At 71.8% G+C, this 113,311-nt stretch carries 94 protein-coding genes, 1 other RNA gene and 5 pseudogenes (1 of these 100 cut by a window edge); 43 read left to right on the forward strand and 57 right to left on the reverse strand.

The window, feature by feature from the left end; translation table 11 throughout:
• Positions 1–159: 159 nt before the first annotated feature.
• Positions 160–360: a hypothetical protein gene (locus ACZ5WG_RS29830; protein ID WP_468727212.1), complete on the reverse strand. Its 201-nt coding sequence runs from the start codon at positions 358–360 to the stop codon at positions 160–162.
• A gap of 83 nt (positions 361–443) precedes the next feature.
• Positions 444–845, reverse strand: an RNA gene (rnpB, locus tag ACZ5WG_RS29835) — RNase P RNA component class A.
• A gap of 79 nt (positions 846–924) precedes the next feature.
• Here rnpB and ACZ5WG_RS29840 point away from each other — a divergent pair.
• Positions 925–1,662, forward strand: a complete 738-nt coding sequence (locus tag ACZ5WG_RS29840; RefSeq protein WP_468727214.1) for a MerR family transcriptional regulator — start codon at positions 925–927, stop codon at positions 1,660–1,662.
• Positions 1,659–2,540, forward strand: coding sequence for a hypothetical protein (locus ACZ5WG_RS29845; RefSeq protein ID WP_468727215.1), 882 nt, complete (start codon positions 1,659–1,661; stop codon positions 2,538–2,540). Before ACZ5WG_RS29840 ends, ACZ5WG_RS29845 begins: the two co-directional genes overlap by 4 nt.
• 32 nt (positions 2,541–2,572) lie before the next feature.
• On the opposite strand, the gene ACZ5WG_RS29850 is transcribed toward ACZ5WG_RS29845, so the two are convergent.
• Entirely contained in the window at positions 2,573–2,839 is a 267-nt protein-coding gene (locus tag ACZ5WG_RS29850) for a hypothetical protein (RefSeq protein ID WP_468727216.1), read from the reverse strand.
• A 314-nt stretch (positions 2,840–3,153) separates the two neighbouring features.
• On the opposite strand from ACZ5WG_RS29850, the gene yaaA reads away from it, so the two are divergent.
• On the forward strand, positions 3,154–3,954 hold the full coding sequence (gene yaaA, locus ACZ5WG_RS29855) for a peroxide stress protein YaaA (RefSeq protein WP_468727217.1): 801 nt from the start codon (positions 3,154–3,156) through the stop codon (positions 3,952–3,954).
• A gap of 59 nt (positions 3,955–4,013) precedes the next feature.
• On the opposite strand, the gene ACZ5WG_RS29860 is transcribed toward yaaA, so the two are convergent.
• Complete coding sequence (locus ACZ5WG_RS29860; RefSeq protein WP_468727218.1) at positions 4,014–4,760, reverse strand: bifunctional DNA primase/polymerase; 747 nt, start codon at positions 4,758–4,760, stop codon at positions 4,014–4,016.
• Between the two features lie 205 nt (positions 4,761–4,965).
• The gene (locus ACZ5WG_RS29865) at positions 4,966–5,595 is read right to left on the reverse strand and encodes a TetR/AcrR family transcriptional regulator (RefSeq protein WP_468727219.1); all 630 of its coding nucleotides are present in this window, start codon (positions 5,593–5,595) and stop codon (positions 4,966–4,968) included.
• Between the two features lie 111 nt (positions 5,596–5,706).
• Between ACZ5WG_RS29865 and ddaH the strand changes: the two genes are divergently transcribed.
• Positions 5,707–6,537, forward strand: coding sequence for a dimethylargininase (ddaH, locus tag ACZ5WG_RS29870; RefSeq protein ID WP_353962356.1), 831 nt, complete (start codon positions 5,707–5,709; stop codon positions 6,535–6,537).
• Between the two features lie 28 nt (positions 6,538–6,565).
• Here ddaH and ACZ5WG_RS29875 read toward each other — a convergent pair whose 3' ends face one another.
• Both ACZ5WG_RS29875 and ACZ5WG_RS29880 read right to left on the reverse strand, forming a co-directional pair.
• On the reverse strand, positions 6,566–7,573 hold the full coding sequence (locus tag ACZ5WG_RS29875) for a small ribosomal subunit Rsm22 family protein (RefSeq protein ID WP_468727220.1): 1,008 nt from the start codon (positions 7,571–7,573) through the stop codon (positions 6,566–6,568).
• A gap of 111 nt (positions 7,574–7,684) precedes the next feature.
• Positions 7,685–9,022: a multidrug effflux MFS transporter gene (locus ACZ5WG_RS29880; RefSeq protein ID WP_468727222.1), complete on the reverse strand. Its 1,338-nt coding sequence runs from the start codon at positions 9,020–9,022 to the stop codon at positions 7,685–7,687.
• A 108-nt stretch (positions 9,023–9,130) separates the two neighbouring features.
• Here ACZ5WG_RS29880 and ACZ5WG_RS29885 point away from each other — a divergent pair, with 108 nt between their 5' ends.
• From ACZ5WG_RS29885 to ACZ5WG_RS29895, 3 genes are all read left to right on the forward strand, one after another.
• Complete coding sequence (locus tag ACZ5WG_RS29885; protein ID WP_468727223.1) at positions 9,131–9,892, forward strand: SDR family oxidoreductase; 762 nt, start codon at positions 9,131–9,133, stop codon at positions 9,890–9,892.
• A 41-nt stretch (positions 9,893–9,933) separates the two neighbouring features.
• Positions 9,934–10,794 (forward strand): PhzF family phenazine biosynthesis protein, encoded by an 861-nt coding sequence (locus tag ACZ5WG_RS29890; RefSeq protein WP_468727224.1) that lies wholly within the window; start codon positions 9,934–9,936, stop codon positions 10,792–10,794.
• A gap of 61 nt (positions 10,795–10,855) precedes the next feature.
• Positions 10,856–11,416, forward strand: a complete 561-nt coding sequence (locus tag ACZ5WG_RS29895) for a GNAT family N-acetyltransferase (RefSeq protein WP_468727226.1) — start codon at positions 10,856–10,858, stop codon at positions 11,414–11,416.
• A 60-nt stretch (positions 11,417–11,476) separates the two neighbouring features.
• Here ACZ5WG_RS29895 and efeU read toward each other — a convergent pair whose 3' ends face one another.
• The 6 genes from efeU to ACZ5WG_RS29925 all read right to left on the reverse strand — a co-directional run bounded on the left by efeU (position 11,477) and on the right by ACZ5WG_RS29925 (position 18,090).
• Positions 11,477–12,337 (reverse strand): iron uptake transporter permease EfeU, encoded by an 861-nt coding sequence (gene efeU, locus ACZ5WG_RS29900; RefSeq protein ID WP_468727227.1) that lies wholly within the window; start codon positions 12,335–12,337, stop codon positions 11,477–11,479.
• Positions 12,338–12,362: 25 nt separating this feature from the next.
• Positions 12,363–13,667, reverse strand: a complete 1,305-nt coding sequence (gene efeB, locus ACZ5WG_RS29905; protein ID WP_468727229.1) for an iron uptake transporter deferrochelatase/peroxidase subunit — start codon at positions 13,665–13,667, stop codon at positions 12,363–12,365.
• 21 nt (positions 13,668–13,688) lie between these two features.
• A complete protein-coding gene (gene efeO / locus ACZ5WG_RS29910) occupies positions 13,689–14,837 on the reverse strand; it encodes an iron uptake system protein EfeO (RefSeq protein ID WP_468727230.1) in 1,149 nt (382 codons plus the stop codon).
• Between the two features lie 196 nt (positions 14,838–15,033).
• Positions 15,034–15,915 (reverse strand): heme ABC transporter ATP-binding protein, encoded by an 882-nt coding sequence (locus ACZ5WG_RS29915; RefSeq protein WP_468727536.1) that lies wholly within the window; start codon positions 15,913–15,915, stop codon positions 15,034–15,036.
• A 2-nt stretch (positions 15,916–15,917) separates the two neighbouring features.
• Complete coding sequence (locus tag ACZ5WG_RS29920) at positions 15,918–17,051, reverse strand: FecCD family ABC transporter permease (RefSeq protein ID WP_468727232.1); 1,134 nt, start codon at positions 17,049–17,051, stop codon at positions 15,918–15,920.
• A gap of 1 nt (position 17,052) precedes the next feature.
• On the reverse strand, positions 17,053–18,090 hold the full coding sequence (locus ACZ5WG_RS29925) for a heme/hemin ABC transporter substrate-binding protein (RefSeq protein ID WP_468727234.1): 1,038 nt from the start codon (positions 18,088–18,090) through the stop codon (positions 17,053–17,055).
• Between the two features lie 125 nt (positions 18,091–18,215).
• Here ACZ5WG_RS29925 and ACZ5WG_RS29930 point away from each other — a divergent pair, with 125 nt between their 5' ends.
• The 3 genes from ACZ5WG_RS29930 (at position 18,216) to ACZ5WG_RS29940 (ending at position 21,918) form a co-directional block, all read left to right on the forward strand.
• The gene (locus ACZ5WG_RS29930) at positions 18,216–19,712 is read left to right on the forward strand and encodes an HtaA domain-containing protein (RefSeq protein WP_468727237.1); all 1,497 of its coding nucleotides are present in this window, start codon (positions 18,216–18,218) and stop codon (positions 19,710–19,712) included.
• Between the two features lie 63 nt (positions 19,713–19,775).
• Complete coding sequence (locus ACZ5WG_RS29935; RefSeq protein WP_468727240.1) at positions 19,776–21,227, forward strand: HtaA domain-containing protein; 1,452 nt, start codon at positions 19,776–19,778, stop codon at positions 21,225–21,227.
• Between the two features lie 19 nt (positions 21,228–21,246).
• Positions 21,247–21,918, forward strand: a complete 672-nt coding sequence (locus ACZ5WG_RS29940; protein ID WP_468727244.1) for a PhzF family phenazine biosynthesis protein — start codon at positions 21,247–21,249, stop codon at positions 21,916–21,918.
• Positions 21,919–21,978: 60 nt separating this feature from the next.
• Here ACZ5WG_RS29940 and ACZ5WG_RS29945 read toward each other — a convergent pair whose 3' ends face one another.
• Both ACZ5WG_RS29945 and map read right to left on the reverse strand, forming a co-directional pair.
• Positions 21,979–22,626, reverse strand: coding sequence for a biliverdin-producing heme oxygenase (locus ACZ5WG_RS29945; RefSeq protein WP_468727248.1), 648 nt, complete (start codon positions 22,624–22,626; stop codon positions 21,979–21,981).
• 165 nt (positions 22,627–22,791) lie between these two features.
• Complete coding sequence (map, locus tag ACZ5WG_RS29950; protein WP_468727250.1) at positions 22,792–23,649, reverse strand: type I methionyl aminopeptidase; 858 nt, start codon at positions 23,647–23,649, stop codon at positions 22,792–22,794.
• A gap of 82 nt (positions 23,650–23,731) precedes the next feature.
• Here map and ACZ5WG_RS29955 point away from each other — a divergent pair, with 82 nt between their 5' ends.
• Complete coding sequence (locus tag ACZ5WG_RS29955) at positions 23,732–23,971, forward strand: hypothetical protein (protein ID WP_468727251.1); 240 nt, start codon at positions 23,732–23,734, stop codon at positions 23,969–23,971.
• Between the two features lie 18 nt (positions 23,972–23,989).
• On the opposite strand, the gene ACZ5WG_RS29960 is transcribed toward ACZ5WG_RS29955, so the two are convergent.
• Entirely contained in the window at positions 23,990–24,595 is a 606-nt protein-coding gene (locus tag ACZ5WG_RS29960; RefSeq protein ID WP_468727252.1) for a hypothetical protein, read from the reverse strand.
• Positions 24,596–24,710: 115 nt separating this feature from the next.
• Here ACZ5WG_RS29960 and npdG point away from each other — a divergent pair, with 115 nt between their 5' ends.
• Positions 24,711–25,439 (forward strand): NADPH-dependent F420 reductase, encoded by a 729-nt coding sequence (gene npdG / locus ACZ5WG_RS29965; RefSeq protein WP_468727253.1) that lies wholly within the window; start codon positions 24,711–24,713, stop codon positions 25,437–25,439.
• 97 nt (positions 25,440–25,536) lie between these two features.
• Here the strand turns inward: npdG and ACZ5WG_RS29970 are convergent, their stop codons facing one another.
• A complete protein-coding gene (locus ACZ5WG_RS29970; RefSeq protein WP_468727254.1) occupies positions 25,537–27,600 on the reverse strand; it encodes a TerD family protein in 2,064 nt (687 codons plus the stop codon).
• A gap of 227 nt (positions 27,601–27,827) precedes the next feature.
• Here ACZ5WG_RS29970 and ACZ5WG_RS29975 point away from each other — a divergent pair, with 227 nt between their 5' ends.
• The gene (locus tag ACZ5WG_RS29975; protein ID WP_385576873.1) at positions 27,828–28,013 is read left to right on the forward strand and encodes a hypothetical protein; all 186 of its coding nucleotides are present in this window, start codon (positions 27,828–27,830) and stop codon (positions 28,011–28,013) included.
• Between the two features lie 69 nt (positions 28,014–28,082).
• Positions 28,083–28,814, forward strand: a complete 732-nt coding sequence (locus tag ACZ5WG_RS29980) for a transporter substrate-binding domain-containing protein (RefSeq protein WP_468727256.1) — start codon at positions 28,083–28,085, stop codon at positions 28,812–28,814.
• Positions 28,815–28,847: 33 nt separating this feature from the next.
• Here ACZ5WG_RS29980 and ACZ5WG_RS29985 read toward each other — a convergent pair whose 3' ends face one another.
• Entirely contained in the window at positions 28,848–29,648 is an 801-nt protein-coding gene (locus tag ACZ5WG_RS29985) for a site-2 protease family protein (RefSeq protein ID WP_468727257.1), read from the reverse strand.
• 73 nt (positions 29,649–29,721) lie between these two features.
• Here ACZ5WG_RS29985 and ACZ5WG_RS29990 point away from each other — a divergent pair, with 73 nt between their 5' ends.
• Entirely contained in the window at positions 29,722–33,411 is a 3,690-nt protein-coding gene (locus ACZ5WG_RS29990) for an AfsR/SARP family transcriptional regulator (protein WP_468727258.1), read from the forward strand.
• 60 nt (positions 33,412–33,471) lie between these two features.
• Here ACZ5WG_RS29990 and ACZ5WG_RS29995 read toward each other — a convergent pair whose 3' ends face one another.
• From ACZ5WG_RS29995 to panB, 3 genes are all read right to left on the reverse strand, one after another.
• Positions 33,472–34,314: an ABC transporter permease gene (locus ACZ5WG_RS29995; protein ID WP_468727259.1), complete on the reverse strand. Its 843-nt coding sequence runs from the start codon at positions 34,312–34,314 to the stop codon at positions 33,472–33,474.
• Positions 34,311–35,363: an ATP-binding cassette domain-containing protein gene (locus ACZ5WG_RS30000; protein ID WP_468727261.1), complete on the reverse strand. Its 1,053-nt coding sequence runs from the start codon at positions 35,361–35,363 to the stop codon at positions 34,311–34,313. Before ACZ5WG_RS30000 ends, ACZ5WG_RS29995 begins: the two co-directional genes overlap by 4 nt.
• 112 nt (positions 35,364–35,475) lie before the next feature.
• Positions 35,476–36,336 (reverse strand): 3-methyl-2-oxobutanoate hydroxymethyltransferase, encoded by an 861-nt coding sequence (gene panB / locus ACZ5WG_RS30005; RefSeq protein ID WP_030291569.1) that lies wholly within the window; start codon positions 36,334–36,336, stop codon positions 35,476–35,478.
• 340 nt (positions 36,337–36,676) lie between these two features.
• Between panB and ACZ5WG_RS30010 the strand changes: the two genes are divergently transcribed.
• Entirely contained in the window at positions 36,677–37,705 is a 1,029-nt protein-coding gene (locus tag ACZ5WG_RS30010; protein ID WP_468727263.1) for an endonuclease/exonuclease/phosphatase family protein, read from the forward strand.
• A 62-nt stretch (positions 37,706–37,767) separates the two neighbouring features.
• Here ACZ5WG_RS30010 and ACZ5WG_RS30015 read toward each other — a convergent pair whose 3' ends face one another.
• The 4 genes from ACZ5WG_RS30015 to ACZ5WG_RS30030 form a co-directional block, all read right to left on the reverse strand.
• Entirely contained in the window at positions 37,768–39,522 is a 1,755-nt protein-coding gene (locus tag ACZ5WG_RS30015) for an NAD+ synthase (protein WP_468727265.1), read from the reverse strand.
• A 64-nt stretch (positions 39,523–39,586) separates the two neighbouring features.
• Positions 39,587–40,903: a DUF4190 domain-containing protein gene (locus tag ACZ5WG_RS30020; protein ID WP_468727267.1), complete on the reverse strand. Its 1,317-nt coding sequence runs from the start codon at positions 40,901–40,903 to the stop codon at positions 39,587–39,589.
• Between the two features lie 126 nt (positions 40,904–41,029).
• Positions 41,030–42,667, reverse strand: a complete 1,638-nt coding sequence (locus ACZ5WG_RS30025; protein ID WP_468727269.1) for a multicopper oxidase family protein — start codon at positions 42,665–42,667, stop codon at positions 41,030–41,032.
• Positions 42,668–42,779: 112 nt separating this feature from the next.
• Positions 42,780–43,310, reverse strand: coding sequence for a hypothetical protein (locus ACZ5WG_RS30030; protein WP_468727271.1), 531 nt, complete (start codon positions 43,308–43,310; stop codon positions 42,780–42,782).
• A gap of 71 nt (positions 43,311–43,381) precedes the next feature.
• Between ACZ5WG_RS30030 and ACZ5WG_RS30035 the strand changes: the two genes are divergently transcribed.
• Positions 43,382–44,092: a DUF998 domain-containing protein gene (locus tag ACZ5WG_RS30035; protein ID WP_468727274.1), complete on the forward strand. Its 711-nt coding sequence runs from the start codon at positions 43,382–43,384 to the stop codon at positions 44,090–44,092.
• Positions 44,093–44,100: 8 nt separating this feature from the next.
• Positions 44,101–45,045 (forward strand): alpha/beta fold hydrolase, encoded by a 945-nt coding sequence (locus tag ACZ5WG_RS30040; RefSeq protein ID WP_468727538.1) that lies wholly within the window; start codon positions 44,101–44,103, stop codon positions 45,043–45,045.
• Here the strand turns inward: ACZ5WG_RS30040 and ACZ5WG_RS30045 are convergent.
• The 4 genes and pseudogenes from ACZ5WG_RS30045 to ACZ5WG_RS30060 form a co-directional block, all read right to left on the reverse strand.
• Positions 45,030–45,449, reverse strand: coding sequence for a CBS domain-containing protein (locus ACZ5WG_RS30045; RefSeq protein WP_468727276.1), 420 nt, complete (start codon positions 45,447–45,449; stop codon positions 45,030–45,032). The genes ACZ5WG_RS30040 and ACZ5WG_RS30045 overlap by 16 nt on opposite strands.
• A gap of 128 nt (positions 45,450–45,577) precedes the next feature.
• A pseudogene (locus tag ACZ5WG_RS30050) lies at positions 45,578–46,333 on the reverse strand (DUF305 domain-containing protein); the annotation flags it as partial.
• Positions 46,330–46,983 (reverse strand): DUF3105 domain-containing protein, encoded by a 654-nt coding sequence (locus tag ACZ5WG_RS30055; protein WP_468727278.1) that lies wholly within the window; start codon positions 46,981–46,983, stop codon positions 46,330–46,332. The pseudogene ACZ5WG_RS30050 and the gene ACZ5WG_RS30055, both read right to left, overlap by 4 nt.
• Positions 46,984–47,055: 72 nt before the next feature.
• Entirely contained in the window at positions 47,056–47,439 is a 384-nt protein-coding gene (locus ACZ5WG_RS30060) for a hypothetical protein (protein ID WP_468727279.1), read from the reverse strand.
• Between the two features lie 218 nt (positions 47,440–47,657).
• Between ACZ5WG_RS30060 and ACZ5WG_RS30065 the strand changes: the two genes are divergently transcribed.
• Positions 47,658–49,019 (forward strand): glutamine synthetase family protein, encoded by a 1,362-nt coding sequence (locus tag ACZ5WG_RS30065; protein WP_266667582.1) that lies wholly within the window; start codon positions 47,658–47,660, stop codon positions 49,017–49,019.
• 75 nt (positions 49,020–49,094) lie between these two features.
• Here the strand turns inward: ACZ5WG_RS30065 and ACZ5WG_RS30070 are convergent.
• From ACZ5WG_RS30070 to ACZ5WG_RS30090, 5 genes and pseudogenes are all read right to left on the reverse strand, one after another.
• Positions 49,095–50,341 (reverse strand): annotated as a pseudogene (locus tag ACZ5WG_RS30070) (tyrosine-type recombinase/integrase).
• A 69-nt stretch (positions 50,342–50,410) separates the two neighbouring features.
• Positions 50,411–50,647, reverse strand: coding sequence for a helix-turn-helix transcriptional regulator (locus ACZ5WG_RS30075; protein ID WP_468727284.1), 237 nt, complete (start codon positions 50,645–50,647; stop codon positions 50,411–50,413).
• Between the two features lie 435 nt (positions 50,648–51,082).
• Complete coding sequence (locus tag ACZ5WG_RS30080; protein ID WP_468727286.1) at positions 51,083–52,387, reverse strand: ATP-binding protein; 1,305 nt, start codon at positions 52,385–52,387, stop codon at positions 51,083–51,085.
• Between the two features lie 172 nt (positions 52,388–52,559).
• Entirely contained in the window at positions 52,560–53,408 is an 849-nt protein-coding gene (locus ACZ5WG_RS30085; protein ID WP_468727289.1) for a bifunctional DNA primase/polymerase, read from the reverse strand.
• Positions 53,405–53,866 (reverse strand): annotated as a pseudogene (locus ACZ5WG_RS30090) (DNA methylase); the annotation flags it as partial. The pseudogene ACZ5WG_RS30090 and the gene ACZ5WG_RS30085, both read right to left, overlap by 4 nt.
• 428 nt (positions 53,867–54,294) lie before the next feature.
• Between ACZ5WG_RS30090 and ACZ5WG_RS30095 the strand changes: the two are divergent.
• Genes ACZ5WG_RS30095 through ACZ5WG_RS30105 form a run of 3 tightly spaced genes read left to right on the forward strand, consistent with a single transcriptional unit; the run spans position 54,295 to position 55,511 of the window.
• The gene (locus ACZ5WG_RS30095) at positions 54,295–54,792 is read left to right on the forward strand and encodes a helix-turn-helix domain-containing protein (RefSeq protein ID WP_468727290.1); all 498 of its coding nucleotides are present in this window, start codon (positions 54,295–54,297) and stop codon (positions 54,790–54,792) included.
• Positions 54,793–54,840: 48 nt separating this feature from the next.
• Positions 54,841–55,041, forward strand: a complete 201-nt coding sequence (locus ACZ5WG_RS30100; RefSeq protein WP_468727292.1) for a hypothetical protein — start codon at positions 54,841–54,843, stop codon at positions 55,039–55,041.
• Positions 55,038–55,511 carry an NUDIX domain-containing protein gene (locus tag ACZ5WG_RS30105; protein ID WP_468727293.1) on the forward strand — a complete coding sequence of 158 codons (474 nt, stop codon included), beginning with the start codon at positions 55,038–55,040 and terminating at the stop codon, positions 55,509–55,511. Before ACZ5WG_RS30100 ends, ACZ5WG_RS30105 begins: the two co-directional genes overlap by 4 nt.
• Here the strand turns inward: ACZ5WG_RS30105 and ACZ5WG_RS30110 are convergent.
• From ACZ5WG_RS30110 to ACZ5WG_RS30120, 3 genes are all read right to left on the reverse strand, one after another.
• On the reverse strand, positions 55,504–56,067 hold the full coding sequence (locus ACZ5WG_RS30110) for an HD domain-containing protein (protein WP_468727295.1): 564 nt from the start codon (positions 56,065–56,067) through the stop codon (positions 55,504–55,506). The two genes, ACZ5WG_RS30105 and ACZ5WG_RS30110, sit on opposite strands and share 8 nt — an antisense overlap.
• Positions 56,068–56,115: 48 nt before the next feature.
• Complete coding sequence (locus tag ACZ5WG_RS30115) at positions 56,116–56,520, reverse strand: GntR family transcriptional regulator (protein ID WP_468727297.1); 405 nt, start codon at positions 56,518–56,520, stop codon at positions 56,116–56,118.
• A gap of 78 nt (positions 56,521–56,598) precedes the next feature.
• On the reverse strand, positions 56,599–60,324 hold the full coding sequence (locus tag ACZ5WG_RS30120; protein ID WP_468727299.1) for an NACHT domain-containing protein: 3,726 nt from the start codon (positions 60,322–60,324) through the stop codon (positions 56,599–56,601).
• Positions 60,325–60,810: 486 nt separating this feature from the next.
• Here ACZ5WG_RS30120 and ACZ5WG_RS30125 point away from each other — a divergent pair.
• A pseudogene (locus ACZ5WG_RS30125) lies at positions 60,811–60,897 on the forward strand (glutamine synthetase); the annotation flags it as partial.
• Positions 60,898–60,983: 86 nt separating this feature from the next.
• Positions 60,984–61,652 carry a histone deacetylase gene (locus ACZ5WG_RS30130; RefSeq protein ID WP_468727301.1) on the forward strand — a complete coding sequence of 223 codons (669 nt, stop codon included), beginning with the start codon at positions 60,984–60,986 and terminating at the stop codon, positions 61,650–61,652.
• A 43-nt stretch (positions 61,653–61,695) separates the two neighbouring features.
• Here ACZ5WG_RS30130 and ACZ5WG_RS30135 read toward each other — a convergent pair whose 3' ends face one another.
• Together ACZ5WG_RS30135 and ACZ5WG_RS30140 are read right to left on the reverse strand one after the other, a co-directional pair.
• The gene (locus ACZ5WG_RS30135) at positions 61,696–63,795 is read right to left on the reverse strand and encodes a PIG-L family deacetylase (RefSeq protein WP_468727303.1); all 2,100 of its coding nucleotides are present in this window, start codon (positions 63,793–63,795) and stop codon (positions 61,696–61,698) included.
• A 252-nt stretch (positions 63,796–64,047) separates the two neighbouring features.
• Entirely contained in the window at positions 64,048–66,459 is a 2,412-nt protein-coding gene (locus ACZ5WG_RS30140) for a PIG-L family deacetylase (protein ID WP_468727305.1), read from the reverse strand.
• 652 nt (positions 66,460–67,111) lie between these two features.
• Here ACZ5WG_RS30140 and ACZ5WG_RS30145 point away from each other — a divergent pair.
• Together ACZ5WG_RS30145 and ACZ5WG_RS30150 are read left to right on the forward strand one after the other, a co-directional pair.
• On the forward strand, positions 67,112–70,099 hold the full coding sequence (locus ACZ5WG_RS30145) for a bifunctional [glutamine synthetase] adenylyltransferase/[glutamine synthetase]-adenylyl-L-tyrosine phosphorylase (protein ID WP_468727307.1): 2,988 nt from the start codon (positions 67,112–67,114) through the stop codon (positions 70,097–70,099).
• 187 nt (positions 70,100–70,286) lie between these two features.
• Positions 70,287–71,027, forward strand: coding sequence for a dienelactone hydrolase family protein (locus tag ACZ5WG_RS30150; RefSeq protein WP_468727309.1), 741 nt, complete (start codon positions 70,287–70,289; stop codon positions 71,025–71,027).
• A 13-nt stretch (positions 71,028–71,040) separates the two neighbouring features.
• Here ACZ5WG_RS30150 and ACZ5WG_RS30155 read toward each other — a convergent pair whose 3' ends face one another.
• Positions 71,041–71,877, reverse strand: coding sequence for a helix-turn-helix domain-containing protein (locus ACZ5WG_RS30155; protein WP_468727311.1), 837 nt, complete (start codon positions 71,875–71,877; stop codon positions 71,041–71,043).
• Between the two features lie 344 nt (positions 71,878–72,221).
• Between ACZ5WG_RS30155 and ACZ5WG_RS30160 the strand changes: the two genes are divergently transcribed.
• The 6 genes and pseudogenes from ACZ5WG_RS30160 to ACZ5WG_RS30185 all read left to right on the forward strand — a co-directional run.
• Entirely contained in the window at positions 72,222–73,070 is an 849-nt protein-coding gene (locus tag ACZ5WG_RS30160) for a helix-turn-helix domain-containing protein (protein ID WP_468727313.1), read from the forward strand.
• Positions 73,067–73,324 (forward strand): DUF397 domain-containing protein, encoded by a 258-nt coding sequence (locus ACZ5WG_RS30165; protein ID WP_468727315.1) that lies wholly within the window; start codon positions 73,067–73,069, stop codon positions 73,322–73,324. The genes ACZ5WG_RS30160 and ACZ5WG_RS30165 overlap by 4 nt, the downstream gene beginning before the upstream one ends.
• Positions 73,321–74,490, forward strand: coding sequence for a hypothetical protein (locus tag ACZ5WG_RS30170; RefSeq protein WP_468727318.1), 1,170 nt, complete (start codon positions 73,321–73,323; stop codon positions 74,488–74,490). The genes ACZ5WG_RS30165 and ACZ5WG_RS30170 overlap by 4 nt, the downstream gene beginning before the upstream one ends.
• Positions 74,491–74,591: 101 nt before the next feature.
• Complete coding sequence (locus tag ACZ5WG_RS30175) at positions 74,592–75,479, forward strand: HAD family hydrolase (RefSeq protein ID WP_468727320.1); 888 nt, start codon at positions 74,592–74,594, stop codon at positions 75,477–75,479.
• Between the two features lie 13 nt (positions 75,480–75,492).
• Positions 75,493–76,137 carry a hypothetical protein gene (locus tag ACZ5WG_RS30180; RefSeq protein ID WP_468727322.1) on the forward strand — a complete coding sequence of 215 codons (645 nt, stop codon included), beginning with the start codon at positions 75,493–75,495 and terminating at the stop codon, positions 76,135–76,137.
• Between the two features lie 168 nt (positions 76,138–76,305).
• Positions 76,306–76,995: pseudogene (locus ACZ5WG_RS30185) on the forward strand (amidohydrolase family protein); the annotation flags it as partial.
• A gap of 24 nt (positions 76,996–77,019) precedes the next feature.
• On the opposite strand, the gene ACZ5WG_RS30190 reads toward ACZ5WG_RS30185, so the two are convergent.
• The 4 genes from ACZ5WG_RS30190 to ACZ5WG_RS30205 form a co-directional block, all read right to left on the reverse strand.
• Positions 77,020–77,916: an immunity 49 family protein gene (locus tag ACZ5WG_RS30190; RefSeq protein WP_468727324.1), complete on the reverse strand. Its 897-nt coding sequence runs from the start codon at positions 77,914–77,916 to the stop codon at positions 77,020–77,022.
• 124 nt (positions 77,917–78,040) lie between these two features.
• Positions 78,041–78,928: a phosphatase PAP2 family protein gene (locus ACZ5WG_RS30195; RefSeq protein WP_468727326.1), complete on the reverse strand. Its 888-nt coding sequence runs from the start codon at positions 78,926–78,928 to the stop codon at positions 78,041–78,043.
• A 68-nt stretch (positions 78,929–78,996) separates the two neighbouring features.
• Entirely contained in the window at positions 78,997–80,043 is a 1,047-nt protein-coding gene (locus tag ACZ5WG_RS30200) for a LacI family DNA-binding transcriptional regulator (RefSeq protein ID WP_468727329.1), read from the reverse strand.
• A gap of 26 nt (positions 80,044–80,069) precedes the next feature.
• A complete protein-coding gene (locus tag ACZ5WG_RS30205; protein WP_468727331.1) occupies positions 80,070–81,698 on the reverse strand; it encodes a glycoside hydrolase family 13 protein in 1,629 nt (542 codons plus the stop codon).
• Between the two features lie 222 nt (positions 81,699–81,920).
• On the opposite strand from ACZ5WG_RS30205, the gene ACZ5WG_RS30210 reads away from it, so the two are divergent.
• The 6 genes from ACZ5WG_RS30210 to ACZ5WG_RS30235 all read left to right on the forward strand — a co-directional run bounded on the left by ACZ5WG_RS30210 (position 81,921) and on the right by ACZ5WG_RS30235 (position 88,308).
• Positions 81,921–83,192: an extracellular solute-binding protein gene (locus ACZ5WG_RS30210; RefSeq protein WP_468727333.1), complete on the forward strand. Its 1,272-nt coding sequence runs from the start codon at positions 81,921–81,923 to the stop codon at positions 83,190–83,192.
• 8 nt (positions 83,193–83,200) lie between these two features.
• Positions 83,201–84,229 (forward strand): carbohydrate ABC transporter permease, encoded by a 1,029-nt coding sequence (locus ACZ5WG_RS30215; protein WP_468727334.1) that lies wholly within the window; start codon positions 83,201–83,203, stop codon positions 84,227–84,229.
• The gene (locus ACZ5WG_RS30220; RefSeq protein WP_468727335.1) at positions 84,226–85,083 is read left to right on the forward strand and encodes a sugar ABC transporter permease; all 858 of its coding nucleotides are present in this window, start codon (positions 84,226–84,228) and stop codon (positions 85,081–85,083) included. The genes ACZ5WG_RS30215 and ACZ5WG_RS30220 overlap by 4 nt, the downstream gene beginning before the upstream one ends.
• Before the next feature lie 75 nt (positions 85,084–85,158).
• Positions 85,159–86,760, forward strand: a complete 1,602-nt coding sequence (locus ACZ5WG_RS30225; protein WP_468727337.1) for a glycoside hydrolase family 13 protein — start codon at positions 85,159–85,161, stop codon at positions 86,758–86,760.
• Positions 86,748–87,764: a LacI family DNA-binding transcriptional regulator gene (locus tag ACZ5WG_RS30230; RefSeq protein ID WP_468727339.1), complete on the forward strand. Its 1,017-nt coding sequence runs from the start codon at positions 86,748–86,750 to the stop codon at positions 87,762–87,764. Before ACZ5WG_RS30225 ends, ACZ5WG_RS30230 begins: the two co-directional genes overlap by 13 nt.
• 106 nt (positions 87,765–87,870) lie before the next feature.
• Entirely contained in the window at positions 87,871–88,308 is a 438-nt protein-coding gene (locus tag ACZ5WG_RS30235; RefSeq protein ID WP_468727340.1) for a VOC family protein, read from the forward strand.
• A 112-nt stretch (positions 88,309–88,420) separates the two neighbouring features.
• On the opposite strand, the gene ACZ5WG_RS30240 is transcribed toward ACZ5WG_RS30235, so the two are convergent.
• On the reverse strand, positions 88,421–89,581 hold the full coding sequence (locus tag ACZ5WG_RS30240; protein ID WP_468727342.1) for a Vgb family protein: 1,161 nt from the start codon (positions 89,579–89,581) through the stop codon (positions 88,421–88,423).
• Positions 89,582–89,620: 39 nt separating this feature from the next.
• On the reverse strand, positions 89,621–90,694 hold the full coding sequence (locus tag ACZ5WG_RS30245; RefSeq protein WP_468727344.1) for a gluconolaconase: 1,074 nt from the start codon (positions 90,692–90,694) through the stop codon (positions 89,621–89,623).
• Between the two features lie 477 nt (positions 90,695–91,171).
• Here ACZ5WG_RS30245 and ACZ5WG_RS30250 point away from each other — a divergent pair, with 477 nt between their 5' ends.
• Together ACZ5WG_RS30250 and pulA are read left to right on the forward strand one after the other, a co-directional pair.
• Positions 91,172–92,881 (forward strand): carbohydrate-binding module family 20 domain-containing protein, encoded by a 1,710-nt coding sequence (locus tag ACZ5WG_RS30250; RefSeq protein ID WP_468727345.1) that lies wholly within the window; start codon positions 91,172–91,174, stop codon positions 92,879–92,881.
• 160 nt (positions 92,882–93,041) lie between these two features.
• A complete protein-coding gene (pulA, locus tag ACZ5WG_RS30255; protein WP_468727347.1) occupies positions 93,042–98,384 on the forward strand; it encodes a pullulanase-type alpha-1,6-glucosidase in 5,343 nt (1,780 codons plus the stop codon).
• On the opposite strand, the gene ACZ5WG_RS30260 is transcribed toward pulA, so the two are convergent.
• The 8 genes from ACZ5WG_RS30260 to ACZ5WG_RS30295 form a co-directional block, all read right to left on the reverse strand.
• Positions 98,371–98,907: a GNAT family N-acetyltransferase gene (locus tag ACZ5WG_RS30260; protein WP_266994084.1), complete on the reverse strand. Its 537-nt coding sequence runs from the start codon at positions 98,905–98,907 to the stop codon at positions 98,371–98,373. The genes pulA and ACZ5WG_RS30260 overlap by 14 nt on opposite strands.
• Positions 98,908–98,971: 64 nt before the next feature.
• Positions 98,972–99,709, reverse strand: coding sequence for a TetR/AcrR family transcriptional regulator (locus tag ACZ5WG_RS30265; RefSeq protein ID WP_468727349.1), 738 nt, complete (start codon positions 99,707–99,709; stop codon positions 98,972–98,974).
• Positions 99,710–99,739: 30 nt separating this feature from the next.
• A complete protein-coding gene (locus ACZ5WG_RS30270) occupies positions 99,740–100,789 on the reverse strand; it encodes a PDR/VanB family oxidoreductase (protein WP_468727351.1) in 1,050 nt (349 codons plus the stop codon).
• Positions 100,786–101,682, reverse strand: coding sequence for a metal-dependent hydrolase (locus tag ACZ5WG_RS30275; protein WP_468727355.1), 897 nt, complete (start codon positions 101,680–101,682; stop codon positions 100,786–100,788). Before ACZ5WG_RS30275 ends, ACZ5WG_RS30270 begins: the two co-directional genes overlap by 4 nt.
• A gap of 121 nt (positions 101,683–101,803) precedes the next feature.
• The gene (locus ACZ5WG_RS30280; RefSeq protein WP_468727357.1) at positions 101,804–103,258 is read right to left on the reverse strand and encodes a hypothetical protein; all 1,455 of its coding nucleotides are present in this window, start codon (positions 103,256–103,258) and stop codon (positions 101,804–101,806) included.
• Between the two features lie 157 nt (positions 103,259–103,415).
• Entirely contained in the window at positions 103,416–105,353 is a 1,938-nt protein-coding gene (locus tag ACZ5WG_RS30285; RefSeq protein WP_468727360.1) for a hypothetical protein, read from the reverse strand.
• 76 nt (positions 105,354–105,429) lie between these two features.
• A complete protein-coding gene (locus ACZ5WG_RS30290) occupies positions 105,430–106,227 on the reverse strand; it encodes a tyrosine-protein phosphatase (RefSeq protein ID WP_468727362.1) in 798 nt (265 codons plus the stop codon).
• A 124-nt stretch (positions 106,228–106,351) separates the two neighbouring features.
• Positions 106,352–106,954, reverse strand: coding sequence for a rhomboid-like protein (locus ACZ5WG_RS30295; protein ID WP_468727364.1), 603 nt, complete (start codon positions 106,952–106,954; stop codon positions 106,352–106,354).
• A gap of 65 nt (positions 106,955–107,019) precedes the next feature.
• Here ACZ5WG_RS30295 and ACZ5WG_RS30300 point away from each other — a divergent pair, with 65 nt between their 5' ends.
• Both ACZ5WG_RS30300 and ACZ5WG_RS30305 read left to right on the forward strand, forming a co-directional pair.
• Positions 107,020–107,799: a hypothetical protein gene (locus ACZ5WG_RS30300; protein ID WP_468727365.1), complete on the forward strand. Its 780-nt coding sequence runs from the start codon at positions 107,020–107,022 to the stop codon at positions 107,797–107,799.
• Positions 107,800–107,886: 87 nt separating this feature from the next.
• The gene (locus tag ACZ5WG_RS30305; RefSeq protein WP_468727367.1) at positions 107,887–109,398 is read left to right on the forward strand and encodes a PepSY-associated TM helix domain-containing protein; all 1,512 of its coding nucleotides are present in this window, start codon (positions 107,887–107,889) and stop codon (positions 109,396–109,398) included.
• Positions 109,399–109,507: 109 nt separating this feature from the next.
• On the opposite strand, the gene ACZ5WG_RS30310 is transcribed toward ACZ5WG_RS30305, so the two are convergent.
• Both ACZ5WG_RS30310 and glnII read right to left on the reverse strand, forming a co-directional pair.
• A complete protein-coding gene (locus tag ACZ5WG_RS30310) occupies positions 109,508–110,104 on the reverse strand; it encodes a winged helix-turn-helix domain-containing protein (protein ID WP_468727369.1) in 597 nt (198 codons plus the stop codon).
• 513 nt (positions 110,105–110,617) lie between these two features.
• The gene (glnII, locus tag ACZ5WG_RS30315; protein WP_468727371.1) at positions 110,618–111,637 is read right to left on the reverse strand and encodes a glutamine synthetase; all 1,020 of its coding nucleotides are present in this window, start codon (positions 111,635–111,637) and stop codon (positions 110,618–110,620) included.
• 250 nt (positions 111,638–111,887) lie between these two features.
• Between glnII and ACZ5WG_RS30320 the strand changes: the two genes are divergently transcribed.
• Complete coding sequence (locus ACZ5WG_RS30320) at positions 111,888–112,832, forward strand: Gfo/Idh/MocA family protein (RefSeq protein WP_468727539.1); 945 nt, start codon at positions 111,888–111,890, stop codon at positions 112,830–112,832.
• A gap of 66 nt (positions 112,833–112,898) precedes the next feature.
• Here the strand turns inward: ACZ5WG_RS30320 and ACZ5WG_RS30325 are convergent, their stop codons facing one another.
• Positions 112,899–113,311 carry the 3' portion of a hypothetical protein gene (locus ACZ5WG_RS30325; RefSeq protein WP_468727373.1) on the reverse strand. Its footprint extends 208 nt past the window's final position, so the window shows 413 of its 621 coding nt (coding positions 209–621); its start codon lies beyond the right edge, outside the window; its stop codon occupies positions 112,899–112,901.

Consider the following 113,311-nt stretch of genomic DNA (forward strand, 5'->3'; position numbering starts at 1 on the left):
TCCCCCACAAAAAAGAAAAAAAAATAGAAGAAAAGACCCCACCCCCCCCCCCCCCCCCCCCCCCCCCCCCCGCTTCCCGGGCGGCCCCGTCACGGCCGCCCGGGGCTCGGTCCTGCCGGAACCGGCCCGACCCCGCATGAGCGGCGCGGACAGCCGGCCCTATTCGTCGCCGTCGCTGCTTCCGCTGCTCCTGCTGCCGCCCCGCCGTCCGTTCTTCTGGAGGCCGCGCGCCACCGCCGCGACGCCGAGCGTCACGCTCGCCACGATGCGGACCCAGCGCGGCCCGCCGCGTTCCGCCCACACCACGCTGACGGCCCCGCCGACGGCGGCAGCCACGAGCAGCAGGAGTACGAAGGTCATCTTCCCCGCCTCTTGTACGTGTCGAGGGCGCGCCCGACACAGAACCGCCCCGGACCGATGAAGGCGGTTCGGGGCGGAAGTGGCAGACGAGCCGGCCTGTACGCCGGGTTCTGTCTCCCGGTGACCTCGCGGTCGCCGGGGAGACGGCCATCCATCTAGGACCGGCGTTGCCGCCGGCCTCGTGCGGTCTACCCGCGAACTCGGGCGGGCAGCCCTCAAGCGTTCGCGCAGAGCCGTCCGAAGACGGCTCCTCTTGACCTTGCTCCGGGTGGGGTTTACCTAGCCGCCTGGGTCACCCCAGGCGCTGGTGGTCTCTTACACCACCGTTTCACCCTTACCGAGGGCCGAAGCCCCCGGCGGTCTGTTTTCTGTGGCACTGTCCCGCGGGTCACCCCGGGTGGGCGTTACCCACCACCCTGCCCTGTGGAGCCCGGACGTTCCTCGGCGGGATCCGGGGATCCCGACGCGGCCGCCCGGCCGACTCGTCTGCCGTGGCGACCATGTTACCGGCTGTGCCACCCACGGCTTGACCTTGACGCAGCGGCAGGGTTTCTACTGGACGGCATGCGGATCGGAGAGATCGCCGCGCTGGTCGGGGTCACCACCCGGGCCATCCGGCACTACCACCATGTCGGCCTGCTCCCGGAGCCGGAGCGCAGGTCCAACGGATATCGCGCGTACGGCGTGCGCGACGCCGTCCTGCTGGCGCGGGTGCGCCGGCTCACCGAGCTCGGGCTCACCCTGGACGAGGTGCGCGACGTGCTCGCGGACGACGCCGGGCGCGAGCTGGCCGACGTACTCGAGGAGCTCGACGCCGACCTGGCCCGGCAGGAGGCCGAGCTGGCCGAGCGCCGGCGCCGGCTCGCCGTGCTGCTGGCTGCGCCGCCCGGGGAGAACGAACCGGTCTCGCCCGCGCTCGCCGCGCTGCTCGCCCGGGCGCCGAAGACCGCCTCGCCGAGCGCCGCGATGGACCGCGAGCACCTGACGCTGCTCGACGTGTCCGGGGCCGCCGGCGAGGAGCTCTACTCCGCGCTCGCCCCGCTGGCCGCCGATCCGTCCGTCCTCGCGCTGTACGAGCGGCTGGACGAGCTGGCCGACGCCCCGGTCGACGACCCGCGGATCCCGGCGCTCGCCGCCGAACTGGTGGCGGCGGTCCCCGACGAGGCGTTCGCGGCGATCCCGGCCGACGGGCGGCCGGTCGGCGAGGGGTTCGCGCAGGCGCTGCTCGCCGAGTACGCCCCCGCGCAGGCGGAGGTCGTACGCCGGGTGATGGAGGCGTTCATGGAGAGGGGCCGGGGATGAGCGGCGTACGGGCGGCGCGGTGGGTGGCCGGAGCCGTCATACCGGGGGAGCTGGTCCTGCTGCTGTGCGGGGTCGCCGGGGTGCGGCTGCCCGGCTGGGCCCTCGCCGTCGCGGAGGCGCTCGTGCTCTGCGTGCTGCTGCTCGAAGCGACGGTGCTGGGCAGGCTGTACGCCGACCGGCGCGGCCGCGGCGACGGCCCCGGGACGGCCGGACGGGAGGCCCTGCGTGCCCTCGTACCCGTGCCGGCACGGAAACTGCTGCTGCACGAGCTGCGCGCCTTGGCCTCGCTGGGGCGGTGGGTGCTGCGCCGGCCGCCGCACGGGGTGGGCGCGGGCGAGCTGGCCGCCGGGTACACGGGACCGCAGACGGCCATGATGTACGGGCTGCTGTTCGTGTCGCTCGTCGAGACGGTCGGCCTGGCCGTCCTGATCCCGTGGCCGGCCGTGCACCGGGTGGTGCTGGTCCTCGACGTGTACGGGGTGGTGCTGTTGCTGGCGCTGCACGCCGCCTGCGTGACCCGGCCGCACGTGGTCCGCCGGGACGGCTCCCTGCGGATCCGCTACGGGGCCCTGTTCGACCTCACCGTCCCGCCGGACGCGGTGGCCTCGGTCCGTGTGGACCGGCGCTACCCGGAGGGCCGGCTCGTCTCCCTCTCCGAGGACGGGGTGCTCGACCTGATCGTGGGCAGCCAGACAACGGTGACCCTGGAGCTGACCGGTCCGCTCCCGTTCGTCCGGCCGCTCGGTTCCCGGGCCGAGGCCCGCACCATCCGCTTCCACGCCGACGACCCGCGCACGCTGGTGGCCGCGCTGCGCCGGTCCGGCCCGGACGGGGCCCCACCACGGGCGGGGACGGATGCCGACGCCGAGGCCCGGTGACACCGGGCCCTACGGCACCGCGAGGCGGCCGGTCACCTGGGAGGGCTGGCCGCCATCCGGCAGGCGCCGTTCGCGGCGCCGCCCGCGACGCCGGCCGCGGTCAGGGCGCCCACACAGCCGTCCAGGTCACCGTGCACACCCTGGACGCAGGCCGACGTGACGGCGTCCGAGACGGCGGTGCCCGACTGCGCGACCAGGTTCGTGCAGGCCGGGATGTCCGCGTGGGCGGCGAAGGCCCCGCCGCCGAGTGCCAGGGTCAGGCCGGTGAGGACACCGGCGATACGAGCCGACATGCGCATGGGAGGCACCTGCTCTCCGGGCGGTCGGGGGACTCGCGGAGCCGGTCGAGCCACCTGCCGCGTGGATCCGGTCGGGGCGCCGGACGGCTGCCCCGCTTCTTTCGACGCTAGGGCAGCCCGCCGCCGCGCGCACGCCGGACCTGCGGCGGACACCGCCGGGGCGGGGGCGAACGGGATCTCCGCCCGGCCGGCCAGCGCCGGCTCCGCCGGGAAGCCAGGCCCTGGGGCGGGTGGGCGCCGGTGGTGCGGCGCGAGCCTTACCCTGGCTCGGGGGCCGCACCCCCTGCGCCGTGTCGTACCGAAGGAGAACCACCGTGCTCGTGCTGCTGCCGCCGTCCGAGGGAAAGGCCGCCGGCGGCTCCGGCGCGCCCCTGGAGCCGGAGACGCTGTCACTGCCCGGACTGGCCGGGGCGCGGGCGGCCGTGCTGGCGGAACTGGTCGAGCTGTGTGCGGGGGACGAGCTGAAGGCCCGCGAGGTGCTCGGCCTCAGCGAGGGGCTGCGCGGCGAGGTGGCGAAGAACGCCGGGCTGCGGTCCGCGGTGGCCCGGCCGGCGGGCGAGATCTACACCGGCGTGCTGTACGACGCGCTGGGCCTGGCGGACCTGCCGGCGGATGCGCGGGCGCTGGCGGAGCAGTCCCTGCTGGTGTTCTCGGGCCTGTGGGGCGCGGTCCGGGTGACGGACCGGATCCCCTCCTACCGCTGCTCGATGGGTGTGAAGCTGCCGGCGCTGGGTGCGCTGGGGGCGTATTGGCGGGAGCCGATGGCGGCGGTCATGCCGGCTGCGGCGGGGGACGGGCTGGTGCTGGACCTGCGGTCCTCGGCGTACGGGTCGGCGTGGAAGCCCAAGGGCGAGGTGGCGGGGCGCACGGCGACGGTGCGGGTGCTGCATGCGCAGGTCGTGGACGGGGTGGAGAAGCGGTCCGTGGTGAGCCACTTCAACAAGGCGACGAAGGGCCGGCTGGTGCGGGACCTGCTCATCGCGGGTGCCGTCCCCGAGAACCCGGCGGCCCTGGTCACGGCGCTGCGCGACCTGGGCTACGCGGTGGAGGCGGAGCCCCCGGCCAAGCCGGCCAAGGCCTGGTCCCTGGACGTGGTGGTCACCCAGATCCACTGACCGCCGCCGGTCCGCGCCTCAAACGCCAAGCGGGGCTGGGAGATCCAGCCCCGCCGGGGTCAGCGGCTCAGGGGCCAGGCCGCCGAAGGGGACCGGTCGGACGCGCCGGCGTACGTGGCGCAGGCGTCCGTCAGCGTTTCCAGGAGGGTGAGGGGATCCGGGAGCGGGTGCTCCATACCGCGGACCCAGGTCACCGCCAGGTCACCCGGCAGGGCCGCCGGCGGGACCAGGACGTAGCTCCCACGGCAGTGCCACCGCAGGCCCGGGTGCTCGTCCATCGTCTCCGGGTGGCAGTCCAGCTCGCACGGCCACCACTCGTCCTCGTCCTCGGGGGTGCCGCGCGTCGCCGTGAAGAAGAGCATCCGGGCCTGGTCGCCCGTACCGCCCGATTCCGCGACCGGGCCGACCTCGACGCCCGCCGCCAGCAGGCGCGCCAGTGCGCTCGCCCCGGCTTCGAGCGGGACGTCCAGTACGTCGTGGACCATGCCCGTCGCGGTGATGAAGTTCGCCTGCGGCTGGTTGCGCGCCCAGCGTTCGATCTGCGCGCGGTCGGTCGACGACTGCGTCTGCCAGGCGAAGGAGAGGGGGTGCCGCGCGGGCGTGGGACAGCCGATCCGCTCGCACGAACACCGGTAGCCGGCGGGGTGGGCGGCGGGGGCGAGCGGCAGGCCTGCGGCGGCCACGGCCAGCAGAAGGGCCTCGCGTGCGCGCTCGGGATCTTCGGGGGAGGGTTTGGGCCGCCGGCGCAGCCACTGGGAAATCCTGCTCTGCTCGCCGCGTTTGACGCGGCCGGACTCAGACCCCATCTATCCCCTCACCTCACCGTTTCCCCGGCAGACCCTCACATGGTCCCACCATCCTGCGGTCCGGGTGACCGCTCTCCCCCACCGGGGGGTGGTGGAGAGGTGCATGGAGCGTGCGGAGCGGTAGCCGGAATACCGTCACATTTCGGTGAAATTCGGCCAATTGTCCCCGCCTTCACCCGCCGACCACCGGCCGGCCACCCGCCGGTCAGCCGGCGGTGACCTTCGCCACCCCGCCCAGCACCCGGTCCACCAGCGCGTCCGCATAAGCGTGCGTCAGCGGCGCCGTCCGCAGCAGCCAGCGGTACGTCAGCGGCCCGACCAGCATCTCCACCGTCAGGCGCAGGTCCACGTCCGCCGCGAGCTGCCCGGCCTCCCGGGCCGCCCGCAACCGTGCTTCGTACAGGGCGAGCTGCGGCTCCAGCAGCTGCTCGGTGAAGCGGGCGCTCAGCTCCGGATCGGTCGCCCCGGCGGCGGTCAGGGCGCGGGTGGGGGCCGAGTACTTCTCGTCGTTGAACTGGTCCACCGTCAGCCGCAGCACCAGCTTGAGGTCCGCCGCGAGGTCGCCGGTGTCCGGGAAGCCCGTCCAGCCGGCCTCCGCCTCCGCGTCCCCGAAGAGCGCGAGCGAGGCGTCCAGCAGGACCGCCGCCTTCGACGGCCACCAGCGGTAGATCGTCTGCTTGCCGACGCCCGCGCGGGCGGCGATGGCCTCGATGGTCAGCTTGTTGTAGCCGACCTCCGCGACCAGTGCGAGCGCCGCGTCGAGGATGGCCCGCCGGGAGCGGTCGCTGCGGCGGGCGGGGTCGGGGGCCTTACCGTCGGACGTTCTGCTGCTCATTCGGACAAATTATCAACGCGAGACGTCTCGTCTTTGTGTCATTCCGTAAACCACCCAATCAGTTCACTGCGCGGTCTCCGATGAGGAGAGACGATTCTCTCCACATCTCCCGTGAGTCGTGAGGAGCCTTCTTTGCGCAGAGACGCCACACCCCGGCGCTACTTGATGTGCCCACCCGCACACTTCAAGGTCACGTACTCCATCAACCCGTGGATGGACCCCACGAAACCGGTGGACCTGCCCCTCGCACACGCCCAGTGGGAAGACCTCCGGGACCGCTACCGCTCCCTCGGCCACACCGTCGAGACGCTCGTACCGGACCCCGAGCTGCCCGACATGGTCTTCGCCGCGAACGGCGCCCTCGTCGTCGACGGCCGGGTGCTCGGCGCCCGGTTCGCCTACCCGGAGCGCGCCGCCGAGGCGGAGATCCACCTCGACTGGTTCCGGACCCACGGCTTCCAGGACGTCCACGAGCCGTCCCATGTCAACGAGGGCGAGGGCGATTTCGCGGTCACCGCGAGCTACATCCTGGCCGGGCGGGGCTTCCGCTCCAGCCCGCTCTCGCACGACGAGGCGCAGGAGTTCTTCGGCCGGCCGGTCATCGGCCTCGACCTGGTGGACCCGCGGTACTACCACCTGGACACGGCGCTGTGCGTGCTCGACGGCGACGAGGTCATGTACTACCCGCCCGCCTTCTCGCCCGGCAGCCAGGCGGTGCTCGGGCGGCTGTTCCCGGACGCGCTGATCGCCGGCGCCGAGGACGCGGCGGCCCTCGGCCTCAACGCCGTCTCGGACGGCCGGCACGTCCTGCTCCCGCAGGCGGCGGCCGGGCTGTTCGCACCCCTGCGGGACCGGGGCTTCGAGCCGGTCCCGATGGACCTGGGCGAGCTGCTCAAGGGCGGCGGCAGCGTGAAGTGCTGTACCCAGGAGCTGCGGATGTAGCGGCTGCTGCGCGGCTGCGCCCGCGCAGCTACGGGGTGGCCGGCGGCCACTCCTGGCCCCAGTCGGCGTCCCGCGCCGCCTTGTACAGGTCACCGTGGCGCTTGGTCACGTTGACCCGGGTCAGGCCCTCGCCCTCGGGGCCGCACAGCTCCAGCAGGACGAGCCCCTTCCGGATCTGCGGCCTCCGCGTGATCCGGGAGGGGACCGGCTCCACGGGGAAGCGGGTCGCGGCCACGTAGCTGAACTTCTCGTCCTCGTACGGCAGGGACCCGCCCTTGACCTTGCGGTGCAGGGAGGACCGGCTGACCCGCGCCGAGAAGTGGCACCAGTCCTGCCCGACCTCGATCGGGCAGGTGCCGTCGTGCGGGCACGGGGCGGCGACCTTCAGCCCCGCCCCGATCAGCTGGTCACGGGCCTCGCGGATGCGCAGGTACCCCTCGGGCGTGCCCGGCTCGATCAGCACCACGGCCTGCCCGGCGCGGGCCGCCTCGGCGACCACGGCCCGGCGGGCCTCCGGCGTCAGCTCGCCCAGTACGTACGACACCGTCACGAGGTCCGCCTCGGGGAGGGCCAGACCGGATCCGATGACGGCCCGCCGCCACTCGGCGCTGCGCAGCACCTCCGAGCCGGAGGATGCCGCGAGCTCCTTGCCGAGGGCCAGCGCCGGCTCCGCCCAGTCCAGGACCGTGGTGCCGCGCGGGCCGTCCCAGATGGCGTCCACCGCCCAGGTCGCCGCGCCCGTGCCGCCGCCCACGTCGACGTGGGAGGCCGGGGACCACTGCGGCGCGGCCTCGGCGAGCGCGTCCAGGGCGGACCGTACGGCCTCGAAGGTGGCCGGCATCCGGTACGCCGCGTACGCCGCGACGTCGGAGCGGTCGCGCAGGACGGGTACGTCGGTCGGGGTCCGGCCGCGGTAGTTGGCGATCAGCCGGTCGACGGCGGCGGTGGCCTGCTTCGGCGGGAGCCCGTCGAGCAGCCCGCCGAGCGCGGACCGCAGCGTTTCGGCGGTGGTGGGGACGGAGGCGGAGGCGTTCACCAGCGAAGTTTACGGCGCCGGGGACACCCCGGACGCCGCGCCGAACCTCCCGCCCGGGCCCGGGCCGTCCGGCTCACACTCCACCGTCTTGCCGGGGCCCGGGCGTCCGGCTCAGACCGCGGACTCCCGGTTCTGCCAGGGCCGGCACATGCCGGCGAAGCAGGCGGCCGCCAGCAGCGAGCACACCAGCTGGACCACCGCCATCGGCACCGCCGTGCCCTCGCCCGCGATGCCGACCAGCGGCGAGGCGATCGCCCCGACCAGGAAGGAGGAGGTGCCCAGCAGCGCCGAGGCCGACCCGGCCGCGTGCGGGGTGCGCATCAGCGCCAGCGCGTTGGTGTTCGGCAGGACCACGCCCATCGCCGACATCAGCACGAACAGCGCGGCCGCGATCGGGACCAGCCCGGCCTCCCCGAACACCCCGGCCGCCATCAGCAGCAGCGCCACCGAGGCGGCGGTGATGACGGCGATCCCGCCCGCGAGCACCTTGTCCAGGCGGACCCGGCCGACCAGCAGCTTGCCGTTGACCTGTCCGGCGGCGATCAGGCCGACCGAGTTGAGGCCGAACAGCAGGCTGAAGGCCTGCGGCGAAGCCCCGTAGATCTCCTGCACCACGAAGGGCGAGGCGGAGATGTACGAGAAGAGCGTGGCGAAGGCGAAGCCGCCGGCCAGGGTGTACCCGGCGAAGACCCGGTCGGCGAGCAGCCCGCGCATGGTCCGCAGCGCGGAGCCCACGCCGCCGGTCTGCCGCTGCCCGGGCGGCAGGGTCTCGCCGAGGCTGCGCCAGACGACGAGGGTGAGCAGGGCGCCGACGGCCGTGAGGACGACGAACACCCCGCGCCAGTCGGAGAAGCGCAGCACCTGGCCGCCGATGAGCGGGGCGACGACCGGGGCCACGCCGGATATGAGCATCAGCGTGGAGAAGAACCGGGCCATCTCGACCCCGTCGTACAGGTCGCGCACGACGGCCCGGGCGATGACGACCGCGGCGGCCCCGGCCAGGCCCTGGAGCAGCCGGAAGCCGATCAGCAGCTCGGCGGTCGGGGCGAGGGCGCAGATCGCGGTGGCGAGTACGTAGACCACCATGCCGATCAGCAGGGGCCGGCGGCGGCCCCACTTGTCGCTCATCGGGCCGATGACGAGCTGGCCCAGCGCCATGCCGGCGAGGCAGGCGGTGAGGGTGACCTGGATGGTGGCGGCCGGGCTGTCCAGGGCGTCGGTGACCTCCGGCAGGGCCGGCAGGTACATGTCCATGGACAGCGGGGGGAGGGCGCTGAGCCCGCCGAGTATGAAAGTGACGAGCAGTCCGGTACGGCGGGCGGACGTGAGCGGGGCGGAAGCGGGACCCGGTGCGGAAGGGGTCGTCGGTGCGGAAGCGGTCTGCGGTGCGGAGGGCGTCTCGGGCGACGGCTCGTGCGAGGGGGCCGTCGCGGGGCCTCTCTCCGGCATGCGGAACTCCAGTCTTTTCGTCGTCTTTTCACACCCCCGACCGACCCATGCTCTCAGCTGTCGGAACGTCCGTGGACCGATGCGACATGTGACGTACCCTGCGGCCCCATGAACGCAAGTGGGAAGAAGATCGCCCTGGTCACCGGAGCGGGCTCCGGCATCGGCCGCTCCGTGGCGCTGACCCTGGCCGCCGCCGGCTGGTCGGTGGCCGCGGCAGGCCGCCGGACCGAACCGCTGGCGGAGACGGCGAAGGCGGCCGGGGCCGGCGCGGACGTGCTGTGCGTACGGGCCGACGTCAGCGATCCGGACGACGTGGCCGCGCTGTTCGCCGCGGTCCGCGAGCACTACGGGCGCCTCGACCTCCTCTTCAACAACGCCGGGACCTTCGGCCCGGGCGGCGTCCCGCTGGAGGACCTCACGTACGAGGCCTGGCGCTCGGTGGTCGACGTCAACCTGACCGGGTCCTTCCTGTGTGCGCAGGCGGCCTTCCGGCAGATGAAGGCGCAGGCCCCGCAGGGCGGCCGGATCATCAACAACGGCTCGATCTCCGCGCACGTGCCGCGGCCGAACTCGGTCGCCTACACCGCGACCAAGCACGCGATGACGGGCCTGACGAAGTCGCTCTCGCTGGACGGGCGGCCGTACCGGATCGCCTGCGGGCAGATCGACATCGGCAACGCGGCCACCGAGATGACCGAGCGGATGCAGACCGGGATCCTCCAGGCGAACGGGCAGCTGGCGGTGGAGCCGGTGATGGACGCCGCCGACGTGGCGCGCACGGTGCTGCACATGGCGGAGCTGCCGCTGGAGGCGAACGTCCAGTTCGCGACGGTGATGGCGACGACGATGCCGTACATCGGGCGAGGCTGACCCCCGGGAATGCGGGCGCCTGGCCGGGAGTTGGGGTGATCATGACTGACGTACTGCGTTACACCGCCTTCTCGGACGACCCGGCCGGGGGCAACCCCGCCGGGGTCGTGCTCGATGCGACCGGGCTGGACGAGGCCGACATGCTGCGGATCGCCGCCGAGCTGGACTACAGCGAGACGGCCTTCCTCACCGCCCCGCCCGAGGGCCTGGGCGGTGCGGAAGGACGGGCCTTCAGCGTGCGGTACTTCAGCCCGAAGGCTGAGGTCCCCTTCTGCGGGCACGCCACCGTGGCCACCGCCATCGCGCTGGGCGAGCGGATCGGGCCGGGCGACCTGGTCTTCGCGACCCGCGTCGGCACGGTGCCGGTGTCGGTGACCCTGGACGGGCAGGGCGGCCTGCGGGCCGTCCTGACCAGCGTCGAACCGCACGTCGAGGACGTCGACCCGGCGGACCTCGCCGAGGCGCTGGCCGCGCTGGACTGGCCGCAGGCCGACCTGGACCCGGCCATCCCGCCCAGGATCGCCTACGCGGGAAACCGCCACCTGGTGCTCGGCGCCGCCACCCGGGCCCGGCTCGCGGACCTCGCGTACGACTTCCCCCGGCTGGAGGCGCTGATGCGGCGCCTGGACCTGACCACCGTCCAGCTGGTGCACCGGGCGGGCCCGGCCCTGTTCGACGTACGGGACCCCTTCCCGGTCGGCGGCGTCGTCGAGGACCCCGCGACCGGAGCCGCCGCGGCCGCCTTCGGGGCGTACGCGCGCGAGCTCGGCCTGGCCCCGGCGGACGCGGTGCTCACCCTCCACCAGGGCGAGGACATGGGCCGCCCGGGCGTCCTGACGGTGGAACTCCGCGCCGGCGACCCCCGGGTCCGGGTCGGCGGCAGCGGGGTCCGGATCGGATGAGCCACGGCCTGCCGGCGCCGGCCCGCGGCGGGAACCCGCGCCGCGGACGGGAGGCACACGGGTGACGACGCTGCTGACGTACGCGGAGGCCGAGCTGCCGGCCGGGCTCGCCGAGCAGGTCGCGGCCCTGGAGGCGCAGGCCTGGCCCGGCTCCCGGACCGGCCACGACCCGGCCCTCGCGCCCGTGGCGATGGTGCTGCTCGACGACGACGGCACGGTGGCCGCCTCCCTCGCGCTGCTGTTCAAGGAGATCCGGCACGCGGGCCGCACGTACCGCGCCGCCGGGCTGAGCGCGGTGGTGACCCGGGACACCGCGCGGGGCCGCGGGCACGGCGGCCGGCTGGTGGCGGCGGCCCGCGCGGCGCTGGCCGCCGACCCGGCCGTGGACCTCGTGCTGTTCAGCTGCGACCGGCCGCTCGTCCCCTTCTACGAGGCGGCCGGCTTCACCCGGCTGGCCGGGACCGTACTGGTCGGCGGGACGCCCGAGGAGCCGCTGGCCACGGACGCGCCCGGCTTCGCCAAGGAGGTCCTGGCCGACTTCCCCGGCCCGGACACCTCACCCGCGGCCTTCGCGGGAGCACGGATCGCCTTGTACCCGGGGCTCGTCGACCGCCTCTGGTGACCCGGCCCGGACACGCCGAAGGGGCCCGGATCATTTCGATCCGGGCCCCTTCCGCATGCCCTACGAGCCGCTGGCCCCGGCCTTCGCCGAGACCGCCTGCGCCGGGTCCGCCGCAGCCGTCGTACGGCCGAGCACCCCGAGGAACAGGAGCAGCGTCGGGACCAGGTACGCCGCCCACACCGCGACCTGCAGCCAGGTCGGGTCCGGCTGGAAGTTGAACGTGCCCTTCAGCAGCGTCCCGTACCAGCTGTCCGGCGGGACCGCCGAGCTGACGTCGAAGGCCTTGTTCATGAGGCCGGGCAGGAACTCGGCCTCCTGGAGGTCGTGGACCCCGTACGCGAGCACGCCCGCGGCGACCACGACCAGCATCCCGCCGGTCCAGGTGAAGAACTTGGACAGGTTGATCTTCAGCGCGCCGCGGTAGAACAGCCAGCCCAGCACGATCGACGAGCCGATCCCGAGCAGCACGCCCACCAGCGGACCCGCGCCGTCACCGGCCGCGTGGACCGACCGCCACACGAACAGCGAGGTCTCCAGGCCCTCCCGGCCGACGGCCAGGAACGCCGTCGTGACCAGGGCGCCCGTGCCCATCGCGAGGGCCGCGTCGAGCTTGCCCTGCAGCTCGGTCTTCATGTGCCGCGCGGTGCGCTTCATCCAGAAGACCATCCACGTCACCAGGCCCACCGAGACGATCGACAGGCTGCCGCCGATCGCCTCCTGCGCCTGGAACGTCAGCTCCGAGGTGCCGAATTCCAGCCCCGCGCCGAAGGCCAGGCTGAGCGCGGCCGCGAGGCCGACGCCGAGCCACAGCGGCCCCAGCCTGTCCTTGTTCCCGGTCTTCACCAGGTACGCGATGAGGATGCAGACGACCAGGCTGGCCTCGAGCCCCTCGCGCAGGCCGATCAGATAATTGCTGAACACGTCGGTTCCTTTCCGTGCCGCGGAACTACGCGAACAGCGCCCGGCCCCACCAGTCGTCCTTGTCGCGGACGCCCGGCGGAACGGCGAAGAGGGCCGAGCTCACGTGCTGGATGTACTCGTTGAGCACGTCGCTCTTTGCCAGCTTGCGCTGGATCGGGATGAAGCCCTTGCGGACGTCGCGCTGGTACGCGAGGAAGAACAGGCCCGCGTCGAGCCGGCCCAGTCCGTCCGTGCCGTCGGTGAAGGAGTAGCCGCGGCGCAGGATCGTTGCACCGTCGTTGCTGTCCGGGTGCGCGAGGCGGACGTGCGCCTCCGGCTTCATCGCCTTCAGGAACGGCTCGTCGCGCTCCTTCGACTTGCCGACCGGCGCGCCCTCGGCCTTGTCCCGGCCGAAGATGTCCTCCTGCTCCTGGAGCGGAGTGCGGTCCCAGATCTCGATGTTCATGCGGATCCGGCGGGCGACCAGGTACGAGCCGCCGGCCATCCACGCCGAGGCGCCCTTGGCCTCGTCGGCGACCCACACGTGCTTTTCGAGGGCGGCGGTGTCGGTGCCGGAGATGTTCCGGGTGCCGTCCTTGAAGCCCATCATGTTGCGCGGGGTCTGCTCGTCCGGGGTGGTGGACGAGGTCTTGCCGAAGCCGAGCTGCGACCAGCGCACCGCCGTCTTGCCGAAGCCGATCCGGGCGAGCTGGCGGATCGCGTGCACCGCGACCTGCGGGTCGTCCGCGCAGGCCTGCACACACAGGTCCCCGCCGCTCTTGGCCGGGTCCAGGTTGTCGCCGGGGAACTGCTCCAGGTCGACCAGGGCCTCGGGGCGCCTGCCCTCCAGACCGAAGCGGTCCTTGGCGAAGAGCGAGGCGCCGAAGCCGATGGTCAGCGTCAGCCGGGACGGCTTGAGGCCGAGCGCCTCGCCGGTGTCGTCCGGCGGGGCCTCGGGGAGGCCGCCGACGGCGCCCTCGCCGACGGGAAGTCCGGCGGTCATCCGCTCGGCGGCCCGCGTCCAGTCCTTGAGGAGCTGGACGAGCTCCGCGCGGTCCTTCGTCTTCACGTCGAACGCGGCGAAGTGCAGCCGGTCCTGGACGGCGGAGGCGATACCGGCCTGGTGCGTGCCGTGGAAGGGCACGGCGGAGCCGCTGAGCGCAGCCGGAACGGCGTCCGTGGTGTCGGTGAGCGCGGCGACCGTGCCGCCCGCCGCGGCGGCGCCGAGCGCGAGCCCGGCACCGCCCCAGCCGAGCACGGTCCGGCGGGACGGCCCGCCGGTTGCCTCACCGGGGGCGGTCTCGGCGGCGGCCTCGGTGGCCGGGCCGGTGGTGCTGGTGTCGTCAGACATGTCCGTTACCCCTGATCCGCGTTACTTGGCGACGGCGGCGGCAAGCTTGGACAGCGGCTCCCCGAGGGCGCTGACCGCGTCCGAGAGCTCCTTGCGCTGGTCCGGGCCGACGGTCTCGTACGACGTGAAGTCGTAGGTGTTCTTGTCGGCGCGGTACTTGTCGAGCAGCGTGTTCATCGCGGCGAACTGCTTGTCCAGCTCCGCGGACAGGGCCGGGTCGTTCTTCGCGGCGACCGGCTTGAGCAGCTCGTACGCCTTCTGGGCGCCCTCGACGTTGGCCTTGAAGTCGACCAGGTCGGTGTGGCTGTAGCGCTCTTCCTCACCGGTGACCTTGCCGCTGGCGACCTCGTCCAGCAGCTCCTTGGCACCGTTCGCCATCGAGGTGGGGGTGATCTCCGCCTGGCCGACCTTCTTCTGCCAGTCGGTGAGGTCGGTGATCAGCTGGTCGGCGAGCTTCTTCTCGGCGTCGCCGATCTTGTTGTCGACCCACAGGGCCTTCTCCAGACGGTGCCAGCCGGTCCAGTCCTTCGCCGGGTCCTGGCCGGCCTCCAGGCCGTCCTCGCGGACGTCGACCTTCGGGTCGATGTCGCCGAAGGACTCGGCGACCGGCTCGGTGCGCTCCCAGCCGATGCGGGACGCGGCGTACGCCTTCTTGGCGGCCTCGACGTCGCCGGCCTTGACCGCGTCCGCGAAGGCCTGCGCCTTGGGGAGGGTCTGGTCGGCCTGCTCCTGCACGTACTTGCGGTACTCGGCGACCGCGGCGTCCAGCTCGGGGCTGCGCTTCTCGGCGGCGCCGTTGCCCGTGGCCTTGACCTTCTGGCGGATGCCGTCGCCCTTCATGCCGGGCTTGCAGGCGATCTCGTAGTCGCCGGCCTTGATCTCCGCGGTGATGGAGGCCTTGGTGCCGGGGCCGATGTTCTCGCGCTCGGCGACGATGCGGTCGTCCGGGAAGAGGACGTAGACCTCGGTGACCTTGGAGCCCTTGTTCTCGACCTCGAGGGTGACCTTTCCGGCGGGGAACTCCGTCTTGGAGACCTCGCAGGCGCTGTCGGAGGCGGCGACCTTGACGGACCCGTCGCCGGCGCCGCTCTTCTCGGCGCAGCCGGTGACGGCGGTGAGCGCGGCCACGGCGGCAACCGCGGTGAGGACGGTGAGGCGGGCGGGACGCATGCGTGCTCCTGGCTGTCTGGCGTTCGGCAGACGGCCGCCCCGATCAGGAGGGGCGGCCGGTGAGGCGGACCTAACTTAACCGAGGCTTACCTGACCCATACCCGCACGTCCAGTGATTCAGCACACACCTACGACCGCCGGACACGGGCCCGTCACGGCACCTCCAGCACCAACCCATGGGAGGGTCAAGCGGAGGTCAAGCCGAAGTGACCGTTCCGTACGCCGGAACGGCCGTCGTCATGGCGGAACGGCTGTCGTCCCGTACGGGGACCACGAGCGGAACCCCGGTCCGCGGATGCGGGAGGACCTCGACGGGCTGCCGGTAGACCCGGCTCAGCAGCTCGTCCCCGAACACCTCGGCCGGCGGTCCGTCCACCGCGATCCGCCCATCGTGCAGTACGGCGGCCCGGTCGGCGTACGCGGCGGCCAGGCCCAGGTCGTGCAGGACGACCACCACCGCGTCCCCGGCCGCGGCCCGCTCCCGGCAGATCCGCAGCACCAGCTCCTGGTGGCGCAGGTCCAGGGCGGCGGTCGGCTCGTCGAGCAGCAGCAGCGGGGCCTGCTGGGCCAGCACCCGGGCCAGCGCCACCCGGGCCCGCTCGCCGCCGGAGAGCGCGGAGAAGGGGCGGGCGGCGAAGCCGGCCACCTCCGTCGCGGCCATGGCGGCGGCCACCGCCTCCTCGTCGGAGTCGGCGAGCGGGGTGCCGGCCCAGGGGGCGCGGCCCATCCGTACGACGTCCCCCACGGGGAAGGGGAAGGACATCTGCGCGGACTGGGGGAGTACGGACCGGCGCAGGGCCAGGTCCGGGGCCGCCCAGTCGCCCGCCGGGCGCCCGTCGATCCGTACGAGGCCCTCGGCGGCGGGCAGATCGGCCGCGAGGGCGGCCAGCAGGGTGGACTTGCCGGCGCCGTTCGGGCCGACCAGGGCCAGCACCTCGCCGGCCCGTGCGGTCAGGTCGATCCCGGCCAGCACCGCGCGCTCGCCGAGCCGGACGTGGAGGCCGACGGCCTCGGCGAAGGCGGTGCCGGGGGACGGCCGGGCGGGGACGCTGTGCCCGGTGCGCCGGAAGAAGGGGATGCTCACGCCCAGCCTCCTTGCCTGCGGCGGGTGCGGCGCAGCAGCAAGAAGAAGAACGGGCTGCCGATCAGGGCGGTCAGTACACCGAGCGGCAGTTCGGCGGGCCGGGCGATGGTCCGGGCGGCCAGATCGCCGCCGAGCAGGACCACGGCGCCGGCCAGCGCGCTGCCCGGGACCAGGAAGCGGTGGCCGGGGCCGTTCGCCATGCGCAGCAGGTGCGGGACGAGCAGCCCGACGAACGTGATGACGCCGGCCACGGCGACGGCGGCCGCGGTGAGCAGCGCGACGACGAGGATGAGCGTGAGGCGCAGCCGCTCCACCTCCACGCCGAGATGGCGGGCGGGCCGCTCGCCGAGGGAGAGCAGGTCCAGCTTGCGGGCGTAGAAGGGGGCGGTCAGCAGGCCGGCGAGCGCGCAGGGCAGGACGGCGAGCACCTTGGGCCAGGTGGCCTGGGCGAGGGAGCCGAGCTGCCAGAAGGTGATCTGGTTGACCTGGCCGCTGTCCGCGAAGAAGACGAACAGGCCGATCAGGGCGCCGGCGAAGGCGTTGGCGGCGATGCCCGTGAGGATGAGGGTGACGACCTCGGCCCTGCCGCCGTTGCGGGAGAGGAGGTAGACGGAGCCGACGGTGACGAGCCCGGCGACGAACGCGCAGGCGGTGACGGTCCAGTTGCCGAAGAAGCTGAGCCCGAGCCCGATGGCGGCCACCGCGCCGACGGCGGCCCCCGCGGAGATCCCGATGACGCCGGGCTCGGCGAGCGGATTCCCGAACACCCCCTGCATCAGGGCCCCGGCGCAGCCCAGGCTCCCGCCGACGAGCAGCGCGAGGACCACCCGGGGGAGCCGTACGTTCCACAGCACGCTCTCGCCGACCCGGTCGAGCGCGGATCCGCCGAGCCCCAGCCGGTGCTGCACGGAGCCGAGCACGTCCGCGACGGGAATCCCGTAGGCCCCGACCCCGGCGGACACCAACGCCAGCCCGCCGAGCACGAGGACCAACGCCACGATCAGCCAGGCACCGGTCCGGCGGGGCGCCTTGCCCGCCCGGGGCAGATCCGGCCCCGCCGGCGTTCGAGGTGCGGGGGTCCGGGGGCCGGTCCCCGGCAACTCGGCCGCAGCCGTGGTCCGTCCCGTCACGTCACGCGGTCTTTCCGTACAGCTGGGAGATCAGCGAGCTCAGCACCTGGTCGGTCCGCGGACCGTAGTTCAACAGCACGCCGTCGTCGACGGTGACGACCCGCCGGTCCATCCCCGCCGGGGTCTGCGCGACGCCCGGGATCTTCACCAGGCCCTCCGTACCGCCCACGGACTCCAGCCCCTTGGACATCACCAGGATCGCGTCGGGCGCGGCAGCCGCCAGCGCCTCGCTCGTGATCGGCGTGAAGTCCTTGCCGAGCCCCGACTCCTTGCCCGTGTCCACGGCGCCGGCCGCTTCGAGCAGCGAGGCCGCGCCCGAGTCGGAGCCGCCCATCAGGTACACGGACGCGGTGCCGCGCAGGTACAGGAACGCCACCCGCGGCTTCTTCCCGGTGGCCGCACCGGCGGGGATGCCCTTGCGGGCGGCGGAGATCCGGTCCGCGGTGCGCTGGTTCAGCTGCGCCCCGGCGTCCTTGACGCCCAGCGCACCGGCCACCGTCTCGATCCGCTTCGGTACGTCCTCCAGCGACTTGGCCGGGGCCACCACCAGCAGCGGGATGCCCGCGTCGCGGATCTGCCGGATCGCCTCGGCCGGGCCGGAGGTGGTCTCGGCCAGCACCAGCGTCGGGCGCAGCGACAGCACGCTCTCCGCCGAGACGTCGTGGCCCCGGGTCACCACCGGCAGCTGCGCCGCCTGTTCGAACGTGGCCGTGATGTCGCGGGCGACGACCTGGGGGCCGAGGCCCAGCGTCTGGACGATCTCGTTGAGGCTGCCCGTCAGCGGGACCACCCGCTCCGCCGAGGTCACCGTCACCTGGCGGCCGTCCGCCGACGGCACGGTCACCGGGAGCGCCGGCAGCGGCGCCGGGGAGAGCGGCTCCACCCGGTCCGGCGCGGCGGCCGGTCGGGCGGCGGCGCCGGGCCCGGTGGCGGACGTGCCCGCGCAGCCCGTCAGGGCGGCCAGTGCCAGCGCGGAGAAGGCGAGCGCAAGGGCAAGGGCGGGGCGGGGGAGGCGGGTTGACGCGGCGGGCGTAGGCACGAAGGCACCGTCCTGATCGTCCGGCTGGAGGTCGGGCTGAGGTTCCGGGGAGTCGGGGGTTCCCCTCCGACGGGAGGTAGCTTAGGTTAGCCTAACCTTATTAACCAGACCCGGAAGGGACATTCATGCCCTCGCGACCCGCCCGCGCATCCGCAGTCGCCCTGTTGGCAGCCCTGGCGGCCCTGTTGGGTGCCCTGCTCCCGGCCACCGCCGCCCATGCGGCCGGCCGCACCGTGCAGGGGGGCCGACTCGACTGGGGCATCAAATCGTCCTTCCAGAGTTATGTCACCGGTCCGGTCGCAAAAGGCTCTTTCAAGCTGAAGAACGGTGCCGCCACGGCCGGCGGCAGCCTGTTCCGCTTCCACTCGGCCACCGGCTCCTACGATCCGGACACCGGCGCCTTCGAGGCCGCCTTCAGCGGCGGCGTCGGCTTCCAGGGCCACCAGAAGCCGGACGGCACGTACGAACTGGACCTGACGGTCAGCCGCCCGACCGTCAAGATCGACGGCGGCAGCGGCACCCTCTACGCGGACGTCTCCAGCAAGGCCAAGGACACCGGCGCGGTCACCACCCGGACCCAGGTGCCCTTCGCCACCCTCGGCCTCGGTGGCGTCGACATGAAGGGCGGCGGCAGTCCGATCGCCCTGACCAACATCCCGGCCACCCTCACCGACCAGGGCGCCAAGGCCTTCTCGGGCTACTACTCGGCGGGCGCGCAGCTCGACCCCGTCTCGCTCTCCGCCGACGTCTTGGCCGCCCCGGCCGCCGGGACCTCGCCGGCCCCGAGCGCCCCGGCCCAGACCCCGCAGGACCCGCAGGCCGCCCAGGGTGCGTTCGCCGACGCCGCCGTCGACTGGGGTGTCCGGCGCACGTTCCGCGAGTACGTCACCGGTTCCGTCGGCCAGGGCAAGTGGACCCTCGCAGAGGGGGCGCAGGACGGCGGCGCGCTGTTCCGCTTCCCGCAGGGCAAGGGTGCGTACGACGGCCGGAAGGGGATCCTCGACGCCGCCTTCGCCGGCACGGTCCACTTCACCGGCGCCCATCTGGACCTGAAGCTCGGCAAGCTGAGCGTCAAGGTGGCCAACGGCAAGGGCGTCCTGTCCGCCGACGTCACCACCGGCAGCGAGACGAAGAACGCCGTCGCGCTCGTCGAGTTCGACGCCAAGGGGCTGAAGGCCGAGGGCGCACTCGCCACCCTCACCGAAGCCCCGGCCACCCTCACCGAGGGCGGCTCGCAGGCCTTCAAATCCATGGGCGTTTCTTCCATGTATGCGGCCGGCACCGAGATGGACCCCGTCTCGCTCGCCGTCGCACTCGACGCCACTGCCAAGCTGCCGGCCCTGCCCGACCTGGGCTCCACGGCCTCACCCGCCGCGCCCGCGGCCCCCGGCGCATCCGCCGCTCCCGCCGCTCCCGCCGCGAAGGAAGGGGAGTCCTCGAACACCGGGCTGTACGCCGCCCTCGGGGTGGCCGTCCTGGTCCTGGCCGGCGGCGCGGTCCACCTCGTACTGCGCCGCAACCGCCGTACGGAGGCCGTCCCGGCCGCCGCGACCGCACCGGCCGCACCGGCGGACCCGGACGGTACCGCCGGGTCCGCGGACGTGCAGCAGCCCAGGCCCTGACCGCCCGCCCTCAGACCTCACCCCCGTCAGCCACCCCCCGTCGCCTTTCAGGAGGCAACCGCAATGTCCTCGTCCCACCGCCGTCCGCTCGCCCTTGCGGCCGCCGTCGCCACCGCCGCCGCACTCGGCGCCACCGCCTTCGTCCTGCCCGCCACGGCGGTGGGCGGCGGGCAGGCCTCCGCGGCCGTCGCCGCCGCGCCGATACCGATCGTGGACGGCACCCTCGACTGGGGCGTCCTGGCGAGCTACCGCTCGTACGTCCTCAACATCGCCAAGGGCACGATCACCCCGGCGGACGGGGCCGCACTGAACGCGGACGGCACCTTCCGCTTCGGTTCGGCGACCGGCCGGTACGACAAGGACGGCGGGCATGTCGTGACGGCCGCGTTCAAGGGCAGCGTCACCTTCGACGCGCCCGCCCACGGCTTCAAGGTGACCCTCGCCAACTTCCGCTTCGACACGGGGACGAAGAAGCTGACGGCCGACGTCACCAAGAACGGCACCCTCACCCCCGGCGTCCCGATGGCGGACGTGGCCTTCGGCGGGCCGGCGATGGAGAAGCTGGGCACCACCCTCACCAAGGAGGCGGCGGAGCAGCTGGGTTCGGACAAGTACGCCGGCCTGGCCGGCGACCCGCTCACGGCCGCCCTGCAGTTCGCGCAGCCGTCCCCCTCGCCCTCCGTGTCCGTGACGACGTCGGCTTCCACCAGCCCGTCCCCGGCCCCGTCGACCCCGTCGAACTCCTCGACCCCCTCGCAGGGCGCGAGCTCCCCAGCGGCCGACGGCCCGCAGCAGCTCCTCGGGGGCCGGCTGACCTGGGGAGTGAAGGACTCCTTCCGCTCGTACGTGGTGAAGGGCGGCGGCTCGGTCACCCCGGCGGGCGGGGCCGTCGCGAGCGGGGACACCTTCGCCTTCGCCCTCGGCAAGGGCGAGCTCGACGTCAAGAAGCAGAAGCTGACCGCCTCCTTCGCGGGCAACCTGCGCTTCCAGCGGGCCGACCACGGCATCGACATGACCTTCGGGAACCTGCGCATCAACGCCGAGGGCAAGAAGGGCACCCTCGTCCTGGACGTCAAGACGCCCACCGCCACCAAGGCGGACGTCCCCTTCGCCACGCTCGACCTGTCGAAGACCGAGTACCGGACCTCGGGCGGCCTGCTCACCCTGAACGCCGTCCCGGCCGCCTTCACCGCCGAGGGCGCCGCCGCCATCGGCGCCCCGAGCCCGGACTACGCCGAGGGCAAGCCGACCGACGCCGTCACCCTCTCCGTGTCCGTCGACAAGGACGCCGTCATCCCCACCACGGCGCCCACCACCGCCCCCACGACGGCCACCACCGGCGGGACCGGCGGCACCGGCTCCGCCGTGGGCGGTGGCGGCAGCGTCGGCGGGAACCTCGCCAGCACCGGCGCCGAAGTCCCGGCCGGAGCCCTGCTCGCCACCTCGGGCGCGGTCGTCGCGGCCGGTGCCGGCGCGGTCTTCCTCGCGCGCAGGCGACGCGCCGTCCAGATCTGAACCGTGTTTCAATTCCCGCGTGAACGATCTCGATGTGCTCAAGGTCTTCTGCGCGGGCGACGGGCGCCACGGCAACCTGCTCGGCGTCGTACGTGACGGCCGGACCTGCCCCGACGACGCCTCGCGTCAGGCGCTGGCCGCCGAACTCGGCTACAGCGAGACGGTGTTCGTCGACGACCCCGAGCGCGGGGTCGTCGACATCCGCACGCCCGGGACGCGGATGTCCTTCGCCGGCCATCCGCTGGTGGGGGTCGCGTGGCTGCTCGACATCGAGGAGCTCCAGCCGCCGGCCGGCTCCGTATGGGCGCGTGACGACGGGGAGTTCACCTGGATCACGGCCCTCCCCGAGTGGGTCGAGGGCAAGCGCACCGAGCAGTACGCGAGCCCCGCCGAGGTCGACGCGCTGCCCGCGCCGCCGCCCGGCGAGGGCTGGCTGTACGCCTGGGCCTGGGAGGACGAGACCGCGGGCCGCATCCGGGCCCGCGGCTTCCCGCGCCGCCCCGACGGGGTCATCGCCGAGGACGAGGCCACCGGATCGGCCGCGATCCTGCTGACCGCCGAGCTGAACCGCGCCCTGAACATCACCCAGGGCGCGGGCTCCCAGATCCTCACCGCGCCCGGCCCGGACGGCACCGTCGAGATCGGCGGCCGCGTCCGCTTCGCCAAGCTGCCCGAGGCGCGGACCGAGTAGGCATGCACCGCGGGGTCCGCACCGAGCCGGTGCGGACCCCGCGGCGGAGATCGGAGCGCGTCAGGCGCTCAGCGGGAACTCCCGGCCCAGCTCGCGGAAGACCGCGCCGTTGAAGTCGAAGGCGCGCTTGCACTCGTCGATGATGCGCTGCTTCTCCAGGTCGTCCGCGGCGATCGCGTCCAGCAGCTCGCGGTAGGTCCGCTTGAAGGCGGCGGGGTTGGCGATGTCCGCGAAGACGTAGAACCGGACACCGTCGCCCTTGCGCGTGAAGCCCCACGTCCGCTCCGCCTTGTCGCGGATGATCTGGCCGCCGGAGAGGTCACCCAGGTAGCGGGTGTAGTGGTGGGCGACGTACCCGCCGGGCCAGATGGCCGCGCAGTGCGCCACGCGGGCCGCGTAGGCCTCGGTGGCGGGCAGCGCGATCAGCGTCTCGCGCCAGGACGGCCCGCGCAGGTGTGCCAGGTCGCGCTCGATCTCGGCGACGCGCATGAGCTCGGGCTGTATGAACGGGCCGGCCACCGGGTCGTCCTTCAGGGACTCGGCCGCGTCCTCCAGGGCCCGGTACACGAACCACAGCTGCTCGGTGTAGCGCGCGTAGGCGTCCACTCCGAGCCGGCCGCCGAGCAGGTCGCTCATGAAGGTCGAGGTCTCTGCCTCGGTGTGCTGCTCGTGCGACGCGACACGGATGACCGTAGAGAAGGCGTCCAAGACAATCCTCCGGAGACGGGACGAGGTGACGGGCGGGCCCGCCGGGCGTGACGGCACGTCCGCCACGCCCGATCCTCGTGCTTAGGCTTACCTAAGTCAATGTCTTCCCGACGGCTTGTCGGTAAAACGCCTCCGGCGGACTTTCTCCGATGCGTACTCCGGTTTTTACGGCAGGGTGAGGATCTCGGCTCCCGTGTCCGTCACCACCAGTGTGTGCTCGAACTGCGCGGTGCGCTTGCGGTCCTTCGTCACGACGGTCCAGCCGTCGGCCCACATGTCGTACTCGTGCGTGCCCAGCGTCAGCATCGGCTCGATCGTGAAGGTCATCCCGGGCTCGATGACCGTCGTGGCGTGCGGGCTGTCGTAGTGCGGGATGATCAGGCCGGAGTGGAAGGACGAGTTGATGCCGTGCCCGGTGAAGTCCCGGACCACGCCGTAGCCGAAGCGCTTCGCGTACGACTCGATGACCCGGCCGATCACGTTGATCTGGCGGCCCGGCTTCACGGCCTTGATCGCCCGGTTCAGGGCCTCGCGGGTGCGCTCCACGAGCAGCCGCGACTCCTCGTCCACCTCACCGCACAGGTACGTGGCGTTGTTGTCGCCGTGCACGCCGCCGATGAACGCGGTGACGTCGAGGTTCACGATGTCGCCGTCGCGCAGGACGGTGGAGTCGGGGATGCCGTGGCAGATGACCTCGTTGACCGAGGAGCACAGGGACTTCGGGAAGCCCCGGTAGCCCAGCGTCGACGGGTAGGCGCCGTGGTCGCACATGTACTCGTGCGCGACCCGGTCCAGCTCGTCGGTGGTCACCCCCGGGGCGATCAGCTTGGCGGCCTCTTCCATCGCCTGGGCGGCGATCCGGCCGGCGGTGCGCATGGCCTCGATGGTCGCGGCCGACTGCACCTCCGGTCCGGTGTACGGAGTGGGCGCGGGCCTGCCCACGTACTCGGGCCGGCGGATGTTTCCGGGAACGGAACGGACGGGAGAAAGCTCGCCTGGTACGAGCAGCGACTGGCCAGACATGCAAGCGAGTGTATCCAGCGGGGATGGGGCAGCATGGCGGCAGAGAACGGTATCGAGAGGTATCGAGAGGAGCCCGAGGACGATGGCCCTGTTCAAGAAGCGTCAGGTGGGCAAACCCGGCGAGTGGTACTACTGCCTGGTCCACCACAAGGTCGAGGAAGGCCCGGAGTGCCCGGCGAAGGACCGTTTCGGCCCGTACGAGACGCCGGAGGAGGCGAGCCGCGCCATGGAGATCGCGGCGGAACGCAACCTCGAATGGCAGAACGACCCCAAGTGGAACGACAAGTCCCGCGAAGAGGACGAGGGCACGGCCGCCCCGTAGAGCACGGGGCTCCCAGGCCTACCAGCGGCTGGGCGGTGGCGCGGTCAGCTGGTCGGCCAGCCGCGCCAGCCGGTCCCGCAGCCGCCGCGGCCCGCGCCGCACCGGCAGGCTGTTCTCCCCGGCCGCCGCGCTGACCAGGTGCTGCACGGTGTCCAGGTCCAGCTCGCCGGCCCCTTCCCGTACGGACAGGGCGTCGTGCGCGAGCGCGGCGAGATCCGGATCCCCGCCGTCGAGGGACAGTACGGTCGCCCCCGCGCGCCGGGCGTCGTGCACCCGCTCCAGCAGCCCCGCCCCGGGCTCCTCCGGCGCCACCACCAGCAGGGTGTGCCCGCGCCGGACCGCCTCCAGCCGGCCCAGCCCCACCGACAGGTGCGCCGGCTCCCCGGGCAGCACGCGGTGGCGTACGAGCGTGGGCGCCAGTTCCGGCAGCCCCGACCAGGCGGCCTCGTCCACCAGGTGCGCCGCCAGGTGCCAGGGCTCGTACTGCTCGGTCCCGACCAGCAGCAGATTCCCGCCGGCCGGTGCGACGGAGCGCCGCAGCGATCCGGCGAACCGGCGCGCGGCACCGGGCCACTGCGTACCGGCGAGCACCTCGCGCAGCAGCGCGACCCTCACGGCGTCCATATCGGCATCCTGCCGCATGGAAGGGACATACGGGAGCGCTTCGCCCCGCTTCGCCCGGCCCGGCGCAGCCCCGTCCCCGTTCGACTCTGCCGATCCCGGCATTACCCTCGCCCCCATGACCTCCTCAGACAGCACTCAGACTTCCCCCGCGACGGCGCCGGCCAAGGCACCGGCCAAGGACCCGTGGGACCTGCCGGACGTCTCCGGCCTCGTCGTCGGCGTCCTCGGCGGCACCGGTGACCAGGGCCGGGGCCTGGCGTACCGGCTCGCCCGGGCCGGCCAGAAGGTGATCATCGGCTCCCGCGCCGCCGACCGCGCGCAGAGCGCCGCCGACGAACTGGGCCTCGGCGTGGAGGGCGCGGACAACGCCGAGTGCGCGCGCCGCAGCGACATCGTGATCATCGCGGTGCCGTGGGAGGGCCACGCCAAGACCCTGGAATCGCTGCGCGAGGACCTCGCGGGCAAGCTCGTGGTGGACTGCGTCAACCCGCTCGGCTTCGACAAGCAGGGCGCGTACGCCCTCCACGTCGAAGAGGGCAGCGCGGCCCAGCAGGCCGCCGCCCTGCTCCCCGACTCCCGGGTGACGGCGGCCTTCCACCACCTCTCGGCGGTCCTGCTCCAGGACGCCTCGGTCGAGGAGATCGACACCGACGTGATGGTCCTCGGCGAATCCCGCGCCGACACGGACATCGTGCAGGCCCTGGCCGGCCGTATCCCCGGCATGCGCGGGGTCTTCGCCGGCCGCCTGCGCAACGCCCACCAGGTGGAGTCCCTGGTCGCCAACCTGATCTCCGCGAACCGCCGCTACAAGGCCCACACGGGCCTGCGCATCACGGACGTCTGAGCCGCCGCCCCGTGCCCGGCGGCCGCCTTCGAAGCGAGCCGCCGGGGTACAGGTGACCCCGTCAGACCCGTCAGACCCGTCAGACCCGTCAGCCCCGTCAGCCCCGGCGGCCGCCGGCGCGCGCCTCGACGGGGCCCAGGTGCGCCACCACCCCCTGGTAGAAGCGGTCCACGGCCTCGTCGACGCTGCGGATGAACCCGGACTCGGTGTTGCCGCGGGTGTTGCCCATGCCCTTGATCAGCGACAGCCGGAAGCCGCTGAGCGGCGCGCCGCCCTTGGGCAGCAGGTCGCCCGGCTCGGGGCGCAGCCGCTCGAGGGTGCCGCGCGGCCCGCTCGCGCCCTCGACGAGGGTCTCCACGTGCAGGTCCGCCGGCGCCTCGGCCAGCAGCCTGACCAGCCGCTTGACCGTGGTCAGCGGATACGAGCCCTCCGGCGCCGGTACGTCGACCGTGGTGCGGACCTTCCCCGTCCGCAGATCGGCGGTCACCGCGATGACGCTGCTCGTCCCGTCGATGCGAAGCTCCGCGGAGAGCCGCCCGTCCCGGCACAGCGCCTCCGCCGCCGCGGTGCGGCGCGCCTGCGGATCGCTGCCGCGCCGGACGCGCTGAACCGGGAGCGCCTTCTGGCCGAGTTCCCCGCCCAGGCGCAGGCAGACCTGGCGGATCAGCCGCTCCCAGCTCTCGACCACCTCGACGGCGCGCGCGTCGTCGGGGGCGAGGGTTTCGTCCTCGATCCCCTTGCGCACGGGTACCCAGGCGGCGCCCATGTTCTGGAATCCGTGGCAGCCCGACTGCTCGTGCTGGAGGTACTCCAGCAGCTCCTGCAGCAGCCACGCGTGTGCGGCGTTGCCCACGCCCTCGTGGCGGATCAGCATCTGGGCCTGGTGGGCCACCTCGGCCCAGGACAGGTGCCAGAGGCTGACCTTGTGCTTGCGCCGACCGTCGATCTTGACGTCCACCATGGCCGCACCTTCGAGGGCGACGTCGTTGGAGAGCGTGATCACGGCCTCGTAGCCGCGGCGTGCGGCGATGTCCATGTACTGCTGGACCTGCTCGGGCTTGAGCGGGTTGCCGTTCGTCTTCGTCTCGACCAGGGCCGTCCAGAGCTTCCCGGCGCGCTCGACCCGGATCACCCCGTCCGGGCGCCGCGGGGTGTCGCCATGGGGGAGGGACACCTCGGTGAAGGTCTGCATCCGCCCGGCGGGGGCGCCGAACGCGGCGGTGAGGCGGCGGCCGAACTCCGGCACCTGCGCCATGACGGACAGCAGCACCGAGGTGGCGCGCACCTCCCGCTCCCGGTCGCTCTTCAGCGTCGGTACGGGGAACAGCCGGGCCGGGCGCCAGGAGTCGTTCTCGGCGAGCGAGGCCTTGGCCACCTTGGGGAGGGTGACCTTCTTCTTGGTCGTACGAGGGCCCCGGCCGCGGGTCTGGGCGGGCACGGCGTCCGGCTCTGCGGGGGCGGGGACGGGGTCCGGGGCCGGGGCTTCGGGCGTGTCGACCGGCTCGGGCTCCGCGGCGGGTGCGCCGTCGGCCGCCTTCGCCATCTCGATGGCGTCGACGCTGTCGCCCGCCTCGCCCGGCCCGCCCGCCTCGCCCGCGTCCTCGCTCTCGTCGGCCTCCTCGTTGACGGCGATGCCGAAATCGGTGGCCAGACCGGCCAGCCCGGTCTCGTAGCCCTGTCCGACCGCGCGAAACTTCCACTCCTCGCCGCGCCGGTACAGCTCACCGAAGATGAACGCGCTCTCCACGCCCGCGTCGTGGATGGAGAACCCGACCAGAGGTTCGCCGGACCGGTCCGCGACCGTCATCCGCAGGTCGTCCAGATCGCCGAACCGGGCGCCGCCGTACTGGCTGGCCGCCACCACGATGCGGGCGACGTCCTCGGGCACGGCGGTGAGGTCCACGCTGATGCGGTCCTCGTCGCCGTTGCCGGTCGGCGTCTTGCCCAGCAGCTGCACGCTCCCGTCGGCGGCGGCCGGGTTGTTGTAGAAGTAGAAGTCGTTCTCGCTGCGGACCTTGCCGTTCCCGTCGACGAGGAGCACCGAGACGTCGGCGTCGCCGGCCCCCGAGGCGCTGCTCCAGCTCAGGCTCACGACCACGGCCCCGGCGTCCTCGCTGAGGGCCGTCAGGCTGACGTTGGCGCCCTTTGAGATCTCCTGCATGTCCAACCCCCCAGTCGCCCGGCTCGTTCGTCCGTGGCGGACCGAGCAGGCCGGACTGTCGTTCTTCCGTTCCCGGCGAACCGTAGCGGCGTGCTGCGCCGGAGATCGGCGAAAGCCGGAAAAGGGGTCGGAAGCGGAGGGCGGGGTGCCTTTACGGGGGCACTGCGGGGCATGGGGGACACTGGTGGGGCTCGACCCCGTTCCATGTTGCCGAGGAGCTGTTCCGCATGCCCCGCCTTGCCGTGTTCGCCATCGTCGTCTGCGTCCTGTCCGTGGCCGCGGCCGTGGTCGCCTTCGTGGAGGGCAGCTTCCTGGGCATCGTGTGGGTGTTGCTGGCCGGGCTCACGTCCAACATGGCCTGGTTCTACCTGCGCAAGGCGAAGGCGGAGAAGGCCGCGCGCTCCGCGGGCTGAGTGCAGCGCGGGCCGTCCGCGCCGATGCCACCGCCGGGGCGCCCGGGGCTGCGCCTACACTCCCGGGCCATGGGGAATCTGACTGCTGCCGTGGCCGGGGATCTGGCGCCGAAGGGTGTCCTGCGGGCCTCGGTGAACCTCGGGAATCCGGTGCTCGCCCAGGGGACGCCGCAGGCGCCCGCCGGGATCACCGTGGACATCGCGCGGGAGCTGGCGGCCCGGCTGGGGCTGCCGGTGGAGTTCCTGTGCTTCGACGCGGCGCGGAAGTCCTTCGAGGCGATGGCCGAGGGGCGGGCCGACATCTGCTTCCTGGCGGTGGATCCGGCCCGTGAGGCCGAGGTGGCGTTCACCGCGCCGTACGTGCTCATCGAGGGCGTGTACGCGGTACCGCGCGAGTCCCGGCTCACGACGCCCGCCGAGGTGGACGCGGCCGGGGTGCGGATCGGGGTCAAGGAGGGGTCGGCGTACGACCTGTTCCTGTCGCGCGAGCTGAGGCACGCCGGTGTGGTGCGCGGGGCGGAGGGCGTGGACGTCTTCCGCGAACAGGGGCTGGAGGCCGGGGCCGGCATCCGGCAGCCGGTGACCGCGTACGCCGCCGCGCACCCGGAGGTCCGGCTGGTGGAGCCGGCGTTCATGCAGATCCGGCAGGCGGTGGGGACCACCGTCTCCCGGCGGCCGGAGACGGTGGCCTTCCTGCGGGCGTTCGTGGAGGAGCTGAAGGCCTCCGGATTCGTCGCGGAGGCGCTGCGGCGGTCGGGGCAGCCGGACACACTGGCCGCCCCGGCCGCCCCGGCCGCCTGAGGGGCCGCGGGGACCGGGCGGCCGCAGGCGTTTTCAGGACTGCGGGGCCGCGCAGAAGCCGTTCGTGTCCTGCCAGAAGCGGTAGAGGTCGCGGCCGCAGAAGGTCTCCAGGTCGGAAACGCCCAGCGTGGACAGCAGATTGCGCACCACGTCGAAGAAGTAGCCGTTGACCTCCGGGATCCACAGCAGCGCGAACACCGCGATCAGCCCGAACGGCGCCAGCGGCGCCATCTCGCGGCGGATCCGGTACGACAGCCACGGCTCGATGATCCCGTAGCCGTCCAGGCCCGGCACCGGCAGGAAGTTCAGGATCGCCGCCGAGACCTGGAGCAGCGCGAGGAAGGCTAGCGCGAAGCGGAACGCCATCGGGACTCCGTCGAGGGCGTTCAGCCAGAACGGCGCCGTGCAGACGACCGCGAAGGCCACGTTCGTCAGCGGGCCCGCCGCCGAGATGAGGCTGTGCTTCCAGCGGCCCTGGATCCGGTCGCGCTCGATGTACACCGCGCCGCCGGGCAGGCCCAGCCCGCCCATGATCACGAAGATCACCGGCAGGATGATGCTGAGCAGTGCGTGCGTGTACTTCAGCGGGTTCAGCGTCAGGTAGCCCTTGGCCCCGACGGTGAGGTCGCCGCTGTGCAGGGCCGTACGGGCGTGCGCGTACTCGTGCAGGCACAGGGAGACGATCCAGGCCGAGGTCACGAAGAGGAACACGGCGAGCCCGGTGCTCGTCGAGTACCCCGTCCACACGGCCCAGCCGGTGACCGCCATGACGGCGAAGATGCCGAGGAATACGGAACTGATCTGCCGCTCGCCGCGGCTGCCCTGATGACCCATGCGGCGAAACCTACCCCGGCCGGTAGGCCAAAAGGAGTACGGGGCCGGGCTCGGAGGAAGGGACAATGGGCCGGTGCGTTACGCGATTCTCGGCACTGCCCAGGCCAGCGGCGACGACGGGACCCCCGTCGCCGTCGGCGGAGCGCGCCTGCGGGCGCTGCTGACGGCGCTGGCGTTGAGGCCTGGGCGGGCCGTTCCGGTGCACCTGCTGGTGGAGCAGGTGTGGGACGGCGACCGGCCGGCGGATGCGCCGGCCGCGCTCCAGGCGCTGGTGGGCCGGCTGCGCAGGGCGCTGGGACGCGGGGCGGTGCGCTCGGTGGAGGGCGGGTACCTGCTCGCCGCGGCGGCCGAGGACGTCGACCTGTACCGCTTCGAGCGGCTCGCCCGGGCCGGAGCCGTGGCGCAGGACCCGGCCGAGGCGGACGCCCTGTACGACGAGGCCCTGGCGCTGTGGCGCGGCCCGGCGCTGGCCGACCTGCCGGACGCGGTGGCCGAGTCCGCCCGCTGGGAGGCCGTACGTCTGGACGCGCGCCGGGGCCGGCTCGCGGCGGCCCTGGCGCTGGGCGAGGCCGGGCGGGCCCTCCCGGAGCTGACCGCCCTGTGCGAGCAGCACCCGCTGGACGAGCCGCTCCAGGTCCTGCGGATCCAGGCCCTGCGGGACACCGGCCGCCCGGCGGAAGCGCTGGCCGCGTACGAAGCCGTCCGCCGGGACCTGGCCGCCCGCCTCGGCACGGACCCGGGCCCGGCCCTGCGCACCCTCCACACCCAGCTCCTGACCCCGCACTCCGCCCCGGCCGGTCCCTGGGGCAGCGCCGAGAACGCGCCCTCCGGCCAGGGACGGCCGCCCCGTGCCCCGGCCCCCGGCCCGGCCGGGGCGTTCGGCGGCCCCCGGCCCCCGGCCTCGGGCTCGGGCGAACCGTGGCGGGGCGCGCAGCCCCCGGCCCCCGGCCCGGCCGGGGCGGGGGGTGGCGCGCAGCACGCGGGCTCCGGGCAGAGCGGGGTTGCGGGCGCCCCGGGCGGCCGTCCCGGGCAGCCGGGGCAGGGGCATGGCGCGGTCGTGCCTCCGGCTCCCGGCGTGCCCACCGCTCCGGCCGGCCCGTGGCACGGCGCGCAGTCGCCGGACTCCGGCCCGGCGGCCGAGGCCGCGCAGCCGGGCCCGGCCCCGGCCTCCGGCCCGGCCGGGGGATACGGCGGCGTGCAGCCGGCGGACGCCGGCCCGGCGGGCGGACCCGGGTCCTCCCGGCCGGGGAACCTGCGGGTGCGGTTGACCACCTTCGTGGGGCGGGAGGAGGACATCCGGGTCATCGGCGGGGATCTGGGGCGGGCGCGGCTCGTCACCCTGCTCGGGCCCGGCGGGGCCGGGAAGACGCGGCTGTCCCAGGAGGCCGCCGAGCACGCCGCCGCGGCCTGGCCCGACGGGGTGTGGTTCGTGGAGCTGGCCCCCGTGGACGACCCGGAGGACGTCGCCGAGGCCGCGCTCACCGCGCTCGGTGCACGGGAGACCAAGCTGCGCGGCGCCGCCGCCGAGGAGCTGCGGGCGCTGACCGACCGGGCCGGGGCCGGGGACCAGCCCCTCGACCGGCTCGCGGAGCACTGCGCGCGGCGGCGGATGCTGATGATCCTGGACAACTGCGAGCACGTCGTCGGCGCCGCCGCCGAGCTGGCCGAGGAACTCCTCGCGCGTTGCCCCGGCGTCCGGATCCTGGCCACCAGCCGCGAACCCCTCGGCGTGCCGGGGGAGTTGCTGCGGCCGGTGGAGCCGCTGCCCGACCCCGTCGCGCTCCGGCTCCTGGGAGACCGGGGGGCGGCCGCCCGGCCCGGCTTCAGCGTCGAGGACGACCCGGCCGCCGCCGCCGAGATCTGCCGCCGCCTCGACGGGCTGCCGCTCGCCATCGAGCTGGCCGCGGCCAGGCTGCGGCTGCTCACCCCGCGTCAGATCGCCGACCGCCTCGACGACCGCTTCCGGCTCCTGACCAGCGGCGCCCGTACCGTCCTGCCCCGCCAGCAGACCCTGCGCGCCGTCGTCGACTGGTCCTGGGACCTGCTCGACGAGCCCGAGCGCGCCGTCCTGCGCCGGCTCTCCGTCTTCGCCGGCGGCTGCGACCTCCCCGCCGCCGAGGCCGTCTGCACGGACGGCACCCTGGACGTCGCCGACGTCCTCGGCTCCCTCGTCGACAAGTCCCTCGTCGTCGCCGCCCCCGGCCAGAGCGGCGGCATGCGCTACCGGCTCCTCGAGACCGTCGCCGAGTACGCCGCCGAGCGGCTGGCCGAGGCCGCCGGGGACCGCGGTGACACCGAACGGCGCCACCTCACGTACTACCGCGAACTCGCCCGCACCGCCGAGCCGTTGCTGCGCGGCCGGCGCCAGCGCGAGGCCAGGCGGCGGTTCGCCGCCGAGTACGAGAACCTCCGTACCGCCCTGCGCCGCGCCGTCGCCGCCCGCGACACCGACGAGGTGCTCTGCCTGGTCCACTCCCTCGCCTGGTACTGGCAGATGCACGACCTGCGCGCCGAGTCCCGGCACTGGTCCAACGCCGCCGGCGCGCTCGGCCCCGACCCGTTCGCCGCGCCCGTCACCCCCGCCGAGCCCGTGTACGCACAGCTCGTGGACACGCCCCCGCCGTACGGCGGGGAACTGCTCACCGAGGCCTGGCGCGGCATCCGGCTGATCCAGCTCGCCTCCCGCGACCAGACCAACGAGAGCTGGACCGCGCCCGAGATCCGGGACCAGATCGAGGGGGTCCTCGCCGCCTACCGGCCCGGTCTGCCGCAGACCTGCCGGACCCCCGCGGGCCTGTGGATCTACGCCGTGATGATCGCCGGGAACTCCGACCTGCTCCAGCAGGTCCTCGACACCACCGTCGACACCGCCCGGGAGCTGGACTACCGCTGGGAGCTGGCCGCCGCCCTCCAGGTACGGGCCAACTGGCTCGCCAACCGGGCCGCCTGGTCCGGGGACGCGGCCCGTGACGCCGACGAGAGCCACGCCCTCTTCGAGTCGCTGGGCGACGACTGGGGCTGCGCCGAGGCCCTCTCCGCCCGCGCCGAAGCACGCGAGAAGCGGGGCGAGTACGCGGCCGCCGCCGAGGACTACCGGTCCGCGATCGAGCACGCAGAGCGGCTCGGCGCCCCGTCCCAGGTCACGGTCCTGCGCGTGCGGATGGCCGGGACCCTCGTCGAGAACGGCGAGCTCGCCGAGGCCGAGGAGACCCTCACCGGGATCCTGAGCACCCCCTTCACCCACGGCAACGAGGCGATGCCGGCCGCCCTGATGTTCCTCGCCGGGATCTACGGCCGTACCGGCCGCATCCCCGAGGCCCGCCACCAGCTCCAGCTGCTGCGCGACGAGTTCGCGTTCGGCGCGTTCGCCATCTTCGACGGGTTCCTGCTCGGCACGATGGCCTGGCTGGAGAACCGGGAGGGCAAGTACACGGAGGCCCTCGCCATGCTCCGGCAGGCCATGGGGACCGCCCGGGACCCCCTCGCCCTGATGGTCGCCCCGCACATGCCCGCCGTGTACCTGATGACGGCGGCCCTCTCCCACGCCGGCCTCGGCGGCCCGCAGCACGCGTACGACGCCGCCCGGCTGCTCGGCGCGTACCGGGCCCAGCTGCCGCCCGAGCACTTCCCGGTCAGCACGGAGCGCGAGGACGGCGCCCGCGCCGAGGTGCTGACGCGCGCCGCGCTCGGCGAGGCCGCGTACGCGTCGGCGTACGCCGAAGGCGGCGGCCTCACCCTGGAGGAGGCCACCGCCCTCATCTGACCCGGCCCCCCGTGCGGGGCCCGTCCGGGACGCGATCCGGAACGGACCGACCGACCCGGATCAGGTCTTCTGGCGGAACTTTCGGACGGCGAGCGGCATGAGGACCGCGGTGATGGCGACCGACCAGGCCAGGGTGACCCACACCGAGTGGCCCAGCGGGGTCCCGTTCATCAGGCCGCGCGCCGCGTCGGCCAGGTTCGACAGCGGGTTGTAGTCCGTGAAGGACTGCAGCCAGCCGGGCATGGTCGTCGGCTTGGCGAAGATCGAGCTGCCGAACTGCAACGGCATCAGGACCAGCATCGCCATGCCCTGGACGGCCTGCGCGGTCTTCATCGTCAGACCCAGCAGGATGAAGATCCACATCAGGGAGGCGCCGAAGACGGCCGACAGCCCGATGGCCAGCAGCAGCGCCGGCACCGAGTGGACGGACAGCCCGAGCATGAAGCCCACGGCGAGCAGGATGGCGATGGCGACCATCATCCGGCCGAGTTCGACCACGATCTTGGCGATGAGAACGGAGGACCGGGCGATCGGCATGGACCGGAACCGGTCCATCACGCCCTTCTTGAAGTCGTCGTTGACACCGGTGCCGACGCCCATGGCGATGTTCATGCCCATCATCGCCATCAGGCCCGGGACCAGGTAGTTGACGTACTGCTCCTGGTTGCCCTTGCCGGACATCGCGCCGCCGAAGACGAACACGAACAGCAGCGTGAAGATGATCGGCATGAGCACGGCGTCGAACATCGACTCCGGGTCCTGCTTGATCTGCAGGGCGTTGCGCCGCACCAGGGCGCCGATGTGGCGCAGGTTGCCGCGCAGGCCGATCCGGCCGTCCTCGGACGGGGCGGACGCCGCGGCTGCCGGGGCGGCCGCGGGCTTGGTGGTGGTGACGGTGCTCATGCCGCGACCTCCTCGGTCTTCTCGGTCTTCTCGGTCTTCTCGGTGGGAACGGAATCCTCGACCGGGGTGGGCCGCTGACCGGTGATGGCCAGGAACACCTCGTCCAGGCTGGGCAGGTACGTGCCGAGGTCGGCGATCGCGTACCCGCGGGCGGCCAGCAGACCGACCACGGCGGTCAGCTGCTCGTCGCTCAGGATCGGGACCAGCAGCACGCCCTCGTCGGGGACGGCCTGCGAACCGGCCACGCCGTCGAGCCCGGCCTCCGCCAGCGCACGGGCCATGCCCGGCAGGTGGGACGCGGCGACGGGGCGGATCTTCAGGGTCCGGCCGCCGACCCGGGCCTTCAGCTCGTCGACCTTGCCGTTGGCGATGACCTTGCCCTTGTCGATGACCGTCAGCTCGCTCGCGAGCTGCTCGGCCTCCTCCATGTACTGGGTGGTGAGCAGGACGGTGGCCCCCTCGGCGACCATCCGCTGCACCTCGTCCCACACCTCGTTGCGGGTGCGGGGGTCGAGGCCGGTGGTCGGCTCGTCCAGGTACAGCACGGCAGGGCGGCCGATCATGGAGGCGGCCAGGTCGAGCCGGCGGCGCATGCCGCCGGAGTAGTTCATCGCGGCCTTCCTGGCGGCGTCGGTGAGCGAGAACCGCTCCAGCAGCTCGTCCGCACGCGACCGGGCGTCCTTGCGGGACAGGTCGAGCAGCCGGCCGATCATGTAGAGGTTCTCCCAGCCGGAGAGCTTCTCGTCGACCGAGGCGTACTGGCCGGTCAGGCCTATGGTGCGGCGCAGCTGCCGCGGCTGGCGGACCACGTCGTAGCCCGCGACGGTCGCGGTCCCGGCGTCCGGGACGATCAGGGTGGAGAGGCAGCGTACGAGGGTCGTCTTGCCGGCGCCGTTGGGCCCGAGGACCCCGAGGACGGTGCCCTCGCGGACGTCCAGGTCGACACCGTCCAGGGCTTTGGTCTCGCCGTAGTGCTTGACCAGTCCCCGCACCTCGACGGCGTTCGAGCCGTTCAGGGGATTCTTGTCGTTTCGCGTCATGGGCACCATGGGACCAGCCGCCACCGACAACGCACCGACATCGCACCGACAGCCGGCCGACAGGAAGCCGACAGCCCGCCGGCGACGCGTCGGCGGGCTGTCTGACGGGGTGCCCGATCGATCAGTGGAAGCTGTGCTCGGCCTGCGGGAACGTTCCGCCGACCACGTCCTCGGCGAAGGCCTTCGCCGCGTCGCCCATGGTCGCGCGGAGGTTCGCGTACTGCTTCACGAACTTCGGCATCTTCCCGCCGGTCAGGCCCATCATGTCGGTCCACACCAGCACCTGCGCGTCGCACTCCGCGCCCGCACCGATGCCGACCGTCGGGATGTGCAGGGACCGGGTGACCTCGGCGGCCAGCTCGGCCGGAACCAGCTCCAGCACCACCGCGAAGGCGCCCGCGTCCTGCGCCGCCTTGGCGTCGCGCAGCAGCTGGTGCGCGGCCTCGTCGCCGCGGCCCTGCACCCGGTAGCCCATGGCGTTCACGGACTGCGGGGTCAGGCCCAGGTGGGACATGACGGGGATGCCGGACTGCACGATCAGCTCGGTCTGGTGCAGCGAGCGCTCGCCGCCCTCCAGCTTCACGGCCCCGACGCCGGCCTCCTTCACGAGGCGGGTGGCACTGCGCAGCGCCTGCACGGCGCCTTCCTGGTACGAGCCGAACGGCAGGTCGCCGATGACCAGGGCCCTGCTCGTGCCCCGTACGACGGCAGCCGACAGCAGGGTCATCTCGTCCATCGTCACGGGGACGGTCGTCTCGTAGCCGAGGTGACAGTTGCCCATGGAGTCGCCGACGAGGATGACCGGGATGCCGGCCTCGTCGAAGACGGACGCGGTCATCGCGTCGTAGGCGGTGAGCATGGGCCACTTCTCGCCCCGCTCCTTGGCGAGGGTGAGGTCGCGGACGGTGATCCGTCGGGTGCCCGTGCCTCCGTACAGGGTGGGGGAGGCGGCTTCGCGGGCAGGCGAAACGGCATGCGTCATGGCAACTGCTCCTTGATGTCATCTCGAGGCGCCCTTACGGCGTCCCCGGACTCATCCACCATGGTGGCACCTGCCCGGGCCGTGGCGAAAGTGGCGCGAAGACCTGTACGTCACACTCCTGGCTCACACCAGGACCACTCCTGGCCCCTTCATGGTCCCCTCCGCGGCGGTTCGACGCGCGCGAGAGCGAATGTGCGCGTTTCGTGACAAGCGGAACCTCGGCCGCGCGGCCGTTCGTCCTCCGGGACGTACGGCCGGAACAACGGCACGGAAGGCTGCGTCCATCGCCTAGGGTCAAGGAGCGGGGACGGAGCGCAAGCACGGCAGCGAGGGCAGTGGCATGGCACAGGCGTACATGACGGAGACGGGGAACGGCGGCTCGGAGCCCGAGCCCTCCGGATCCCGCCTCCGGCGCCGACTGGCCGGGCTGCGCCGCGACCGGGGCATCTGGCGGCGCGGGATCGTGACCGCGGCCCTGGCCGCCCTGATCTCGCTGGTCATGATCTTCCACGCCGAGCTGCCGAACGACGTGGGCAACCTCGGCAGCCTCACCGAGACCTTCCTGCCCTGGCTGGGCCTGGCCGTGCCGCTCCTGCTCGCCGCCGCCGTCGTCCGCAAGTCCGCCACCGCGCTGATCGCGATACTGCTGACGGCCGTCGTATGGGTGAACCTCTTCGGCGGCCTGGTCCTCGACAAGTCCGGCTCCGGTGGCAACCTGATGGTCGCCACCCACAACGTCGACGCCGACAACCCCGACCCGCGCGGCACCGCAGCCCGGGTCGCGAAGTCCGGGGCCGACGTCCTGGCCCTGACCGAGCTCAAGGGCAGCGCCGTGCCCGTCTACGAGGAGGCGCTGGCGGGCGCGTACAAGTACCACTCCGTCGAGGGCACGGTCGGCGTGTGGAGCAAGTACCCGCTGAGCGCCAGCTCGCCCGTCGACATCAAGATGGGCTGGACCCGCGCCATGCGCACCACCGTGGACAGCCCGTACGGCCAGATCGCCGTCTTCGCCGCCCACCTGCCCTCCGTCCGGGTCAAGCTCAACGCCGGCTTCACCGCCAACCAGCGCGACAACAGCGCCGGGGCCCTGGGCGCCGCGCTCGCCGCCGAACCGCTGAAGAAGGTCATCCTGCTCGGCGACCTCAACGGAACCATGAACGACCGATCCCTGTCCGAGGTCACCTCGCAGATGCGTTCCACCCAGGGCGCGGCGGGCGACGGATTCGGCTTCAGCTGGCCGGCCCAGTTCCCGATGGCCCGCATCGACCAGATCATGGTCCGCGGGATCACGCCCGAGGGCTCCTGGACCCTCCCGCGCACCGGCAGCGACCACCTGCCGATCGCTGCGCGGCTGACGGTGAGGAAGTAGCCCGCAGCGGTTGCGGAAGGGGCCTCACCGCATCGGCTGCGAGGCCCCTTCGCCGGACGCCCCTACGCCTGTTCGCGCCAGCCGTTCGTGATGGGCAGCCGGCGGTCCTTGCCGAAGCCCTTCGCGGAGATCTTCGTGCCCGGCGGGTACTGGCGGCGCTTGTACTCCGCGGTGTCCACCATCCGCAGCGTCCTGGCGACCAGCTCGCCGTCGAATCCGGCCGAGACGATCGCCTCCAGGCCCTGGTCGCGGTCCACGTACAGCTCCAGGATCGCGTCCAGTACCGGGTAGTCCGGCAGCGAGTCCGTGTCCACCTGGCCCGGGCGCAGTTCGGCGCTCGGCGGCTTCACGATGGAGTTCTCCGGGATCGGCGGGGTCTCGCCGCGTTCGGCCGCGGCCCGGTTGCGGTACTGCGCGAGCCGGAACACGTCCGACTTGTAGACGTCCTTGATCGGGCCGTACGCACCCACCGAGTCGCCGTACAGGGTGGAGTAGCCGACGGCCAGCTCCGACTTGTTGCCCGGGGCCAGCACGATGTGGCCCTCCTGGTTGGAGACCGCCATCAGCATCGTGCCGCGCAGCCGGGACTGGAGGTTCTCCTCCGCCAGGCCGGTCAGGCCCAGCGAGCCCATGTACGCGTCGAACATCGGCTCGATCGGCACCGTACGGAAGTTCAGGCCGGTCCGGTCGGCCAGCTCGGCCGCATCGCCCTTGGAGTGGTCCGAGGAGTACTTCGAGGGCATGGAGATGCCGTACACGTTCTGCGCGCCGATCGCGTCGCAGGCGATGGCGGCGACCAGCGCGGAGTCGATGCCGCCGGAGAGCCCGATCAGGACGGAGCGGAATCCGTTCTTCTTGACGTACGCGCGCAGGCCCACGACCAGCGCGTCGTAGATCTCCTCGTCGTCGTCCAGGCGGTCGGCGTAACCGCCGGTGACCACCGGCTCGTACGGCTCCACGGGCTCTTCGGAGAGGACCACGCGGTCGATCCGCAGGCCGTCGTCGACGACGCCCCCGGGGGCGTCGGCCCGCGCCGCGGGCAGGTCGAGGTCGACGAGGACGCAGCCCTCGGAGAACTGCGGGGCGCGTGCGATGACCTCGCCGCTGCCGTCGACGACGATCGAGTCGCCGTCGAAGACCAGCTCGTCCTGGCCGCCGATCATGGCCAGGTAGGCGAGGGTGCAGCCGGCCTCCTGGGCGCGCTTGCGGACCAGTTCGAGGCGCAGGTCGTCCTTGTTGCGCTCGTACGGGGAGGCGTTGACGGAGATCAGCAGGCCGGCCCCGGCGGAGCGGGTGGCCGGGACGCGGCCGCCCTCCTGCCAGAGGTCCTCGCAGATCGCCAGGGCCACGTCGACGCCGCGCACCCGGATCACCGGCTGCGTGTCGCCCGGGACGAAGTACCGGAACTCGTCGAACACGCCGTAGTTGGGGAGGTGGTGCTTGGCGAAGCGGAGGACGACCTTCCCGCCGTACAGCACGGCCGCCGCGTTCTCCGGGGAACCGGCTGGGCGGCCGAGCCGTGGGGCGGCCTTCTCGGAGCGGTCGAGGTAGCCGACGACGACCGGCAGTTCGCCGAAGCCCTCGGCCGCCAGCCGCTCCGCGAGCTCGAGCAGCGCCGTGCGGGAGGCGTCGACGAAGGAGCCGCGCAGGGCGAGGTCCTCGACGGGGTACCCGGTCAGCATCATCTCCGGGAACGCCACCAGGTGGGCGCCCTGCTCGGCGGAGTGCCGGGTCCAGTGGACGACCGAGTCGGCGTTGGCGGCGATGTTGCCGACCTGCGAGTCGATCTGATTCAGAGCGAGGCGAAGTTGAGGCACGGGGCCCAGTCTAATCGTCTTTCTGACGCGATGTCCTGGGCCCCGCGCTTCTCGTGCGTTTCCGTCAGCCGATCGAGCCGCTGAACTTCGCGTTGGGCATCATGACTCCGGGCGAGATGTCGGCGCTGATGCGCTCGGTGCCCTCGGGTACCTCGAAGGCCACGACCCCGCTGGCGGACTCGCCCGGCAGGATGTCACCCCTGATCATCTTCGGGACGTCGCCGTCGAAGACGAGCTTGGCGGTCATCCCCTTCTCGTCGCGGACGTTGGGCATCGCGTAGATGACGTTGTGTGCGGCGGACGAGCCGTTCGTGATGGTGAGCGTCATCTCCACCGCGTTGCCGACCTGGGAGTACTTGTTCTTCGTGACGTACTTCTTCGGCGTCGACAAGGTCACCTTGATGCCGTTCGGGTACGTGTACGTCTCGCCGAACGGCAGCGGGGTCGTCATGCCGGGGACCTGTGAGGGCGAAGGCGTGGGCGAGGCCTTCGGGATCGGCGGCATGCTGCGGCGGAGGTCGGCCGGCGGGTTCCAGTCGTCGTCGAGCCGGTCGTCGGCCACCTTCTCGATGACGAGGCCGGTGAGGAGGAAGCCGCCGACGGAGGCGCCGAGGCCGAGTACGGCGAGGACGGTGCCGACGACGGCCATCGTCTTGCGCCCGGCGCCGCCCGAGGCGCGGACGAGGGCACCGATGCCGATGCCGATGCCGACGACGGCGAGGAGGCCGCCCGCCCAGAAGACGAACGGGATGAGCCCGATGACCACGGCGGCGATGCCGATGATGAGGGCGGCGACGGCCAGGCCGTTGGTGGCGGCCCGGGCGGGCGTGCCCCACGGGTTGCCGGGGACGGCGCCGGGGACGGCATGGGCGCCCCAGGGGTTGGCGGGCGGTACGGGCGCGCCGGGACCGCCGGGCGGCACGGGCGCGCCGAACGAGGGGGCCGGGGGAGCCGCGTGCAGGGGCGCGGTCGGCGGCGCGAAGGCGGCGGAGGCCGCGGGCGGCGCGAACGCGTCGACGGGCGCGGGGGCCCGCACGGGCTCGGGCTGCGGCGCGGGGGCGGGCTGCGGCGAGGGCGCCGGGACCGGCTCGGGGGCCGCGGCGGGCTGCGGTTCGGGCGTCGGCGTCGGCGCGGGGGCGGGGGCCGGTACGGGCTGTGCTTCGGGTTCCGGCGTGGGCGTGGGCGTGGGCGCGGGCGCGGGCTCCGGCGTCGGCCCGGGTTCCGGCCTCGGCTCCGGCTCCGGCTCCGGGGACTTCCGGAGCGACAGCGGCTGCGCCGGCTCGGGCGCGGAGGGTGCGGAGGCCGGCTCCGGTATGGGCGTGCCCACGGGCTCCGTCGGCGGACCGGACGGGCTGCTGGGCGGGTTCGGGGGCGTGCTCATACCTGGCGGAAGTCCTCACGGGGGGTGGTGTGCGCGGTGATCACCAAGCCTGCCATGGGCCCCGCATCGCTCCAAGGGGGTTTGGCCCCCGGCCCGCAGGCCGGGGGGCCGAACCCCGCGGAGGGGCTACCGCCGGTACCCGAGCACCGTCATCATCCCGGCCTCCGCGTGGTACACGTTGTGGCAATGCACCATCCACAGACCGGGGTTGTCGGCGTCGAAGTCCACCGTCAGCGTCCCGTTCGGCAGGATCAGCGCGGTGTCCTTGCGTGCGCCGCCCCGGCCGCCGCCGAGCGCGAAGGTGTGCCCGTGCAGGTGCAGCGGGTGCCACATCGTTGTCGAGTTGTTGAACTCCAGCCGGACCCGCTCGCCCGCCTTCACCGGGTGCCGCTGGTCGGCCGTGTACGGCTTGCCGTCGAAGGCCCAGTCGTACTTCTCCATCCCCCCGGTCAACTTGATCCCGATCGTGCGGTCCGGCTCGCGGGCGGCGAGTACGGCGGGCTCGGCGGCGCGCAGCCGGTCCGCCGTCAGCGGCTTTCCGGCCAGCTCGGCGGGCCGCGTCGCGGCGGTGGGCGCCGCCCCCGCCCCCGTGCGCAGCAGGGCGAGCGCGGATGCCGGCCCGCCCTTGCCCTCCTTGCCCTCGGCGAGCGCGGTCAGCGGGAACACCCCGTCCTGCGCCGTGACCAGTACGTCGTACCGCTCGCCCATGCCGAGCAGCAGCGAGCCGGTCTTCGCGTGCTCCACCGGGTAGCCGTCGGTGTGGGTGACCGTCAGCTCGTGGCCGCCGAGGGCGATCCGGAAGGCGGTGTCCCCGCCCGCGTTGACGATCCGCAGCCGGATCCGGTCACCGGGCTTGGCCGTGAAGACCGACGGGTCCTGCGCCGTCCGGCCGTTGACCAGGTAGTGCGGGTACGCGACATCGCCCGGGTCCTTGCCGAGGACGTCGCTCTCCCCGCCCATGAGCAGACGCGAGGGCCCGCCGCCGGCCGGGGTCTGCGAGGCCGCGCCGCCGTGGCCCGCGTGCCCGCCGCCCGACCGCATGTCCATGCCCTTGCGGAGTTCGGCCAGGACCGCGTCGGGGGTGGAGCCGTCCACTCCGTCGACCCAGTCGTCCAGGACCACCACCCACTCCTTGTCGTACGAGAGGGGCTCCTTCGGGTCCTCGACGATGAGCGGGGCGTACAGGCCGCGGTCCTGCTGGACGCCCGAGTGCGGGTGGAACCAGTACGTCCCCGGGTTCGGGACGGCGAACCTGTACGTGAAGGACCCGCCCGGCGCGATGTCCCGCTGGGTCAGGCCCGGGACCCCGTCCATGTCGTTGCGCAGGGCGAGCCCGTGCCAGTGCAGGGAGGTGGCCTGCGGGAGGTTGTTGGCCAGGGTCAGGGCGAGGGTGCCGCCCGCGGTGACCCGGACCTCCTGGCCGGGCAGCCGGTCCCCGTACGCCCAGGAGCGGACGGTGAGCCCGCCGCCCAGGTCGAGCGGGGTGGCGGTGGCAGTCAGCTTGACCTCGGAGACCGGTCCGGTGGCCTTGCGGGCCGCCTCGGCGGCCTGGACCTCGGGCCCGGCGGGGTCGACGTAGCCGCCCGGCGAGGCGGCGGGGGAGGAGCCGCCGTGGTTCATGGAGCCGTGGTCCGGGCCGGAGCCGTCGGGACCGTCGGAGCAGGCGGCGAGCAGCGCCGAACCGGCGAGGGCGGCGGAGGCGCCGAGAACGGCGCGGCGGGTGGGACGGTTGGGACGGTTGGGGCGGCTGGGAAGAGAGCGCATGGAAGCACCTCGTGGTGTGGTCGTACGAGCAGATGGGCGCCGTCTGCTGCCGCCGCTCCGGCCCGGCGCGCGGGGCGCGTGCGGGCATGCGGGGGCGGCAGCGGGCCCGTCGCTATACGCGCAGTACCGCCAGCCTCGTGAGGAGTTCGCGGGGCGAGGGCGGGTCCGGCCCGCCGGACCGGCCCGGCCCGCGGGCCGCGCCCCCGAGCGGCGCGGCGTCACGGAGGCCGGCCGGTCCGGCGCCCAGGATCAGCAGGGTGAGTCCGCCGAGTACGGCCAGGCACACCGACATGGGGTCCATACCGGAGCCGGGCGGCGGGGCCTCGGCGGCGGGCCCCCGGTCGTGGGAAGCATGCGCCGGGACGGTGACCGTGCCCGCGCCGGTGACCATGCCCGCGCCCGTGTCCACCCCTGTGTCCGCCCTGCCGGCGGACGCGTGGCCCGGTGCGTGGCCCGGCGTGTGGTCGGCGGCACGCCCGGCCGGGGCAACGGCGACGGCCGGAGCCGCGTCCTCCATGGTGTGGGACCGACTCGGATGGCCCAGGGTGTGCATGGTGACGATGCCCAGGAGCAGCGCAGCGAGCAGCAGCAGCCGGGGCCACCGGGCCGCTCGCCGGTCGGTGCGCAGGGCAGGGCGCGTCATGGGCGGAACCCTACCCCGGGTGGGTATCTGATCGTAGGACCGGGTCCGCCGTGTTGAGGATGATGCGCAGTATGTCCACAAAAGCCGAAAAGGGGCTCTTCGCGAACAGTGCGTGGCCGGTCGCCCTCCTCATCGGCCTGGGCGCCGCCGCGTACACCGCATGGGTGCTCGAAGTCGTCCTCTCGACCGGCCTGAACCCCATCGAGACGTACGTCAGCGAGCTCGCCGCCCAGGACCAGCCGCTCGGCGGCCTGTTCCGGGCCACCGACTTCACCGCAGGCCTGCTCGCCTTCGCCGGCGGCCTGCTGGCCCTGGCCGGGCTGCTGCGCCGCGACGGATCCCGGCGCCCCTGGTCGGTCGTGGGCTGGGCCGGCGTCACCCTCTTCGGCGCGGCCACCGCCGCCGACGCCTGGCTCCCGCTGAGCTGCACACCCACCGTGGACCCCGTGTGCGCCGCCCGGGAGACCGCCGGCCTGGTCCCGGCCACCCATCAGGCGCACGCCGTCAGCAGCAGCCTCGCCATGACCGGCGCCCTCATCGGGATAGTCGCCCTCACCGTCGCCGCCCGCCGCTACGGCCGGCTCGCCCCGCTCGCCCGCTACGGGCCCGTCCTGGTCGGGCTGGAGCTGCTCGCCACCGCCTGGACCCTGTCCGCCATCGCGCTGTTCACCGCCGGGCGCGGGACCTGGGCGCTCGGCGCCGGGCAGCGGCTGCAAGTGCTGTTCGTGGCGTTCTGGCTGGGCCTGCTCGCGTACTCGGTCCACAAGGAGCGCCGCACATGACACCGGACATGACACCGCGCACGACCGCGCACGGCAACGTAACCGCCCGGACCGGCCGTTTCGTACGGGTGGACGGCGTCCCGCTGCACGTCCTCGTGGAGGGCAGCGGCCCGCCCGTGGTGCTGAGCGCCGGGCTCGCCATGGCCTGGTTCGACTGGGACCCCGTCGCCGCGCTGCTCGTCGCGCAGGGCCGCACCGTGGTCCGCTTCGACCGCCCCGGGCACGGGCTGAGCGCCCCCGCCACCGCCCCGGCGACCGCCGCCGGGGAGGCCCGCCGCATCGCCGGGCTGCTCGACGCGCTGGGCCTGCCCGGCCCGGTCACCGTCGCCGGGCACTCGATCGCCGGGTTCCACGCCGAGGCCTTCGCCCGCCTGTACCCCGAGCGCACCGCCGCGCTGGTCCTCGTCGACACCAGCATCGAGGAGGACCCCCGTACGGTCTGGCCCGCCGGGCTGCGCACCGGCGCCGCCCGCCTGCTCGGCCAGGCCCTGACCGCCGCCGGGCTGCCCGCCGCGCTGGGTCCGCTCGCCCGCCGCGCTGCCGTACGGGCCTCCCGCACCGGCGGCTGCGACCCAGCCGCCCCGGACCTCGTACGCCGCTGCTACCGCACCGGCCGGGTCTGGCGCGGCGCCCTGCTGGAGAACTCCGGCTACCCCGACACCGCCGCCGAGGTCCTCGCGCTGCGGACCGGGCGCCCGCCGGCCGTGCCCGTCACCGTCCTCACGGGGTACGACGGCTCGGCCGGGCGGGGGGCCCTGCGCTGGTGTGAGCGCCAGGCGGAGCTGGCCGACCGGCTCGGCGCCCGCTTCGAGGTCGCCGAACCGGCGGGGCACCTGGTCATGCTGGACCGCCCGGGCCGGGTGGCACGGGCGATCCTGGACGCTGCAGCACGGGAGCCGGGCGGGGCGGATCGGCCGGATGGGCCGGATCGGCCGGGTCAGTGGCTCGCGTAGACCTTCTCCACGAAGCCGGCCAGCTGGTGTTCGTCGAGGTGCTGGGCCAGGTCGGCCTCGCTGATCATGCCGACCAGCTTCTTGTCCTTGATGACCGGAAGCCGCTTGATCCGGTGGCTCTCCATCTCGTCCAGCACGTCGGTGACGTCCGCGCCCGCGTCGATCCAGCGCGGGGTGCCCTGGGCCATGTCACCGCAGGTCATCTCGGACGGGTTCAGACCCTGGGCCACACAGTTCACGACGATGTCGCGGTCGGTGATGATGCCGCAGAGCCGCTCGGCGGCGTCGCTGATGGGCAGGGCGCCCACATTGAGCCGGCTCATCAGCTGAGCGGCCTTGTCCAGAGTCGCGGTGGCGGGGATCCACTGGGCCCCGGGGTGCATGATGTCTGCCGCGGTGGTCATTGCTTACCTCCCTGAATGCCGATGCGGCCGGGCGCGGATGCGCCCGCCTCGGCACCCTCCGGAGGCCGGTGGGGGAAGGGCCTGATGAGGGCGCCCTCCCACCACCGTACGGGCGTGGCCCGTCGCCCGCGCGGCGCAGCTCCGCGCTGTTTCAGCATGTCCGCCATGAGGGTGAGCTCCGACTGCTGCGCCTCGACCATGCCCCGGGCCAGATCCCGCTCGGCGGGGGTCTTGCACTGGGCCGCGCAGCCCCGGGCCATCGCGACCCCGCCCTTGTGGTGGTCGGTCATCAGCTGGAGGTAGAGCACCTCCGCATCACGGCCCTCGGCGGCGCCGAGCTGCGCGAGCTCCTCCTTGGTGGCCATGCCGGCCATGAGCGCGCCGGGCTTGGCGGCGACACCGCCCATGTCGTGCCCGGCCGTGTCGTGGCCGGCCGATTCGTGCCCGGCTGGGGCCTGCCCGCTCGTGTCGTGGCCGCCCGTGTCGTGCCCGCCCGTGTCGTGCCCCGGGTGGCCGCCGTGCTGGTCGGCGGACCCCATCCAGGACATCGGCGGCTCGTCGGCCACCACCTTCGGCAGCCCCCACAGGTCCAGCCAGCCCAGCAGCATGCCCCGCTGGTTGGCCTGCGTGTTGGCGATGTCGTACGCGAGCCCGCGCACGGGCTCGTCCTTGGTGCGGTCCCGCACGATGAACGACATCTCCACCGCCTGCTGGTGGTGCACGGCCATGTCCCGCGCGAAGCCCGCGTCCGGTGAGTAGAGGCCCGGCGCGCGGGCCGACGTACCGTCGCCGTCGCTGCCGCTCGCGGCGGTGACCGTGGCCGCCGCCGCGAACAGCAGCGCGAGCAGGACGGCGCTCCCGGCCGCCCAGTACGTACGGGTCACTTCTCGGCCAGCCCGCTCGTGCAGGCCGCGCCCGGCTCCGGGGTCTGCGGGCCCTGCACGTACTTGGTGAAGAACTGCGCGACGCGGGGGTCGTCCGCCTTGTCCACCGTCAGCTGCTTGCCCCAGGCGCTCAGCATGATCGTGCCGGCCTGCTCCTTGACCGGGCTCATCAGCGTGTACGGGGTCTTGGACACGGTCCCGGCGAGCGCGTCGAGGTCGCCCTTGGCGGCCTTCTCGTTGTACGTCACCCAGACCGCGCCGTGCTCCAGCGAGTGGACGGCGTTGACCTCGGGGACCGGGTTCTTGTAGACGTCGCCGTTGCAGTTCATCCAGCGGGGGCTGTGGTCGCCGCCGACCGGCGGGTTCATCGGGTACTTCACCGGGGTGTCGACGTGGTTGCGGCCCAGCGCCTTCGCGTCCCAGGTCTGCTCGCCGTTCACCGGGGCCTTGCGGGCCGCCGCCGCGGCGTCCTTCTTCTCCTGCTTGTCGATCAGCACCCACGCGCCGAAGCCGATGAGCCCGGCGGCGACGGCCACCGAGACCGTGATCGCGATGGCCGCGTTGCGCCGGTCGCGGGCCCGCTCGGCGCGGCGCATCTCGGCTATGCGGGCCTGGGGGGAGTTGCTGTCGTACGGGGTCCTGCTGGCCATGTGCCCTGAATCCTTCTGCTGAGGGGGGTGGAGGGATGGATCCGGTGGAGCGCGGTACGGCGCCCGGACCCGTCAGGTCCGCAGCACTTGGAGGGCATGCAGGTCGGGAGCCCGGGCGAGCGTCCCGTGCGGCCGGGCCGGCCTGCCGTCGGCGGCGCGCCCGACGGGATCCGGGGCGGAGCCCGCCACGGTCACGGCGGGCGGCGGGGCGGGCAGTACGCCGGGGGCCACGTGCGAGAAGGGGGAGCAGCCGGGCGGCACGTCGGGGGACACGCAGACGGCGCGCGTCCCGTGCCCGCCCGCGGGCCCCCGTAGGGCGGACACGCCGGTCGGGGCGGTCGGGGCGGCCGCGACGGACACGGCGGTGACGGCGTGCGGCTCGCCCGGCCGTACACACAGGAACAGCGCTCCGAGCAGCACGCAGAGGGCGACCGCGATGACGGCACGCCGGGGCATCCGACGCCCTGCGCGCCCGTGCCGCATGTGCTCCCAGCCCCCCATGGGCGCAGATGGTAATGCTCATGACGGGCCCGAGGTCAGTGCGGGGGTGCCACGAGGTTTCAGAGGTGCGTAATGTGGCGGAAACCGCGGCTGGCGATACTGGGCCCGCCCGACTGTGCCCCCGCCCTCGGGGGAGGTGGTGCACAGGCCGTCTGAACTGCGAGGATGAAGGCATGGACAAGCAGCAGGAATTCGTCCTCCGGACGCTCGAGGAGCGCGACATCCGGTTCGTGCGCCTGTGGTTCACCGACGTACTGGGCTTCCTGAAGTCCGTCGCGGTCGCCCCCGCCGAGCTGGAGCAGGCCTTCGACGAGGGCATCGGTTTCGACGGATCGGCCATCGAGGGCTTCGCGCGGGTCTACGAATCCGACATGATCGCCAAGCCGGACCCCAGCACGTTCCAGATACTGCCGTGGCGCGCCGAGGCCCCCGGGACCGCCCGGATGTTCTGCGACATCCTGATGCCGGACGGGTCGCCGTCCTTCGCGGACCCGCGGTACGTCCTCAAGCGCATCCTGAACAAGACCTCCGACCTGGGCTTCACCTTCTACACCCACCCCGAGATCGAGTTCTTCCTGCTGAAGGACAAGCCGCTGGACGGGACCCGCCCGGTACCGGCGGACAACTCCGGCTACTTCGACCACACTCCGCAGAACGTCGGCATGGACTTCCGCCGCCAGGCGATCACCATGCTCGAATCCATGGGCATCTCGGTGGAGTTCAGCCACCACGAGGGCGCCCCGGGCCAGCAGGAGATCGACCTCCGCTACGCGGACGCGCTCTCCACGGCGGACAACATCATGACCTTCCGCCTCGTCATGAAGCAGGTCGCGCTCGAACAGGGCGTCCAGGCCACCTTCATGCCGAAGCCGTTCTCCGAGTACCCCGGCTCGGGCATGCACACCCACCTCTCCCTCTTCGAGGGGGACCGCAACGCCTTCTACGAGTCGGGCGCCGAGTACCAGCTCTCGAAGGTCGGCCGCTCCTTCATCGCGGGCCTCCTGAAGCACGCGGCGGAGACGGCCGCGGTCACCAACCAGTGGGTCAACTCGTACAAGCGCATCTGGGGCGGCTCCTCCCGCAGCGCCGGCGCGGGCGGCGAGGCCCCCTCGTACATCTGCTGGGGCCACAACAACCGCTCGGCCCTGATCCGGGTCCCGATGTACAAGCCGGGCAAGACGGGCTCCTCGCGGGTCGAGGTCCGCTCGATCGACTCGGGCGCCAACCCGTACCTGACGTACGCCGTGCTCCTCGCGGCGGGCCTCAAGGGCATCGAGGAGGGCTACGAACTCCCGGCGGGCGCCGACGACGACGTCTGGGCCCTCTCCGACGCGGAACGCCGGGCGATGGGCATCGAACCCCTCCCGCAGAACCTCGGCGAGGCCATCGCCCTGATGGAACGCAGCGAACTGGTCGCCGAAACCCTCGGCGAGCACGTCTTCGACTTCTTCCTGCGCAACAAGAAGCAGGAGTGGGAGGAATACCGCTCGGAGGTCACGGCCTTCGAACTCCGCAAGAACCTCCCTGTCCTGTAGCCGCAGGTCAGAGGTAGTACCCCAGTCACACGGCACCCCGGGCCGACGGCACTCAGCCGCCGGCCCGGGGCCGTTTCACCCCTCCTGGGCCGTCTGTGGGCCGTCAGCCGCCGGACCGGCGGCCCGGTAGACCTCATCTACGGCCCGCAGGGTGCGCTCGTGGCTGCTCGGCATCAGGTGCGTGTACACCCGGAGCGTGAACCCGGGGTCGCCATGTCCGAGGTACGTGCTGAGCGCCTTGATGTTCTCCCCGGAGTCCAGCAAGACGGACGCGTAGAAGTGCCGGAGCGCGTGCATCCCGTGCTCACGCGCGGCCGCGGCTCCGGGATGACGCCAGCCTGCACGAGGGCGAACTTCCACACCCGGGTGTTGAAGTCGGTGCGCCGCACCGCGCCCCCGCCCGACAGGGAGAACAGCAGCCGCTTGGTGACGAGCGGCCCGTCCGGCTTCAGCCAGGGAAGCGTCACGTCCACCGGCGGGAACTCCTCGCGGTGCTCCCGCAGCACCTGACCGATGCGACGGGGGAGTGGTACATCCCGCTCCTTCTCCCGCTTAGGCGGACCGAACACCAGGTGTCCGTTCGCCACCTTCACCTGATTGGCCACCCGGAGCCATTCACCGCGGAAGTCGTCAGGGTCGTCGGGCAGACCGAAGATCTCCCCCTGCCGGAGTCCCAACCCTCCGCCGGCATCGGCCATCGCCCGGTACCGCTTCGGTAGCGCTGCCCGGATGGCGAAGAGCTGCTTGGGCGTCCATGGCCTGACCCGCGGAGCGACCGGAGCGGGCGCCCGGACCGTACGAGCCTTGCACGGGTTCTTCGCCAGCAACTCGTCGTCCACCGCGGCGGCGAGTACGGCAGACACGCTCGCGAAGATGACGCGCCGGTATGAGGAGACCGGCAGGACCTGCTCCAGCTCGCTGAGCCAGTCACGGATGTGCTCCGGCCGGAACGAGTCGAGTGGCCGCGTGCCGAGGTACGGGAACGCGTGCTTGCGGATCTGTACTTCGACAGACGACCGCGTGGTCACGTCTGTCGTCAGCGACGAGAGCCACTTCTCTCCGTACTCCCGGAACGTGATTCGGCCGGCGGTGGGGTCGATGTACTCCCCCCGGGACATGTCCGCCTCGATGTGCGCCAGCCACTTCTCAGCGAGCCGCTTCTGCCTGTCGGGGAAGCGCTTCGACTTCTCGGTCCCGTCCGGTCCGATGAACCGGGCGCGGTAGCGCATCCCGCTGCCGTGGCGGTCGGTCTTGATCCGACGGGGCTTGCCGTCGGGTCCCTGCTCCGTCTTGAACCACCGGTCTTGGATGTGGCCTGCCACGTGTGGGCCTTTCTGAGCAAGCGCCGAGGGCGGGCCCAGGTGGGCCCGCCCTCGGCGGTGGTGGGTTGGTTAAGCGGCTTGGCTGATGTCCTTGCGCTTCTGCTCGGAGATCCAGTCGTAGAGGTCGGCGGGGTCGTAGCGGGTGTGCTTGCCGACGCGGAATCCGGGCGGGCCGGTCCGCTTCTTGCGCCACTGGTAGAGGGTCTCCACCGGGACGCCGAGGATCTCGGCGACGTCGTCGGGGTTGAGGTAACGGTGGGGGAGTCCGCCGCGCAGGATGGCGCGGGGGTCACTCTCGGCGGGCATTGCTCCTCCGGCGGGTGTGTCCGAGGTCCGGATTTCTGCGTCATAGCGTCGTCTGGGTCATCAGCTGGTCTGACCTGCGGCTTTCGATGACGTCGTAGCTGGGCTGTGTGTCACCGGCCCGCGTCACCGTCACCGGAGTGACGCGGGTGACGCGCGATGACGTAGCCGTTGTCCGTCTGCGTCACCGGTGTAGCCGCAGGTCACGTGCTATTTCGTGCGCTGTGGTGACGTGGGTGACGCAGAGTCTCTTCTCTTAGGAAAAAGAGAGGGGTGGTGTCTGTAGTGGTGCGGTGCGTCTTCGAGCGCGATGAGGGGGCCGCTGCGCGGCACGTCTATCGCAGCGGCGGCAAGCCGCCGGAACAGCAAGAGGAGCACGCGCCACCCCGGGACGACGGGTGCTCTTCTTGCTTGAACGCAGGGCCGTGGTGGCGCCGGTCAGAATGCTGCCTGCTGCTGGCCGGGCGGTGCGGCGGCCGGTCGGGTCATCTCGATGTAGCGGGCGGTGCTGGTGCGGCCCCAGTCGACGAGGACGCCGCGGGCGGCGAGGGTGGGCTGGAGGCGCTTGAGGCGGTCGGAGAGGACTTTGCCGGTGGTGGGCCAGCCCTTGGGCAGGGTGCGGAAGTCGTCTCCGGTGTAGAGCTGGGTGAGGGCGTGCAGCAACTCGGTCGACGTCATCCGGACCTCCTCGCCGAGGCCGAGGCCGGCGGCGTGCTTGAGGACGGTCTGTGCGAGGAGGTCGCCCTCGATCACGTCGTCGTTGAGGTCGTCGAGGCTGGCCCGGTAGGCGCCCAGCGAGCCGAGGCCGGTGGCGGTGTCGAGCTGGGCGCAGAGGTGGGCGAAGTCCGCCATCCGTAGGTCGGTGGGAATCTCGGCCTCGGTCGCCCGCACCTTGACGGCCAAGTCCAGCAGGGAGCCGAGGATGACGGGCAGCACCTGCGCGTACTCCGCCCACAGCTCCGCCTCCGTACGCCTCACCCGCGGCCGCTCCAGCCGCAGGGGAAGGAGGCGTTCGGCGAGGTCGGGTCGGATGACGCCGACGTCGATGCCGGTCAGCAGGAGTGGGCGGCGGTAGCGGGAGCGGTAGACGTCCCCGTCGCTGAACAGGGCGCGCTTGATGCTCTCTGCGCCGGTGACGATGCAGCACATCAGGTCGGACAGGTCCGGCGGCAGGTGGGAGAGGTTGTCGAGGGCGGAGACCCATCCTGCGGCGACGGCCGTGATCAGGTTCTCCTCGTCCTTCGGGGCGCGGCGCAGGTCACCGGTCATGCCCTCGATGATCCGCACGAGCATCCTGCCGCCGGTGGACTTGCCGGCGCCTTGGGGGCCGGTGAGGAACGGTGCGGGGACGGGGACGGACGGCTCCAGGCAGCCGATCAGCCACGCGACGGCGAGGCACTCGCTCTCGGCGTTGGCGAAGTTGCACAGCCGCAGCAGAGCGTCGATGCCCTTACCGTCGGTGTCCTTCTCGGGGATCGGGAGTTCGCCGGTGAGCTGGGTGCGCCGCCAGCACACCTCTCGCGGGTCGGGGACGCGGATGTCCCAGCCGGTGGGGTGGATGCGGACGGACTTCCCGTCGTCGCGGCCCAGGTCGAGCCAGGTCGCACCGTCGAATCCGGGCGCTACGCGGATGTGGGTGGCTTGTACGTCCTGGCTGAGGGCGAGTGCTTCGATCAAGTCCAGTGCCTCCTTGAGGGCGGAGCCGTTGAAGGAGCCGTGGCCGTCGTTGTAGAGGCCGACCATGAGTTCCTGCCGGTGGCTGCCGGTCGTGCCCTGGGAGCGGATCGGGCGGGCGACGGGGTGGCTGTTCTTCTGCGCGTAGACGGTGCCTTCGGTGGTGCGGAAGTACCGGAAGTGGGCTTGCGCGTAGTCGGTGATGATCTGCCGTGCCGGGGTCTTGTCGCGTCGGTCACGGTCACATCCCCAGCTGGGTGCGGGCGTTGGTCCAGGCGTCCTCGCAGTGCCGCAGGGACTCGCCCTTGGCCTGAGCGGCGGTGAACAGGCGCTTGATGTGCGTGTCGGTGAGGCAGCCGCACCGGCCGTGCGCGGACAGCACCGCGAGGAACAGCCGGAACACGGTCCGGTGAATGCCTTCCGGAGCCTCCTCGATCCGCTGCTCCGCCAGGGCGATGCCGCGTTCCAGATAGGCTGGCGAACGATGAGGGCACTCCCCGCCGCCGACCGGAGCCGCCGCAATCACGGGGCGGGACGCTGGCCGAACCGCCGCGGGCTCCTTCGCGGCGAGGGCCTGTACGGCGTCGGGGAGCGGCGCCATGGTGCCGGTGCCGGAGCCGAGCCATCGGGCGTAGGACATCAGCGACTTGATGTCGACTCCGGGGCGTACGGCGTTGGGGGAAGTCATGGTGCCGAGGTAGATCCAGTGCTCCCCGCGCGTGGTCGCCACGGTCTTGGTGGCGGGCAGGTGCTGGCGTGCCCAGGCAATAGCGTCGGCGTTGTCGAGGTCGACGACGGTGAGGCTGGCGCCGCCGGGGTGGTAGGCGACGGCCGCGGCCTGCCGCCAGGCCGGGGCCCACGCGGCGGAGGTGAGGATGTGCGGGTCGGTGGTCGCGGCGGCCCAGGCGTGGCAGGGCGTCGGGCAGGCGCAGGGGCCGGGGGTTTTCATGTTCGGCCGGCCGCCGCAGGCGTTCTTGCGGCAGGCGCGGCAGTTACCCATGGGGCCTTTGCCCTCCCTCAGCGGCAGCACGGGCAGCCCCTGCCCGGCGAGCCACAGCGCGGTATCCAGGTGACCGGTCAGCGTGGTCATGCGGCCACCGCCCCGGACATCGTGCGGGCGAGGAACGCGCGGCCGAGCCACTCCGAGTAGGCCGGCGGAATGGCCTCGGTCAGTTCCTCGCGGACGTCGGTCCAGTTGATACCCATGGCCTGCTGCATCTCAGGCACGGTGGCCTTGCCCCCGCCGGCGCCGTACGCGGCGACGTACGGCCCGTCGCGGTATTCGCCGTGGCGCCACCCTCGTACGTAGCCGCGGTGGCGGACGTGCTTGGGCTTGGCGGTGCTCCAGCCGCACAACCCGAAGTTCCGGTGGCGCAGGACGCCGAGTCCGAACTGTTCGCCGCACAGGGTGATGTCCTTGCGGACGTCGGCCTTGCCGTCCGGTTGCTCGATTACATATGGCAGCCCGGACGCGTCCAGCAGTTCGCGGGTGGGGGCGACGAGATCGACGTGTTCGCCGCCCCAGCCGCGGGCCCGGTTGGTGCCCACCGCCGGGCAGAGACTGGTGGAGCCCCAGCTCCCCACACCTCGCCCGCGCGAGACGGACGAGGGAGGCAACCGGCCGTGGCCAGCAGGGCCGCGGAAGGGCTGGGTGTCGCTGTACCTCACGCGGAGACTCCGCGTGGCCGCCTACTTGGTCGAGGAGAGGCGGCATGATCCCCATTCAGTTATCAAAGAGCTGGTGCTTCCTTAGAGCCCTCTCAGGCCTTCCGGGCACACGTCCGTGCAGGTCAGAGCAGCCGAAGCCAGCTCCGATCCCCATTGGATACATGCTTGAACGTGTATCTCACGATGAAGCGCTCGATTGCGGCTGTCAAGTCCCTCGCTGCTTTCGAGCCCTCCTGGGGCGTGACATCAGAGTGGCCCAGAGCTCCGGGACGAAGTCACCACGTCCCTGGACGTCCCTGGGAGCTGGGATGGCAAACGAGCGGTTACGGTCGGCGATGCTCACGCACGGCGTCACCGTCGAAGTCATGGCCGAGCACGTCGGCGTGGATCCGAAGACTGTGGAACGGTGGATCACTCAAGGCCGGGCACCGTACCGCCGCCATCGCCTCGCGATAGCCGCCTACCTGAGCGAGGACGAGACCTACCTCTGGCCGAACGGTCTCCCAGAAGGGCAGCGTCAGGACGCCGCCGACGCCGAAGTCCTCAAGGTGTACCCACACCGCTCCTACGTCCCGCCCGAGCTGTGGCTCCAGCTCTTCGGTCGAGCCGAGCGGGAAATCGGGGTGCTGGTCCATGCCGGCGTGTTCCTTGCCGAGAACCCGCGCTGGCCGCAACTCCTCCGCCAGAAGGCGGCGGCCGGGGTACGGGCCCGCATCCTCCTGGGGGATCCGGACAGCCGGAAGTCCAGCGGCGCGGGCAGGAAGAAGAGATCGGCGAAGGCGTGGCCTACAAGGTGCGGGAGGTGATGAAGCTATACCGCCCGCTCTACGGGGGTAGCAGGCATTGAGTTCCGCATGCACCGATCCACGCTGCACAACTCCCTGTACCGCGCGGACGACGAATGGCTGGTGAACACCCAGGTCTACGGTGTGAGCGCACCCCTGACCCCGGTCCTCCACCTTCGTCGGGTCGCGGGCGCCGAGCTGGCCGCGACATATCAGCAAAGCTTCGAGAAGGTCTGGGACGAAGCAGCTCCCATCGAAAGGACCTCATGAGCCGCCGCACCGACTACTTCAACGACCCGAACGCCCCCAAGGCCAACAGCATCGTGCCCGCGGTGACGGCATTCGTCGTGAACGACACCGGCGAGGTTCTCCTCGAACGACGCTCCGACAACGGCCGTTGGGGCATGCCGGGTGGAGTTCAGGAGGTTGGGGAGAACATCGCGGGCACCGTCGTGCGCGAAGTCCTGGAGGAGACCGGCATCCACGTTGAAGTGGTCGGACTCGTCGGCATCTTTACGGACCCCGGGCACGTCATCGCCTTCGCTGACGGAGAGGTCCGACAGGAGTTCTCCCTCTGCTTCCGGGCCAGGCCGGTCGGCGGCGAGATCAAGGTCAGCTCGGAGTCGTTTGCCGTGCGGTGGGTGCCCCGGTCGGAGCTTGATGACCTGGACATCTCCCCGGCCACGCGCCAGCGCCTGGATGAGGGCTTCCGAGACGTGCCGATCCCCGTAATCAGCTGAGTCGAGCCGCCAGGGCCTCGGCCTGCCGCTCCCGGACCCGGTCCACTCGCTCCAGCAGGTCTGGCCGTGCTGCGGACACGGCCCGGAAAACGACATGGTCCGACCCATACCGCTCCAGCACCTCGGCGAGCCGATGAGCTGGGTCGACCAGTTCCCCGACCGGGCTGCTGGTGAGGTCGCAGTAAGTGATGGCGTCGACCAGCTCGGGTTCCGCCGGCCCGAACTCAGCGAGAGCATCAGCCAACCCGAGCTCGGAGGCTTCCCAGGGCGAGGATGTATGGAACGCGACGATGCTGCACAACCGCGGGTCGGCCCCCACTACGTCCCGCAGGTACCGAGCGCCGTCAATCATGTGCTGACCGGTGTCCACCGCCCGCTCGGCATACCCGACGTCGTGTGCGATGGCAGCGGCCGCCAACAGCTCGGCGTCGGAGCCGAGCGCAGGCGCCAGGGTCAGGGCCTGCCTGTAGACCCGCTGCGAGTGAGCCCACCGCCGCGGCAGGTCCTTCGCAAGCAGAGACTCGGCGAGATCGTGGGCCCACTTGGCCAACTGCATGTCCAGCGCCTCCGAGAAAGTCAGAACTAAGAGCTCAAGCATCGGGTCTCAAGAGGGGGAACGAACGAACCGCCCCACACCGTGCCGAGCCTCAACATGCCCAGCGGTCTCCAGCTCGCGCACCGCTCGGCGCACGGTCCCACGGGCGACCGCGTACGTCTCGGCGAGCGCCGCCTCGCTCGGCAGCCGGGTGCCGGCGGGAAGCTCTCCACGCTGAATCTGCCCCAGCAGATCATTCATGATCCGCTCGTACGGCGGAGACTCGGCGCCCCCGGCCACCGCCCGTCCGACGCCAGCCACGGACTTGATGGTCCCCGCTTCTTCAAGGGCCCGCAACGCACGCCGCACGGTCGTACGCGCTACGCCGAACTCCCGCCCGATCTCCGCCTCAGAGGGCAACCCGTCGGCGTAGTCACCACCAGCGATCCGCTCGCGCAGTACCTGAGAGATCACCTGATACGTCCCACGTGGGCTAGGGCTCGCCATGCATTGCTCCTTGGCGCCATTGGTCTGAAAATTCTGGATAGCCCATCAAATTTCATCAAACCATGAAGCGCTGGCTGCCACTTGCGACAGAGGAACGGTGCGTGCGGCCAGATCTCTCTTTACGCTCCCCTCAGCCAACCTGACCAGAGAGTGTGGGTAAGAAGACGCATTTGTGGCGACCTTCCGTGCGACATCAATCGGGATGTCCGTAAGCCCATTAAAGTATCCGACGAAAAAGACATCCGCATTCGCCAGGTAGGCCCGACGGACGACTTCCACGCATTTCGCCCAGTCGATAACGCCTTGATTCATTTCCATAAGCGTAGCTTGGAAAATCACCTCATGAATCGATGCCTCGTCCCCTAGGTAATCGTTTATATACCTCTTGACGATGGGGATTTGTGTAGTTCCTACGATAGGAAGGCAGAGCATTGCGGCCAAGCGCGGGCTGATTCGGTCGGGCATCGTTTCGAGGGGAATGACCCTGCGTGCGTTTCCACGCGAAGGCGCAAGCAGCATTCCCAAGGTCAGGAACATGCGCTCCGCGTCCGGGGTGTCCATTGGTTCGACCACCGAGTCCATTTCAGGACAGAGCTTGGACAGGGTGGAAGGCCCGCAAAGCAACAGCGCGGCCAGCACCCAGACGTGGCGCTCTTCTCCAACGGCGTCGCTTAGTTGACTTCTCCACCAACTTGCAGCGCCTGCTTGATGGCGCGCAAATCCCAACCTCGTTGATACGGGCATGGACGCATCAAAAAGGTCGACTGCTGCCCAATCGGATCGGTTACCTCGTGGCGTGTGAAGTAGCCAGCCGAGCGCCGCCTTCCAAACGCTCCACCGTCCGCCGAGCGCGCTCTCCATTTTCTCAAGGTAGCGCTGAAAACCGCCGCCGATCTGCATAGCCTCCTTCCTTGTCCCCTGGAGCAGTTGATGGAAGGCTTCCAGAATAGCGGCGTCCTCGTCACAGACAATGCCAGTGTATGCAGTTGGCCAGGAGGCTCCACCGTGCCGTTGCATGACAGAACCCAAATTTCCATACCGGTCATAATATGGGTTAAGTAGAATCAGGGGATTGACTGCAGCAGACAGAAGATTTAGAGGGTCGGGCGAACGACCAGAGGCGCGTACCGCATGGATTCGACCATTGATGATTAGGTCGCGAGCTGCAAGTCTCTGATCGCTGCCTGCCGGGAAGTAGTCGGCGCGCCCAGCCGCGAGGAGGAACCAGGTGGTTTCGCGATCGACTTCGAGGTTCGATTTTTCGAATAGACCTTTCAGGGAATCGGCTGAAAATTTCGGCAGAACTCCAAGAAAGTAGCCGACGCGAACCCACGACAATGCTGCTTCCATCGAATCGAGCGTATCGAACCCGAGAGCCCACTCTTTGCTTAGCTCGACGGATGACCCATTCCGCTGGGCCAGCTGGGCGATTGCGCGCAGGATGTCGTGCGGAGGTGAGGCTTGCAGCACCTCCATGCACCGTTGGAGAAGCTCTTCCCGGCCGCAACCGTCAGGAAGGGCAAGAGGTTCCTCTCCCGAAGGCCCATAGCGATCGTCGCCGAGCAGGGACCTGACGCCATCTCTACGAAGAATGAGATCGATTACCTTTTTCAGGCTGCGCGCGTTCTGGCTAAATACCCAGTCGGCGACAAGAGTCGCGGCCAGAGACCGAGGGTGGGAAGTCAGCCCAAGGTCGACATCAGTTGCGAGGACCTCAAGCCTATCAACTAGGGAGGGCAGTTCACCTTTACTAAAGCATCCCGCGTAAAAACGTGTGACGTTTAGCCAGTATGTGTTCCGCGCAACGGCGTCAAATCTCTCGTCCTTGGTGCCGGCTCGCGGGCTACCAACAGGGCTGTAAGGTGCCGTTTCATAGAGGAACCTACCAGCAAAATACTCCCGGAGAGGTTGAACCTCGAACTCGAAGAGACCTTCCACTGCACCGACCAGGAATACAACTCGCTGCGCAAGCCCGGTAAAGAGCTCATCCGCAAGGCCTGGGTCACGGTCCTCAGAGATGAGGTATTCCTTAATCAACTCTCGAAGGCGAGAGGCGTCAATCTTTCCGAGCGTGCGGCCGGTTTCTGCCTCGCTGTGCAGCACCCAGGCAAGGTAGCGATGCACATCGATTAGAATCTCTTGGCGTTTTTTAACGATTTCGCTTTTATCGGCCTCGCGAGCAAGGAAGAGCTCAACGTAGATGTCATACAGGGCGGTGCGTTTATCCGGGAGGCTGCTACCTCGTGTATGGATAACGCTGAGCAGAATCGCCAGCTGCATTGGATTGCGTGCTAGGTCACGCATGTGAGGCTGGTCCAGCTTATCCGCCAGAACGCGGCGAAGCTCAGAGGCTTCCTTCTGCGGGAGCTTTCGGGACGTGGCCCATCGGCCTGCATACTCTTCAATGAGTGGGCGCCCGAGTCGGGTGAGCTTCCATCGATGAAAAAATTTCGACGGAAAATCGGATACCTCTGCCAGCGCTGACGGGCGTGTAGTAACCAGCAGCTGAAGGCTAGTTGCAGATTCCCGAAGGCGCCTGGCTGTAATCGTGATCTCTCGGACCACTTCATTACGAAGCTTTACTTCGGCCACTTCGTCTAGCCCGTCAAGCATAATAAGCAGCGAGCTAGACCTAGCAATTACTGATAGGTCGTCCGGAGTGAAGGTGAGACCTCCGGATTGCTCGCCAATAAGTGCACTGATGAACGATTCGAGCGATCGGTTTAGGTGGGTAGGGCGAGACTCCTGCGAATCCTGCGAGAAAGGATTCTTTCCGGAAAGCCACGTAGCATATTCGCGCAGGTCCACTTTGATGGGGAAACGTGCAAACTGTGGCCTATGCCTCTCGGGGAGAAGGGAAAACCCTTCATCCCCGAGGATCTTCATCCGATGGACCTGGCATACGTACTGCGCCAGAGTGGATTTCCCCTGCCCTGGGCCGCCTTCGAGTACTACTACATCGCTATAGTCCGCTAGATCTTCACTCAAGAGCAGGTCGGCAGCCCCTCGTGGCTGCTCGATTGCCCCGTCGGGGCCGATCTCATGCGGCGGCTCGGCGTGCAGGTAGCTGTCATTTCGGCGATCGATGCGGCGCTTGCCAGACTCCTGCCTTGGGAGGATTTTCGCAGGAACATCAACGAACAGTCCGAGAATGTCGTTGCTTATCTCGACCTGCTTGAAACGAACTTCGCTATCCTGATCGAACTGAGCGATGGCGAAACTTCGCAACACGTCAGCCCTGCGACCCTGCAGGTCAGGACCGACTGACGCGGCGATTGCCTGCAGTACGTCAGTCCCTCGCAGGATATCAGGGTAAGTCCATTTGACATCCGAGGCGCCGTCGCATCGTCGATCTAGATCGTCTCGCCACCATGCGCGGATGGGCACTGGCATATCTGTATTTAGGGCACCGTTCAGTTTGTCAATTGACCCAAACTCCGGGAATGCCGTGCCGGGGACATTGGTCACCAGAATATATTCGAGCGCACCCGGGTTCTCGGCTAGAAGCGTACGAATCGCCGGTGTCTCCCCGTCCATGGTCTCAACGAGCCATTTATGGGGATCCTTCATGCTGAAAGGATTTCTGACGAACTTGACCTGGAAGATCCGGTATTTTCCTTTGGGGGCTCCGACGATCTGAATCGCGTCGCGACCGCCGTCCCGTTGTCCGACAGGAAAGCATTGCGTCCCTGGAAACTCTCGTGTTAGCAGGGCCTGGCAGAGGTGCTGGAATCGTTCATCATCGAGTTGCTCGTAGTGATATGTAGACAATGCTGTCTAGCCTTCCAGCCCTCTTCGCCGCTGGCGACGCGGCCCAGGTTGTCAGGGTACCCCGAGAGCAGGCTGGCTGACCGTCAACTGTCATGCCTGCGTGGGCTGTCTAGTACACCTGCACGGCACCGTCCGTCGGGGTTTCCGGCAGGCCGGTGACCTTGACTCCGACCTCGGATGGCGGCTGACAGGCGAGCTGACAGTGTCTCTGACGCTGGCATCTGTGGGTAGAGCGCGAGCCGTCGGAGTCGCGATGGGTCGCTCTGTGCGAGCGTGTCGGGATCACGCTCGCTTGGACCGGTCGCGAAGACGATGTGCTCGCCTAAATGAGGCGCTCACCTGCACCGCCGGGTGGTGGACCTGGGCCGTCCTGGGGCCGTCGGATGGTGGCCGAGGGCAACTGGCGACGGCCGTAGACGACCCCCTGTCGTGTCGATGACCTGCAGTCAGTCAGGGGTGCCGCAGGCTGGGGGAGGGGCACTTCAGTTCCTGCGCAACAAGAAGCAGGAGTGGGAGGAGTACCGCTCGGAGGTCACGGCCTTCGAGCTGCGCAAGAACCTCCCGGTGCTGTAAGGGCAGGTCGGAGCCATTTCCGGGCCGGAACACCACTCGGGGCCGGCGGCGCGATGCCGTCGGTCCCGAGGTGCGAGGACACGCGTATGACCGTGCACACCGCGACGCCGCTCGACGGGGCGCTGCCCGTGCCCGAGCGGGTCTGGTACGCCTCCTACGGGTCCAACATGCACATGGACCGCCTGGCCGCGTACATCGCCGGGGGAACCCCCGTCGGCGCGGCGCGTGCCTATCCGGGCTGCCGGGACCGGCGGGCGCCGGAGCGCTCGCTCGCGGTCGAGCTGCAGGGCCGCCTGTACTTCGCCACGGAGTCCGCAGTGTGGGGCGGTGGCCGCGGGCTGTACGACCCGACGGCTCCCGGGCGGATGCGCGGGCGGGCGCACCTGGTGACGGTCGGCCAGGTGTCCGACATCGCCGCGCAGGAGATGGGCGACGAACCCGGGGCGGACCTCGACCTCACGGCGGCCCTGCGGCACGGCCGCGCTGAACTGGGGCCGGGGCGGTACGAGACGCTGATCTGCCCCGGCACGATCGAGGACATCCCCGTCCTGACGTTCACCGCGCCGTGGACGCTGGGCGAGGTCGACGTGCTCCCGCCCTCCGCCGTGTACCTGCGCTACCTCGCCGGCGGCCTCCTGGAGTCCGGCCCCTGGGAGGAGCAGGACATCGCCGAGTACCTGGCCGCCTGCCCGGGCGCCGCCGGTCACTGGACGCCCGAGCAGGTACGGGAGCTGCTGGCTTCCGGGAGCTGCTGACCTCCGGCCTCGACCGGTGACCGGTGACCGGTGACCGGCGGGGTTACGCCGGGGGGACCGCCCGGTGCCAGGTGGTGCGGGAGGGGTGCGCGGGGTCCGGGGCGGCGGGCGGGGTCGTGGTGATGTGGAGTTCGGCGTCCAGGCCCAGGACCGCCGTCGTCGTCGCGCCCGCCGGTTCGAGGATGCCGGCCGGGGCGCCGGCGAAGAGCATCTTCGATTCCGTCCACGCCGGCGGGCCGCCGAGGCCCGTCGTGCTGACCGTGCCCGTGTCCGCACGGCCCGACAGGAGGCGGCCCGCGACGCCGACCGCGCCGTAGCCCGCCCGGCCGCCGGCCTCCGAGACGCTCGAGACCTGCGGCTTGCCGGAGCCCGCCGTGACCAGGGCCGTACGGACGACCCCCGAGTCGGGGCGGCGGAAGTAGAGGCGGATGCCCGCGCCCTCCGGGGCCGCCGAGAGCGGGACCGTGGTGGCCGGCAGGCCCGTCTGGAACGGTCCCTCGAGCGGGGCCCCGGGGGCCGGCTGGGTCCAGGCCAGGACCGACTTGGTGGTGGTCGCGTACACCTGGCGCCGCCCGGCGGCGTCGACCGCCGTCACCGGGTCGCTCTGCAGGTCCTCGCCGCCCAGGTGCTGCCAGGGGCCGAAGGCGCCGCCCGGCTGCTGTTCGCGGGCGCGCAGCGTGCGGCGCGAGTCGCGGACGTAGACGGTCAGCCGGCCGTCCGGGGCCACGGCCGCAGAGGGCGCGCTGATGGCGGAGGTGCCCTCCTCGTCGGCCCCCTCGGGGGTGCCGAGCGACTGCCACGCCCCGAACGGGCCGTCCGGCGCCGACTGGACGGCGTACACGATCTCGCGCCGGTAGTCCGCGGGCGCCGAGCCGAAGCTCGTACGGGTGGCGAGGACCGCTATGCGGCCGTCGGGGAGGCGGGCGGTGCTCGCGCCCGGGTCGATGCCGGTGCCGGGGAGCAGGACCGGGCCGGTCCAGCCGGCCGGGCCGTCCTGCCGGGTCCAGACGGCCATCCGGCCGTCCAGGGCGGCGAAGGCGTAGAGCCGGCCGGGGACGCCCGCCACCAGCCACGAGGTGGTGTCGGCGCGGGCGTAGCGCAGCGACTGGGCCCAGTTGCGGCCGGTGGGGCTGCTCGCGACCTTGCGGTCGCCGCAACCGGAGGGGCTGCCGCAGTAGTTCTGGTGGTCGAGCCAGGCGTACGTCTTGAGGTAGCCGATCTTCGTCTCGGCCGTCTGCGGGTCCAGGGCGTGCGGGAGGGTGCCGTTGTGGTAGCCGAGGTAGTTCTGCACCGAGAACCGCGGGCGGTCGCCGACCTGGGCGGCGTACGCGGCGGTGGCGGCCTGCACGAAGCGGGCGCCGTACATGTGGTCCTGGTGGTCGGTGTACTTGCCGGTGTCGTGGTACCGGCCCGGCGTCGGGTCCTGCATGCGTATCGTCGTCGGCTTGTAGACCCCGAGCAGCCCTGCTATCGCCTGTACCACCTGGTCCCTGGTGTACGTGTACGGCTGCTTGACCGGGCTTCCGGAGGAGAGCTGGGCGCCGAGCGCGGATATCTTGCCGTTCCACAGGCCGCGCAGGCTGTCCGGGTTCTCCGCGGTGGGGTTGCGGGCCTCGCGCAGCTGCAGCCAGACCAGGTTGACCTGCGGCCGGGCGATCAGCACGTCGAGCTCGGCCTGGCCGCCGCCCGCGGTGGGTATGACCGTGCGCTTCCATGCGCTGGTGCGGTCGCCGGTGGCCATCTGGGCGTAGGCGGAGCGGATGCCGTTCTGCCGGGCCTCGGCGTAGTGGGCGCGGTCGGCGGGCTGCTCCGGGTCCTTGGCGCCGGCCCCGTTGGCCTCGTTGCGGCCGTCGGCCTCGCCGGAGGTCAGGTAGACGGTGGTGAGCTGGAGTCCGGCCGTCAGCGACCGGCTGAGGTCCGGGTTCATGAAGAACAGGTCGTCGTCGGGGTGGGCGACGACCTGGACGACCGATCCGGCCGTGGTGCTCGCCGGGAGTGCGGCGGCACGGGACCCGGTGCCCTGTTCCTGGGTGGCCTCGGCCGACGTCTGCTGGCCGGTGGCGACGGCGAGCACGCCGGTGGCACCGACGGTGAGTACGGGAAGGAGGGCCGCGAGGAGGAAACGGCGACGGGCAATCGGCATCGGGTCACGCCTTGGGGTCGTTCCGGGCGGAAGAACCGCGGAGCGGACAGTGCAGTCGTGCAGGCAGTTCGGTCATGCAGGCAGTTCGGTCGTGCAGTCAGTGAGAGGCCAAATCGGGGGACTTGGTTCACCGATGTGCTCGATGACTCCTGCTTTCCGAAAACGACCGGATGCGATTGTGGCGTGCGGCCTTTTGACCGGTGTAAGTGCCCAGGATGTGGACGCACTTGGTCCGCTGGGAAGGAAGGAGCCTCAGCGGCCCGCGTTCCGCGGCCCCACCGGCAGCCACGGCGCCAGGTGCGCGTTCGCGTCGTCCGCCGAGGAGGTCACGTACAGCCGCGCGTCGAGCCCCACCACCGCCAGGCTGACCGTGTTCCTGCCGGTCGTCGTGGAAGACGGCGCCCCGACGAACATCAGCGGCGACCGCTCCCACGGCCGCCCCGACCCGAGGTCCGAGCCCAGCTGACCGCCCGCCGAGCGGCCGGCCAGCACGTGCCCGCTCGCCGCCAGCGAGCCGAAGCCCTGGAGCCCGCCGAGGTCGGTGAGGTGGTTCACCTTCAGCCCGCCGTCGCCCGTCACCAGGGCGGTACGGACGTTGCCCGACCCCGGCTTGCGGAACCACAGCCGCACCCCGCCCTCGCGCCCCTCCGCGGTGAGCGGGAGCGTCGTGTCCGGCAGCCCCGTGGGCGTGGCCGGTCCCAGCGGCGCGCCCGGCTTCGGCTCCGCCCAGCCCAGCACCGACTTGGTGGTGGCCGCGAACACCATGCGCCGCCCGGCGCCGTCCGTGGCGGTGACCGGTGTGCCGTGCAGGTCGGCGCCGCCGAACTGCGCCCACGGGCCCCAGGTGCCGTTCGCGAGCTGCACCCGCCCGCGCAGGGTGGATGCGCCGTCGCGGACGTACGCCGCCAACTGGCCCGTGCCGTCGACCGAGACGGCGGGGGCGCTGATGTCGGAGGTCCAGTTCTCGTCGGCGCCCTCGGGCGTGCCCAGCGACTGCCAGTCCCCGAACTCCTCCGTGCCCGGGCCCTTCTGGACGACGTACCCGACCTCGCGCCGGTAGTCCGCCGGCCGCGCGCCGAAGGAGGTACGGGTGCCGAAGGCGGCGATCCGCCCGTCCGGCAGGGTGACGGTGGAGATGCCCGGGTCCATGCCGGTGCCGGGCAGCAGGCGCGGCCCGCTCCAGGCGCCGATCGGACCGGACCGGTGCCAGACGGCGACCTGGCCGTCGAGCACCTTGAAGGCCCACAGGCCGTGCTCCTTGTCGGAGGTCAGCCAGGAAGTGCCGGTTCCGCGGGCGTAGTTGACGGTGGAGGCCCAGCCGTTGCCGGCGGGGTGGTCGGCCACCTTGAGGTCGCCGCAGCCGGCGTCGCTGCCGCAGTGGTTCTGCCGGTCCAGCCAGGCGTAGGTGTCCAGGACGTCCAGCTTCGCCTTGGCCTCGTCCGGGTCCAGGGCGCTGGGCAGGGAGCCGTTGGAGTAGCCGAGGTAGTTCTGCACCGCGAAGTGCGGGCGGTCCTTGGCGTCGACGTCCTTCGCGTACGCGGCCAGGGCGGCCTGGACGAAGCGGGCCCCGTAGAAGTGGTCCTGGTGGTCGGTGTACCGCTTGTCGGAGAACCGGCCGGGGGTGGGGTCCTGGGCGCGGACGGTGGTCGGCCTGTACTGCTCGAGGACGCCGGCGATCGTCTGGACGACCTGCTGCTTCGAGTACGAGAACCGCTGTTTGACGGGGGTGCCGGAGGAGAGCTGGGCGCCGAGCGCGGATATCTTGCCGTCCCACAGGCCGTGCAGGCTGTCGGGGGCGCTGTCGTAGACGGTGCCGGCCTCGCGCAGCTGCAGCCAGACGAGGTTGACCTCGGGCTTGGCGACGAGGACGTCGACCTCGGCGTGGCCGCCGCCCTTGGTGGGGACGACGGTGCGCTTCCAGGCGCTGCTGCGGTCGCCGGTGGCCATCTTGGCGTAGGCGGCGCGGATGCCGTTCTGGCGGGCCTCGGCGTAGGCGGGCTTGTTGGGCGGGGTGGAGGCCTGCTTGCCTTCGGTGGCGTTGATGCCGTCCGCCTCGCCGGCGGTGAGGTAGACCGTGGTGACGGGGTGGCCGGCGGCTATGGAGTACCGCAGGTCCGGGTTCATGAAGTACAGGTCGTCGTCGGGGTGGGCGACGATCTGCAGCACGCGACCGGGGTCGGGCGCGTCGGCGGTGGCCGTGGGGGCGGCTTTCCTGTCGGCGACGCCGTCGCGCGCCTCGCCGGCGCGCAGTACGAACACGCCGCAGGCGGCGATGGCGGCGCAGAGCCCCACGCCCTTGACGATCCGCCCCCCGCCACGCCGCCCCCGGCCTCCCGAGGGGCCGGCGCTGCCGGCGCGGCGGGAGCCCCGCCCGTCGCCCGAGCCGGCGTCGGCCGGGCGGCCGCCGGCTGCGTCCGCGGGGGCGGCGGTACGGGAACGCCGGGCGGTTCGGCGGTTGCCGGGACTGGACGGCCGGCCGGTGTCGCGACGGCGCGAAGCGCGTCCGGTGGGTTGGCCGGTGGGTTGGCCGGTGCCGGTGCCGGTGCCGGTGCCGGTGGCGGTGGCGGTGGCGGTCTCGGCGCCGGGCGCGGCGTGCGGGACCGGGCCGTCCCAGGTCCGAGCCGGGCCGGCGGAGGGTGTGCCGGGGCCGGGCTGCGCGCACACGCCGTCGCCGGTGGGGCGGCCGGACCAGGCGTCGGCCGGGCCCGCCGGACCGGGGTGCCCGTCGGGGGCCGGCTGCCGGTCGGCGTGCAGCCGGGCGCCGCTGCCCGGTGCGGCGGACGGTACGTCAGATCCGGCTGCGCCGGGCGGGAACCACGACGGGTCCCAGCCCTGTCCCGCGGGCGGGCCCCCATCCGGTCCGCCCCCCGGGCCCCAGCCGGGTCCGCCCGCCGGGTGCCACGACGGTCCGCCCGCCGGACCCCAACCCGGTCCGCCCGCCGGACCCCCATCCGGTCCGCCCGCCGGGTGCCACGACGGTCCGGCCTGTCCCGGGTGCCACGACGGTCCGCCCGCCGGGTGCCACGACGGTCCGGCCTGTCCCGGGTGCTGCGAGGCTCCCGGGGCGTCGGGGAGCCAGGGGCCCGGGGCGGGGTGTCCGTCGGGCATGTGGGTCCTTGGGGGCGGTCGGGCGGGGAGCGGGCCCGGAGGAAGGGCAGGTAAGCGGATTGGGACCTTCCGAATAAGTATTCAGATAATCCGACAATCCGCCCCATGGTACGTGTTCACCCGCGCCGGTGAGTCGAACGCCTGCTCCGGCTAGGCTCCTTCCAGGCACGCTTGGGCAGTGGCGGCGACGTACGCGGGAGGCGGCGGGATGACAGTCCCGGGACGCAGGAGCAGCACCTTCATCCGGCTGCTGCGCAGCGGCTTCACCGACCCCTCGGCCGCGGCGCGGCTGCTCGACTCCGACGCGCTGGCCTCCGTACGCACCGACCCGGTGCTCCTCGACGCCCTCGGGGCCACCGCCGATCCGGATCTCGCCCTCCTCGGGCTCGTCCGGCTCGCCGAGGCGCAGAGCGAGGACGAACGGCCCGTCCTCCTCGACACCCTCGTCAGCGCCAAGCCCCTCCGCGACCGCCTCCTCGGCGTGCTCGGCGCGTCCGAGGCGCTCGCCGACCACCTTGCCCGCCACCCCCGCGACTGGCATGCGCTCGTCACCTACGAAGCCGCCGACCTGCATCCGGGCCTCGCCGAGTTCGAGCAGGGGCTGAGCCAAGCCCACGACCCCATCGCCCTGCGCGTGGCCTACCGCCGCTGCCTGCTCTCCATCGCCGCCCGCGACGTCTGCGGCACCATCGACGTGGCCCAGACCGCCGCCGAGCTCGCCGACCTCGCCACCGCAACCCTCCGCGCCGCCCTGCGGATCGCGTCCGCCGCCGCCCCCGACGACGCCGCCGCCTGCCGGCTCGCCGTCATCGCCATGGGCAAGTGCGGCGGCAACGAGCTGAACTACGTCTCCGACGTCGACGTCATCTTCGTCGGCGACGCGCCGAACGGAGCCGACGAGGCGAAGGCCGTCCAGGCCGCCACCCGCCTCGCCTCCCACCTCATGCGCATCTGCTCCGAGACCACCATCGAAGGCACCATCTGGCCCGTCGACGCCAACCTGCGCCCCGAGGGCCGCAACGGCCCCCTCGTCCGCACCCTCGCCTCCCACCTCGCCTACTACCAGCGCTGGGCCAAGACCTGGGAGTTCCAGGCCCTGCTCAAGGCCCGCGCCGTGGCCGGCGACCCGGACCTCGGCGCCCAGTACATCGACGCCATAACGCCCCTCGTCTGGCAGGCCGCCGAACGCGAGAACTTCGTCGCCGACGTCCAGAAGATGCGCCGCCGCGTCGTCGACAACATCCCCGCCTCCCAGGTCGACCGCGAACTCAAGCTCGGCCCCGGAGGCCTGCGCGACGTCGAGTTCGCCGTGCAGCTGCTCCAGCTCGTCCACGGCCGCAGCGACGCCGGCCTGCACTCCGGCACCACCCTCGACGCCCTGCACGCCCTCGCCGCCGGCGGCTACGTCGGCCGCACCGACGCCGCCCAGCTGAACGACGCGTACCGCTTCCTGCGCGCCATGGAACACCGCATCCAGCTCTACCGGCTGCGCCGCACCCACCTCGTCCCCGAGGACGAGGCCGACCTGCGCCGCCTCGGCCGCTCCCTCGGCCTGCGCACCGAACCTGTCGCCGAGCTCAACAAGGCCTGGCGCCGGCACGCCTCCGTGGTCCGGCGCCTGCACGAGAAGCTCTTCTACCGGCCGCTGCTCGACGCCGTCGCCCAGCTCACCCCCGGCGAGACCCGGCTCTCCCCGCGCGCCGCCGGCCAGCGCCTCGAAGCCCTCGGCTACGCCGACCCGGCCTCGGCCCTGCGCCACCTCGAAGCCCTCGCCTCCGGCGTCACCCGCAAGGCCGCCATCCAGCGCACCCTGCTCCCCGTCATGCTCGGCTGGTTCGCCGACTCCGCCGATCCGGACGCCGGCCTGCTGAACTTCCGCAAGGTCTCCGACGCCCTCGGCAAGACCCCCTGGTACCTGCGGCTGCTGCGCGACGAGGGTGCCGCCGCCGAGAACCTGGCCCGCGTCCTGTCCGCCGGCCGGCTCGCCCCCGACCTGCTGATGCGCGCCCCCGAGGCCGTCGCCCTGCTCGGCGACCCCGAAGGGCTGCAGCCCCGTACGCACGAGGCCCTGGAGCAGGAGGTGCTCGCGGCCGTCGGACGCGCCGACAGCGCCGAGGCCGGCGTCGCCGCGGCCCGCGGGGTCCGCCGCCGCGAGCTGTTCCGCACCGCCGCCGCCGACATCATCCGCTCGTACGGTACGGAGGACAGCCCGGCCGAGGAGGACCCCGGAGCCCTCGTCGACCGGGTCGGCAGCGCCGTCTCCGACCTCACCGCCGCCACCATCGCCGGAGCCCTGCGCGCCGCCGTCAGCAACCACTGGGGCGAGACGCTGCCGACCCGCTTCGCGATCATCGGCGTCGGCCGCTTCGGCGGCCACGAGCTCGGCTACGGATCCGACGCCGACGTCCTGTTCGTCCACGAACCCCGCGAGGGCGTCGACGAGCAGGAAGCCGCGAAGGCCGCCCAGACCGTCATCGCCGAGATGCGCAGGCTGCTCCAACTCCCGACCGCCGACCCGCCGCTGCTCATCGACGCCGACCTGCGCCCCGAGGGCCGCTCCGGCCCGCTCGTGCGCACCCTGTCCTCGTACGCCGCGTACTACCGGCGCTGGTCCCTGACCTGGGAGAGCCAGGCCCTGCTGCGCGCCGAACCGGTCGCGGGCGACACCGAGCTCGGCGCCCGCTTCCTCGAACTGATCGACCCGCTGCGCTACCCGGCGGAGGGCCTCGGCGAGGACGCCGTACGGGAGATCCGCCGGCTCAAGGCCCGCATGGAGTCGGAGCGGCTGCCGCGCGGCGCCGACCCGACCCTGCACACGAAGCTCGGCCGCGGCGGCCTCAGCGACGTCGAGTGGACCGTCCAGCTGATCCAGATGCGGCACGCCTGGTCGGAGCCCGGCCTGCGCACCACCCGGACCCGCGAGGCCCTGGCCGCCGCCCACGCGGCCGGGCTGATCCCGACCGAGGAGGCGCAGATCCTGGACGAGGCCTGGGTACTGGCCACCCGGGTCCGCAACGCGGTGATGCTGGTCCGCGGCCGCGCCGGGGACACCTTCCCCTCGGAGGCCCGGGAACTGGCCGCCGTCGGCCGCTACCTCGGCTACGCGGAGGGCACGGTCGGCGAACTCCTCGACGACTACCGCCGCATCACGCGCCGCGCCCGAGCGGTCGTGGACGACCTCTTCTACGGAGCCTGAGAACCGGGAAAATTCGTTTGGCGGGCCACCGCGGCCGCTGTTACCTTTCCGGAGGCCGTGCGAGAGAACGAGGAGGTGGTACCCGTGAACGCAGTATCGACATGGGTGCTCCCCTCCGGGGTCACGGTCGGGCGATAGGCAGGTCGTCCGGGAGCGCCGTTCCAGTGCACTCCCGAAAGGCACGACCATGCATTTCACTTCAGAGCAGCGCCTCGACGGCGGCGTCCTCGAACGCGAATTCGCCCTCGGCGAGATCCCCGGCATCCTGTGGACACCCGCATCGGCATCCGCATCCGCACCGGCGCCACTGATCCTGCTCGGCCACCCTCCCCTCGGGCTGCGAAGGATGCACCCCCGACTGGTGGCCCGGGCCCGGCACTCCGCGGCGGAGGGCTTCGCCACGGCCACCATCGAGCTCCCCGGAAGCGGCGACCGGCCCCGCTGGCCCGCCGTCGACCAGGCCCGCGCCGACCTGCGCCGGGCGATGGAGGCCGGCGAGCCGGTCGGCGACGAGATCGTCGACGCCCTCGTCCTCCCGCTGGTCGACAAGGCGGTCCCGGAATGGCAGGCCGCCCTGGACGCCCTCCTTTCGCTGCCCGAGATCGGCGGACCGGTCGGGTACTCGGGGGGAGTGATCTCCATCGGTATCCGGCTGGCGGCGGTCGAGCCCCGCATCTCGGCGGCCGTTCTGTTCGCCGGGAGTTTCGTGCCTCGCGCCATGTTCGAGGAGGCCCGGCAGGTCACCATTCCGCTGCACGTCCTGCTGCAGTGGGACGACGAAGGGAACGAGCGGCAGGCGGCCCTGGACCTGTTCGACGCCTTCGGCTCCGAGGAGAAGTCCCTGCACGCCCATCTCGGCGGGCACAGCGGCGTTCCGCAGTTCGCGGGGGAAGCGGCGGCCCAGTTCTTCACCCGACACCTGAGGTGAGGCCGGCCGCTGCCTAAGCGGCTGCCGCCGCCGATCCCGTCGGCGGGCGGCAGCCGCGGCAGCGGCCCGGGACGGGGGAGCGGAACGCGCGCTCGCAGCCGTCGCACGTGCGCAGCGGATGCACTTCGCGGTCCGGGGGTACGGAGCCTGCCGCCCCGGGCTCCGGCAGCCGGGGCGGCACCAGCTCGCGCAGGCGGTGGGCGAGCAGCGCAGCGGGGGAATGGATCGGCACCATCGGCAGCGAGCGGGTCAGGGCGGCGGCGACGGCGCTCGGGGCCAGCCCCCGCTCCAGCCACACCGCCGCGGCGGGCGCCAGCCGTACGGTGTCCCGCTCGGACAGCACCAGCCGCGGATCGCGCAGCCGCAACAGGGCCAGCAGTTCCCGGGCTTGGAGCTCGGCTCCGGAGGCGGCCGGGGCGGTTTCGGGGGCCGGTTCCGGGGTGTCGGCCGACTCCGGCTCGGGTGCGGCGGTTGCCGGGACGTACGGCTCGCGGATTTCCTGCGTCGACCTCGCGGGCGGGTTGTTGAACGAGACCGTGCAGGTCACGATCTGACCGGTGGGGAGCCTTTCGCGGTAGCGGGCCAGGTAACCGTGTTCCTCCAGCTCGCGCAGGGTGGCGGCGATGCGGACCTCGCCCTCCGGGAAACGATCGGCGAGGGCCTTGATGGTGACCTTCGCGCCCGTCGGGAGGGACTGGATGTGCGTGGCCAGACCGATTGCCGACATGCTCAACTCGCGGTGCTGGGCGAGGTGGTTGCCGATCTTGACGTAGCCGCGGCGGTGGTCGTGGTTGATGTGCCGGATGCCCGACGAGGCGCGCGTGGGCGCGCTAAACTGCTGATCAGCCATGGGAAGGGGCTCTAGCCTTCTCTTGGTCAGGCCCTCGGCGGGATTGGCGTCCCGTGCGAGGGCCGAATTGCGTTTATGGGGTTGTCGGGGGCCAGCGTGCCCGACGGATTGGCATATGCGCCAGCCGGGTTGGGGTGATTCACCCGTCCGAGTGAGAGGGGAGGGGGAGGTGAGGAGAGGTCATTTCCCCCGGTTGTTTGTCTTTAGGCGTCGAGCGTCACCGGTTATCGCTCCACCGGGTCGTAGAGACCTCGATCCGGTGAAATCGGACTTTCCTGCTCTCGCACCTCGGTGCGGTCATCCGTGCGTAGCCTGAAGGGAGTTGCAGGGCAACGGAGGTGGCAGTGAGCGCAGAGGGCACCGATGAGTCGAGCTGGGCACTCGATCCGGAGGACGAATCCGGGGCGGTCGTCGCGGCGGTGGGACGCCAGTTGAAAATGTGGCGGGAAGCGGCCGGACTCGACCGATCCGCTTTCGCTGAACAGATGGGCTACGGGGCGGACCTGACCCGCAAGATCGAGAGTGGTACCCGCATTCCGCGTCCGGAGTTCCTGGACAAGGCGGACGAGGTTCTTGGCGCGGGCGGGAAGATCGCCGCGATGAAGATGGACGTCGAAAAGGCCCGATACCCCAAGAAGGTTCGGGATCTGGCCAAGTTGGAATCCCAAGCGGTTGAGCTCGGCGCCTACGGGAACCACAACCTCCACGGACTGCTGCAGACCGAGGAGTACGCGCGGGCACTGTACGAGATCCGACGGCCGGCCTTCCCGGCGGACGAAGTGGAGCGCCACGTCTCGGCGCGCATGGCTCGCCAACGCATGTTTGATCGGCAACCTGCCCCTGCGCTGACCTTCGTGCTGGAGCAGGTGATCCTGGAGCGGCGGCTCGGTGGACAGGGTGTGCTGCGTAGGCAGCTGGAGCATCTGTTGGACATCAGCGCCTTGCGCAACGTCGAGGTCCAGGTGATGCCGACAGTCTGCGAGGACCACGCCGGGATGGGAGGCCAGATCCAGGTGCTGAAGCTGATGGACGGATCGACGGTGGGCTATGTCGAAGCGCAGTTGCTCAGCCGGCTGGTCACTGACCCCAAGGAGATCCAAATCCTCGAACTGCGGTATGGGATTATCCGTTCGCAGGCTCTCAGTCCACGGGAGTCACGAGCGTTCATCGAGAAAGTGCTGGGAGAGACATGAGCATCAAGCCCTCGGGCAGCGGCCTTTCCGCACTGATGTGGGTCAAGAGCAGCTACAGCGCCAGCGACAGCAACGACTGCGTCGAGGTCGCCTGGACCAAGAGCAGCTACAGCGCGAGCAGCAGCAACGACTGTGTCGAGGTCGCCCGGACCGCCGGGACCATCCTCGTCCGGGACTCCAAGCGGCCCGACGGCGGGCGGCTGGCCGTCGCTCCGGGGGCCTGGGACGGGTTCGTCACCTACGCCACCGCGTGAGACGCCCGGGTTCGGCCGTCAAGGCCGTCATCCGCTACCGGCGGCCGGATCCGGAGTGCTGGGAAGCAGTCGTCAGGGCCGCCTGCAATCCCCTGGGCAGCAGCTGGGACGCGGCCAAGGCGGTGGCCCAGGCCGGCTCCGCCGTCTCCGGGCACGCCGACCGGCTGGCCAAGGCCCTCGCCACGCGGCTCGGGAACGTCGAGGAGCTCGCGCTCGCCCTCGCCGGGATGGGGGACCTCCGGGCGCTGTCCGCCCTCAGGCGCATCGCGGAGGACGACCGGCTCCCGCACAACCGGCCCTGGGCCCCGCCCATCGCCGCGCTGCCCGCCCAGGAGCTGCTCCCCGCGATCCTGCCCGGCCTGCGGAGAGAGTCGCTCCAGTACCGGGCGGGCTTCGTGCTCGAACTCCTCGCCTGCTGGGGTCCGGCCGCCGCGCCCGCCGTGCCCGAGGCGGTCCGGTGCCTGGAGTCGCCGTACGCCTACGACGCCCTGCGCGTCCTCGGCCGGATCGGACCCCCGGCCGCCATGGCCGCGGACCGGCTGGCCGCGTACGCCACCGGCCACGCCCCACAGACGAGCCGCCTCCACCAGCGGCGGGCCGCCTGGGCGCACTGGCGGGTCACCGGCGACCCCACGCTCGCCCTCGACGTGTGCGGCGCGGCCGTGGGATCCGGGACCGCCGGCCACGGTCTGCCCTTCCTCGCCGATCTCGGCCCGCTGGCCGCCGCGCACGCGGACACCGTGCGCGGCCTGATGGAATCCCCCGGCGCGTGGACCCGGGTCGCCGCGGCGCACGCGTACTGGCGGATCACCGGGGATCCGGAAACCGCCGTGCCGGTGCTGCTGGCGGAGGTGGACCCGGACTGGACCGGGCACCCGGCCATGCCGACCCCGGAAGCCGTCCGCCGTCTCGGCGCGATCGGCGCCCCGGCCGCCGCGTCGGCGCCCCTGCTGCGCCGGATCCTGGCAGCGAAGGAACGTCTCAGCCACCCCTACGACGGCGTGCGGATCCTCGCCGACGAGGCCTATGTCCGCACCCTCACCGAGGCCCTGGCGCGGATGGGTGCGGGCGTGGCCGGCCCCGTACCGGCGCCCGTGCCCGCTGCCCGGCGGGGACTCCTGCAGAGGTGGCGAGGGCCGGGCGCCGCAGCGCGTCCCCGCTCCTGAAAAGCGCCCGCCGCCGTCCGGAGCGACCATTGCCTCATGGACGCCGTTGCGTCGGCGTTCGCAAACGACGCGATCTCCGAGTCCGAGCCGAGGAGTGGTCCGTGACCGAGCAGGTGCTGTCGAGCTGGAACGAGGGCCCGGCCAGGCAGGCGGTCCTGGACTACGTCCACAGGGCGACGACACCGGGTGCTGCGTTCGTCGAGCCGGCCGACCGGATCGCCACGTTCGACAACGACGGCACGCTGTGGGTCGAGCAGCCGCTGCCCCCGCAGTTCGACTTCGTCTTCCGCACCTGGGAGGAGGAGGTGAGGGCCGATCCTCCGCTCGCGGAGCGGCAGCCGTACAAGGCGCTGGCGGAACGGGACCAGGGCTTCTTCGAGGGCCTGGCGACGCAGGAGCCCGGGACGGTGGCGACCCTGCTGGAGGCGTTCGCCCGCTCGTGGGCGGGCACGACGCCCGAGGAGTTCGACGCGCGGGTGCGGGAGTGGACCCGGACGGTGCGGGACCCGCGGTTCGGCGTCCCCTACGTGGAGCTGGTCTACCGGCCGATGCTGGAGCTGTTCGACCTCCTGCGGGGCCACGGGTTCAGGGTGTTCGTGTGCTCGGGCGGCGGCCGCGACTTCATGCGCGTCTTCGCCGAGGAGACCTGGGGGATCCCGAAGGAGAACGTGATCGGCTCAGCGGCCGCCTACACCTACACCGGCGGCAGGATCGTCCGCTCCCGCGAGCTCCTGGGCGGCCTGGATCTGGGGCCGGGCAAGCCCGAGCACATCTTCGCCCACACCGGCAGGCTGCCCGCCTTCGCGGGCGGTAACGCCGACGTCGACATCGAGATGCTCGCCAGCGCCGCGTTCGCCCTGCTCGTCCGCCACGACGACGACCAGCGCGAGTACGCCTACACCAAGGGCGCCGAGGCCTCGCTCGCCGCGGCCGAACAGCTCGGCTGGACCGTCGTGAGCATGAAGAACGACTGGACGACCCTGTTCTGACCAGGAGGACGCGTTGAACGACCTGACCGCCGTCGACGTGCTCGTCGACCCGGACGAGACGACCCTGCGCCGCGCCCACGCCTGGAACGCCCGCATGCGCGAGAGCGTCCCGGACGGGTTCGCGCTGGACGCCTCCCACCGACCGCACGTCACCACCCTCCAGCGCTACGTCCGCACCACCGACCTGGACCACGCGTACGACGCCGTCCACCGGACCCTGGCCGCGACCGACACGAGCACCCTCTCCTACCGGGCCGTCGCCATCGGACACGCCGACTGGGGCGTGCCCGGCCAAGGCCTCGCGGTCATCCTGCTGCGACCCGGTCCGCAGGTTCTCGCCTTCCAGGCCGCGCTGCTGGCCGCGATCACCCCGTTCACCGGGTCCGGCGGCACGCCCGCCGCCTTCGTCACCGACCCCGGCGAGTCCATCAGCCAGAGCACCCTCGACTGGGTCGACGGCTACGTCCCCGCCCAGATCGGGCCCGGCCGGTACACCGCCCACATCACCGTCGGCTTCGCCACCCTCGACGACCTCGAGGCCATCGAGGCCGAGCCGTTCGACGCCTTCACCGTCCGCCCGGCCGCCGTCGCCGTCTACCAGCTCGGAAACAGCGGAGCCGCCCGCAAGCTCCTGCGGACCTGGCCCACCCCGAACTGACCGGGCTTCACCGCGACCCGAAGGAGAAGCCCCGTGCCCGGTGCCGACACCGTCCTCACCGGAGCCCGCGTCCGCACCCTCGACCCCGGCCGCCCCGAGGCCCGCGCGGTAGCGGTCCGCGGCGGCGAGATCCTCGCCGTCGGCGAGGAGGCCGACGTACGCGACTGGCACGCGGACTGCCACGGCCGCGGCACGGACGCCTTCTGGCCCGACCCCGAGGCCTACTCGGCGGCCGTCCGGACCCTCGACGCGGCCGGGGTGCGTACGGCGACCCACGCCATCGGCGACGCGGCGGTCCGGCACGTCCTGGACACGGTGGCCTCGATGGGCGGGCAGGCCCGGATGCGGCACCGGATCGAGCACATCGAGACCGTCCCGGACGACCAGCTGAAGCGGTTCGCCGAGCTCGGGGTGATCGCCTCGATGCAGCCGCCGCACACCGCGTACACCCGGGCCGACCACAGCGACGAGTGGTCGAAACGGCTGGGTACGGCCCGCGCGGCCCGGGCCTGGCGCTGTCGGGACCTGCGGGACGCGGGGGCCGTGCTCGCCCTGGGCTCCGACTGGCCCATCGCCCACCACGACGCCCGCCGGGTCCTGGCCATCGCCCGCAGCCCGCTGGGCGCGGCCGCCGCCGGACCCGCGCTGACGGGATCGATGGCCCTGGAGGGCATGACCTCGCACGCCGCGCTCGCGGCCGGGGAGCAGCAGGTGGCGGGCCGGATCGCGGCCGGCTTCCGGGCGGACCTGACGGCGTTCGCGCTCGACCCCGTGGACACCGCCCCGGACGAGCTGGCCGAGGCCCCGGTCCGGCTCACGATGTCGGGCGGCCGGATCACGTACGGCGGGGAGCCGTAGCGGGCGCTTTCCGGCGGGCGACGGTCAGGCGTGCAGGACGCTCTGCGGGAGATAGGCGGAGGTGACGCCGAGCCGCCAGCCGTGGACCTGGACGGCGAGCGCGGCCACGGCGATCGTGCCGGCCGGGAACAGGGTGCGAGCGGGCGCGTCGGGGCCGGCGCCCTCGCGGTGGCCTGCGAGGTTCCCGGCCAGGGTGCGTTCGAAGGCAGGCTGGTCGTCGTCGAGGAGGACGCGCAGCAGCCGCTGGTCCGGCGTGAGCACGCCGAGACCGTCCAGTCGGCGGGCCGCCTCCGCGCGCGCGACGGCGTCCGGCTTGCAGAGGGTCGCGTCCGGCCAGTCCCGCGGCAGGTGCCCGGCCGCCCGCGTGAGGTAGAGGCACAGCGCGTCCATCTCGGCGAGCTCGGCCGGATCGGAGTGCGAGTCGAGCGGCGAGTAGGGCACGCCGTCGCGGAGGGCGGGTGCGAAGTCCTCCCGCAGCAGCAGCCCGATCACCCGGTCCCGCTCCCGGATCACCCCGCTGGCCACGCACAGCGCGAAGGCGTCCAGCCAGGTCCGGGCGGTGGGCGCCTGGTCGACGGCGTCGCCGAACGAGATGTCCATGCTGCTGAGCTCCTCGTCGAGCAGGGGCAAAGGCACCTCGAAGTCGCCGTTGGGGGAGCAGCCGAGGGTGAGCTCCCCGAGTGCGCATTCGGCGGCCGTCAGCAGCACACGGCGTACGACGGCTCCGGTCAGCCCGGGATCCTCCAGCGTTTGCGCGCCGACGTGGTCGAGGAGGTCGTCGCGGGTCTCGTGGAGCCCCTTCAAGGACAGCCCGCCGCCGAACCGCAGCCCGTGCCAGCGGTCGTAGGTCCGTCCGGTGACGTCCTCGAGGGCCTTGGATATCCGGTGCCCGCCGACCTCGTGCCGCTTCACGTCCTGCACGCCGCCTCCTTGATCGTTTCTGCTGGACACGCGCACGCCAACAACAGCCACTGACATCACGCGCCGCGTGCCCGCCGAGGCGCTTTTCCCTTTGCGCAGTCGTGGCGCGGCCCGCCGGTGGGGTTCAGGCCCTGCGGAAGCGGTTCAGCATGGCCGACGCCGGGTGCGGTCCCGCGTGCTCGGGCTCGCGCGGCAGCCGGTGCGGCAGCGAGCCGTACCAGCTGCGCGAGACCGTGTAGCCGAACGCCAGGCAGAGCATGCCGCCCACGGCGTCCAGCCAGAAGTGGTTGGCGGTGGCCACGATCACCACGAGGGTGGCCGTCGGGTAGAGCAGGCCCAGGATCCGGGCCCAGGGGGCGGAGGCGACCGCGAAGATCGTCAGCCCGCACCAGAGCGACCACCCTATGTGCATGGAGGGCATGGCCGCGTACTGGTTCGACATGTGCTTGAGGTTGCCGGAGGCCATGGAGCCCCAGGTGTGGTGGACCAGCACGGTGTCGACGAAGTTCTGCCCGTTCATCAGCCGGGGCGGCGCGAGCGGGAAGAAGTAGTAGCCGACCAGGGCCACGCCCGTGGTGGCGAAGAGGACCAGGCGCGTGGCCGCGTAGCGCCCCGGATGGAAGCGGTAGATCCAGACCAGGACGCCGATGGTCACGATGAAGTGGAGCGTGGCGTAGTAGTAGTTCATGCCGACGATCAGCCACGTCACCGAGTTCACGGCGTGGTTGACCGATTGCTCCACCGCGATCCCGAGGGTGCGCTCGAGGTCCCACAGCCAGTCGGCGTTCGCGAGGGCGTCCGCCTTCTGCTCGGGAACCGCGTTGCGGATGAGCGAGTACGTCCAGTAACTGACCCCGATGAGCAGGATCTCGAACCAGATCCGCGGCCGGCGCGGGGCTCGCAACCGGGACAAATGGGTGCGCTGATCGCCCGGACGAGTCTGGTCCTCGGTCACGTCGGGTGACGAGGCTTCCGTCCGGGTTTCCAGTGTCTTCACGCTCGATTCACCCATGGGGAAAGAGTCTGCCAGATGCGTTCTCGCCTTCGATCATCCCTCGGGAGGGTCTCCGGCGCAGCTGCTCACCCCTGGGGACGAGACGGTCCCCTATGTTGCTGCGGACCGGAGGCGGTGGATCCGCGGACCACCAGTTCGGGCAGGAAGACGAACTCGCTGTGCGGGGCCGGCGTACCGCCGATCTCCTCCAGGAGCGTGCGGACCGCCGCCTGCCCCATGGCCAGCACGGGCTGGCGGATGGTGGTGAGCGGCGGATCGGTGAACGCTATGAGCGGGGAGTCGTCGAAGCCGACGACCGAGACGTCCTGCGGCACCCGCAGCCCCTGCTGCCGGGCCGCCCGGATCGCTCCGAGCGCCATCATGTCGCTCGCGCACACGATGGCCGTGCAGCCGCGCGCGATGAGCGCGGCCGCGGCGGCCTGCCCGCCCTCCAGGGTGTAGAGGGAGTGCTGGATGAGCTCCTCGATCTCGGCCTCGTCGAGGCCGAGCCGCTCCTTCATCCCGAGCCGGAAGCCCTCGATCTTGCGCAGGACGGGCACGAACCGCTTGGGTCCGACCGCGAGCCCGATCCGGGTGTGCCCGAGCGCGGTCAGGTGGGTCACGGCGAGCTGCATCGCGGCGCGGTCGTCGGGGGAGACGAAGGGGGCCTGCACCTTGTCGGAGAACCCGTTGATGAGGACGTACGGAACGCCCTGCCCGCGGAGTTGGTCGTAGCGGCCCATGTCGGCCGTGGTGTCGGCGTGCAGACCGGAGACGAAGATGATGCCGGAGACCCCCCGGTCGACCAGCATCTCGGTGAGCTCGTCCTCGGTGGACCCGCCGGGCGTCTGCGTGGCCAGCACCGGCGTGTACCCCTGCCGGGTCAGCGCCTGGCCGATGACCTGGGCGAGCGCCGGGAAGATGGGGTTGTCCAGCTCGGGGGTTATCAGGCCGACGAGCCCCGCGCTGCGCTGGCGCAGTTTGACGGGACGCTCGTAGCCGAGCACGTCGAGCGCGGCCAGCACGGACTCGCGGGTGCCTGCGGCCACACCGGGCTTGCCGTTGAGCACGCGGCTGACTGTGGCTTCGCTGACCCCCGCCTGGGCTGCGATGTCGGCTAGCCGTGCGGTCACGGGATTGGACTGTACCGGTCCCCGGCTCACAAAGCCCACCACGTGCACGCATCGGGCGGCAGAAGCACGGTCCGGCCGTCCGTCTCCACCGGCGCGCTGGAGAGTACAGGGCGCCCCGGCGAGGGCAGTTCGAGCGGCCCGGACCGGCTGTTGAGGGTGCACGCGAAACCGGGCCGGGTGAAGAGGAGGACGTCCGCGGGGGCGGGCAGCCAGGTCAGCGGGCCCGCGTCGGGGGAGCCGAGGCCGGGCAATGCGCGGCGCAGCTCCAGGGCGGCGCGGTACAGCTCGAGGGTGGAGTGGGGGTCGCCGGTCTGGGCGGCGACGCTCAGCGGGGCCCAGTCCGCGGGCTGCGGGAGCCAGCTGCCGGCCGGGCCGAACCCGTACGGGGGCTCCTCGCCGGACCAGGGCAGCGGGATCCGGCAGCCGTCGCGCAGTCCGTCCTGCCCGGCGGTGCGGAGGAAGGCGGGGTCCTGGCGTACGGCGTCGGGGAGGTCCGCGACCTCGGGCAGGCCGAGCTCCTCGCCCTGGTAGAGGTACGCCGACCCGGGCAGGGCGAGCATCAGCAGGGCGGCGGCCCGGGCCCGGGCCAGGCCCTGCGCGCCGCCGCCGTAGCGGGTGACATGGCGTACGACGTCGTGGTTGGACAGCACCCAGGTGGTGGGGGCGCCGACGGAGGCGGTGGCGGCCAGGGACTCGTCGATGACGGTCCGCATCGCCCGGGTGTCCCACGGGCAGTTCAGGAAGCGGAAGTTGAAGGCCTGGTGCAGCTCGTCGGGCCGGACGTACAGGGCGAGCCGCTCCGAGGTCGGCGCCCAGGCCTCGGCGACGCCGATGCGCGGGCCCGGGTAGGAGTCGAGCAGCCGCCGCCAGGAGCGGTGGATCTCGTGGACGCCGTCCTGGTCGAAGAAGGGGAGCGGCTCGGTGCCGATCAGGGTGGCCTGGGCGCCGCGGCCGATGTCGGGCAGGCCGGAGGCCTTGACCATGCCGTGGGCGACGTCGATGCGGAAGCCGTCGACGCCGAGGTCGAGCCAGAAGCGCAGGACGGAGGCGAACTCCTCCGCGACCTCGGGGTGCTCCCAGTTCAGGTCGGGCTGCTCGGGCGCGAAGAGGTGCAGGTACCACGCGCCGTCCGGGGTCCGGGTCCAGGCGGGCCCGCCGAAGACGGACTCCCAGTCGTTGGGCGGCCGCTCCCCGCCGGGGCCGCGCCCGGGGCGGAAGTGGTACCGGGCCCGGGCCGGGCTCCCCGGCTCCGCGGCGAGGGCCTCCCGGAACCAGATGTGCCGGTCGGAGGTGTGGTTGGGCACCACGTCCACGATGACCCGCAGCCCCAGCGCGTGGGCGGCCCGGACGAGCTCGTCGGCGTCGGAGAGGTCCCCGAAGAGCGGATCGACGGTCCGGTAGTCGGCGACGTCGTAGCCGCCGTCGGCCTGCGGGGAGACGTAGAAGGGGGTGAGCCACACGGCGTCGACCCCGAGCCGGGCCAGATGGGGCAGGCGCGAGCGCACCCCGCGGAGGTCGCCGATGCCGTCGCCGTCGCTGTCCGCGAAGGACCGTACGTACACCTGGTAGATGACGGCATCGCGCCACCAGCCGACGCTTGCGGTCGTCTTGCTGGAAGCGCTTGCAAGCCGGGATGCGGTCAGCTCATGGGTCATACCGGTGTCAACGCGGGTACATGCCCCCTGGTTGCGGGCCTGATGACCCGAAGGAAGTTCGAACAACCAGCAAGCAGCGGCAACCGTCAGGACACACGGATGTAACGATCGGCCCGACTTGCAGAAAATTGCCGCAAGCTCTTTCGGTCGGCTTTCAGGCTTGTTACGTTCCCTGCAACTCGGGACCGCGAGGGAGCGGCCGGGATCATCGAAGGAGTTCATATGCGGCGTGGCATAGCGGCCACCGCGCTGGTCGCGACCCTGGCGCTCGCGGCTACGGCTTGCGGCGGTGACACCAAGGGCGACGGTGAGACCAAGGCCGGCGGGGAGCTCTCCGGCACGGTCACGTGGTGGGACACCTCGAACGACGCCGAGAAGGCCAGCTTCCAGAAGATCGCCGAGGCGTTCACCGCGAAGCACCCGAAGGTCACCGTCAAGTACGTCAACGTCCCGTACGGCGACGCGCAGAACAAGGTCAAGAACGCCTTCAGCAGCGGTTCCGAAGCCCCTGACGTGATCCGTGCGGACGTCGGCTGGGTCGCCGACTTCGCGTCCCTCGGCTACCTCGACGAGGTCCCGGCCGAGACGGCCAAGAAGGTCGACGCCGAGTTCCTGCCGCAGGCAGCGGCCAGCGGCAAGTTCGAGGGCAAGACCTACGCCGTACCGCAGGTCATCGACACCCTCGGCCTCTTCTACAACAAGAAGATGCTCGCCGACGCCGGCGTCCAGCCCCCCAAGACGCTGGAAGAGGTGAAGACCGCCGCCGCCGCCATCAAGGCGAAGACCGGCAAGGCAGGCCTCTACCTGCGCGGCGACGACTCCTACTGGTTCCTCCCCCTCATCTACGGAGAGGGCGGCGACCTGGTCGACGCGAAGACCAAGACGGTCACCGTCGACAACGCGGCCGGCGTCAAGGCGTTCAAGACCGCCCGTGACCTGGTCACCTCCGGCGCGGCGATCACCAACGCCACGGACGGCTGGGTCAACATGCAGACCGCCTTCAAGTCGGGCGAAGCCGCGATGATGATCAACGGCCCGTGGGCCGTCGCCGACACCTACGCCGGCGACCAGTTCAAGGACAAGGCCAACCTCGGCGTCGCCGCCGTCCCGGCCGGCTCCGCCAAGGCCGGCGCCCCGCAGGGCGGCCACGACCTCGCCGTCTACGCCGGTTCCAAGAACCGCGCCGCCGCGCACGCCTTCGTCGAGTACATGACCTCGCAGGACGTGCAGGTGCAGTCCACCAAGGAGCTCAGCCTGCTCCCGACGCGGACCGCCGCCTACGAGCAGCCCGACGTCAAGTCCAGCGAGATGGTCCAGTTCTTCAAGCCGGCGGTGGACAAGGCCGTCGAGCGCGCCTGGATCCCGGAGAACGGCTCCCTCTTCGAGCCGCTGAAGGTCGAGTACACCAAGGCGATCACCGGGGCCTCGAGCCCGGAGGACGCGGCCAAGGCGGCCGGCGTCGAGTTCCGCAAGATCCTCAAGGGCTGGAAGTAGACAAGACGATGGCTGCTCACACCAGCCAGTCGGTGGCGAAGGCCGCGGGCGGCGACGGGGAAGACACCGTCGCCGCCCGCGGCCGGAGCCGCAGGACTGACAGCGCGAAGCGCGGTGGACTGGGGCGCGCCCTGGCCACCCACTGGTACGCCTGGGCCATGGTCGCCCCGGTGGTGCTCGTCCTCGGCGTGATCATCGGCTGGCCGCTCTTCCGCGGCATCTACCTGTCGCTGACCGACGCCAACGAGCGCAATGTCGCCCGTACCATCGGCGCCAACCACATCGAGGCCACGTACAAGTTCGTCGGCCTCGACAACTACGCGGACGTCCTGGCCGACCCGGTGTTCCTGCAGCGGCTGGTGTGGACGGTGATGTGGACCGTCCTGTGCGTGTCGATCACCTTCACGCTCGGACTGGCCCTGGCCAACATGCTCAACCGGGACTTCCGGGGCCGCGCCGCCTACCGGATGGCGCTCATCCTGCCGTGGGCCGTCCCGGGCTTCGTCTCCGTCTTCGCCTGGCGGTTCCTCTTCAACCGCGACAGCGGCATCCTCAACAAGATCCTCGACGGCGGCGGCATCTCCGCGGTCCCGTGGCTCGACGACCCGACCTGGGCGAAGTTCTCCGTCGTCGCCGTCAACGTCTGGCTCGGCGTCCCCTTCATGATGGTCGCCCTGCTCGGCGGGCTGCAGTCCATCCCCGGCGAGCTCTACGAGGCCGCCGAGATGGACGGCGCCACGGCCTGGCAGCGGTTCCGGCACATCACCCTGCCCGGGCTGCGCACGGTGAGCATGACCGTGATCCTGCTCTCCACCATCTGGACCTTCAACATGTTCCCGGTGATCTTCCTGCTGACGCGGGGCGGACCGGGCGACTCCACCGAGATCCTGGTGACCCAGGCCTTCCGCGAGGCGTTCGTGTCCAGCCCGCGCGACTTCGCGGGCTCCGCGACCTGGGGCGTGCTCATCCTCGCCCTGCTCATGATCTTCGCGCTGGTCTACCGGCGCTCGCTGCGCAAGCAGGGAGAGGTGTGGTGACCGTGACGACCGACGTTTCCGTACGCAAGCGGGGTGAGCGCTCCCCGCTCGCCTCCACCGGACTGCACGCCACCCTGATCGTCGCGTCCGTGATCGCCGTCTTCCCGGTGCTGTGGGTCCTGCTGACCTCGATCAAGCCCGCGAAGCACGCCATCTCCACGGACTTCGTGAAGGAACCGACCCTCGAGAACTACCGCTACCTGGTGGAGTCGACCTCCTTCTTCACCTGGTTCGGCAACTCCGTGCTCGTCGCCGGCATCACCACCGTCCTCGGTGTGTTCATCGCCGCCACGACGGGCTACGCGGTCAGCCGGTTCAAGTTCCCCGGCATGAAGCCGCTGATGTGGACCCTGCTCATCACGCAGATGTTCCCGATGGCCATCCTCATCGTCCCGCTCTACAACCTCATGGGACAGCTGGGGCTGCTCAACCAGCCGCTCGGCCTGATCATCACGTACCTCACCATCGCGGTGCCGTTCTGCGCCTGGATGATGAAGGGCTTCTTCGACACCATCCCGGTCGAGATCGACGAATCCGGCCGGGTCGACGGGCTCAACCCCTTCGGCACCTTCTGGCGCCTCATCCTCCCGCTGGCCAAGCCCGGCCTCGCCGTCACCGGCTTCTACTCGTTCATCACCGCCTGGGGCGAAGTCGCGTACGCCTCCGCCTTCATGGTCGGCGACGAACACCTCACCCTCGCCGGGGGCCTGCAGACCTTCGTCACGCAGTACACCTCCAACTGGGGTGCGATGAGTGCCGCTTCGGTGCTCATCGCCATCCCCGCGGCCATCTTCTTCCTCTTCGCCCAGCGTCACCTCGTCGCCGGGATGACGGCAGGCGCGACCAAGGGCTGACGCCCCTCTCGCGACCCAGGGCTGACCCCCCTGCCTGCCCCCTCTCACCCCCGGCCCGATCTCTCCAAGGACGACATGACCCAGCACCTCGCCGACGCACTTCCCACCACCACCGGCACCCGGCCCGGTTGGTGGAGAGAAGCGGTGATCTACCAGGTCTATCCGCGCAGCTTCGCCGACTCCAACGGGGACGGCATGGGGGACCTCGAAGGAATCCGCAGCCGACTGCCCTACCTCAAGGAGCTGGGCGTCGACGCCGTCTGGCTCAGCCCGTTCTACGCCTCCCCGCAGGCCGACGCCGGCTACGACGTCGCCGACTACCGGGCCATCGACCCCATGTTCGGCACCCTGCACGACGCCGACGCCGTGATCCGCGAAGCGCATGAGCTGGGCCTGCGGATCATCGTGGACCTCGTTCCGAACCACTGCTCCGACCAGCACGAATGGTTCAAGCAGGCGCTGCGGGAAGGCCCCGGCTCCCCGCTGCGCGAACGCTTCCACTTCCGCCCCGGGCGGGGCGCCGACGGCTGCGAGCCGCCGAACGACTGGGAGTCCATCTTCGGCGGGCCCGCCTGGACGCGCGTCGCCGACGGCGAGTGGTACCTGCACCTCTTCGCCCCCGAGCAGCCCGACTTCAACTGGGAACACCCGGCCGTCCAGGACGAGTTCCGCTCGATCCTGCGCTTCTGGCTCGACCTCGGCGCCGACGGCTTCCGCATCGACGTCGCCCACGGCCTGGTCAAGGCCCCCGGCCTGCCCGACCTCGGCCGCGACGAGCAGCTCAAGCTGCTCGGCAACCAGGTGCTGCCCTTCTTCGACCAGGACGGCGTCCACGAGATCTACCGCTCCTGGCGGACCGTGCTGGACGAATACGCCGGAGACCGCATCGGCGTCGCCGAGGCCTGGACCCCGAGCGCGGACCGTACGGCCCTGTACCTGCGCCCCGACGAGCTGCACCAGGCGTTCAACTTCCACTACCTGAACACCGGGTGGGACGCGGCCGCGCTGCGCGGCGCCATCGACGAATCGCTCGACGCGATGCGCCCGGTGGGGGCACCGACGACGTGGGTGCTGTCCAACCACGACGTCGTACGTCACGTGACGCGGTACGGCGGCGGGGCGCAGGGCCTGGCCCGGGCGCGGGCCGCCGCGCTGCTGATGCTGGCGCTGCCCGGCTCGGCGTACGTCTACCAGGGCGAGGAGCTCGGCCTGCCGGAGGTGACCGACCTTCCGGACGAGGTGCGCCAGGATCCCTCCTTCTTCAAGGAGAACGGCCAGGACGGGCTGCGCGACGGCTGCCGCGTGCCGATCCCGTGGTCGGGCGACCGGGCCCCGTACGGCTTCGGTGACGGCGGCAGCTGGCTGCCGCAGCCGGCCGAGTGGGCGGGCCTGAGCGTGGAGGCCCAGACCGGCGACCCGGCCTCGACCCTGGAGCTGTACCGGGCGGCGCTGCGGATCCGCCGGGAGCACGATGCTCTCGGGGCGGGCGACGCGGTGGAGTGGCTGGAGGCGCCGGAGGGCGTGCTGGCGTTCCGGCGCGGCGACTTCGTCTGCACGGTCAACACGACGGGCGAGCCCGTGAAGATGTCCCCGTCCGGCACGGTGCTGCTCACCAGCGGCGACGCGGCGGACCCGGGAGTGCTCGGGGCCGACACGGCGGTGTGGTGGCAGGGGTGACCTCCCCGCTCCGGCTGACGGACATCGCCGCGCAGGCCCAGGTCAGCGAGGCGACGGTCAGCCGTGTGCTCAACGGCAAGGCGGGCGTGGCGGCCGGCACCCGGCACAAGGTGCTGGCCGCCATGGACCTGCTCGGCTACGAGCGGCCCGTGCGGCTGCGGCGGCGCAGCAACGGGCTGGTGGGGCTCCTGATCCCGGAGCTCACCAACCCCATTTTTCCGGCGTTCGCGCAGGTCATAGAGCAGGCGCTGGCCGGCCACGGGTACACGCCGGTGCTGTGCACGCAGACGCCGGGCGGGGCCACCGAGGACGAGCTGGTGGAGCAGCTCGAGGAGCGGGGGGTCACGGGGATCGTCTTCCTGTCCGGCCTGCACGCGGACTCGACGCTGGACCCGTCCCGCTACCAGCGGCTGTCCGCGAGAAATGTCCCCTTCGTCCTGATCAACGGTTTCAACGAGCACGTGAACGCCCCGTTCATCTCGCCGGACGACCGGGCGGCGGCGGACATGGCGGTACGTCACCTGGCGGACCTGGGGCACCGGCGGATCGGCCTGGCCATAGGGCCGACGCGCTATGTCCCCTCGGCCCGCAAGGAGCAGGGGTTCGTCGCCGCCGTGCCGGATGCGGAGTCGGAAGGGCTCATCCAGCGCACGCTGTTCACGGTGGAGGGCGGCCATGCGGCGGGCGGAGCCCTGCTGGACCGCGGCTGCACCGGAATCGTGTGCGGCAGCGACCCGATGGCGCTCGGCGTGATCCGCGCGGTGCGTGAGCGGGGGCTGCGGGTACCGGAGGACGTGTCGGTGGTCGGCTTCGACGACTCGCCGCTGATCGCCTTCACGGACCCGCCGCTGACGACGATCCGCCAGCCGGTCCGCGCGATGGCGACGGCGGCGGTCGGCGCCCTCCTGGAGGCGGTCGGCGGCACCCCGGTCCAGCGCACGGAGTACGTGTTCCAGCCGGAACTGGTGGTCCGCGGCTCGACGGGGCAGGGGCCGGGGGAGTAGGGGCCTTGAACCCTGCTCCGGCCGGCCCCGGGGCGGCCGGAGCAGGGCGGCGCCGGATCCGGCTGGCCCGCGGAGGCGGTGAAAGACCCGCCCCTATGATGGGCCGATGGCGTCGATCAAGCAGGTCCAAATCACCTTCGACTGCGCGGAACCCGAGCGCGTCGCCCGTTTCTGGTCCGAGGTGTTGGGGTACGCCGCCCCGCCGCCACCGGAGGGGTTTGCCACTTGGGACGACTTCGATCGCGCAACGCCGCCCGGGTATCGGGGTCCGGCGTTCTCGGCATGCGCCGATCCCTCGGGTGTGGGCCCCCGGCTGTTCTTCCAGCGCGTCCCCGAAGGCAAGGCCGTCAAGAATCGGGTGCACCTCGATGTGCGGGTCGGCACCGGGCTCGTGGGTGAAGAGCGGCTGGCCGCGCTCGAGGCCGAATGCGCACGACTGGTCCCGCTCGGCGCGGTGCGCGGGCAACTGCTGCGTGCCGATGGCGTCAACGAGTCGTGCCTGCTGATGCAGGACATCGAGGGCAACGAGTTCTGCCTCGACTGAGCGGTCGCGAACGCGGCACCTCCGCGAGCCGACCGGTGCAGTTCGCGTACGGACACGACACGGGCGGGCATGAGCAGCGACTTGCTCATGCCCGCCCTGCCGTGAAGGACTGCTACGCCACGACCTTGCCGACGCCGCCCAGGGGCTGCGCGGCGCGTTGGACGATCTGCCAGAGCTGGCCTTCGCGGTTGCTGACGTAGATCTGCCCGTTGGCGGTGTCCAGCGCGAGGCCTTCGCAGGTCGCCAGGCCGCTGGCCACCACGCGCTGCGCGCCGTCGGCCAGGGTGATCTCGTACAGGCGCCCGCCGTTCAGATGGTCGATGGCGTACGCCTTGCCGTCGCCGGTGAGCTCCATGCGCATGGCGCTCGCCCCGGGCAGGGTGGTCACGAGGCGCTTCGTGCCGTCGGCGAGGCTGACCTCGTACAGGTTGCCGCCGTGGTCCTTCTGGCCGACGTACGCCTTGCCCTTGCCGTCCAGCGCCACTGCGGAGACGCCGACCGGCAGGCCGGTGGCGACCGTGGTCTTCTGCCCGTTCTGCAGGTCGACCGCTGTCAGCTTCCCCTCGCTGTGGCTGACGACGTAGGCCTTGCCCGCCCCGTCCAGCGCGAGGCCGTACGCGCCCGGGACACTGGCGACCGTGCTGGAGGTGCCGGTGGACAGGTCCACCGCGAGCAGGCGCCCGCTGCCGTAGTCGGCGGCGTAGGCCTTGCCCTTGCCGTCCAGCTTCACATCGCAGATGTCGCCCAGGCCGATCGCGACCACGCGCTGCGCGCCGGTGGCGATCTTCACCGCGGACAGCTTCTGGCCGCCCCGGTCGGCGACGTACGCGGTGTTCTGCGCCGGGTCCACCGCGAGGCCTTCGGACGTGCCCAGACCCGTCGTGAGCAGGGCGTAGCCCCTCCTGTTGCCGATCAGCTTCGACAAGTCCTCGAGCTTCGGCATGTCTTCGTCGCTGATGTTCGGCCGGGGCGGCCCGGCCGCCTTCAGGGTCGACGAGGCCATGCCGGACGTGGAGGCGGGGTTCCCGGTGACCTGACGCTGATCCGCGGATGCCTGATTGATCTTCTGGAAGAGGGGGTTGATGAACCCCATGACGTCGAACGCCCCGTGCGCGGTCTGACGCACGAGCCACGGGTCGCGCTCGCTCTCCAGTTTGCGTACCGCCTCCGAGACGTCTCCGGCGCCCGGAGTGTCCTTGTTGAGGGATTCAGCGGACTGTTTGGCGGAGTTCGCTTCGCTTCCGCCACTGTCGAAGATGTTTTCAAAAGACATGGGTATTCCTCCCGATCTGGCCGGCTGATATAGAGTCGGTCACGCCTTGTAGAGAGGCTGCTTCTGGCTCTCGTAATCAAGAGTTTCAGGCTGGAAGACCCGGTGTTCCCCGGTGCGGACGGCGACGATTTCGGCCGCCCCCTTCTGCAGGAACCGCTTGCCTTCGTCGGCCAGATCGAAATTGCTGCCGTCCTCGGTGGAGTCGCCGAGTTTCCATGCGATGACCCGGGAGTACTTCGGGTCCTTGGCCTGCGGGGGAGTCTCCTTGACCGCCACCGGACGCGGGTAGTACAGGGCGACCCACCCGCCGAAGGTGACCGGGAATTCGTAGTCGAACTGCCTCACCTGACGCCGGGTGGTGGCCATGACGTCCGCCCGGCTCATGACTTCCAGGCTGACGGATGACTGGTGTTTCCATTCGGTGGTCAGCGAACCGCTGACGGAACCCGTGATCCCGAGGGCCAGATCCGCCCATAATTCCCCGGTGCCCGTGGCGGAACTCGTGGATGTGGTCGTGCTCGTCGCGTCCGTCTGGGACTCGGTGTCGACGCCCTGGTTGTCCTTGCTGTTCTTCAGGGTGGTCTTCTGGTACTGCTGCATCGCCATGCTCTTCTGCAGTTGCTGCTGCAGTGATGCGGTGGACTTCGCCCCGAAGGTGAGCTTCACCTCCCCCTGGAGCGACCAGCTGATGGTGTTCGATATGGAGAATTCGACCGTGTCCGTCACGGTGATCTTTACGGGGTCGGTTCCATTGATGTACGTCTGCTTGGAGATCATGTCGGGCGGGGGCTGGGTGATGTCGCTCCGCTCTTCTATGACCGGTACGCCCATGTTCATGTACGCGCGCCACCCGCGCTCGTGTGCCGTCGTCTCCTCCAGCGGGAATCCGCCGTACCGGACCTTGTTCAAGGAAAACCCGATGGGGCTGATCGGCTCTCCCCCTCCTTCGGGTGTCCTTTTCAGTACGTTCCTCAGTTGATTTCGCTTCAGGATGGCATCGGCCTTGGCGGCGATTTCGAGCTCTTCCTGGTTCCGTGTGGTGAGCGGGTGGCGCATGAATACATCGTTGATATAAGCCTTGCCCACATCGCTCTTCATGCTGCTTGCCGACATACTCTTGAGGCTTCCTTACGTTGCAGAACCGAATGATTGTTGTTGCGGCCCCTCCGGGTGCAGGGTGAAACTACGTGGGTGACGCCGGGTAACCACTATGCAGAAATGGCCATGCGGCGAAATCGAGACAGACCCTGTTGATCACCTGCTTGATCACTCTTCGACAGGGCGCCCGACCGGCCTGCCTGCCGCCACCTGCGCAGTCGTGGGCGCGGAATGTGGCCGGATCTGTGGTTTCGGGCGGTTCTCGTGATCGCGGGATGTGAGGAAGTGGCGGGATGCATCGCCTGCCGGCGGCGCGGACCGGGCCGGCCGTGTGGGCGCGGGATGGCGTCGCCGGGCCCTACGCGGCCCGGCTGTCCGGCAGGACACACCCTGGAAACAATTCTGCAATCTCTTGCGCAAACTCTTGCAGGGCTCTTACCTGGCCCCTACGGTCGCTGCAATCCCCACCTCTTCCGCCAGGAGGCCCCCCGCATGCCTGCCAGAGCCGTCAGAGCTGCAACTCTTTTCGCCGCGACTGCACTTGCCGCCGCCGCCCTCACCGGCCCGGCACCGCAGGCCGTCGCCGCGACGCCCGGCGACAAGGACGTCACCGCCGTGCTCTTCGAGTGGCGCTTCGAGTCCGTGGCCAAGGCCTGCACGGATTCGCTCGGGCCCGCCGGGTACGGGTACGTCCAGGTCTCCCCGCCCCAGGAGCACATCCAGGGCTCGCAGTGGTGGACCTCGTACCAGCCCGTCAGCTACAAGATCGCCGGGCGGCTCGGGGACCGGGCCGCGTTCAAGGCCATGGTCGACACCTGCCACGCCGCCGGGGTGAAGGTCGTCGCCGACTCCGTGATCAACCACATGGCGGCCGGCGACGGTGTGGGGACCGGTGGGTCGTCGTACACGAAGTACGGCTACCCCGGGGTCTATTCGGGCTCTGACATGGACGACTGCCGCGCGACCATCTCCAACTACCAGGACCGGGCCAACGTCCAGAACTGCGAGCTCGTGCAGCTGGCCGATCTGGACACGGGCGAGGACTACGTGCGGGGGCGGATCGCCGGGTACCTGAACGACCTGCTGTCGCTGGGCGTCGACGGCTTCCGGATCGACGCCGCCAAGCACATGCCCGCCGCCGACCTGGCCAACATCAAGGCTCGGCTGACCAACCCGGGCGTGTACTGGAAGCAGGAGGCGATCCACGGCGCCGGTGAGGCCGTCTCGCCCTCCGAGTACCTCGGCAACGGGGACGTGCAGGAGTTCCGCTACGCCCGTGATCTGAAGCGGGTGTTCCAGAACGAGAACCTCGCCTACCTGAAGAACTTCGGCGAGGCCTGGGGATACATGGCCGGTTCCCAGTCCGCCGTTTTCGTCGACAACCACGACACCGAGCGGGTCGGCGACACCCTGAACTACAAGGACGGCTCCGCCTACACCCTCGCCGGCGTCTTCATGCTGGCCTGGCCGTACGGGTCCCCCGACGTGCACTCCGGGTACGAGTGGACCGACAAGGACGCCGGCCCGCCGAACGGCGGCACGGTGAACGCCTGTTACACCGACGGGTGGAAGTGCCAGCACGCCTGGCGGGAGATCTCCTCCATGGTCGGCTTCCGCAACGCGGCCCGCGGCCAGGCCGTCACCAACTGGTGGGACAACGGCGCCGACCAGATCGCCTTCGGACGCGGCGCCAAGGCGTACGTCGCCATCAACCACGAGGGCTCGGCCCTCACCCGGACCTTCCAGAGCTCCCTCCCGGCCGGCGACTACTGCGATGTGCAGAGCGGGCGTACGGTCAGCGTGAATTCGGCCGGGCAGTTCACCGCCACCCTCGGGGCCGGTACCGCCCTCGCCCTGCACGTGAACGCCCGTACCTGCAGCGGCGGCGGGAGCACTCCGCCGCCGGCGGCCACAGGCGCCTCGTTCGCCGTCAACGCCACCACCGTCCCCGGGCAGAACGTCTACGTCACCGGGGACCGCGCCGAGCTCGGCGGCTGGAACACCGGCAGCGCCCTCAAGCTCGACCCGGCGGCCTACCCCGTCTGGAAGCTCGACGTGTCGCTCCCGGCCGGGACCGCGTTCTCGTACAAGTACCTCCGCAAGGACGCCGCAGGGAACGTCACCTGGGAGAGCGGGGCCAACCGCGCCGCCACCGTCCCGGCCGGCGGCAAGGTCGTGCTGAACGACACCTGGCGCAACTAGGGGGTGTCCGGCGGATCAGGGCCGGACAGCCCGGCCCTGATCCGCCGGACACCCCCTGACCTCTCCCTCCCTCCGCAGACCAGGGCCGCCCGGCATCCAGAACCCCCGCCATCCGCCGGGCGGCCCTCATCCACGCGACACGTAACCAAGGAGACCCGCCTTGATACGCCCCGCCGCAGGAGTGCTCGCCGCCGCCCTGGCCGTGACGCTCCTGCCCGCCCTCCCGGCAGTGGCCGCCGCGCCGCCCGCCCCGCCCTCGGACGCGAAGCTGGCCGCCGAGCCGGCACGCCACGACCTGACCAGGGAGCAGTTCTACTTCGTCCTCCCGGACCGGTTCGCGAACGGCGACCCGCGCAACGACACCGGCGGCCTGACCGGCACCCGGCTCGAGACCGGTCTTGACCCGACGGACAAGGGCTTCTACCAGGGCGGCGACCTCAAGGGGATGACCGACCGGCTCGACTACATCAAGGGGCTCGGCACCACCGCCATCTGGATGGCGCCGATCTTCAAGAACCAGCCGGTGCAGGGGAAGGGGGCCGACGTCTCCGCCGGGTACCACGGGTACTGGATCACCGACTTCACGCAGGTCGACCCGCACTTCGGCACCAACGCCGACCTGGAACGGCTGATCGACAAGGCGCACGCGAAGGGGATGAAGGTCTTCTTCGACGTCATCACCAACCACACCGCCGATGTCGTCGACTACCGGGAGCAGTCCTACTCCTACCTGTCGAAGGGGGCCTTTCCCTATCTGACCAAGGGCGGGGTGCCGTTCGAGGATTCCGACTACGCGGCCGGGAAGAAGAAGTTTCCGCAGGTCGACGCCGAGGCCTTTCCGCGGACACCGTTCGTGCCCGACGCGAAGAAGGCACTGAAGGCTCCCGCCTGGCTCAACGATCCGACGATGTACCACAACCGGGGCGATTCCACCTTCGCCGGGGAGTCCTCCGACCAGGGTGACTTCTTCGGCCTCGACGACCTGTGGACCGAGCGCCCCGAGGTCGTCGGCGGGATGGAGAAGATCTACGAGAAGTGGGTCAAGGACTTCGCGATCGACGGCTTCCGCATCGACACGGTCAAGCACGTCAACACCGAGTTCTGGACGCAGTGGGCCACCGCCCTCGACAAGTACGCCGCCCAGCGCGGCCGCAAGAACTTCTTCATGTTCGGCGAGGTCTACTCCGCCGACACCGCCGTCACCTCCCCGTACGTGACGCGCGGGCGCCTCGACGCCACCCTCGACTTCCCGCTCCAGGACGCGATCCGCGCGTACGCCTCCCAGGGCGCAGCCGCCTCGCGGCTGGGCTCCGTACTGGGTGACGACTACCGGTACACCACGGACAAGGCGAACGCCTACGAGCAGGTCACCTTCCTCGGCAACCACGACATGGGCCGCTTCGGGAGCTTCCTGAAGCAGGACCGGCCGGGGGCGGCGGAGCAGGAGCTGCTGGACCGGTACCGGCTCGCCAACGAGCTGATGTTCTTCTCCCGGGGCAACCCGGTGGTCTACTCCGGCGACGAGCAGGGCTTCACGGGCGCCGGCGGCGACAAGGACTCGCGGCAGCCGCTGTTCGCCACGAAGGTCGCCGACTACCTGGACGACGACCAGCTCGCAACGGTGCGCACGCATGCGAGCGATGCCTACGATCCGGCCCATCCGCTGTACCGCCAGATCGCCGCGCTGTCCCAGCTGACCAAGGCCCACCCGGCGCTGCGCGACGGCATCCAGACCGAGCGGCTCGCCCGCGACTCCGTCTATGCGTTCACGCGCACCGACGCCCGCTCCAAGGCGGAGTACGCGGTCGCGGTGAACAACGCTCCCGAGCCGGTCACCATCGACATGCCGGTCGGCAGCGCGCCGGGCACCGAGTTCACCGCCCTGTACGGGGGTTCGGTCCCGTCACGGGCCACGTCCGCCGGCATCCGTGTGGTCGTCCCGGCCCTTGGATCCGTCGTACTGCGCGCGGGCGCGCCCATCGCCACACCCGCCACGGCTCCCGGAATCACCCTCAAGGCCCCGGCGGCAGCCACCGGCACCGTCGAGCTCTCCGCCGACGTCACCGGCGGCGGCCTGAACCGGGTCGTCTTCGCCGCCCAGGCAGGCACCGGGAAATGGCAGGTCCTCGGCTCTGCCGACCACGCCCCGTACAAGGTCACCCAGCACATCACGGCCCCGGCCGGCACCGCCCTCCGCTACAAGGCCGTCGTCGTCGACTCCGCCGGACGTACCGCGAGCGCCCTCGCCGAGTCCGTCTCCGGCCAGGTCCCGCCCGTGGAGCCTCCGACCGCCACCCAGCGCGACTACGCGGTCGTCCACTACCGCCGCCCCGACGGCGACTACACGAACTGGCGGCTCTACGCCTGGGGCGACCTGGCGGACGGGGAGGCCACCCCCTGGCCGGCCGGGCACGATTTCACCGGCCGCGACGCGTACGGCGCCTTCGCATACGTCAAGCTCAAGCCCGGCGCCTCCTCCCTCGGCTACCTCGTCATCGACAAGGACGGCAACAAGGACGTCGCCGCCGACCGCACCCTCGACGTGACGAAGACCGGCGAGGTCTGGCTCGAGCAGGGCAAGGAAGCGGCCCGCACCGACCGCCCCGCCTACCCGCCGCAGGACCAGGCCAAGGCCGTCCTCCACTACCAGCGCGCCGACGGCGCCTACGACGGCTGGGGCCTGCACGTCTGGACCGGCGCGGCGACCCCGACCGACTGGTCCAAGCCGCTGCTGCCCGTCCGCACCGACTCCTACGGCGCGGTGTACGAGGTCCCGCTCGCGGCCGGGGCGACCAGCCTCAGCTACATCCTCCACAAGGGCGACGAGAAGGACCTCCCCTCCGACCAGTCCCTGGACCTGAAGGCCACCGGCCACGAGGTCTGGATGCTGGGCGGCCGGGCCCCGTACCTCCTCCCGCAGCCCGCCGGCTCCGCCGCCGCCCTGGACCTCACCAAGGCCCAGGCCGTCTGGATCGACCGCGACACCCTCGCCTGGAACGCCCCCGCGGCCGCCGCCTCCGTCGAGCTCCTCGCCTCCCGCGAAGGCGCGGTCACCGCGGAGAACGGCATCCTGCACGCGGGCGGCGCACAGTGGCTGCGCCTGGCCAAGACCGAGCTCACCGCCGCCCAGAAGCAGAAGTTCCCGCACCTGGCGACGTACGCCGCCTACTCCGTCGACCCGCGCGACCGGGACCGCGTACGGGAGGCCCTGCGCGGCCAGCTCGTTGCGAGCGCCCGCGCCGCGAACGGCGCCGTCCTGGCCGCCACCGGCGTGCAGCTCGCCGGCGTACTCGACGACCTGTACGCGAACACGGCCGCGCTCGGCCCCGTCTTCAAGGACGGCCGCCCCACCCTCTCCGTCTGGGCCCCCACCGCCCAGCAGGTCGCCCTCGAGCTCGACGGCCGCACCCTCGCCATGCACCGCGACGACACCACCGGCGTCTGGTCGGTGCGGGGTGAGCGCAACTGGACCGGCAAGCCGTACCGCTACGCCGTGACCGTGTGGGCCCCGAGCACCCGCCAGGTGGTCCGCAACCTGGTCACCGACCCGTACTCCACCGCCCTGACCACGGATTCCACGTACAGCCTGGCCGTCGACCTGGCCGACCCGAAGCTGGCCCCGCCCGGCTGGGGGGCACTGCGCAAGCCGGCGCCGGTCCCCTTCACCTCGGCGCAGATCCAGGAGCTCCACATCCGCGACTTCTCGGTCGCGGACCGTACGAGCACCCACCCCGGCCAGTACCTGGCCTTCACCGACACCGGCTCGGCGGGCATGCAGCACCTGCGTGCGCTGGCCGCGTCCGGCACCTCGTACGTCCACCTGCTGCCCGCCTTCGACATCGGGACCATCCCGGAGAAGGCCTCCGACCGCACCGAACCCGCCTGCGACCTGAAGGTGTACGCGCGGGACTCGGCGGAGCAGCAGGCCTGCGTGGCCGCCGCGGCCGCGAAGGACGCGTACAACTGGGGCTACGATCCGCTGCACTACACGGTGCCGGAGGGCTCCTACGCGAGCGACCCCAACGGCACCGCGCGTACGGTCGAGTTCCGCAGGATGGTCCAGTCGCTGAACGGGGCCGGCCTGCGCACCGTGATGGACGTGGTCTACAACCACACCGTGGCGTCCGGCCAGTCCGACAAGTCGGTGCTCGACCGGATCGTGCCCGGCTACTACCAGCGGCTGCTGGCGGACGGCTCGGTCGCCAACTCCACCTGCTGCGCCAACACGGCTCCCGAGAACGCCATGATGGGCCGGCTCGTCGTGGACTCGATCGTCACCTGGGCCAAGGAGTACAAGGTCGACGGCTTCCGCTTCGACCTGATGGGCCACCACCCGAAGGCGAACATCCTGGCCGTCCGGGCGGCCCTCGACGCGCTGACCGTCGCCAAGGACGGCGTCGACGGCAAGAAGATCATCCTCTACGGGGAGGGCTGGAACTTCGGCGAGGTCGCGGACGACGCCCGCTTCGTCCAGGCCACGCAGAAGAACATGGCCGGCACCGGCATCGCCACCTTCTCGGACCGTTCGCGCGACGCGGTCCGCGGCGGCGGCCCCTTCGACGAGGACCCGCGCGTCCAGGGCTTCGCCTCGGGCCTGTTCACGGCCCCGAACGCCTCGCCCGCGAACGGCACCGCGGACCAGCAGCGGGCCCGGCTCCTGCACGCCCAGGACCTGATCAAGGTCGGGCTGTCCGGAAACCTCGCCTCGTACGCCTTCACGGACACCGCGGGGCGGCGCACCAAGGGATCCGAGGTGGACTACAACGGCTCCCCGGCCGGCTACGCGGCGGCCCCGGGCGACGCCCTCGCCTACGCGGACGCCCACGACAACGAAACCCTGGCCGACGCCCTGACGTACAAGCTCCCGGACGGCACCTCCACCGCCGACCAGGCCCGTATGCAGGTCCTGGCGATGGCCGTCGGCACCCTCTCCCAGGGCCCGTCGCTGTCCCAGGCGGGTACGGACCTGCTCCGCTCGAAGTCCCTGGACCGCAACTCGTACGACAGCGGCGACTGGTTCAACGCCGTCCACTGGGACTGCCGCGACGGCAACGGCTTCGGCCGCGGGCTGCCGCCGGCGGCCGACAACGGCTCCAAGTGGCTGTACGCGAAGCCCCTGCTGGCCGGCCGCCCTGCACCCGCCTGCGCCGACATCACCGGAGCCTCGGCGGCCTACCGCGACCTGCTGCGGATCCGTACGACGGAACCGGCCTTCGCCCTCACCACACCGGAGGCGGTCCAGGCCGCGCTGGCCTTCCCGCTCTCCGGCAAGGACGAGACCCCGGGGGTGATCACCATGACCCTCGGCGACCTGGTGGTGGTCTTCAACGCCACGCCCGCCGCCCAGCCCCAGCGCATCCCGGCCCTCGCGGGCACCGGCTACGCCCTGCACCCGGTCCAGGCGGCCGGATCCGACCCCGCGGTCAAGCGGGCGGCCTACGACGCACGGACAGGAGAGTTCACGACCCCGCCCCGCACCGTGTCGGTCTTCAGACGACGGTGAGCTGATCGAGCCGCTTCTCGAGCAGGATCACCCCGTACACCCGGCCGTCCTTGCCCTCCTTGTGGGGGAACTCCCCGACCACCCGGTAGCCCGCACCCCGGTAGTACGCGAGCAGCCGGGGGTTGGTGGAGACGCAGTCCAGCCGCGCCCGCGGCAACCCTGACCCGGCGATCCGGCGCTCGGCATGTTCGAGCAGCCGGCGCCCGGCTCCCGCGGGCGCGGTTTCGCGTTCCACCATCAGCCGGTGCACGTAGCCGGCGACCGGCGGCTGCACGCCCCAGGCCTCCTCGTCGGACCACCACAGCTCGTACGCGCCGATGATCCGCCCGTCGCTGTCCCCGGCGAGCCACACCTCGCCCTCGCGCATCTTCGCCAGGAAGTGCGCGGCGTCCTTGTCCCCGGGCTTCCACTGGTCGATCCCGTGCTTGCGCATCCACCGGGCGGCCTGGTCGTACAGGGCCACCAGCGTGGCGGCGTCCTTCTCCACGGCCCGCCGGAACAAGATCCCGTCATCAATGATCACGCGGGTATTATCACGCGGATGATCACCGGGGGCAGGTCACCGGGGGCCGGTCATCAGGTGCAGGTCACCGGGGGCCGGGCATCCCGGTCACCGCGTGCTCGGCGGCGGTGGCCGTGGGGACGAGCCCCCCGAGCCGCCCGACCAGTTCCCCGAACGGCCCGTCGGCCGGCTCGTCGGCGAGGATCCGCCCGAGGATCCCGGCCATCTCCCCGTCGTACGCGGCGCTCACGGCGGCCAGCGCGGCGAAGTCGTGCACGAGCTGCAGCTCCAGCTCGGCCCGCGGGATCTTCCGCCCCTCCAGCCAGATCAGCGCGGTGGACTCCGCCAGCGACACCCAGGACCGCACCACGAGTTCCAGCCGCGCGGGCGGCTTCTCGATCCCGATGTGCGTGAGGATCTGCTCGTAGGCGGCCTGCCGGACCTCGTCGATCATCGCGTTGGTCCGGTTGCTCCCGACCGCCGGCCCGCCGCGCATCAGCGCCGAGAACCCGGGCCCGTGGTCGTCGACGAACGCGAAGAACCGGCCCATGACGCGCACCAGCCGTGCCCCGAGCGGGCCCTCCTGCGGCTCCACGAACCGCTGCGCGAGCTCATCGGCAGCCCGCCGCAGCGCGGCCTCGTACAGGCTCAACTTGCCCGGAAAGTAGTGGTAGACGAGCGGCCGGGATATCCCCGCGGCCGCCGCGATCTCGTCGATCGACACGTCGTCGGGCGACCTGTGGCTGAACAGCTCCAGGGCCACCCCGATCAGCTGCTGCCGCCGCTCCTCGACACCCATCCTGCGCCGCGTCCCGGTAGTCATGCGGACACCCTACTGGGCCCGCAGCGGGGCTCAGAGATCCAGGACCAGGCGGTTGCCGTTGGCGCGGGAGACGCACAGGAGCATCGAGTCCTCGCGCTCGCGGTCCGTGAGCAGGGTGTCGCGGTGGTCGACCTCGCCTGCGAGGACGCGGTGTTGGCAGGTGCCGCAGAAGCCCTGTTCGCAGGAGTACGGGGTGGCGGGGAGTTCGCGGCGGACCGCGGTCAGGGTGGATTCGTCCGGCGCCACCTCGATCGTGCGGCCCGAGCGGTGGAGTTCCAGCGTGAAGGGATGGGAAGTCCCGGTCGTGGGGGTCGTTGCGGCGAAGCGTTCCACGTGGACCGGGGTGCCCGGTGGGGCCGCCGCTCGGACCGCCTTCATCAGGGGGTCCGGGCCGCAGCAGTAGATCAGGGTGTCCGGGCCCGCTCCGGCGAGCGGGGACAGGTCGGGGAGGCCCGCCTCGTCTTCCGGGGTGATGGTCACCCGGGAGCCGTACGACTCCAGTTCGGCGAGGAACGGCATGGAGGCTCTCGTACGGCCGCCGTACAGGAGGGTCCAGTTCGCGCCCGCCGCCGTGGCCCCGCGCAGCATCGGGAGGATGGGCGTGATGCCGATTCCGCCGGCGATGAAGGCGTAGGACCGGGCGGGTTCCAGTTCGAAGCGGTTGCGGGGCGGTCGTACGGCCAGCTCCGCGCCCTCCACCAGCTGGGCGTGCGCCTCGCGGGAGCCCCCGCGGCCGTCCCCGATCAGGCGGATCGCGATCGTGTAGCGGCCCGCGTCCGCCGGGTTTCCGCAGAGGCTGTACTGGCGGATCAGGCCCGAGGGGAGCCGTACGTCCACGTGCGCGCCCGGGGTCCACGGCGGGAGCTCCGGGGATTCGAGGGTCAGGGCCATGACCCCGTCCGCCGGCTCCGTACGGGACACGATCAGGGCCGGCAGCCAACGCCGTGGGGAGTAGCCCGAGACCGGGGTCTCCAGCGCCGGGAGGGGCCACAGGGGGGAGCGGGCGATGCGCCCCCGCAGGGCGCGGCGGGTCAGCAGGGCCGCTCCTGCCAGCGCCGCCACCTTCAGGGCGCGGCTCATGCGGTGGCACCGCCGTTCGCGCCGGGGGACGAGGCCAGGTAGGCGACGGCCTGGGCCGTCGAGCCCTCCTGGGAGGGGTGGTACGTACGGGAGAGGTACGTCGGGATCGACTTGAGCATGGCACCCGTCGAGGGGAGCGTGCCCTGCCGGCCCGCGCGGAAGAACTGGCCGAGCGAGGCCTTGGCGCCGGTCAGCTCCGGGTCGTTCTCCATGAAGAAGCGGGCACCCCGCTGCCACAGGAAGACGAGGGCCGTGAACGCGGTGGCCCAGGTCCGGGCCCGGCGGCGGTAGCCGCCGTCCACGTGCATGAAGAGGTCGAAGGCCACCGAACGGTGCTCCACCTCCTCCGCGCCGTGCCAGCGCAGCAGGTCCAGCATCATCGGGTCCGCGCCCCGGCGGTCCAATTCGTCGGCGTTGAGCACCCAGTTCCCGAGGAACGCCGTGTAGTGCTCGATCGCCGCGATCATCGCGACCCGCTCCATGAGCCACCAGTGCCGGGCCTTGCCCGGGGGCAGCGTCCGGTCGCCCAGCAGCTTCTCGAAGAGCCAGTCCACCTGCGCCGTGTACGGGGTCGGGTCCAGGCCCAGCCGCTTCAGGTGGGGCAGCACGTCGTCGTGCGCGGCGGCGTGCATGGCCTCCTGGCCGATGAACCCGACGACGTCCGCGCGCAGTTGCTCGTCCTTGATGTACGGGAGCACCTGCTTGTAGACGTGCACGAACCAGCGCTCGCCCGCGGGCAGCAGCAGGTGCAGCACGTTGATGGTGTGCGTGGCGAACGGGTCGCCGGGCAGCCAGTGGAGCGGGGTGCCCTCCCAGCCGAAGGACACGTTCCGCGCCTTGAGCTCGATGTGTTCCGACGCCACGGGGGCGGGCGCGAGCGGCGTATTAGACATGGCGTCAATGTACTGAGGGGTAGGAGAGAGGAAAACCCCTCTGCGCCCACCTCTTCACGCAAGAGTCCCCCGGGCGCGCAGCGCGCCCGGGGGACTCAGGCCTGCCGTCCGGCTCGTCCGGCTAGCGCTCGGCGTGGCCGCTCGCGAGGGTCCACTCGCGGTTCAGGGCGCCCAGCGGGATCTTGCGCTCGAAGAGCGGCGTGCCGAACAGGGAGAGCTGCAGGTGCAGGTTCCCGCTCAGGTCGAAGCCGCCGTACAGCGCCCAGGCGCCGCTGAGGGAGGTCTTGCCGTCGCTGGACGCGCTCGCCTTGGCGTCGGCCTCGCCGCGCAGGTAGGGGGCGAAGTCCGCGCTGACGCCGACGGCCCCGTACAGGCCGACGGAGGCCTCGGCGCCGAGCGCGCCCTTGACCTTGCCGGAGGCGGTGACGGTCGCCGTGACCGGCGTGCTCTTGACGTTGGACTGGCTGACCGGCGTCCAGCCCTTGCCCGTCGCGTAGCTGCCGCCGACCTTGAAGTCGCCCTTGACGTCCTGCTGGACGTCGAGGGTCACGCGGCCGTCGGCCTCCACCTGGACGTAGCAGGTCAGGTCGAGGTTGACGACGACCGGCACCGGGCCGACCTGGATGACCGGAGCGCTGTGCAGCTTGGCGAACGGGATCCGCTTGGCGGCCCCGGTGCTCGCGGCGGCGCGGCCCTGGAGCTTCCACTGCGAGGACCAGTCGCCGCTCATGCCGAGGAAGGCACCGCGCGGCCCGGAGCCGCCGCCCGCGCTGCCGTCGTACGAGAACTCCACCTGGGGGGCGAGCTGGACGAACCCGGACACCGAGGCGCCGGCCGAGGCGGGGGCGTCCGGGGCGGTGTCGACGGCGGCGTTCACGTCGAGCCGCAGGTTGCCCAGGGGCAGCTTGGCGCCCTCGGGGCCGAACTTCACGCCCTGGCTCTTGGCCCAGGAGAAGGTGACGCCCTTCATCAGGGGCTCGACGGTGACCGACGCCGGGTCGACGGGGACCTTGCCGTCGGCCTTGTCGTCGTTCAGGACGGAGGCCAGCGTCGTGGAGGCGGTCTTGACCTCGGTGCCGCGGTCGGTCTTCCCGACGACCTCGGTGACCTTGGCGAGCAGGCCGTTGGGGGCGCCGGGCGCAGGTGCGCTGGCGATGACGTCGCCCACGGCGACGGGCTTGTCGGCCTCGGGGGACGCGCCCGCCCCGGACGACGGACCCGCGGCGGGGGACTTGCCCGCCTCGGGCTTCTTGCCCGGCGCGGGGGACTGGGCGGGCCCCTGCGGGGCCTTGGCTATGACGGCCCGTCCGCTCGCCTGGTCGTAGGAGGCGACCTTCAGCGAGGACTTCTCGGTCTTGCCCTTCCCGCCGGCGCGGGCCACGGCCGCCGGTGTGGGGGTCCCCTGCGGCGCCGCGGCCACGTCGAGCTGCTGCGACGTGCCGTCGCCCGTGGGCGCGAGGGTGGCGGGGGCGGCCGCGTCGGCGGCGCCGGTGTGCGGTGTCGAGGAGCAGCCGGTGGCGGTGAGGGCCAGGGCGGTCAGGCCGGGGAGGATGAGCCGTCGGGCGAGCGTGCGCACGTGGGTGAACCTTCAGTACGTGAGGGGGGTGTTGGTGGGTTACCCAGTGGTAACCGGAACCGATCATGCCATGTGTGCACTGCGGCAGTCATGTCCGGATCCCGCCAACTCCCCGGCCGTTCTTCACGGTTGAAGATTCACCCACCCTGCTGGGCGGCTAGCGGAGCACCCCCGCGTTCGTACCGTCCGTGAGCTTGCCCGCCAGCTCCACCTGCGCTCCCGCCGGTGCCTTCACCGCCAGCCGGTTGCCGTTCGCCGACCCGTTCACCCCGCCGCCCGACACCGACAGCGACGCGAACTGCGCACTGCCCGCCGCCAGCACGTACCACTGGCCCGCCTTCGACTTCCACAGCACGCCCGCCAGCACCCGCGGCTCCCGCGGCCCGCACGCCGGCGAGCCCTCCGCCTTCGCCGCCTGCGCCGCCAGCGGGGCGTCCGGGGTCAGGAACTGCGCCTGTACCCGGTCCTCCGTGCCCGCCCAGGTCTCCGCCCGGGTGCACAGCCACGTCGCAGTGCCGTGGCCCTCGGGCAGCGGCTGCTTCGCGTACGTCCAGGCGTTCACGCTGCGGACGCCGTGCGAGCGGACCGACGGCAGCAGGCACGCGATCCGCGACCAGTCGCCGAGCTCCGCAGCCTCCACCACATCGCGCTCCGCGCCCGGCGCGCCCGAGGTCAGCCGGGCCGGGGTCAGCTCGCCGAGGTCGGTGACCAGCCGGGTGGAGCCGTTGCCGGTCAGTGCCAAGGCGTTCCAGCCGGTGCAGTTGCCCGACGGCGCGGGGCTCGCCACCGGCGGGGTGATCCCGTCCTGGCCCAGCTTCAGCGGCGCCGGGGCGTCACCGGGCTTGAGCAGGTCCCGCAGCCCCGCCCCGGTGACCCACGGCGCGGTCAGGTAGCGGACGTTGCCGTCGACCCGGCTCAGCACGAGCGCGGTCGAGTTCTCCGCCGAGGCGCCGTCGGTCCGGGCGAAGTCGAGGGCGGCGACCGAGGTCCCGTTGCGCGGCTCGGCGTACCGGACCACGCGCAGGCCGTCGTACAGCAGGACCACGACCGCCTGGTCGACGGTGCCCGCGAACAGCAGCTGCGGCGGGCCCATCGGCGGTCCGGGCGGCGTGCCGGGGGTGGCCGATGCGACGACCGCCCGGCCCGGCCGGGCCCAGACGGCCAGGGCCCGGCGCAGCAGCTCGGCGTCGTCGGCGCGGTCGCCGCGCGCGGGCCAGGTGGAGAAGCCCGTACGGGAGGACGTACGCCAGAGCGCGGGCGCGACCCGGACCAGCTTGCCCGGATCCAGGGCCTGTTCCGCCGCCGCGTTGCGCGCGTACGGCGGGGCCGCGGCCCCGTCCGCGCCCCAGCCGCCGCCGGGCAGCGCGAGCAGCGCCCCGCACACGGCGAGGGCGGCCGCGGCGGCCAGCCCGGCCCGGACGAACCGGCGCCTGCGCAGCAGGTCGGTGGGCCGCGCCTGGAGTACGCACGGATCGAACTCGGGGGAGGCGAACAGGGCGTCGTTGGCCGGATCCCCCGATTCCGCGACCGCGGCGGCGGGGTTCGCGACCCCGGCCTCGGTCAGCACCCGGAGCACCTCGGGCTCCGGCAGCCGCTCGAGGGCGCGCAGTACGCAGGCCGCCCGGCCGGGCCCGTCGAGGGTGGCCAGCCACTGGTCCAGGGCCAGCTCCTCGGCCCCGCCGGAGCGCGGGAACAGCCGCAGCCCCCAGACCTGGGGGAGCAGCGGAGGCAGCTGCGCCCGCCGGGGCAGCGCCCGGAAGGTCAGCGGAATCCCGGCCTCCAGGGCGGCGCGCAGCACCCTCAGCCGGACGTACGCGTACCCGGACTCGGTGCCCGCGGTCCCGCGCTGGCCCGGAACCCCGCCCTGCACAGCGGCCTCGGCGGCGGTGCCGGACCCGCGCCGCCCGCGCGGCAGGGCCCGCTGGGCCAGGGAATGGGCGGTGATCACCCGCCGGTTGCGGCCGAGGGCGGGCGGCAGCACCAGATAGGCGAGCCGCACCAGCCGCGGGTAGTGCTCGACGATGGCGGCCTCGGCCAGCTCGACGTCGGGCGGCACGGGAGACGGGGGGCGGGTGGCGGTATCCGGCGCAGTCACGTTCAGCAGAACGAGCGAATCGTCGGATGGTCACCCGTCCCCAGGTCACACGTTCGGGTCGAATGCCGGCCGCGGATCAGGCCACGAGGCGGGCGCGGAGTGCCTCGACCGTCTCGTCGGGGACGCCGAGGCCCTCGCGCACGTACTTCCCCATCGAGCCGTACCGCGTGTTCACCTCGTCGAGCGCGGCCTCCAGGTACGAGGGGAAGACGCCGATCAGGCCCAGTGCGATGTCCGGGTTGCCGCCGGCGATGGTGAAGCCCTCGATCAGGGGTGCGAAGGCCTGCTTGACCGCCGGATTGACGGAGAGGTACTCGTCCATCAGGGTCTCGTCGTCCGCGCCGAGCAGCGACAGGACGACGGTCGCGCCCCAGCCCGTACGGTCCTTGCCGGCCGTGCAGTGGAACAGCAGCGGGCCCGCGTCCGGGTCCGCGAGCTCGGTGAGCAGGGTCCGGTACGCGGCCTGCGCGGAAGCGGTGTTCACCAAGGACCGGTAGGTGTCGGCGAACAGCCTCTGCACCTTGCCGCCGCCCAGGTGCTCCTCCGCCATCGCCGGGTCGGACAGCAGGTCCTTGAGCTGTGTGGCGGCCGGCATCCTGCCGGAGCTCAGCTTGTCGGCGAGGACGTCGCCGATCAGGAGGCGGGTGCCCGCCGGTATCCGGTCCGGGTGGTCGGCGCGCTCGGCGTCGGTGCGGAAGTCGATGACCGTGCGCAGGCCCAGCGCGGCCACGACCGGGTCGGCGTCGACGTCGAGCCGGTCGAGCTGTCCGGAGCGCAGGACCAGCCCGGGGCGGACGGTGCGCCCGCCGGAGAGGGGGGTGCCGCCGAGGTCGCGCAGGTTGGCGACGGTGGTGGAGGGGGTGGTGGTGGTCATCGTGGCGGCTCCAGCGGTGCGGGCGGTGCGGGCGGTGCGAGCGGTGTGGGTGGTGTCGGTGGTGGGTGGTGGGTGGTGGGTGGTGCGGGGGTATGGGGGTGCAGACGGTGCGGGTGGTCCGCTTTCACCCGATTTTCGGATGTTTCGTCCCGGATAGGTAATCGAGGGCGAGCGAGAGTCCGACTCCCACCCCCAGAGCCGCCAGATGTCCGGCGTCCGTGAAGGTCCGGTCCCGCTTCAGCACCGGCCCCGCGGCGAGCGCCAGCAGCCCCACCCGGGCGGCCGTACGGACCGGCCCGCGCGGCAGTGCGGAGGTCAGTGCGCCGAGCACGGCGTTGAACCCGTAGCTGGTCCCCACGTCGAGGGCCCGCCGGGCCTGCGGATCGGCCGTCCGGCGCAGGACTCCGTAGACGATGAACGTCGCCGTGGCGTGCCCGAACGCGAACACCGCGGCCGTCCACCAGGCCCCGTAGGCGTACTCCGCGTACCCGAGGACCGCGACGAGCAGCAGCGCGTACGGCAGCGGCATGGGCTCCTCGACGACGAAGGCGCTGCTCAGCAGGGTCCCCCAGCGGCCGGCGGCGAGGTTGTCGACATTCGTCGAGCAGCCCCGCAGTACCCGGTCCCGCTCCGCCGCCCCCATCCGGTCCAGTGCGTACGCGCCGAGCTGGACCCCGCCCGTGTACACCACGCCGAGCGTCGGCGGTGGCCATGGCAGTGAATTCATCCGATCATGATCGGATACGGCCCCCGGACTGGCGGAACCGGGTCTCGTGCGAGCATGTTCCTGCCATGCCAGAGATTCCCGCGCCGATGCGCACCGCACGGGCCGCGATGTTCGCGGCGGTGTGCACCGCATTGGGTGCTGTGGGGCATTCGTACATGTCTGGCACGGACATCCCTTTGATGGGCCTTCTGGGTGCTTTCGGGGTGACCGGCGGGCTCGCACGGCTCGCAGCCGGGCGCCGCCGCGGGCCCGTCGGGATCAGTGCCGCGCTGCTCGCCGTCCAGGGCGTACTGCACCTGGTCTTCTCCGGCAGCCAGGCGGGCCACGGCGGTCACACCGGTCACGCCGTGAAGTCCATGCCCCTGCCCATGGTCATGCCCGAGCCGATGCCCGGGCACCACCACCTGGCGGGCACGGCGCTGCCGGAGACGGCGGCCGGCGCCGCCGGTACGGGCGGCGCGGACGGCATGGCCGGGATGGCGGACATGGCCGGGATGGCGGGCATGGCCGACATGGCCGGGCACGGCGGCCTGGGCATGATCGCCGCGCACGTGCTCGCCGGGCTGTTCTGCGCCGCCTGGCTGGCGCGGGGCGAGGCCGCCGTGTTCCGGCTGGCCGCGGTCCTCGGCTCCGCCGCGCTGCTGGCGGCCCGGCCGCTCGCCCGCGCGGTCGCCCTGGTCCGGGCCCGCGTGGCCCCCGTACCGCCGCGGCCCGCGGCCCGCCCCGCGTACGAACCCCCGCGCAGGCTGCGCGGGGCCGTGCCCGCGCACGCCCTGGTGCGCCGCGGCCCGCCCGGGTGGCGAGACACCCGCGCCACGGCCCCCGGCCGTCCTGCCTGCGCCTGACCGGCGCACCTCCTTCATCGGCGAGGTGGCGGGACCCGGGGCCCTTCACCCGAGTCTTCGCCCACAGGGCCAACACCTAGGACCCACATGTCCCTTGAAGAGGTTCAGGACGTCCGCACCCCGGACGCCGACGCACCCGACACGTCCACCGCACCTGCCGCACCCGGAACGCCTGATGCGGTCGCCCCGGCCGAGGCCTCCTCGAAGCCCGGCACCTGGGCGGCGCTCCGGCCGCTGCTCCTGCGCATGCACTTCTACGCCGGGATCCTGATAGCCCCGCTGCTGTTCCTCGCCGCCGCCACCGGCCTGCTGTACGCCGCCTCCTGGCAGGCCGAGAAGATCATCTACTCCGACGAACTGACCGTCACCCAGGTCCGCGAGAGCACGGTGCCGCTCAGCGCCCAGGTCACGGCCGCCCGGGCCACCGTGCCCGAGGGCAAGGTCGTGGGCGTGTGGCCCGCGCCCGACGCCGAGGCGACCACCCGCGTGATCATGGAGGTCCCGGGGCTGGAGGAGGGCCAGACGCAGACCGTGTTCGTGGATCCGTATACGGCCCACGTCAACGGACAGCTGACCACCCAGGGCGACGCGCTGCCGCTGCGCGCCTGGCTCAGCGAGTTCCACTCCAGCCTGCAGCTGGGCGAGTTCGGCCGGAACTACAGCGAGCTCGCCGCGAGCTGGCTGTGGGTCGTCGCACTCGGCGGACTCGCCCTGTGGATCGGCCGCCGCCGGTCCCGCAAGGCCCTGCTCGTGCTGCCGGACCGCGCCGCCACCGGCCGCCGCAAGACCCTCTCCTGGCACGGGGCCGTCGGCCTCTGGGCCGTCGCCGGACTCGTCGCGCTGTCCGCCACCGGCCTGACCTGGTCGAAGTACGCGGGCGAGAACATCGGGCAGCTCCAGGACGGCCTCGGCGGCGCCACCCCGTCCGTGTCCGCGGCCCTCGCCCCCGGTTCGGATTCCGCCGCCGGCTCCGGTTCCGGCGACCACGCCGGGCACGGCACGGCAGACGGCACGGAGATGCCCCAGACGCCGCACGCCGCGGACATCGGCATCGACAAGGCCGTGGCGGCCGCCCGCGCCGCCGGGGTCACCGAGGAACTCCGCATCACCCTGCCCGCCAAGGGCAAGGGGTACGTGATCAAGGAGCAGGACAAGCAGCTGCCGGTCCACCTGGACTCCGTCGCCGTGGACCCGGCCGACGGCCGGATCATGGACGAACTCCGCTTCGCCGACTACCCCGTCCTCGCGCAGCTGACGCGCTTCGGCATCGACCTGCACATGGGGAAGACCTTCGGCCTCGCCAACCAGATCGCGCTCGCCGCGCTCGCGGTCGCGCTGATGTTCCTGGTCTTCTGGGGCTACCGGATGTGGTGGCTGCGCCGTCCCACCAAGGACCGCGCCCTCTCGGTCGGCCGCGCCCAGCCGCGCGGAGCCTGGCGCAAGGTGCCGCTGACGATGCTGCTCCCGCTGGCCGCCGTGACCGCCGTGGTCGGATGGTTCATACCGCTGCTCGGCATCAGCCTCGTCGCCTTCCTGGCGGTCGACGTGCTGCTGGGGCTGTTCGCGTCGCGCCGCGCCAAGGCGGCCACCGCGGCCTAAGCGTGTTGTCCCGACGCGCACGGTGGGCCCGCACTCCCTCACGGAGTGCGGGCCCACCGTCGTACGTGCGCCGTGCCGGTATGCCGTGCGCGGCGCGGCGGACCGGCACTCAGGGCGCGTACTTGTAGCCCACCCGGCGCACCGTCTGGATCGCACCGCGGTGCGCCGCGCCCAGCTTGCGGCGCAGCCGGGCGACGTGGACGTCCACGGTCCGGCCGTCGCCGACGTGGCCGTAGCCCCAGACCGTGGTCACCAGCTGGTCCCGGCTGTGCACCCGGTGCGGGTGCGCCACCAGGTGGGCCAGCAACTCGAACTCCAGGTACGTCAGGTCGAGTACCCGGCCGTCGACCTCGGCCGTGCGCTGCGCCGCGTCGATGCGGACGAGCTCGTCCCCGGTGGTGACCGGGGCCGGCCGGGGAGCGGCCGGGGCGGGAACGGACTGGGGGGCGAAGGCGATCGGCGACTGCTGGTCCGCCGGTACGAGGACCAGGTAACCGACCATCGGCGGCTGGCCCGGCAGCGTCGGCAGGGTGTGCTGCGGGGCGGGCAGCCAAGTGGCGCCGGGCGGCAGGAAGTCGACCACGCGGGCGACCTCGTCGCGGTCCACGGCACGCAGCCGGTGGCGCGGACTGGGCGGATAGGCGAAGGGCGCGGTCGCAGCGGTGGCGGCGGAGGCGGCGGACGTCAGGGAACGGGTGTGGGACATGAGTGGTCAGCTCTTTCACGCGGAGTGGTCGGCAGGAGACGTACGTACGTCATCGCGTTCCGCGCAGACCGAAGGCCTCGGGGAAGGTCCGGTGGGAGATCCCGGAAGGCTTTAGAGGGTCGGCGCGTTCTTCACGCGGCGACACACCCGGTCGAAATCGTGGTCCTGACGGGAGGGCCAGAACGGCTCGAGGTCGCTGCGACCGTTCGAGGTGTGCGAGTGGCTGGCCATGGGCTCATTGAAGCAGACGCGGCGGGTGCGGGGCAGGCCCTGTCTCAGGTGGTGGAGCGGAATCTCAAATTCCGCGACCATTCCTCGACTTGTGCCGGACAATGCCGGACAAAACTTCACCGCGTGGCGCCGGTCCGGGTGTCCGTACCAGCGCCCCGTATCGCATGCTGGTCGGATGCGTGGACGCAGGACGCAGGACGCGCGACGCCCGCCGGGCCACGGGGGCTCGGCGGGCGTCGCGCGTCGTGTCGCAGTGTCGGCTGCGGGAGGGGAGGCCGGGTCTTAGACCAGGCCCTCCTTCTGCAGGCCCGTGCAGCAGGTGTCCGTGATCAGGCGGGTCACCACGTACGGGTCCACGTTCGCGTTCGGGCGGCGGTCCTCGATGTAGCCCTTGCCGTCCTTCTCCACCTGCCACGGGATGCGGACCGAGGCGCCGCGGTCGGAGACGCCGTAGCTGAACTCGTTCCACGGGGCGGTCTCGTGCAGGCCCGTCAGGCGCTCGTCGATGCCGGCGCCGTAGTTCTTGACGTGGTCCAGCGGCTTCGAGCCCTCGCCGAGCGACTCGCACGCGGTGATGATGGCGCGGTAGTCCTCGCGCATCGCCTTCGTGGAGAAGTTGGTGTGCGCGCCCGCGCCGTTCCAGTCGCCCTTCACCGGCTTCGGGTTCAGCGTCGCGGAGACGTTGAAGTCCTCGGCGGTGCGGTAGAGCAGCCAGCGCGCGATCCACAGCTGGTCGGAGACCTCCAGCGGGCCGACGGGCCCGACCTGGAACTCCCACTGGCCGGGCATGACCTCGGCGTTGATGCCGGAGATGCTCAGGCCCGCGGCGAGGCAGTGGTCCAGGTGCTTCTCGACGATCTCGCGGCCGAAGATCTCGTCCGAGCCGACACCGCAGTAGTAGCCGCCCTGCGCGGCCGGGAAGCCGCCCACCGGGAAGCCGAGCGGCCGGATGCCGTCGAAGAAGGTGTACTCCTGCTCGATGCCGAAGATCGGCTCCTGGTCCGCGAACCGCTCGGCGATCGGACGCAGCAGCGCGCGGGTGTTCGACTCGTGCGGGGTCATGTCGATGTTCATGACCTCGCAGAGCACGAGGAGGTTGTCCCCGCCGCGGATCGGGTCCGGGCACGAGAACACCGGCTGCAGCACGCGGTCGGAGGCGTGGCCCTCGGCCTGGTTGGTGCTCGATCCGTCGAAGCCCCAGATCGGCAGCGCGTCGCCGTCGGCCAGGATCTTCGTCTTGGAGCGCAGCTTCGCCGTCGGCTCGGTGCCGTCGATCCAGATGTACTCAGCCTTGTAGCTCACGGGCCCCATCCTTCGGTGCGTCGCTCCGGCGCAGACTCTGCGGGTGCTGCGTTGCGGGTGCTGCGTTCGTGGTGCTGCGATGTCGTTGCGGTGTCGACCGCAGCGTGCCCGCTCGCGATTTCTCTTCCGTTGCCCGGGTGTGAACCCCGTGTTACCGAGGTTTACGCCGCAGGTCGGGTGGGTTGTGCGGGTTGATGGCAGCACACCCGTCCGAGTGGGGCAGACTGAGCAGGTGAGCATTTCGTACGATTTGACCTCGACCGTCGCCCCCACGGACTCCCCCCGCCTGCCGGCCCGCCCCCGGGTCGGCCTGCTGGGTACCGGCCCCTGGGCCCACCGCACCCATGCCCCCGCCCTTGCCGCGCACGCCGCCTCCGAGTCCGCGGGCTCCGAGTTCGCCGGAGTGTGGGGCCGCCGCCCCGAAGCCGCCGCCGAGCTGGCCGACGCGTACGGCGTGAAGGTGTACGAAGACCCCGACGCGCTGTTCGCCGACTGTGACGTCGTGGCCTTCGCCCTGCCGCCCGACGTACAGGCCCCGCTCGCGGTGCGCGCCGCCGCGGCGGGCTGTCAGCTGCTGCTCGACAAGCCCGTCGCCACGACCGCCCGGGACGCCCGGGCCGTGGCGGACGCCGTCGCCCGGCACGGCGTCGCCTCCGTCGTCTTCCTCACCCTGCGCTTCGCCGAGCCCGCCGCCGGCTGGGTCGCCGAGCAGGCGGGCCGCTCCGGCTGGTTCACGGCGAGCGCCCACTGGCTCGGCGCCGTCTTCCCGCCCGACGGTGCGCCCAGCGCGTACGCCGCCTCGCCCTGGCGCAAGGCCAAGGGCGGGCTCTGGGACGTCGGTCCGCACGCCCTGTCCGTCCTGATCCCGGTCCTGGGCGACGTCACGTCCGTCACCGCCACCCGCGGGCCCTCCGACGTGGTCCAGCTCGCCCTGCGCCACGCCTCGGGCGCCGCCAGCACCGCCGTGCTCAGCCTCGGCGCGCCGACCGCGGCGGCCGGGGTGGGGCTGGAGCTGCGCGGCGCCGAAGGGGTCTTCTCGCTGCCCAACTGGACCGACGTACCCGGCGCGTACGGGCGCGCCCTGGACGCGCTGCTCACCGCGGCCCGGACGGGGGTCGCGGACCCGCGCGATGCGGAGTTCGCGGCCCGGCTGACGGAGATCCTGGCGGAGGCGGAGGCGCAGCTGCCGGCCTGAGGGCGCGGGGCCGGGCCGGGCCGGGTCCGGCGGCTGGTCCGGGGCTCGCGGGCGAGCCGGCCGGGGCTACTTGATGACGGCGTTGGCCACGATGATGGCCAGCCCGATGGTGGCGTCCGCGAGGCCCATCAGCAGCGCCGAACCGATCCGGTAGCCGACGCGGAGTGCCACGAAGGAGCCCCAGGCGAACAGCAGCGCGGTGTTCAGGCCGAGCCCGACGGCGGTCACCCCGTACGAGTCCCAGTCGGTGAGCCCGGCGACGACCAGCAGCAGGACGGTGGGAAGAGCGGCCGCGATCACCGGCCACTCGTTCCACAGCGCCCGCGAGAGCACCCGCCAGCGGTGGGCGGCGGAGCCGGCCTGATGGGTGGTCATGTGGTGCGAGTAGCCGTGCGCGAGCCCGGCCGCACAAGCGGTGACCAGCACCCAGCTGGCGTCGTAGTACGGGGTGAACGCGTCGCCCGCCTGATCGAGCGCGG

This window comes from Streptomyces sp. NPDC032745 (assembly GCF_055579465.1).

What these genes read in the sequence shown, in the direction of transcription:
- ACZ5WG_RS29830 (WP_468727212.1), bottom strand. Translation starts at nt 360, where the DNA reads ATGACCTTCGTACTCCTGCTGCTCGTGGCTGCCGCCGTCGGCGGGGCC.
- ACZ5WG_RS29840 (WP_468727214.1), top strand. Translation starts at nt 925, where the DNA reads ATGCGGATCGGAGAGATCGCCGCGCTGGTCGGGGTCACCACCCGGGCC.
- ACZ5WG_RS29845 (WP_468727215.1), top strand. Translation starts at nt 1,659, where the DNA reads ATGAGCGGCGTACGGGCGGCGCGGTGGGTGGCCGGAGCCGTCATACCG.
- ACZ5WG_RS29850 (WP_468727216.1), bottom strand. Translation starts at nt 2,839, where the DNA reads ATGCGCATGTCGGCTCGTATCGCCGGTGTCCTCACCGGCCTGACCCTG.
- ACZ5WG_RS29860 (WP_468727218.1), bottom strand. Translation starts at nt 4,760, where the DNA reads ATGGGGTCTGAGTCCGGCCGCGTCAAACGCGGCGAGCAGAGCAGGATT.
- ACZ5WG_RS29865 (WP_468727219.1), bottom strand. Translation starts at nt 5,595, where the DNA reads ATGAGCAGCAGAACGTCCGACGGTAAGGCCCCCGACCCCGCCCGCCGC.
- ACZ5WG_RS29880 (WP_468727222.1), bottom strand. Translation starts at nt 9,022, where the DNA reads ATGCCGGAGAGAGGCCCCGCGACGGCCCCCTCGCACGAGCCGTCGCCC.
- ACZ5WG_RS29885 (WP_468727223.1), top strand. Translation starts at nt 9,131, where the DNA reads ATGAACGCAAGTGGGAAGAAGATCGCCCTGGTCACCGGAGCGGGCTCC.
- ACZ5WG_RS29890 (WP_468727224.1), top strand. Translation starts at nt 9,934, where the DNA reads ATGACTGACGTACTGCGTTACACCGCCTTCTCGGACGACCCGGCCGGG.
- efeB (WP_468727229.1), bottom strand. Translation starts at nt 13,667, where the DNA reads ATGTCTGACGACACCAGCACCACCGGCCCGGCCACCGAGGCCGCCGCC.
- efeO (WP_468727230.1), bottom strand. Translation starts at nt 14,837, where the DNA reads ATGCGTCCCGCCCGCCTCACCGTCCTCACCGCGGTTGCCGCCGTGGCC.
- ACZ5WG_RS29930 (WP_468727237.1), top strand. Translation starts at nt 18,216, where the DNA reads ATGCCCTCGCGACCCGCCCGCGCATCCGCAGTCGCCCTGTTGGCAGCC.
- ACZ5WG_RS29935 (WP_468727240.1), top strand. Translation starts at nt 19,776, where the DNA reads ATGTCCTCGTCCCACCGCCGTCCGCTCGCCCTTGCGGCCGCCGTCGCC.
- map (WP_468727250.1), bottom strand. Translation starts at nt 23,649, where the DNA reads ATGTCTGGCCAGTCGCTGCTCGTACCAGGCGAGCTTTCTCCCGTCCGT.
- ACZ5WG_RS29955 (WP_468727251.1), top strand. Translation starts at nt 23,732, where the DNA reads ATGGCCCTGTTCAAGAAGCGTCAGGTGGGCAAACCCGGCGAGTGGTAC.
- ACZ5WG_RS29960 (WP_468727252.1), bottom strand. Translation starts at nt 24,595, where the DNA reads ATGGACGCCGTGAGGGTCGCGCTGCTGCGCGAGGTGCTCGCCGGTACG.
- npdG (WP_468727253.1), top strand. Translation starts at nt 24,711, where the DNA reads ATGACCTCCTCAGACAGCACTCAGACTTCCCCCGCGACGGCGCCGGCC.
- ACZ5WG_RS29970 (WP_468727254.1), bottom strand. Translation starts at nt 27,600, where the DNA reads ATGCAGGAGATCTCAAAGGGCGCCAACGTCAGCCTGACGGCCCTCAGC.
- ACZ5WG_RS29975 (WP_385576873.1), top strand. Translation starts at nt 27,828, where the DNA reads ATGCCCCGCCTTGCCGTGTTCGCCATCGTCGTCTGCGTCCTGTCCGTG.
- ACZ5WG_RS29980 (WP_468727256.1), top strand. Translation starts at nt 28,083, where the DNA reads ATGGGGAATCTGACTGCTGCCGTGGCCGGGGATCTGGCGCCGAAGGGT.
- ACZ5WG_RS29985 (WP_468727257.1), bottom strand. Translation starts at nt 29,648, where the DNA reads ATGGGTCATCAGGGCAGCCGCGGCGAGCGGCAGATCAGTTCCGTATTC.
- ACZ5WG_RS29995 (WP_468727259.1), bottom strand. Translation starts at nt 34,314, where the DNA reads ATGAGCACCGTCACCACCACCAAGCCCGCGGCCGCCCCGGCAGCCGCG.
- ACZ5WG_RS30000 (WP_468727261.1), bottom strand. Translation starts at nt 35,363, where the DNA reads ATGGTGCCCATGACGCGAAACGACAAGAATCCCCTGAACGGCTCGAAC.
- panB (WP_030291569.1), bottom strand. Translation starts at nt 36,336, where the DNA reads ATGACGCATGCCGTTTCGCCTGCCCGCGAAGCCGCCTCCCCCACCCTG.
- ACZ5WG_RS30010 (WP_468727263.1), top strand. Translation starts at nt 36,677, where the DNA reads ATGGCACAGGCGTACATGACGGAGACGGGGAACGGCGGCTCGGAGCCC.
- ACZ5WG_RS30020 (WP_468727267.1), bottom strand. Translation starts at nt 40,903, where the DNA reads ATGAGCACGCCCCCGAACCCGCCCAGCAGCCCGTCCGGTCCGCCGACG.
- ACZ5WG_RS30025 (WP_468727269.1), bottom strand. Translation starts at nt 42,667, where the DNA reads ATGCGCTCTCTTCCCAGCCGCCCCAACCGTCCCAACCGTCCCACCCGC.
- ACZ5WG_RS30030 (WP_468727271.1), bottom strand. Translation starts at nt 43,310, where the DNA reads ATGACGCGCCCTGCCCTGCGCACCGACCGGCGAGCGGCCCGGTGGCCC.
- ACZ5WG_RS30035 (WP_468727274.1), top strand. Translation starts at nt 43,382, where the DNA reads ATGTCCACAAAAGCCGAAAAGGGGCTCTTCGCGAACAGTGCGTGGCCG.
- ACZ5WG_RS30040 (WP_468727538.1), top strand. Translation starts at nt 44,101, where the DNA reads ATGACACCGCGCACGACCGCGCACGGCAACGTAACCGCCCGGACCGGC.
- ACZ5WG_RS30045 (WP_468727276.1), bottom strand. Translation starts at nt 45,449, where the DNA reads ATGACCACCGCGGCAGACATCATGCACCCCGGGGCCCAGTGGATCCCC.
- ACZ5WG_RS30055 (WP_468727278.1), bottom strand. Translation starts at nt 46,983, where the DNA reads ATGGCCAGCAGGACCCCGTACGACAGCAACTCCCCCCAGGCCCGCATA.
- ACZ5WG_RS30060 (WP_468727279.1), bottom strand. Translation starts at nt 47,439, where the DNA reads ATGCCCCGGCGTGCCGTCATCGCGGTCGCCCTCTGCGTGCTGCTCGGA.
- ACZ5WG_RS30065 (WP_266667582.1), top strand. Translation starts at nt 47,658, where the DNA reads ATGGACAAGCAGCAGGAATTCGTCCTCCGGACGCTCGAGGAGCGCGAC.
- ACZ5WG_RS30075 (WP_468727284.1), bottom strand. Translation starts at nt 50,647, where the DNA reads ATGCCCGCCGAGAGTGACCCCCGCGCCATCCTGCGCGGCGGACTCCCC.
- ACZ5WG_RS30080 (WP_468727286.1), bottom strand. Translation starts at nt 52,387, where the DNA reads ATGGTCGGCCTCTACAACGACGGCCACGGCTCCTTCAACGGCTCCGCC.
- ACZ5WG_RS30085 (WP_468727289.1), bottom strand. Translation starts at nt 53,408, where the DNA reads ATGACCACGCTGACCGGTCACCTGGATACCGCGCTGTGGCTCGCCGGG.
- ACZ5WG_RS30095 (WP_468727290.1), top strand. Translation starts at nt 54,295, where the DNA reads ATGGCAAACGAGCGGTTACGGTCGGCGATGCTCACGCACGGCGTCACC.
- ACZ5WG_RS30100 (WP_468727292.1), top strand. Translation starts at nt 54,841, where the DNA reads ATGCACCGATCCACGCTGCACAACTCCCTGTACCGCGCGGACGACGAA.
- ACZ5WG_RS30105 (WP_468727293.1), top strand. Translation starts at nt 55,038, where the DNA reads ATGAGCCGCCGCACCGACTACTTCAACGACCCGAACGCCCCCAAGGCC.
- ACZ5WG_RS30110 (WP_468727295.1), bottom strand. Translation starts at nt 56,067, where the DNA reads ATGCAGTTGGCCAAGTGGGCCCACGATCTCGCCGAGTCTCTGCTTGCG.
- ACZ5WG_RS30130 (WP_468727301.1), top strand. Translation starts at nt 60,984, where the DNA reads ATGACCGTGCACACCGCGACGCCGCTCGACGGGGCGCTGCCCGTGCCC.
- ACZ5WG_RS30135 (WP_468727303.1), bottom strand. Translation starts at nt 63,795, where the DNA reads ATGCCGATTGCCCGTCGCCGTTTCCTCCTCGCGGCCCTCCTTCCCGTA.
- ACZ5WG_RS30145 (WP_468727307.1), top strand. Translation starts at nt 67,112, where the DNA reads ATGACAGTCCCGGGACGCAGGAGCAGCACCTTCATCCGGCTGCTGCGC.
- ACZ5WG_RS30150 (WP_468727309.1), top strand. Translation starts at nt 70,287, where the DNA reads ATGCATTTCACTTCAGAGCAGCGCCTCGACGGCGGCGTCCTCGAACGC.
- ACZ5WG_RS30155 (WP_468727311.1), bottom strand. Translation starts at nt 71,877, where the DNA reads ATGGCTGATCAGCAGTTTAGCGCGCCCACGCGCGCCTCGTCGGGCATC.
- ACZ5WG_RS30165 (WP_468727315.1), top strand. Translation starts at nt 73,067, where the DNA reads ATGAGCATCAAGCCCTCGGGCAGCGGCCTTTCCGCACTGATGTGGGTC.
- ACZ5WG_RS30195 (WP_468727326.1), bottom strand. Translation starts at nt 78,928, where the DNA reads ATGGGTGAATCGAGCGTGAAGACACTGGAAACCCGGACGGAAGCCTCG.
- ACZ5WG_RS30205 (WP_468727331.1), bottom strand. Translation starts at nt 81,698, where the DNA reads ATGACCCATGAGCTGACCGCATCCCGGCTTGCAAGCGCTTCCAGCAAG.
- ACZ5WG_RS30210 (WP_468727333.1), top strand. Translation starts at nt 81,921, where the DNA reads ATGCGGCGTGGCATAGCGGCCACCGCGCTGGTCGCGACCCTGGCGCTC.
- ACZ5WG_RS30215 (WP_468727334.1), top strand. Translation starts at nt 83,201, where the DNA reads ATGGCTGCTCACACCAGCCAGTCGGTGGCGAAGGCCGCGGGCGGCGAC.
- ACZ5WG_RS30225 (WP_468727337.1), top strand. Translation starts at nt 85,159, where the DNA reads ATGACCCAGCACCTCGCCGACGCACTTCCCACCACCACCGGCACCCGG.
- ACZ5WG_RS30235 (WP_468727340.1), top strand. Translation starts at nt 87,871, where the DNA reads ATGGCGTCGATCAAGCAGGTCCAAATCACCTTCGACTGCGCGGAACCC.
- ACZ5WG_RS30240 (WP_468727342.1), bottom strand. Translation starts at nt 89,581, where the DNA reads ATGTCTTTTGAAAACATCTTCGACAGTGGCGGAAGCGAAGCGAACTCC.
- ACZ5WG_RS30245 (WP_468727344.1), bottom strand. Translation starts at nt 90,694, where the DNA reads ATGTCGGCAAGCAGCATGAAGAGCGATGTGGGCAAGGCTTATATCAAC.
- ACZ5WG_RS30250 (WP_468727345.1), top strand. Translation starts at nt 91,172, where the DNA reads ATGCCTGCCAGAGCCGTCAGAGCTGCAACTCTTTTCGCCGCGACTGCA.
- ACZ5WG_RS30265 (WP_468727349.1), bottom strand. Translation starts at nt 99,709, where the DNA reads ATGACTACCGGGACGCGGCGCAGGATGGGTGTCGAGGAGCGGCGGCAG.
- ACZ5WG_RS30270 (WP_468727351.1), bottom strand. Translation starts at nt 100,789, where the DNA reads ATGAGCCGCGCCCTGAAGGTGGCGGCGCTGGCAGGAGCGGCCCTGCTG.
- ACZ5WG_RS30275 (WP_468727355.1), bottom strand. Translation starts at nt 101,682, where the DNA reads ATGTCTAATACGCCGCTCGCGCCCGCCCCCGTGGCGTCGGAACACATC.
- ACZ5WG_RS30290 (WP_468727362.1), bottom strand. Translation starts at nt 106,227, where the DNA reads ATGACCACCACCACCCCCTCCACCACCGTCGCCAACCTGCGCGACCTC.
- ACZ5WG_RS30295 (WP_468727364.1), bottom strand. Translation starts at nt 106,954, where the DNA reads ATGAATTCACTGCCATGGCCACCGCCGACGCTCGGCGTGGTGTACACG.
- ACZ5WG_RS30300 (WP_468727365.1), top strand. Translation starts at nt 107,020, where the DNA reads ATGCCAGAGATTCCCGCGCCGATGCGCACCGCACGGGCCGCGATGTTC.
- ACZ5WG_RS30305 (WP_468727367.1), top strand. Translation starts at nt 107,887, where the DNA reads ATGTCCCTTGAAGAGGTTCAGGACGTCCGCACCCCGGACGCCGACGCA.
- ACZ5WG_RS30310 (WP_468727369.1), bottom strand. Translation starts at nt 110,104, where the DNA reads ATGTCCCACACCCGTTCCCTGACGTCCGCCGCCTCCGCCGCCACCGCT.